Raw genomic sequence first — 112689 nt, 5'->3', positions numbered from 1 at the left:
GTCCTCGTCGCCGTCGACGACCGCGGCCTCCAGGGCGTACGCGTACGGGGCGAGCCGCTGTGGCGGTTTGGTCGGGTCGATCTCGATCTCCGGCCGCAGCCGGGTGGCCCTCAGCGCTTCCACGGCGGAGCGGAACGGCAACGGTGCCGTCTCCATCGCATCGCGCTCCCCCTCTTTCGCGTCGTCCATCCCGCCAGCGCCGTCCGACAGTCGTCCCTGAGCCGCAGCCATGCCGGAACATTAAGGGGAACGGGGCCTCGGCGCAGGGCAAGACACCCGTGCGCTGGGTCACTGTCGGATCGCGCTCAGCGAACGGAGGGCGCGCCGACGGCCGGAAGCGGTGGCCGGAAATATACGGGTCCCGGTTGTCCACAGCCCGGGCCGTCGCTGTCAAGCAGGCGTGCGAGACTTTGCTTCGTGAGTGCCAACGCCAGCCCCTCGGGCCACCAGCCGACCGCCACATACAACTCCGCCTTCCTGAAGGCGTGCAGGCGCGAGCCCGTGCCGCACACACCGGTGTGGTTCATGCGGCAGGCCGGGCGCTCACTGCCGGAGTACCTCAAGGTGCGCGAGGGCATCGGGATGCTGGAGTCGTGCATGCGGCCCGAACTGGTCACGGAGATCACTCTCCAGCCGGTCCGCCGGCACCACGTGGACGCGGCGATCTACTTCAGCGACATCGTCGTCCCCCTCAAGGCCATCGGCATCGACCTCGACATCAAGCCCGGCGTCGGCCCGGTCGTCGAGAAGCCGATCCGCAGCCGCGCCGACCTCGCCCAGCTGCGCGACCTGACCCCCGAGGACGTCTCCTACGTCACCGAGGCGATCGGACTGCTCACCGCCGAGCTCGGCGAGACCCCCCTCATCGGCTTCGCCGGCGCCCCCTTCACCCTCGCCAGTTATCTCGTCGAGGGCGGCCCGTCCCGCACCTACGAGAACGCCAAGGCGATGATGTACGGCGACCCCGAGCTGTGGGCCGACCTGCTCGACCGACTCGCCGGGATCACGGCCGCGTTCCTCAAGGTCCAGATCGAGGCGGGCGCCTCCGCCGTCCAGCTCTTCGACTCCTGGGCCGGCGCGCTGGCCCCGTCGGACTACCGCCGCTCGGTGCTGCCCGCCTCTACGAAGGTCTTCCGGGCCGTCGAGTCCTACGGCGTCCCGCGCATCCACTTCGGCGTCGGCACCGGTGAGCTGCTGGGCCTCATGGGCGAGGCCGGCGCGGACGTCGTCGGCGTCGACTGGCGCGTCCCGCTCGACGAGGCCGCCCGCCGCGTCGGCCCCGGCAAGGCGCTCCAGGGCAACCTCGACCCGACCGTCCTGTTCGCCGGCACGGAGGCCGTCGAGACCAAGACCCGCGAGGTCCTCGACACGGCCGCCGGCCTGGAGGGCCACGTCTTCAACCTCGGCCACGGCGTCATGCCCAGCACGGACCCGGACGCGCTGACCCGGCTCGTGGAGTACGTCCACGAGCGGACCACGCGCTAGACGTTCGAGAACGCCGGGTTCACCAGCCGGGCCGTGCACGCGTGCCGGATCAGTCGAGAACCGGCTTGGGTTCCGTTGCGCCGCCGTCGAGAGCGCTCACCTCTGCGACCACTTCGGCGGCACGGCCCTCGGAGATGATGAGGCAGGCCAGCGTGCCGGGAGTGGCGATGCTCGGCAGCAGGTGCTGATAGACGCCGGCCACGCGGTGCTCCAGGTCCTCGCGGTCGCTCAGGGTCTGGGACTGGAGCTGGGCGCCGGTCCAACAGGCCGAGATCACCCAGGCCGTCTCCTCCGGGTTCACATGGGGCAGCAGCTCACCCTGGGCCTTGGCCTCGGTGAGCAGCCGGGTGGAGAGCGCGATCCAGCCGGGTATGGAGCCACCGCCGAAAACCTTGCGCATCTCGGGGCCCAGGGAGAGCCGGGCGCCGGCGCTGAGCAGTGGTTCACGCTTCATCCGGTACGCCAGGACCAGACCTATGTCGATGAGCTCCTGCAGCTTGCTCGTGCGCGGTGGTACGCCGGCCTCCGCGTACTGTGCCCCCAGGACGCCTTCGGCCAGCGACCGTTTGGACGGGAAGTGGAAGTACAGGGCGCCCTTGGTGACTCCGGCCCGAGCGAGGATCTCGGTGATCGTCGCCGCCTCGTACCCGAATTCGTCGAAGACGGCCGCCGACGCTTCCAAGATCGCGCGACGGGTATGGAGTGCGCGCGCCTGTCGTGCCATTTCCAGCCTCTCGTTGAGGAACGCTGATGGAAACCCCCCACTATAATTATCAAACCGGCAAGTCTGTATTTTATGTGGCCTCTCCACTGTGATGGCTGCGGTACCAAGGGCTGTAGCGGACGAAGGCGTTCTCGAAGGAAGGACCCGGGTCCGTGGAGACCGCCTTCCAGAACCGGTCGCTGTTGTACCAACGGTCCGTGGTGAGCATGGCCAGTTGGCGCCGGATGAGCGGGTCGTCAGGCGCGCCGAGCCGCTCGGCGGCCTCGTCGGCGGCGAACTCGCCCTGGTGCTCGGGGATTTCGAGGTGACGCGCCACAGTCGTGATCAGATCACGTACGGTGACTGGTTCTGGGTGGCTCGCGTGCAGGACCTGACCGGTGGGGAGCCGGGGAAGGAGCGCGAGTTCCGCGATCGCTGCGGCGAGGCTGTCGACCGAGACGAGTGACAGTCTGGCCCGCCCGCCTGCGGGCCAACGGGGCACGCGCCGTATCAATCCGACGAGGGCGGGGATCAGCCAGGTGTCGCCGTCGCCGTAGATGAGGTAGGGGCGCAACACGGTTCCGCCCGCGGCCACGACCAGCCGCTCTCCCGCGAGGCGGGTGACGCTGGTGGGCGAGGTGGGGCTCTCGTCCAACATGCCTTCGGCCGCACCGCGGTGCGGGCCGTTCCCGTAGACCGCGGCCGTGCCGAGTTGGATGAAATTGCCGACCCCCGCGCGCTTCGCCTCGGCGAGGAGGGCGCGGGTGCCTTCCGTGTTGACCAGCCGGCACTCTTCCTCGGTACCCCCGATCCGGGCGGCGAGATGAAGGACGGTGGTCACGCCGTCGCAGATGCCGTGCAGGCCGGCCGGATCGGACAGGCTGCCCCGCACGATCTCCACGCCGCGGCCGGCCGGCGCACCCGCCAGATGCGCCGGGGCCCGGTGGTGGACGAGAACACGCAGGGCGGGGCAGTGCGGCGTTACGGCGAGGAGGTGCTCCACGACATGGGAACCGACGAAGCCGGCGCCCCCTGTCACGAGTATGCGCTGAGAGGTCAACGGACGTCCTTCACAGATGTGTTGGGGAGTGGATCACGATGTGTGAGGCGGTGCTACTGTCTTTCACCATGACCGTCGGTGGCAATCTGCTCGAAGGCAAGTCTGTTCTCATCACAGGTGCCAGCGGCGGGATCGGAGCTGCTGCGGCCCGCGTCTTCTGCGACGAGGGTGCCGCTGTGACGCTGGTCGCACGGCGGGAGCCGGAGCTGGCGAAGCTCACCGAGGGACTGGTGGCCGCGGGACACCGCGCCCGGTACGCGGTCGCCGACATCACGCGGCCGGCGGATGTGGAGCGGGCGATCGCCACCGCTGTCGAGGAGTTCGGGACTCTGGACGCCGCCTTCAACAACGCGGGGTTCGCCGGGCCGCCCGGTCCGCTGCACGAGCTGGACGACGAGACCTACGACGCGGTGATGGACGTGAACGTCCGCGGCCTGTGGAACTGCCTTCGAGGCGAGGTGGCGTCCATGCTCACGAGCGGCGGGGGATCCATCGTGAACAACAGCAGCACCGCCGGGTTGGTGGCGACCGTGGCGAACTCCGCGTACATCGCGTCGAAGCATGCCGTGATCGGGCTGACCAAGGCGGCCGCCAACGAGTACGCGCCGCAGGGCATCCGGGTCAACGCGCTGGCCACCGGCGCGACGCGCACCGACATGATCGCCGCATGGATGGCCGAGGACCCCGCGCGGGAGAACGCCATGGCGAGCAAGGCCATGCTCCGGCGGATCGCCGACCCGTACGAGATCGCGCACGCCGCGGCCTGGCTGTGCAGCGACCGGTCGTCGTACGTGGTGGGAGCCACCCTTCCCGTAGAGGGCGGTCGGCTCGCGCGCTGAGCGGGACGACACCGATCGTCGGCGCACCCTGCCAGGGCATGGTCGTGACCTGCCCTCTTCTCTCTTCCTCTCTCCGCTCTCCTTCCTCCCCGGTCGCGTCCCCGCGGTCGGTCCCGCCCGCGGTGGCGCTTCGAGTGTGCGTCCAGGCGTCTCCCGCAGGATCGACGACGCCATGTCAACGCGGAACGGGAGGCCATCGATGGCTGAGACACGGGTGCATGAGGTCAAGGTCGACGCGGCCGCCGATGACGTCTATCGGCTGCTCGTGGATCTCGGGAACTGGCCCTGGGTCTTCAAGTCGTTCGTCCACGCCGAAGTGATCGGTGTGCAAGGAGAGTTCGAACGCTGCGGAATGTGGACCACGTCCGGTGACCGCGTGGAACGGTGGGTCGCGCTGCGGCGAACGGACGCGAAAGCGCTGCGGATCGACTTCCGGCCCGAGGAGCCGGCGCCGCCCCTGACGTCCATGCAGCGCGCGTGGGTCGTGGAGCCCGTGTCCGACAAGGAGTGCCTCGTACGGCTCGAACACAGCTATCAGGTCGCTGGACACGACGCGGAGGCCCTGGCCGCGACCGGAGCCGTGATCGACACGATCGCCGGTGCCGAGACGGAAGCCGTGAAAGTGGCCGCCGAACTGGACGCGGACCTGCGGGTCGTCGTCGTGGACCGGGTCACCGTCGACGGCGGTCACGCGGCCGTCTACGGGGTGCTGCACGACATCACGGCCTGGCCGGAGCTGCTGCCCCATGTCGTCCGGGTCGATGCTCTGCAGGACGAGGACGGACTGCAGTTGGTGGAGGTCGACACGGTTGAGGCCGACGGTGGGCTGCTCGCCATGAGGACCGCGCGCGTCGGCCTGCCGGACCACCTCGTCGCGTACAAGCAACTGGTGCTGCCTCCTGTCGGGAGCAGCCACAGCGTGCGGTGGCGGATCGAGTCCACCGAGGACGCGGTCACGGTCACCTCCGAGCAGACGGTCGTGCTCACACCGGGCGGCAGGGACCTGACCGAGGTCACGGCCTTCGTCCGGCGGGAGTTGAGTGCCAAGGTGCGCCTGGTGCTGGACCGGGCGAAGGAGGTCGTGGAGGCGTCCTGACACGGTTCAAGGCGCGTGCGAGCGGAAGTTGAGCGGGAGCGCGGACCTTGGCCGCTAGGGCCCTTCTGATGGATCTCCGTGGCGTCGCGACGCCCGGCACGCACTCTCGCCGCACCGAACGCCGCTCCTTCCTCCACGGAGATCCATCAGAAGGGCCCTAGTCGAGGAGGCGCTGTGAGTGATGTGAGTGACATGCGGACGCTCCTGCGTGTCGAGCGCGGCCGGCCCGGCGAGGAGGATCTCGCCGCGGTCGCCGTGACCCTGCTCTCGCTGTACGCGGGGCGGAGGCAACAGCAGGCCGGGGCCGAGGCGCGTTCCGTCGCGCGGTGGCAGCGGCTGGACCGTACCCCGGCCTACCGTGCGCCGCACAGTTGGCAGTAGGGCCGTTCGCGTATGAAGGAGGGAACGTGGGACTGATGCCGGATCCGGATTCCAACGTCCGCGGGCGCGTGTCGGAGTTGTGGACCATTCGCGAGCAGGCCCTGCGCGGACCGAGCGAGGAGGCCACCGCGGCTCAGCACGCCAAGGGGAAGCTCACCGCCCGCGAGCGGATCGAGCTGTTGCTCGACGCGGGCTCTTTCCAGGAGGTCGAGCAGCTGCGCCGGCACCGGGCACGCGGCTTCGGCCTGGAGAAGAGGAGGCCCCACACGGACGGTGTGATCACCGGCTGGGGCACGGTGGAGGGGCGGACGGTCTTCGTCTACGCGCACGACTTCCGTATCTTCGGCGGCGCGTTGGGCGAGGCCCATGCCACCAAGATCCACAAGATCATGGACATGGCCCTCTCGGCCGGTGCGCCGCTGGTGTCCCTCAACGACGGTGCCGGTGCCCGCATCCAGGAGGGTGTCTCGGCGTTGGCCGGCTACGGCGGCATCTTCCGGCGCAACACCCGGGCGTCGGGGGTGATCCCACAGATATCCGTGATGCTGGGCCCGTGCGCGGGCGGCGCGGCCTACTCGCCGGCGCTGACGGACTTCGTGTTCATGGTCCGCGACACCTCGCAGATGTTCATCACCGGTCCGGACGTCGTCAAGGCGGTCACCGGCGAGGAGATCACCCAGAACGGACTCGGCGGCGCGGACGTGCACGCCGAGACGAGCGGCGTGGCCCATTTCGCGTACGACGACGAGGAGACCTGCCTCGCCGAGGTGCGCTACCTGCTCTCGCTGCTCCCGCAGAACAACCGCGAGAATCCGCCGGCGGCCGCTGCGCAGGACCCGGTCGGCCGCACTACGGAAGCCCTGCTGGACCTGGTCCCGGCCGATGGCAACCGCCCCTACGACATGGTCCGGGTCATCGAGGAAATCGTCGACGACGGCGAGTTCATGGAGGTCCACGAGCGCTGGGCGCGGAACATCGTGTGTGCTCTCGCCCGTCTCGAGGGGCAAGTGGTGGGCGTAGTGGCCAACCAGCCCCAGTACCTGGCAGGGGTGCTGGACATCGAGGCGTCCGAAAAGGCCGCGCGGTTCGTTCAGATGTGCGATGCCTTTAATATTCCGATCATCACGCTGCTCGATGTTCCTGGTTTCCTTCCCGGAGTGGGCCAGGAGCACGGGGGCATCATTCGCCACGGAGCCAAGTTGCTGTACGCGTACTGCAACGCCACGGTGCCGCGCGTCTCACTGGTGTTGCGCAAGGCGTACGGGGGCGCCTACATCGTCATGGACTCGCAGTCCATCGGCGCCGACGTGACCTACGCATGGCCCACCAACGAGATCGCCGTGATGGGAGCCGAGGGGGCCGCCAATGTCATCTTCCGGCGCCGAATCGCAGAGGCCGAGGATCCGGATGCCATGCGCGAGCGCATGGTGAAGGAGTACAAGGCGGAACTGATGCACCCGTACTACGCGGCGGAGCGCGGCCTCGTCGATGACGTCATCGACCCGGCCGAGACCCGATCGGCCCTCGGCGCGGCCCTCGCGATGCTCCGCACCAAACACGCGGACCTGCCCTCCCGCAAGCACGGCAATCCGCCGCAGTAGAGCGGGAACACGGGTGGGGCGCCGGCCACACCCGTGTGGAGCGGGCTCCGTCCACTGTCGGGACGAGCCATGAGGTCTTGTTCGTACAGCTCGGTCAGCTCCACGAGACGCTCGACGGACCGGCCGGGACTCAGCAGCGGCACGCCGAGCTCCTTCGCGACCTCGTCGGAGACCATGGTCCGGACGCGGTTCCTGTCGACGAGTCCCCCGCCGTACGTGACCGGGGTCGCGCCGACGGAACGCGAGTAGTCGTGGTTGGCCTCGCCGACCGTGCCGATGACGGACGTGACGCCCCACGCCGGAGCCGGCCGGCCTGGAGGCACTTGCGGCTGTCGAAGTGCCGTACTCCGGCGGCCCGTTCCCGGACCTGCCTGGGGTTCCGCGACGTCCGTCAGTTCCAGGACGTCCGGGCCGCCGAACGACGACAGGGCTGCCGGCGCGCACAGCGGCGACGGAGGTCAGGCACCGTTCGAGTCCGCGTCGAGCGGCACGGTGAAGGATCGTGACGGTTGTCGGTCGCCGTCGTGCACCGAGTGGATCTTGAGATTGGGGTCGTGCGATGCGTGTGCTGTTTGCCGTTTCTCCGGGGTTCGATCATCTGTATCCCTCGTCCGGGCTCGCCTGGGCGTTCCGTACGGCGGGCCACGACGTCGTGGTGGCGACCTCCGGCGTGTCGACCGATGCGGCGGCGCACGCGGGGTTCGCGGTCCGCGAGGTCTCGGCGGGGGCGGACTTCGCACAGTTCTTCCCCCGTACCGGGTCACCGCAGGAGCGCGCACGGGCGATGCGCGAGCGCGGGCTGGCGATCGCGCGGACCCTGCAGACCCCGGACATCATCCTGGAGAAGTTCGCCGGGGTCAGCGATCTGATGCTGGACGGGACCCTGTCCTTCGCCCGCGCCTGGGAGCCGGACCTGATCGTCTACTCCCGGCTCAACGGAGCGGCGCTCGTCACCGCCCGCGCACTCGGCGTTCCGGCCATCGAGCACGGCTTCAGCTTCCTGCGTGAGGGCACCATGCCTCAGCGGTTCCTGCCCCACCTGGAGCCCCTCTTCGCGCGCGTCGGCGTTGCCCACGAGTTGCCGGACGTGACGTCCCTGTACTTCGCGCCCGGGCACATGATGCACGGAGAGGGCGAGGGCTGGACCATGCGCTCGGTGCCCTTCCACGGAGGAGGGACTCTGCCCGACTGGATGGCCGAGCCCAAACAACGCCCACGGATCTGCGTCACGCTCGGGACCACCGTGCCCTACGTCGCCGGCGTCGGCAGCCTGGAGAGCGTCCTCGCGGCGGCCGGCGACGTGGATGCCGAGTTCGTCCTCGCCCTGGGCGACGACCCCGATCTGGACGCCCTCGGCACGCTGCCGGGCAATGTCCGTGTCGTGGGCTGGACCCCGCTCGCCACCTTGCTGACCACCTGTGACGCGATCATCCACCATGGCGGCGCGGGCACCACTCTGGCGTCCGCCCATGCCGGAGTCCCGCAGCTCGCCATCCCGCACGGTGCCGACAACTGGATCAACGCCGACATGATCGAGAGGAACGGGCTCGGACTGCGACGAGACGCCGAGCAGGTCGACGCGACACTGATCAACACCCTGCTGCACGATCGCGACCTGCGTACGCGCACTCATGAGGCCCGTGCCGCCCTCGCGGCCGAACCCGGACCGGACCGGATCGTCCTCCGACTCGAAGCCCTGGTCAAATGATCCACGTCACTTGCACTTGACCTCAATCGTGCTTGAGGTTCCAGACTCTCCAGTGGCGGAACCACCCGCACATGCCTGCGAACGACCCGATAAGGAGTACGCGTTGACCGACAACAGGATCGTCCTCGTCCTCGGTGGTACCGGTAACCAGGGCGGTGCCACCGCCCGTGAATTACTGTCTCGAGGCTGGACGGTGCACGCGCTCGTCCGGAACCCCGACAAGCCCGAGGCCCGGGAACTCAAGGAGCAGGGCGCGGTGCTCGTCAAGGGAGACCTTGAGGACGTCGGCTCCCTGCGCGAGGCCGTGGCCGGTGTGTACGGCGTCTTCAGTGTGCAGGCGTTGGCCTACGAGCCCGAGACGCTCGCCGCCGAGGTGCGCCACGGCAAGGCCGTCGCGGATGTCGCCAAGGAAGCCGGGGTCGCCCACTTCGTGTACAGCTCAGTGGGCGGAGCGGAGCGCGAGACGGGTATCGACCACTTCGAGAGCAAGGCCGAGATCGAGCGCCACATCCTGGAACTCGGGCTCCCCGCCACCATCCTGCGGCCCGTGTTCTTCATGAACAACCTGCTCCACTTCGCCGACGCCAAGGACGAGCGTCTGATGTCGCTGCCGGTGAAGCCGGACAAGCCGATGCAGTTCATCGCCTCCGACGACATCGGTGTCTTCGCGGCCAACGCCTTCGCCGATCCGGCCGAGTTCATCGGCAAGGCAATCGAGTTGGCGGGTGACGAGATCACCTTCCCGCAGGTCGCCGAGATCTACGAGCGCGTGACCGGTACCCCGACCCGCTTCGAGGCGACTCCCATCGAGGAGCGCATGTTCGAATGGTTCGCCGAGGAGGGGTACCAGGCGGACATCCCCGCTCTGCGCAAGCTCCACCCGGGCCTGCTGACGTTCGAGCAGTTCCTGTCCCAGCGCGTCGGCACGTCCTGATCCTGCGGAGCGGGCTTGCCCTGTGGGGTTCCAGCGGAAGCGCCGGAGCCCCACAGGGCGTGTGTGGGCTGGACGGCCTGGCCGGAATCCGGTCAGGCCGGGGTGGATACGAAGGCGGATTCGAAGACCGGGGACCCGTCCTGGAGGCCGACGACCCGAACCGCGCTCTCCGGCTGCGGTGTCACCTCGCCGTCGACCTTCAGCAGACAACGGCCGGCGAACTCGGCGTACCGGTGGAAGACGATGGATCCGCGGGTGGGAACGAAGGGGACGGGCGCAGTGGCCGCGGACGCGGCCTGACGGGCCGCTTCCAAGAGCAGCATCCCGGGTATGTGGTCGTTCGGACGCTGGAACAGGACAGGGTGCCTGGTGTCGGCCCGCAGCTCCCACGCGTCGGGGAGTGCGGTCGGGGCGATCAGGACGTCCTGGGCCCGCGAACGCCCCACCAGGTCGGGGTCGGCGTGGTCGGCCTCGGACCAGTGGTCGATCGGCCGGATCTGCTCCCCGCGCAGCCTCCGGTACACCTGAGGGCTGATGAGCCGAGCACGTCCCGTGCCGGTGGCGACGGTCAGCCCGTCCCGCTCGACCACCCAGTCCACCCGCAGACGGGCCAACTGGCCCCCGCCGCGTCTGAGTTCGGACATCGTCAGGAGAAGGTCCACCTCGTTGCCGGCCGCCCGCACCCCGTTTCTCCCAGGGACGCACGTATAGGCCAGGGTCGTCAGCAGGAAGCGATGATCCAGGGGCGCGCCGTAGGCCGCGTGCACGATCGCCATGGCCGACTGTCGCATGGTCTCGACGACGAGCAGAGGGTCGTGGCCGCCCTGGACGGGAGAGAAGAAGGGGTGGGTGGCCGGCCAGTGCGCCCGTACGAGAAACCGATCCTGCGCCAGCTCGGTCCAGCCGGTCGTGAAGGCGTCGTCGGCGCGGACTCGGTGGCACATCTCCAACGAAACTGGCTGTAATACCGTCTCGCTCGAATGTAAACCGTCTGTTTGGTCGAGATAGGTCGCTTTCTGCATTTCCCCCCCAAGGGCTGAGCACTCTCGTTCGATCGTGGTCGCCGGTAAATATACAGACTCACCGGTTTTTTACGAGGCGAATATTGCCCATGCTGGAGCAGATGCCGACCGAGCTAGGTCGGCGGCGATGGCGTTGCCGATATCGCCAAGAGAGCACCCCGCCCAGCCGGTTGGGCGTCGCATTCGCCCCTGGGGCGAAGCGTGCTCATTCGGCCAACCTGCGCGCAGGGGGAAGAGAAGCAAACCGATATGGCGGTTTAATAAGGCGGGATCATGACACCGGGAGCTCTCCATGGCCAAACAGGAACGTGCCATGCGTACACGTCACGCGCTGATCAGGTCCGCTGCCGCGGCCTTCGACAGCCGCGGGTACGCGGAGGCGACCCTGAGCCTGATCAGTTCCGGCGCCGGAGTCAGCCCGGGGGCGTTGCACTTCCACTTCGAGAACAAGGCGGCCGTGGGGGAAGCCGTCGAACTCGAGGCGGCCGACACACTGCGGGCCATCGCCCACCATGTGTCCGTCGGCCGCAGTTCGGCCCTGCAGGCGTTGATCGACGCGTCGCACATGCTCGCCCACACCCTGGTGTCCGACGTCGTCGTCCGGGCCGGGTTCCAGCTCTCCAGTGAGACCCGCTACGCCACCGTGTCCAGCGTACGAGAGGCCTGGCTGCACCACGTACGCCGCATGCTCGCCGAAGCCGTGGACGAGGGGAGTCTGCTGCCGGGGCTCGGTCTGCGCCGGGCCACCGCGCTGATCGTCGCCGCGACCACAGGCTTCGAGGTGCTCGGCAAGGGCGATCCGGAATGGATCTCGGGCCACGCCCTGACCGACTTCTGGGAGACGGCGCTGCCTTGCCTCGCCACTGCCGAGGCCCTGCGCCGACTGGACCCGGCGGGCTGCCCCCATATGTCGGACGAGGCCCTCGGATGCCTTCGGGGTACGAGGGGAAGCCCCGTCGTCTGTAGTGGATCCGGCCGCTGAGTTCGGCTCCTCCCGCCCGGTGTGGTCGGCGGGAGGAGCCGACGGCCGTCATTCGTCGCCACGAGTCCTTGCGCGGTCGGCTGCCCCGGTGCGGGCGGTGTCGGCACCGGTGGCACCACGGGTGCCGGCGCCACCCTCCCGGTGCTCGGGCTTGGGCAGCATGGCCGCCGGTACCAGCGCGACCAGGGTCAGGGCGACTGCCCACCAGAAGGTGTTGCCGTACGCGGCCGCGCCGGTCTCGTACGAGGCCCGCGGCAGGTGCACGGTGAGCAGCAGCGCCATCAATGCCGTGCCGAACGACGCTCCGACGCGCTGCACCACACTGATCGTGCTGGTCGCCCGGGAGATGCGGTCCGTGGGGACGTCGCGGTAGGCCGCGGTGGCGATGGCGACGCCGAGCAGACCGACGCCGAAGCCCCGCACCACGAGCGATCCGCTCAGCAGCCAGGTGTCGAGGCCGGAGGCGAGCTGGGTGAAGGGCAGCGTCCCGATCAGCGTCAGTACGGTGCTGGCGAACACCAGGGGCCGGGCTCCGTACTTGTCCGCGAGGGAACCGGCCACGGTGATGCCGATCAGGGAGCCGATGCCCTGCGGTGCGAGCAGCCATCCGATGGCGTCCGCGTCGCGGCCGAGCACACGGGCGAAGAACAGCGGGAGCAGCAACAGCGGACCGTACACGGCCACGCCGTGCAGGAAGGTCATCACCGCGGAGGCGCGGAACGTTGTGAGGGAGAACAACCGCAGGTCGATCAGAGCGGCCGGCGTGCGGCGCGCGTGGACGACGAAGGCGACCATGAGCGCGACTCCGGCGGTCAGACAGCCGGCGGCGATCGGAGCCGGGCCGCTGTCCCGCTCGGCGATGCGTGAGAAGCCGTAGACGACCAGCACGAGACCGGGAGGCAGCAGGAGCAGACCGCGCCGGTCCAGTGGTGCGTCGCCGCGGCTCTCCGACCGGGGCAGGGTGCGGGCGGAGAGGGACAGGGCCAGCAGGCACAGGGGGACGTTGACGAAGAAGATCCAGCGCCAGCCGAGTTGCTCGGCGATGAGGCCACCGGCCACCGGGCCGAGAATCGGGGCCAGTTGGCCCGGGATGCCCACGAGGCTCATGACCCGGCCGAAGCGTTCGGGCCCTGCCGCCCGGCCGAGGATGATCAGGTTCAGGGGCAGGACGAGACCGCCTCCGATGCCCTGCAGGATCCGGAAGGCGACCAGGCTCTCCGTCGACCAGGCCAGGCCGCACAGGACGGACCCGGACAGGAACGCGGCCAGTGCGAACAGCCACATGGTCTTGGCACCGAAACGGTCGACAGCCCATCCGACCAGCGGCGTGACCAGGGCCATGGTGAGGAGGTAGGAGGTGCTCACCCAGGTGATCGAGGATTCCGACGCGGCGAACTCGCGCGCGATGGTGTCCAGGGCGACGGTGACGATGGTGGCGTCCAGCAGCGCGGCGAACGAGCCGACCATCTGTACGGCGGCCAGGACGACCAGCTTGCGGTCCAACGGAGGTGCTTGCTTCGCAGACATGTCAATCCAATGGCTGGGTGGGGGAGGAAAAAGCGCCGCCGGCCCCGTACCAGGGGCCGGCGGCGCTGAGTGTGGGGGCCTGCCGGGCTGAGGGGGCGCCCCGTGCGAGGGGCGCCCGCTCGTGTCACGGCCTCCAGAAGGTGCCGCGTGACATGCCGTCGGCCGTCGTGTAGCCCGCCACGACGCCGTGGATGTTGATCTGGTAGCCCTCGCTGCCACCGGGCGTGAGGACACCGAGCCGGGTCACCGAACCGTCCGGGGCCCAGACGACGGCATGCGCCTCCCCTCCCGGTCTGTAGGTGTATCCCGTGCTGTAGCCCGCGTCGTTGATGCCCCATGACGAGCCGCCCGTGTCGCCCTCGATCAGTTCCAGGGCTCGGGGCGTGCCGTCGGCCTTCCAGCGCAGCGGCCGGATGAGTTCGCTTCCGGCCATGTAGGAGTGGCCGACACCGACACCCTCGTTGTTGATCCAACTCGCGTGGCTGGAGTCGTCCCCGGGCAGCGGCTGGAGCGTGGTGTAGGAGCCGTCGGCCGCCCACCGCATGGAGGTGAGGACTCCGCCGGGCGTTCCGGAGTAACCGACCGCCACGCCCGCGTCGTTGACGGCGCCGACTCCGCCGGCCGTGTCCCCGGGCAGGGTGGCGAATGCGGTGACCCTGCCCGCCGGGTCCCACTTGACCGGGCGGTGCACGCCGGCCGGCGTACTCGAGATGCCCACGACGACCCCACCGTCGTTGATCACGTAGCCGCGCGTCACGGTGGCACCCGGCAGGCCCGGCAACTCGGTGGCCTTGCCGAAGCGGTTCCACTTCACGGCCCGGTCGGGGCCACCGGGGCGGGAGGACATGCCGATGACCGTGCCGTCCTCACGGACGGTGTACGCCTCGCTCGTGGTGTCCCCGGGTAGCGTGCCGAGGTCGGTGACGCGCCCCGACGGGGCCCACCGGACCGCGTGCCGCTGACCGGCACCGTTCTCCGCGAAGCCCACGACGACGCCCCGGTCGTCCAGTCCGTAGGCCCCGCTGAGGGAGCCCCCGGGCAGCGGGGTGAGCGATACGGGCGCGGGTGCGCCGTGGGCGGGCAGCCCCGTGGTCATGACCAGGGCCGCCGCGGCCGCCACTACACCGACCAGGCGGCGGAGACGACCGGGTGCCCGCGGCTCGTCGGCCTGCTCGACGGACGCCCCTCGCACGATGATCGCCACGTCAGTCCTTCCACAGCGTCGAGCGGGACGTACCGGCGGCCCCCGTCGAGAAGCCCACCACCGCTCCTTGGTCGTTGACGCCGAAGGCCTCGGCAGCGCCCGCGGCGATGCCGGCCAGCGCGGTGGGCGTCCCGTTCGCGCTCCACTTCACGGCACGGTGCAGGCCCGCGGCATCGGTGGAGAAACCGATCACGACGCCGGAATCGTTCACCCCGTACGCCGCCGCTCCGGTGTCACCCGGCAGTGGGGAGAGTTCGCTGGGAGTGCCCTCGCGGCTCCACGACACGGCGTGGGAGGCGGTGCCCGTGTAGGAGTTGCCGACCGCGATACCGGTGTCGCTGATCGCGGTCGCCTGGTACGAGTCGTGGCCGGACAGCCCGCGGAGCCGGGTGACGGTACCGGTCGTACTCCAGGTGACCGCGGTCATCGCGCCGGCGGCGTTCCTCGAATAGCCGACGGCCGTCCCGGAGTTGTTGATCCAGCCGGCGCCGGCCGCCAGGTCACCGGGCAGGGCGGGCAGCTGGGTCAGAGTGCCGTTGGAGCTCCAGCGCAGGGCCTTGTACACCCCGTCGGTACCGGTGGAGAAACCGACTGCCGTTCCGCTGTTGTTCACCGCGTAGGCGCGGCTGATGGTCGTACCACCCGGAACGGGAAGCGCGGTGGCGGTTCCGGCAGCGCTCCACATGACCGGGCGCTGGGCTCCGCCGGGTATCAGCGACCGGCCGACTATCGCCGTGCCCTTGTCATTGACGGTGTAGGCCGTTGCCGAGGTGTCGCCGGGCAGCGTGCCCAGGTCGGTGGCCTTGCCGTACGCGTCCCACAGGACCGCACGGTTGACGCCGTCGGCGTTGTTCGAGTAGCCGACGACCTGGCCCTTGTTGTTGATGTCGAACGCGAAGCCGGTGTTTCCGCCCGGGAGTACGCCGAGGTCGACGGTGTGGGCTGCCGCGCCTGAGGCGGCGGCAGTGGTGCTGAGCGCCAGTACCGTGGCCACGGCCACGGTACCGACGCGCAAGCCGGATCGGGTTGTCACGTCGTTCCTTTCATGGATGTGTCTGGTGCTGTGCCGGCTCGGGGCGGGGTGCCAGGCCGAAGACCTCGGCGACCAGCTCGTAGCAGCGCAACCGCGCCTTGTGGTCGTGGATGGAGTTGATGAGGACCACCTCGTCGACCCCGGTGACTTCCGCCAGCGCCGTGAGGTGTGCGCGGACCTGCTCGGGGGTGCCCACCGCGTTGCGGACGTACGGGTCGTGTCCGGGGTGGCCGGGGCCCGGGTCACCGGCGAGCGCGACCTCGGCACCGAGTTCTTCGATCGCCTGCTGCGTGGAGGGGACCGGGCGCATGACGCCGCGGTCCATCCGGTGCCGGAACAGCCGATGGCCGGCGAGCAGGGCATGCGCCTCGTCCTCCGTCTCGGCACAGTAGACCCCGATGCCGAGTACGACCCGGGGTTCACCGAGCGGACGCCCGTGCACCACGTGCGGGACGAACTCCTCGCGGTACCTGCGGATGGCGTCCACGGTGTGGTCGGGGCCGAGGAAGTGCGCATAGGCGTACGACAGTCCGGCCCGCGCGGTCGCCTCGGCGCTGGACACGCTCGATCCCAGGACCCACAGCTCGGGGTGACCGGGCGCGGCGGGCGACGGTCGCAGATCCCCGTACGGGTGTCCCTCGGGGAAGCCGCCGCCGACGAGGAACGTACGCAGTTCCTCCACCTTGTCCCTGAAGTCGTCCCCGCCGGCGGGGTCCGCGGCGTCGCGCCGCAGCGCCCGTACGACGGGATCCTTCGACAGGTGGGCCTTGCCGACGCCCAGGTCCACCCGGCCCGGATGGAGGGCGTGCAGGACGCGGAAGACCTCGGCCACCTTGAAGGGGCTGTAGTACGGCAACAGGACACCGCCGGACCCCACGCGGATGCCGGAGGTGCGGGCCAGGATCTGTCCGATCAGGACTTCCGGTGCGGATCCGGCCTGGAAGGGCGAGGCATGGTGTTCGGCGACCCAGTAGCGGTGATAGCCAAGCCGGTCGGCGAGAGCGGCGAGTTCGAGGGTGTGCTGCAGCGCCGCAGCGGGGGCCGTCCCCTCGGGCACCGGTGATTGGTCGAGTACGGACAAGCGCATGGCGCGTTTCCTCCCTGTCCTGGCCCAGTGGCCGAAAGCGCTAGGCGCGGCCCTGCGACGGAAGGGGGATGTCCCGGGCCTGCGTGGTCGCGTGCCTCTTGTCGAGTCCCAGCGTCAGAATCCTGGTGGGACGGATACGGATGAGGTCGTTGCTGAATCCGGTCGTCGGAGCTCCCGTGATCGCCTCCGCGTGGCCGCGGATCTCGACGCAGCGCACCTGCCAGGGGTCCGTGGACGGCACGTCGTCGACGACCAGGCTGACCAGCGGCCTGGACCGGATGTTCCGGAACTTCCGGGTCTTCCCCATGCTGTAGCCACCGATGTCGATGGTTCCGAGCTCTTGGTTGACCTTGAAGGCGACCGGTCGGTTGTACGGCTGACCTGTGGGGCCGACGGTGGCGAGTCTGCCGAGGGGCTGCTCGTTCAGGTAGGCCAGTTCCAGATCGGTGAAAGGCACTGTTTTCCCCTCTCAGGCGGTGGCGACGAAATAGCCCGGACGTCCGGGCTCCGACGCGACGTACTCGGCCCGGAGGCCGGCTTGCTCGAAGGCGTCCTCGTACTCGACGCGGGTGAAGAGCGTCAGGTCGTCGATCTCGGAGCGGTGCCGCACTCCCTGGGAGTCCGCGGTGACGTAATGCAGCTCCATACGGGCGAGGTTGCCGACCCTGGTGGAGTGGGAGACACGCGTGATGGTGCGGTTGTCGTCGGTGGTCAGGGCGTGCCCGGAGACGTACCCCTCGATGAACGCCTCGGGGAACCACCAGGGCTCGATCACCACCACGCCGCCGGGCGTCAGGTGCTTGCTGAAGGCGGTGAGAGCCGCGCTCAGGTCCTCGGTGGTACGCAGGTAGGCGATGGAGCTGAACATGACGGTGATCGCGTCGAAGGTGCCGTCCAGTTGGAAGTTACGCATGTCGACGTGGTGCAGCCGGACACCGCCGTCCAAACGCTCGGCGGCCACCTTCAGCATGGGCTCCGACAGGTCCGCGCCCTCGACCCGGTCGAAGAGTTCGGCAAAGGCCGCCAGGTGGATTCCGGTGCCACAGGCGACGTCCAACAGGCTTGTGGCGTCCGGCTTGCGGCTGCGGACCAGGTCGGCTACCTGGCCGGCTTCGGCCCGGTAGTCCTTGCGGTCCTGGTACAGCCGGTCGTACATCTCGGCGGCACTGTTGTTCTCATACATGGAGGGCCCTCACATCGTCGCAGTCCGTTGCCGGGCGCGGCCGAGCGCCCTGGCGGTGATTCACCGGCGCGGACCATCTTGCGGAGGCGGGCTTGAACGTCGCTTGACGCCTGGTCGACCGACTGCCGGTCGGCCCGTCTCCGCAGCCCTCCTTGAGAGGGTCTCGACCGCAGCCTCCCAGCATCGAAGGGCGAGGAGAGGGCCATCTCGTTCTCCCCGCCCGCCCTGCCGTGACTCCCGGCCGGGTGGACCAGGTGACGAGTTCGTTAAAAAAATCCAACCGGTCTGTTTATTCGGGGTTTTATTGCTGCAATTGCCGGACGGAAGGGGGGAGTCGACTCGCCGGATGGGGTAATTTGGGATATTTAGCCATCAGTTAAGTGATCAAGGTGGTCGTTGACAAACCGGCAAGCCTGTTTGTATTTTCCCGTAGTTAGGTAGGGGAGACCAAGCTTGACGGGGGAAATAGGGTGAACCGTGCTGTAGCTGTGCTGGAGCCGTACACGTCCTTGGTTGCGGAACCGTTGAGATTCGAGGAAGCGGCGCGGCTCGGTGAACCGATGTCATCCGCTGCATGGCGCGTCCTGCTGGTGGAGAAGAACGCGGGCGAGGCGGAGGCCCTGGCGCAGGGGCTGCGTCGGCACGGGTATGAGGTGGACATCGTCTCCACGGGCGGGGACGCCCTCAGGATGTACGCCGAGGCAAGTCTGGTCCTGCTCGACCTGGACCTTCCCGACATCGACGGGCTGGAGGTCTGCCGCGGGATCCGTACCGCCAGTGAGATACCCGTGATCGCCGTCACCGCCAGGGGCTCGGAACTCGACCGCGTGCTCGGCCTGCAGGCCGGCGCGGACGACTACCTGGCCAAACCGTACGGATTCCGCGAACTGTTGGCCCGGATCGAAGCGGTCATGCGGCGGGCCCGGCCGATGCCGTCGATCACCGCCGGCACCATCACATGCGGGCCACTGCAGATCGACGGGAGGGCCCGGGAGGTCAGCCTCGACGGGGAGCTCGTCGAGACCACCCGCAAAGAGTTCGACGTGCTCTATCTGCTCGCTTCCCATCCCGACACCGTGGTCCCGCGGAAAGTGTTGATGCAGCGGGTCTGGGGTGATTCCTGGTCCCGCAGGACCGTCGACACACACATCAGTACGCTCCGCAACAAGATCGGCGCGAACTGGATCGTCACCATCAGGGGAGTTGGATTCCGCTTCGCCCAGGGGTGAGCCCGTTGCCTCTGGACCAAGTGAAGGAATAGATCGTGCCCCCGCACCAGGGCGAGCGCCGCAGCGAGGTGGAATTGACACTCGCGCGGCGCGGCCCTGTGTCATGCGCAACTCGAGACACGCTCAAGGCATGCATCCGACAGTCGGTCGGCGCGGCGTGACCGGTGTTGTGGTAACTGCCCCACCACCCTGAACGAGAGCTTCCGCCCTGCCCTGGGCCGAATCCCTCGGATCACGATCCGGTGCGGCGTCTCGAAATTCCTCCGCGAAGAGAAGGAAGGCTCGGTCGTGCGCAAGGTGTTGATCGCCAACCGAGGCGAAATCGCTGTCCGCGTCGCCCGGGCGTGCCGGGACGCCGGGATCGCGAGCGTGGCCGTGTACGCCGATCCGGACCGGGACGCGCTGCATGTGCGGGCCGCGGACGAGGCGTTCGCGCTGGGCGGTGACACGCCGGCGACCAGCTACCTGGACATCGCCAAGGTGTTGCAGGCCGCGAAGGACTCCGGTGCGGACGCGATCCACCCGGGTTACGGCTTCCTCTCGGAGAACGCGGAGTTCGCGCAGGCCGTCCTGGACGCGGATCTGATCTGGATCGGCCCGCCCCCGCAGGCGATCCGCGACCTGGGTGACAAGGTGGCGGCCCGTCATATCGCCCAGCGTGCGGGCGCCCCGCTCGTGGCGGGCACCCCGGACCCGGTCTCGGGCGCCGACGAGGTCGTCGCGTTCGCCGAGGAGCACGGTCTGCCGATCGCCATCAAGGCGGCCTTCGGCGGCGGCGGCCGCGGCCTGAAGGTCGCCCGCACCCTGGAGGAGGTCCCGGAGCTGTACGACTCCGCGGTCCGCGAGGCCGTGGCGGCCTTCGGCCGGGGCGAGTGCTTCGTGGAGCGCTACCTGGACAAGCCGCGTCACGTGGAGACCCAGTGCCTGGCCGACAGCCACGGCAACGTGGTCGTCGTCTCCACCCGTGACTGCTCCCTGCAGCGCCGCCACCAGAAGCTGGTGGAGGAGGCCCCGGCGCCGTTCCTCTCCACGGCGCAGAACGCCGAGCTGTACGCGGCGTCGAAGGCCATCCTCAAGGAGGCCGGCTACGTCGGCGCCGGCACGGTGGAGTTCCTGGTCGGCACCGACGGCACGATCTCCTTCCTGGAGGTCAACACCCGCCTCCAGGTGGAGCACCCGGTCACCGAGGAGGTCACCGGCATCGACCTGGTCCGCGAGATGTTCCGCATCGCCGACGGCGAGGAGCTGGGCTACGACGACCCGCCGCTGCGCGGCCACTCCCTGGAGTTCCGCATCAACGGCGAGGACCCGGGCCGGGGCTTCCTCCCTGCCCCCGGCACGGTCACCACGTTCACCCCGCCCGCCGGCCCCGGTGTCCGCCTGGACGCGGGCGTGGAGTCCGGCAGTGTGATCGGCCCGGCCTGGGACTCCCTCCTGGCCAAGCTGATCGTCACCGGCGCCACCCGGCAGCAGGCGCTGCAGCGCGCGGCCCGCGCCCTGGAGGAGTTCCAGGTCGGGGGCATGGCCACGGCGATCCCCTTCCACCGCGCGGTGGTCACCGACCCGGCGTTCGCCCCCGAACTCACCGGATCCACGGAGCCCTTCACGGTCCACACCCGCTGGATCGAGACGGAGTTCGTCAACGAGATCAAGCCCTTCGTGGCCCCCACGGACACCGCCGAGGCCGAGGACGAGTCGGACCGCGAGACGATCGTCGTCGAGGTCGGCGGCAAGCGCCTGGAGGTCTCCCTCCCCTCCGCCCTCGGCATGACCCTGGCCCGCACCGGCCTCGCGGCGGGCGCCAAGCCCAAGCGCCGCGCGGCCAAGAAGTCCGGCCCGGTCGCCTCCGGCGACACCCTCGCCTCCCCCATGCAGGGCACCATCGTCAAGGTCGCCGTCGAAGAGGGCCAGGAGGTCAACGAGGGCGACCTCGTCGTCGTCCTCGAAGCCATGAAGATGGAACAGCCCCTCAACGCCCACCGCTCCGGCACCATCAAGGGCCTCAGCGCGGAGGTCGGCGCCTCCATCACCTCCGGCGCGGCCATCTGCGAAATCAAGGACTGACCCACGCGCCGTACCGCGCACGCCGCGCCCTCGGTGGACAGCCGCATGGCCGGGTGCCATCAAGCAGCCGCCCACGGGCTGCTCAGGGAGAGAGGGAAGACATGCCGCATCCCGGAGGATGCCTGGCCGGACGACCGGCCGACAGTCCGGGCAGCCGACCTCGGCCAGGACACCGCTCCGATCGCCGCCGAACAGGACAAGCGCATCACAGACGTATGAAAGGAAGGCATCGCGCATGGCTCGCCGTGTGGTGATCACGGGTGTGGGGGTTGTGGCACCCGGTGGCAAGGACGTCGGGAGCTTCTGGGACCTCCTCAGCGAGGGTCGTACGGCCACGCGGAGGATCACACTGTTCGACCCTTCCCCCTTTCGCTCCAGAGTGGCGGCCGAGATCGACTTCGACCCGGAGACGCACGGGCTCACTCCGCGGGAGTGCCGTCGTCTGGGCCGCGCCGCGCAGTTCGGTGTGGTCGCGGCACGGCAGGCACTCGCGGACAGCGGGCTGGGACCGGCGGTTCCCGATCCGTATCGGACGGGTGTGGTCGTCGGTACCGCAGGTGGAGCCATTGCCGGGCTGGACGCCGCGTACCGCGCGATGAGCGATGACGGCCGGTTGGCGGACGTGGACCCCGCCTACGCGGTGCCCCACCTGTACGACCAGTTCGTGCCCAGTTCGTTCGCGGCCGAGGTGGCCTGGGCCGTCGGCGCCGAAGGTCCCGCGACCGTCGTCGCGAACGGCTGCACCGCCGGGATCGACGCGGTCGCCCACGCGGTCGAACTGATCCGCGAGAGCAGTGCGGACGTCATGGTCGCCGGAGCAACGGATGCCCCCATTTCGCCCATCGCCATGGCGGCTTTCGACGCGGTCCGGGCGACCACCCCGCACAACGAGGAACCGGAAACGGCGTCCCGCCCCTTCGACGTCTCCCGCAGCGGCTTCGTGCTGGGCGAGGGCGCGGCACTTTTCGTGCTGGAGGACCTCGGAGGTGCTCGTCGGCGTGGGGCGCGCGTCTACGCCGAGGTCGCCGGGTACGCCTCCCGCAGCAACGCCTTCCACATGACGGGCCTGCGCCCCGACGGTCGCGAGTTGGCCGAGGCCATCCGGGTGGCGCTGGTCGAGGCACGGCTGAACACCACGGACCTCGACTACATCAGCGCGCACGGCTCCGGCACGAAACTGAACGACCGTCACGAGACCGAGGCGTACAAAAGGGCTTTGGGTGAGCATGCCTACCGTGTCCCGGTCAGCTCCATCAAGTCGATGATCGGGCACTCGATGGGCTCGGCCGGTTCCCTGGAGATCGCCGCGTGCCTGCTGGCGATGAGGCACCACGTGGTGCCGCCGACCGCCAACTTGCACGCTCCCGACGAGCAGTGCGATCTCGACTACGTGCCGCGCGTGGCGCGCGAGCATCGCACGGACGCCGTCCTGACGGTCGCCAGCGGATTCGGCGGATTTCAGAGTGCCATGGCACTGGCGCGGCCCGAGAGGAGCGGGGCGTGAGTGCCGGCGCCGTCGTCACCGGGATCGGAGTCGTCGCACCGAACGGCGCCGGGGTGAAGGACTTCTGGGCCGCCATCCGAACCGGCAGGAATGCGATCGGCCCCGTCACGCGCTTCGACGCCTCGCTGCACCCGGCGCGGCTGGCGGGGGAGATCCAGGGCTTCGACCCGGCAGAGCATCTGCCCGGCAGGCTCATCCCTCAGACGGACCGTATGACGCAGATCGCGCTGGTCGCGGCGGATCAGGCCCTCACCGATGCCGGGGTGGAACTGGACGAGATCCCCCCGTACGACAGGGGTGTCGTCACGGCCGTCGCCTCGGGCGGCACCGAGTTCGGGCAGAACGAACTGCGCAAACTGTGGAGCGAGGGCGGCACCCACGTCAGCGCCTACCAGTCCTTCGCCTGGTTCTACGCCGTGAACAGCGGTCAGATCTCGGTGCGCCACGGTCTGCGAGGGCCCGCCGACGCGCTCATCGGTGACCAGGCCGGCGGTCTCGACGCGCTCGGCCATGCCCGGCGACAGATCCGTCGGGGCGGCAAGGTGGTCTTCACCGGTGGCGTGGAGGCGTCGGTGTGCTCCTGGGGGTGGGCGGCCCGGCTGTCCACCAGCCTGTTGTCCACCAGCGACGAACCCGGGCGGGCGTATCTGCCGTTCGACAGCGCGGCGCGCGGGTGCGTCCCCGGCGAAGGGGGCGCGCTGATGATCATCGAGGACGAGCGGGCGGCCCGCGCACGGGGAGCAAGAACTCTCTACGGCCGGATCGCCGGCCATGGCTCGACCTTGGACCCCCGTCCGGGCAGCGGTCGCGCACCTGGCCTGCGCAGGGCCGTCGAGATCGCTCTCGCGGATGCCGGTTCTCACCCGGGAGAGGTCGACGTGGTGTTCGCGGACGCCGCAGGGACCAAGCGGTCCGACCGCGAAGAGGCCGATGCGATCACGGCGGTGTTCGGTCCCCGCGGAGTGCCGGTCACCGCGCCCAAGACGATGATCGGCCGTCTCTCCGCGGGCGGCGCGCCGGTCGACGTCGTGGCCGCGCTGCTCGCCATGCGGGAGGGGCTGATCCCGCCCACCACGAATGTGGAGCTTTCGTCGGAGTACGCCCTCGATCTCGTGACCGGACGAGCGCGACCCCTGTCGGTGCGCACCGCTCTCGTACTGGCCCGTGGATACGGAGGGTTCAACTCCGCAGTCGTCCTCAAGGCCGTCGACTGACTGTCCCGGGATCCCGCCCGAGCGCTCGTCACATGCCTTCGGACGCATGGACCGAGGACCCAAGGCCCCGTGCCCCGGAACTCCCCGAGGTACGGAAGACCGAAGAAAGGATCCATCTTGTCCCAGAATGAGTTCACCATCGACGATCTCAAACGCATCCTCCTCGCCGGGGCGGGTGTCGATGAGAGCAGCGATCTCGGCGGCGAGATACTCGACACCGCATTCGACGATCTGGGGTACGACTCGCTGGCCCTGTTGGAGACGGGCGGGCGCATCGAGCGTGAGTACGGAATCGCGCTGGACGACGAGGTCTTCAGTGACAATCGCACCCCCCGTGCTCTTGTCTCCGCCGTGAACAGGAGTCTCAGGGCGGTCGCCGGCGCCTGAGCCCCGATGACGTGAGCGGCTCCGCGTCCCTGCCTGCGTCGCGGGGCCGCTCACGCGGGCGCGGCCCACCCGGCCCCGGCCCACGGTCGCTCGTTCGCGCCACGACCGGCTTGCGATCCGCCCGCGATTTCCTTGTCCCCGGGTCCGAGGCGACAGCCGTGCCGAGCGACATCACGAGGAGAAGACACCATGACGCAGTCCGTCGTCGACCACACGCGCGCCCAGGTGGTGGCATGAGGCTCCTGGTCACCGGAGGGGCCGGCTTCATCGGCTCGCATTTCGTCCGCACTGCGCTGGACGGCGGCTACGCGGGCCATGAGCACACCAGAGTGACCGTTCTCGACAAGCTCACCTATGCCGGGAACCGCGCCAACCTCCCCCGCTCCCATGCTCGTCTGGACTTCGTGCAGGGCGATGTGTGCGACCACCGGTTGCTGCACGAGCTGCTGCCCGGGCATGACGCGGTCGTCCATTTCGCCGCCGAATCGCACGTGGACCGATCCGTGCTCTCGGCGGCGGAGTTCGTCCGAACCAACGTGATGGGGACGCAGACCCTGCTGGACGCCTGTGCCGCCACGGGCATCCACCGTTTCGTCCATGTCTCGACGGACGAGGTGTACGGATCGATCACCGAGGGCTCGTGGACCGAGGAATGGCCCCTGCTGCCCAACTCGCCCTACGCCGCGTCCAAGGCCGCGTCCGACCTGATCGCCCGTGCGTACTGGCGAACCCACGGCCTCAGCGTGTCGATCACCCGATGCTCCAACAACTACGGGCCGTATCAGCACCCGGAGAAACTCATACCGCTCTTCGTCACCAACCTGCTGGAGGGCGAGCGGGTCCCGCTCTACGGCGACGGGCGCAACATCCGGGAGTGGCTGCACGTCGACGACCACTGCCGGGCCATCGCCCTGGTCCTGGACGGGGGACGGCCCGGCGAGGTCTACAACGTCGGCGGAGGCAACGAGCGGACGAACGTGGACATCACCCGACGACTGCTCGACCTGTGCGGCGCGGACGAGTCCATGATCCGCAGGGTCGCCGACCGCAAGGGGCACGACCTGCGCTACTCCCTGGACGAGACCAAGATCCGGGAGGAACTCGGCTACACCCCACGGGTCTCGTTCGAGCAGGGTTTGGCCGACACCGTCGCCTGGTACCGCGACAACCCCGACTGGTGGAAGCCCGTGAAGCACCGCAATGACCACGTCGGTCGACAGAGCCGGGAAGGAAGCACCCGATGAACGTGCACAAGGGACTCATCCTCGACGAGACCGTGAAGTTGCATCATGAACTTCAGGAGACAGGGCCCTTCGTCCCCGGAACCACCGAGATCTGGCCCGCCGGCGCGGTACTCGACGAGCGGGACCGCACGGCCCTGGTCGAGGCGGCGCTCGAGATGCGCATCGCGGCAGGTCCGAGCTCACGGAAGTTCGAGTCCCGGTTCGCCCGCACGCTCGGGCTGCGCAAGGCACATCTGGTCAACTCCGGTTCCTCGGCGAACCTCCTGGCACTGACGGCGTTCACCTCCCACCTGCTGGAGGACCGCAGGCTACGCCCGGGAGACGAGGTGATCACGGTGGCCGCGGGCTTTCCCACCACGGTCAACCCGATCATCCAGAACGGGCTCGTCCCGGTCTTCGTCGATGTGGACCTCGCCACCTACAACACCACGGCGGACCGGGTCGCACAGGCCATCGGACCGAGAACGCGGGCCATCATGATCGCCCACGCCCTCGGCAACCCCTTCGAGGCCACCGAGATCGCGCAGCTCGCCCAAGAACACGACCTGTTCCTGATCGAGGACAACTGTGACGCCGTCGGCTCCACCTACGACGGGCGGAACACCGGCACCTTCGGCGACATCACGACCGTGAGCTTCTACCCCGCCCATCATCTGACGATGGGGGAGGGCGGCTGCGTGCTGACCTCCAACCTGGCGCTCGCGCGCATCGTGGAGTCGCTGCGCGACTGGGGGCGTGACTGCTGGTGCGAGCCGGGCGAGACCAACAAGTGCCTCAAGCGCTTCCAGTACCAGATGGGCACCCTCCCCGAGGGCTACGACCACAAGTACATCTTCAGTCACGTCGGCTACAACATGAAGGCCACCGACATCCAGGCGGCGCTGGGCCTGACCCAGCTCGACAAGATCGACGAATTCTGCGCCGCCCGCCGTCGCAACTGGCGTCGGCTGCGGGACGGACTGGACGGCCTACCGCACCTGATCCTGCCCGAGGCCACCGAGCGCAGTGACCCGAGCTGGTTCGGATTCGCCCTGACGATCGCACCCGACGCGCCCTTCACCCGGGCCGCCCTGGTCGACTTCCTGGAGAACCGCAAGATCGGCACCCGCCGTCTGTTCGCCGGCAACCTCACCCGGCACCCGGCCTACATCGGTCAGCGGCACCGTGTCGTCGGCGAGCTCACCAACAGCGACATCATCACCGAGCAGACCTTCTGGATCGGCGTCTACCCGGCGCTGACCGACGAGATGCTCGACTACGTCATCGCCTCCGTGAAGGAGTTCGCAGGAGGACGGGCATGACGGTGCGAGCCGAGTCACCCGCACACACCGAGCCGCAGCTGCGCTCGCGTACCGACCCGGCGACCTCCCGACGCCTGGCCGATTCCGCGGCCGTCGGCGAGTCGTCGATGCCGCGCACCGACGACATCCTCTCCTGGCTGGACGAGCGCCGGCGCGCCCACCGGTTCGACGTGGAGAGAATTCCGTTCGCGGATCTCGACGGCTGGTCCTTCGACGAGGAGACGGGTGACCTCCGACACCACAGCGGACGGTTCTTCACCGTGCGGGGCCTGCACGTCACCACCGGACCCGATCCCCGGCAGGACTGGCACCAGCCGATCATCGTCCAGCCGGAAGTGGGCATACTCGGCATCCTGGTCAAGGAGTTCGACGGTGTGCCGCATTTCCTCATGCAGGCCAAGATGGAGCCGGGCAACTCGAATCTGCTGCAGATATCACCGACCGTGCAGGCCACCCGCAGCAACTACACCAAGGCCCACAACGGTGCGGACGTGAGGTACCTCGAGTACTTCAGGGGCGACGGACCCGGCCGGGTGCTCGCCGACGTCCTGCAGTCCGAACACGGCTCCTGGTTCTACCGCAAGAGCAACCGCAACATGCTGGTGGAGGCCGAGGGGGACGTACCCGAGCACCCGGACTTCCGCTGGCTGACGCTCGGCCAGATCGGCCTGCTCCTGGCACAGGACAATCTGATCAACATGGACGCGCGAACCGTGCTGTCCTGCATCCCCCTCCCGGATCCCGGGGGACTGGCTCTGCACTCGGACACCGACCTGCGGTCCTGGTTCACCGGGGAACGCTCGCGTCATGACGTCGAGGCCCGGACGACACCCCTGTCGGGCATCCCCGGCTGGAAGCGGGGCCCGTGGTCCATCGACCACGAGGAGGAGCGGTACTTCAGCGTCGTCGCCGTGTCCGTGCAGGCCGGCAGCCGAGAGGTCGCACGGTGGACACAGCCGCTGTTCGAGCCGAAGGGGCTGGGCGTGACGGCTTTCCTGCTCCGCAGGATCGGCGGAGTACCGCACGTCCTGGTGCACGCGCGCGTCGAGGCGGGTTTCGCCGAGACCGTCGAACTGGGACCCACCGTCCAGTACACACCGTCGAACTACGCGCACCTGCCGGGCCCCCGCCGGCCCCCCTTCCTGGACTTCGCGCTGTCCGCCACCGGGGACAGGATCCGTTACGAGGCCCGCCACTCGGAGGAGGGCGGACGCTTCCTGAACGCGGAGAGCCGCTACCTCTTCATCGACGCCGAAGGGGACGAAGCCGCGCTCGACCCGCCCCCGGGCTACCTCTGGGCCACGCCGTACCAGTTGACCGGCCTTCTGCGGCACAACCACTATCTGAACGTCCAGGCCCGGACTCTGCTGTCCTGCCTGACGGCGGGGGCGGTACGGCTCTGATGGAAACCCTGCGCATCGGTGTACTCGGCTGCGCCGACATCGCGCGCCGCCGTGTCCTGCCCGCGATACGGCGGTTCTCCGGTACCGACCTCGTCGCGGTGGCCAGCCGCGACCCGGACAAGGCGCGCAGCACTGCCGCCGAGTCCGGATGCGAGGCGGTACACGGCTACGACACCCTGCTCGCGCGCGCCGACATCGACGCCGTGTACGTGCCGTTGCCGGCGGCACTGCACGCGCGATGGGTGGAGGCGGCTCTCCGGGCGGGCAAGCACGTCCTCGCCGAGAAGCCGCTCACCACGGACCAGGACAGCACAGCGCGCCTGGTGACCCTCGCCGAGCGGCACGGTCTGGTGCTGAGGGAGAACGTCATGTTCGTCCACCACGGCCAGCACCGGGCGGTCCACCGGCTCGTCGCGGACGGCGCGATCGGCGAGGTGCGGGCCCTCCATGCGGCGTTCGCGATCCCACGGCTGCGGGACGACGACATCCGCTACGACCCGGAACTGGGCGGCGGAGCCCTCTGGGACACCGGGGTGTACCCGGTCCGCGCCGCCCTGTTCCTCCTCGGGGACGATCTGGAGGCGACCGGTGCCACGCTGGTGCGCGGCGGTCCCGGGCGCGGGGTCGACATCGCGGGCACCGCGCTGCTGCGCACGCCCGAAGGCGTGGGAGCGCACCTCGCGTTCGGCCTGGATCACCACTACCGCTCGCGGTACGAGATCTGGGGCAGTGAGGGAACCATCGTCCTGGACCGGGCTTTCACCCCGCCGGCCGACCACGTGCCGCGGATCAGGCTCGAACGCAAGGGCGGAGCCGAGGACATCACCCTCCCCGCACAGGACCAGGTGCTCCGCACGGTCGCCGCGTTCGCGGGAGCCGTGCGCACAGGTGCCGGACCCGACCCGGCCGTCCTGCGTCAAGCGGCCCTGCTCGACGAGATACGCCGCCGGATGCGGGCCGCCTAGCGACGAGGCGTGCCGGACGGCACGCGCCCATCGGCTCACCGTCACCGTTCACTCAGGAGTCGTCATGGCACGGTCGATCCCCGACCAGCCGGAAGTCAGGCCGGTCACGCTGGACGCCGACGGGACACCGTTGTCCGGCCTTCTCGCGGTCCCGGAGAGGTCCGTGCCGCGCGCCGTAGTGGTGGCCCTCCACGGTGGTGGGATGAGCGCGGGCTATTTCGACAGCCGGGCACGCCCCGGCCTGTCGCTGCTCAGGCTCGGCGCGGAACTGGGCTTCACCGTGCTCTCCCTCGACCGGCCCGGTTACGGAGCATCCGCCGACCGGCTGCCCGAGGGGCTCGACCTGGCCGGACAGACGCAGACGGTCCGCTCGGCCCTGGCGGGCTTCGCCCCCGGTGAGGCGAGGGGCGCCGGATTCTTCCTGGTGGCACACTCCAGCGGCGGTCGGCTCGCGCTGTCCGCGGCCGGTGAGGAGAGCGGGGACGTTCCCCTGATCGGCGTGGACATCTCCGGTCTGGGGAGCCGCTTCGCCGTGGAGCGCCGGGAACTGCCGAGCCGGGACGGGCGGGGCGCATGGCGCAAGCACTGGGGGGCACTGCGGTTCTACCCTCCGGACGCTCTGGTGACGAGCGGTGGACTCGTGCGCCCCGTGCCTTCGCGCGAGGCGGGCGAGGGCCTGCTCTGGCCGCGGATGTACCCGGCGATCGCCGCGCGGGTACGCGTGCCGGTTCGCTTCACGTTCGCCGAGCAGGAACAGTGGTGGCGTCACGACGAGGAGGCCGTGCGCGAGCTGCTCGCACCTCTCGCCGCGCCCCGCGCCGAAGTGGTGCGGCAGCTCGACGCCGGGCACAACATCTCTCTGGGCTGGGCGGCGCGCACCTACCACCTGCGGGCCCTGGCCTTCCTGGAGGAATGCCTCCTCGCACGCGACGCGGCGATTCCCGGGCCTCGCACGGCGTCGGCCGCGCAGGCGACGCCGGTGCGCTGACAGCGGCCCGCGGACGGCCGCGGAGGAGAAGCCCAGGACTGGCTCGTACGCTCGCTGCCGGGGCACTCCGGCACGGCACTGCGGCTGCTGATGGCCGCGCATCTCCTCTCCGGCGTGCTCGCGCTGATCCTCGCCCCCTGGTTCCGACGGGTGCCGTCCGGCTCTGGCACGTCTACGCGTTCGCCCTGGCGCTCGACACGGTCCACTGCGGCTGATCCGCCCGGGCGAACTGTGCCTGGGCGGGGAGTGCCCTGGACGGGTCCGCGTCCCGGACGGTGTTCGGTATCGTCCCCAGGAGTGGAATTCTGCATTCTGCGCGTGCTGTGACGCCCGAGGAAGAAACTTGTCAAAGGTCCACGAGTTCCTGACACAAGTTGACCTCGGCCTGAGCCAAAGCCGCTTGTGCGCCCCCATGGGGCCTTGGAGACTCGAGTTGATTCCGAGCGGCCCGCTGACCTCCTGCATCCGGCACCGGAATTGACCAGCCGCTGCCCCATGCTGACGAGGAGTTGAATTCGATGCGCTTCAATCTCATCGGCCCTTTCGAGATCGTCACCGACGACGGCAGGAGCTATCACCCGGGCACCCCGAAGGTCTGCCAGACCCTGGCGTTGTTGCTCACCCGGCCGAACGAGATCGTCACAGCCGAGTCGCTCATCAAGGAGCTCTGGGGGGAACGCCCGCCCCGCAGCGCGGTCACCACGCTTCAGACGTACGTGTACCACGCCCGCCGGATGTTCGTGAACGAAGGGCTCGTCCAGCCCGACCGCTCCCTGATCGTCACCAGCCCGCCCGGCTACGCCATCCAGGTCGACGACGCCGAGATCGACATCCGTATCTTCGAGCGCCTGGTGACCGAGGGCCGTGACCGGCTCATCGAGGGTGACCCGGTGGGGGCTCTCGACAGCATCCAGCAGGCCCTGGCCCTGTGGCGCGGCCCCGCCCTGTCCAACTTCCCCGCGGGTGACGTGCTCGCCGGCCACATCGTGCACCTGGAGGAATTGCGGATCCGGGCGTTCGAGATCCGTATCGAGGCCGAGGAACGACTGGGCCGGCACGGCGACTCCATCCCGGAACTGCGCCGGCTGATCAACGACTACCCGCTCAACGAGTGGTTCCACTGCCAGCTCATCGCGGCCCTCGGCGCGGCCGGCCGTCGCGCCGAGGCACTCCACGCCTATCAGCACGTGCGCAGGCTGCTGGCCGACGAACTCGGACTGGAGCCGTCGCTGCAGATGCAGCGGCTGCAGAACCGGCTGCTCAGCTCGGACACCATGGACCGAGCCCCGCTGTCGGCACGGCGCGTTCCCCGCCAGGAACTCGCCGTGCAGGAGGCAGGGGCCTGAACGCACCCTGACGGCGGCACCCACCGGATGTCGTCCCGGGTGCCACGCGACGCGCCGTCCCACAGGAGGAAACACCCGGGGACGGCGTGTGCCGGGCACCCATCGGTGCCCGGCACACGCCGTCCCCGGGGACATCAGTCCTTCGCCGAGACCTCGGCGAGCGTACGCAGGATCGCCGTCTGCTTGGCGTCCCGCTCGCGGACCAGTTCCTCGTACGACTTGTCGCCGTACGCTCGCTCCGCCTGTGCGATGAGGGACTGGATCGTCTCGTCGTCCATCGGGGGGCGGCCCAGCAGTTCCCAGCCGCGCTCCAGCCCGGCCCCGAGGGTCCCGAGCCACTTGCGCAGACCTCCTTGGCCGCCACCCAGGTGGAAGGCGAGGAAGGGCCCGACGGTGGCCCAGCGCAGCCCGATGGAGTGCGTCACCACCTGGTCCAGCTCTTCCAGCGTCACCACGCCCTCGCGCACCAGGTGCACCGACTCACGCAGCAGCGCGGACTGCAACCGGTTGGCGGCGAAGGCCATGATGGGCTTGCGCAGGACGATCGGCACCCGGCCGACGGAGGTGAAGAACTCCACGGCCTCGGCCACCGCGTCCGGTGAGGTCCGGTCACCCGCGACCACCTCGACCAGTGGCACCACGTGCGGCGGATTGAAGGGGTGGCCGACCACCAGGCGGCTGGAGTCCGCCATCCGCGCGCCCATGTCGTCCGGACCGAGTGTGGAGGTGGAGGACAGGATCAGCGCGTCCGCCCGTGCCGCCTTCCCGATCCGCTCGAAGAGCTCCTGCTTGAGCTCCAGGTTCTCGGGCGCGTTCTCCACGATGACGTCCGCGTCGGCGACGGCCCTGCCGAGGTCCGGCTCGAACTCGAGACGGTCGGAGAAGGTCACGGGGTCGGCCGTGCCCTCGGGCAGGAACGGCGCGAAGAGCCGCAATGCCTCGTCGACGACCCGAGGCGCGTCCGCGCGGCGGCTGTTGACCCGTACGCGCAGACCGTGGCCCAGGAAGAGAGCGACCCAGCCGAGGCCGATCGTGCCGGCACCGATGACCGTGACGGTGCGCTGCCGCTGCCCGTTCATGCGTGGCCTCCGTTCAGTTTGGGGAGGACCTGCTCGGCCATCAGCCGCATCGTGGTCGCAGCGTCCTCGAACGACAGATGGCCCGAGTGCACACCGAGACTGATCGTGATGTCGTCGCCGAACCAGTCGGCTATCTGCTCCAGTTGCGAGCGCACCTGGTCCGGGGAGCCGATGAGCAGCTTTCGCTGTTCCATCTTCGACTCGAAGTGCGAGTTCTTCGTCGCTTCGACGAGCTTCTCGTAGCCGGGGTAGGCCTCGGAGCGGGTGGTGCCCCAGGCGGCGACGGCGTCGCGGATGGCGGCCGAGTTGCGGTCGTCGTCCAGGCGCCCCTTGCGGCGGGCCTCGACACCGTTCTCCGCCACCACGCACGGGTAGCTGAAATGGATCTGCTCGGTTCCCGGGGTGTGCCCGGCGGCCGCCCACTCCGAGCGGTAGACCGCGAGGCGCTTCTGCAGCTCCTCGGTGGACATGACGTTCGGTACCGTCTGCAGGTTGTGACCGGCGCGGCCCGCCTCGGCGCACGACTCGGCACTGCGCGCGGTGGTGACGAACACCGGCGGATGCGGCTGCTGTACGGGCCGCGGCAACAGGGTGACCGGGCCGAACCGGTGGAAGGCGCCGTCGAACACGAGGTCCTCCTCGGTCCACAGCCGCTTGATGGCCTCGACGCCTTCGACGAACCGGTCCTTGGACTCGTCGATGGGTATGCCGAACGCCTTGAACTCGTCGGGCAGGAACGCCCGTCCGAAGGCGGCGTCGAGGCGGCCGCCGGAGATGTTGTCCAGCATGGCGAGCTTCCCCGCGAGCTTCACCGGGTGCTGGAAGGCGGGGATGGTGGCGCTCGTGCCCAGGCGGATCCGCCGGGTGCGCCCGGCGGCCGCGGCGAGGAAGGTCACCGGGTCCGGGCTGTAGCCGCCGTAGGAGAAGAAGTAGTGCTCGACCATCTTCACATGGTCGAAGCCGAGTTCCTCGGCGAGGTCGACGAGGCGCAGCGCCTCGTCGAAGTACTGCTGGGCGGGCTTGTCGGCCGGGCCCACGGTGGGGAAGAAGACGATCCCGAATTTCATGACGGCTCCTCGGCGTCGTCAGTCGCGGCCTGAGCCGTCGTGGTGGAGGTCGCGGTGGCGGACCTGCCAGGTGCCGTCGACGAGCACCAGATGGTCGTGACAGACCACGCTGGCGAAGATGTCGAGATCGCCACCGCGCGGTACGCGCATCGCCAGCGCGTAGGCGCGGGTCCGCAGCGAGCCGTCGTCCTGCGGGGTCACCGAAAGCATTCCCAGCCAGTGCCGGAAATCGATCTTGTCGGCGTCGAGGCGCTTCTTGCGGGCCCGCGAGGACTCCCTGATGGCCTCTCTGCCCCGCAGCGGTTCGTTCAGCCGGCTCGCCTCCTGGAAGACGGCGTCCTCGGCGAAGGTGTCGGCCCAGTCGTCGGGCCTGCCGTCGTCGAGAAGGCCCATCTGACGGGCGTAGAACTGCTGTACCTGGGCGTAGAGGTCCGCCGAGACATGGTCGGTCATACGAACTGCCTTTCTTCAGAGCGCCGGATGGCCGGCTGCGCTACGTGGTCTGAGGTCACTGGGCGCCGGATCCGCCGGTCTCCAGGAGCCGGGCTCCGTGGGCGATGCCCGTGGGGGCGAAGCGCAGCGCCACATGGCTGCCCAGGCTGTGGACATCGCGCCAGACACGCTCCAGCGGGTTCCCCTCCGACAGGGCCGAGCTGCCCGCCGCCCGCACCAGCCGCTCGACGAGGTCGACGACGCGCTCCACGGCGTACGCGCAGTACGCGGGGTTGCGGACGAGGTCGAGGGAATCGGCCCGTCCGGCGTCGACCACCTTCGCCGCACGCTCCATCAGCAGCCCCGCCCCGTCGGCATCGATCGCCGCCCGGGCGAGCGTGGTACGCACGGCGGGGTCGTCCCCCGCGGAGGGGGCCACGTGCTCCGCGTACCCGCGCAGTGCCGCCCGGGCCGCACCGAGCGCGGGAGCGCCGAAGAGCAGGCCGCTCACCAGACGCAGGGGAGTGGTGTGGCACGGAGCGTCCGAGCCCACCCCGCGACCCGTGATCATGTCCTGGCGGGCGAAACCGCGGTGTGCCGGTACGAAGACGTCATCGGCGACGAGGCTGTTGCTGCCGGTGCCCCGCATACCGGCCGACGCCCAGGTCCCGGCGACGTCGTAGTCCTCGCGGGGCAGGGCGAAGAACCACGGCACCTCACGCCCGTCAAGGGGCACCAGCGCGCACACGAGTGCCCAGTCGGAGAAGTCGACGGCGCTGGCGTAGTTCCACTCGCCGCTGATTCGCCAACCGCCGGAGACCACCGTGGCGCGGCCGCGGGGCATCAGGGCTCCCACGACCACCGTGTCCGCGCCCTTGGCCCACAGTTCCCGCTGTCCCTCGAGCGGCAGGAAGGCGCCCATACGGCCCGCACCCGCGATCACCGAGGCACACCAGCCCGCGGACGTGCAGCCCTCGGCGACAGCCGAGACGGCGTGCAGCAGATCGGTGACCGACCCCGCGGAACCGCCCCAGCGTGCGGGCACGAAGTGCCGGGCGAAGCCGGCCTCCACGATCTTCTCGACCACAGGGCGGGGCAACCGCCGGTCGGCGTCGGCCTGTTCGGCGTACCGGGCCGCGACGGGTGCGAACTCCAGCCCCCGGGAAGGAAGATCCATGCCGGACGTCGTCCAGTCGGGCATCAGCACCACTCTCCTCGTTCGCCGCGGCAGGGCAGCACTGCGGACGGGTAATGCGGCAACCCTGGACCCGGGCGATCCAGCACTACTGGAGGCCTGCTCAACGGCCCTGTCCCCGGGGCACCCGTCCCGGCGAGGAGGAAGGCGCGGACGGCCCGGCGCGGATCAGCGCAAGGGACGGCGGCGGGCCCCAGCCGTGCGTGGTCGACGCGCCGCTCCCGACGCACGGCGGGCATCCTGTGGCGCTTGAGATCGACCGCCGCCGACCGCTCGCACCCCCCACGCGCCCTGCCGGCAACGGATTTCGAGCGGATCTCCAGCGCCGTCGGGGACTGTCGGCGTCCGGCTGCACGACGGCGGGAGGAAGCGACTCGTGCCCCGCCGCCCTGCCCCGATGCCAAGGAGAAGCGTTGTGCGCATCGCCGTGTCCGGTTCCATCGCGACCGATCACCTCATGGTCTTCCCCGGCCGTTTCGCGGATCAGCTGATCGAAGGACAGCTGGAATCGGTCTCCCTGTCGTTCCTCGCCGACAGGCTGGAGATCCGCCGCGGCGGTGTCGGCGCCAACATCGCGTTCGGCCTGGGACAACTGGGCCTGCGACCCCTGCTCATCGGCGCGGCGGGGGTCGACTTCGCCGAGTACGAGCGGCTGCTCGACGAGGCCGGCGTGGACACGGCCTCCGTGCGGGTGAGCGAGAGCCTGCACACGGCCCGGTTCGTGTGCACCACGGACGACGACGAGAACCAGATCGCGACGTTCTACGCCGGAGCCATGGCCGAGGCCCGACACATCGACATCGCCGAGGTCCATGAGCGCGCGGGCGGTATCGACCTGCTCCTCGTCGGAGCCGACGATCCCGACGCCATGCTGCGCCACACCGCAACGGCCCACCGGCTGGCCATCCCGGTCGCCGCCGATCCCTCCCAGCAACTGGCCCGCCTGGACCGCGAACAGGTCCGCGCGCTGGTGGACGGGGCCCGTTACCTGTTCACCAACGCGTACGAGAGCGCCCTGCTCCAGGAGCGCACCGGCTGGAGCGAGCGGGAGGTGCGGGACCGGGTCGGAAACTGGATCATCACCCACGGAGCCGACGGGGTCTCTCTGCCGACCGCCGCCGGCGGTCGGCAGACCGTCCCCGCGGTCCCCACGCCGAACGTGGCGGACCCCACGGGCGTCGGCGACGCCCTCCGGGCCGGCTTCCTCGCGGGTCTCGCCCGGGGACTGGCCCCCGTGCGGGCCGCACAGCTCGGCTGCGCGCTGGCCGCGCTGGTCCTCACATCGGTCGGCACGCAGGAGTACAAGCTTCTCCCCGCCGAACTGTCCGCCACCATCGAGCGCGTGTACGGCCGCGCGGCGGCGCAGGACATCGAGCAGGCCCTGGAGGGTGTGTCGTGAACGTGGCGGACAACGGCTCCCCGACGCCGGTGAGGTGCCTGGCATGACGACACCGCGCTCCGTTCTCACGATCGGTGCCCCGTCCTTCTCCTTCGAGTTCTTCCCGCCGAAAACGGACGCCGGGGCCCGGGTCCTGTGGGACGCCATCCGCCGCGTCGAGAGGTTCGCCCCCAGCTTCGTGTCCGTCACGTACGGCGCCGGCGGGTCCGCCCGCGACCGCACCGTCGAGATGACCCGGCGTATCGCGGCGGAGACGACACTGCGTCCGGTCGCCCACCTCACGGCCGTCGGCCACTCCGTCGCCGAACTGCGCCACATCATCGGTCAGTACGCGGACGTCGGCGTACGCGACGTCCTCGCCCTGCGCGGTGACCCACCGGGAGATCCCAACGGGCCCTGGGTGCCCCACCCGGACGGTCTCAGGCACGCGCATGAGCTGGTCACCCTGGTCAAGGAGTCCGGGGACTTCACCGTGGGCGTCGCGGCCTTCCCGGAACGGCATCCGCGCTCCCCCGACTGGGAGAGCGACATCCGCCATTTCGTCGCGAAGTGCCGTGCCGGCGCCGACTACGCCATCACCCAGATGTTCTTCCATGTGGAGGACTACCTGCGGCTGCGCGACCGGCTGGCAGACGCTTCCTGTGAAACCCCCGTCATCCCGGAGATCATGCCCGCGACGGACGTCCGGCAGATCGCCCGCTTCGCCGAACTGAGCGGTGCCTCGTTCCCCGAGACCCTGGCCCAGCGCCTCGAAGCGGCCCGTGAGAGTCCGGCCGAGGGCCGTCGCATCGGCGTCGAGTACGCCACCGCCATGGCGGAGCGGCTGCTGGCCGAAGGAGCGCCCGGACTGCACTACATCACCCTGAACCGCTCGACGGCGACGCTTGAGGTCCATCGCAATCTCGGGCACTCACCCAGCACACGGAGTGCGCTCGCGGCACACTGACACCGCGTCGACCCTGACCATTGGAGAAACGGATGACCCTGTCGGACCAGGTGGCGCTCGTGACCGGTGCGGGCCGGGGGATCGGCCGCGCGATCGCGCTCGCCCTCGTCCAGGACGGAGCCCGCGTGGCGCTCCTCGCCCGCAGCCGCGAGGAGCTGGAGGAAACCGCCGCGCTCGCCGGCGACCGGTCCCGCGTCCTCGTGGCTCCGGCGGACATCACCGACGACAAGGCGGTCGGCCGCGTCGTGGAGCGGATCGCCGGCCACTTCGGACCGGTGAGCCTGCTCGTCAACAACGCGGCCACCTACGCCATCGGGGAACCTCCCCTGTGGGAGGCCGACCTCGATACCTGGTGGCACACGGTCGAGGTCAACGTCCGAGGTCCCCTCGTGTGCATGCGAGCCGTCCTCCCCACGATGCTCGCCGAACGGCGTGGCCGAGTGGTCACCGTCGCCAGCGACCTCGGCGCCCTGCCCTGTCCGCTCACCGCGTACCAGTTCAGCAAGGCGGCGCGGATCCGGCTCACCGAGGCCCTCGGCATCTCCCTGGACGAGGCCGACGCGACCGGGGTGCGCACCTTCGCGATCAACCCGGGCTCCGTACGGACTCGTATGACGGAGCCCTTCGCAGCCCGGTTCCCCGATCACGACTGGACGCCGGCCGAGGAGAGCGGCCGACTGGTGACCGCCCTCGCCTCCGGCACGTACGACGCGCTCCACGGCCGCTACCTGTCGGTCCACGAGGACCTCGACCGGCTCCTTGAGCGGCTGGACCAGGTGACGAGCGAGGAACTGTTCGTCGAGCGGATGCGGGTGTACGGACCCGACGGATCCATCACCACTCACTGGGACTGACGTCCACCTGAGCGGAACACCGCGCCGGGGCCCGCACAGGGCCCCGGCGCGTCCACGCGTACCTCCGTGCGGTCCCGCCGGGGACCGCACGGAGCGTCAGCCGACGATGTCGATACGTCCCATCTGGCCTCCGGACGAGTGCCCCAGCTGATGGCAGTGGTAGACGTACTGGCCTGTGTACGGCCCCCAGGTCATCGCTATCCTCACGGTCTCACCGGGGCCCAGCGTGACGGTGTCCTTGAGCCCCGCGTCCCGCGCCCCCGCGGGCCGCCCGTCGCGCTCCAGGACACGGAAGCTCGTCAGATGCGTGTGGAAGCTGTGCCACAGATGGAAGTCCGGCCTGCCGGGCTCGGCCGGCACGTCGACGTTGCGGATCGTCCACTCCTCGGTCGCGCCCAGCGCGGCCGTCACGTCGACCCGGCCGGGATCGTAGGACTGCCCGTTGATGGTCATGGCCGGGAACGTCCGGATCTCGAAGTCGCGCCGCACGGTGGGCGTGGGCAGAGCGGGCGGCGCCGGCGCCAGGCGGCCGGGGACGTAGCTGTTGTCCGCGGCCCGGCGGTCGATGTCGAACCGCATGACCTCGGGCCGTTCACCGGACTGCGCGCCGGTGTTCTCCAGAACCACCGAATCCCCCACCCGATAGCGGGAGAAGTCGACGACGATCTCGACCCGCTCACCGCCCAGCATCAGCAGCTCCGTCCGTGTGACGGGCTGCTCCAGGAGGCCGTTGTCCGTCGCGATCTGGGTGAACTCCGTACCGTCGGCGAACCGCAGCTTGACGTAGCGGTTGGCGCAGGCGTTGTAGACGCGCAGCCGGTACTTGCGTGCGGCGACGTTGAAGTAGGGGCGCTCCTTGCCGTTGACCAGCATGTGCGGGCAGTCGGACGGCCGGGTGTAGAGCAGGGTGCCGTCCGCCTCGATCCTGGCGTCACGGATGACGAGTGGGACGTCGAAACTCCCGGACGGCAGCGGCAGGCTCTTCTCGTCGCGGTCGCTGAGCAGATAGAGGCCGTGCAGCCCCAGGTAGACGTTCTCGGCCTCCAGGTGGTGCGCGTGGTCGTGGTACCAGAGGGAGGCAGCCCGCTGGGTGTTGGGATAGCGGTACACCCGCTCGGCGCCGGGCACGATCGTGTCCATCGGCAGCCCGTCGTGCTCGGACCGCACCTGCCCGCCGTGCAGGTGCACGGCCGTGTTCACGGGCAGACCGTTGATCTGCCGGATCACGGTCTCCCGTCCCTGGACGGCTTTGACGGTCGGTCCGGGGAACGTACCGCCGTAGGTGCGGACCCTGGAGGTGAGGCCCTTGACGATCTCGACCTGAGCCTCCTGCATCCGTATCTCGTAGAGCTCCGAGGAACTCGTGGACGAGACGGGGCGGAGGGTCTTCGGGACCGGCATGGCATGGGCGAACGGAGAGACGGGCGCCGGGTCAGCGGCGGCCCCCGCCGCGGCCGCTGACGGGGCGGAGGAACCGGTGAGCCGGTCCCACGGGAGCAAGGAGGCCGCGCCCGCAGCGGTCGCTGCCTTGAGCGCGTTACGACGGTTGAGCATGAGCAGCCTATCTTCGTAGGAAAGGTGTGTCGGGCCGTCCGACCGTCCACGGCACCCCGAGCGTGACGCCGAGGAGCAGGCCGACGGCGGCGCACAGGCGCAGAACGGTCAGGACATCTGCGGCCCCGGCGGACCACACGGACGGTCCGTCCACCGGGGAGAACGATGAGGCGAGCGCCGCGGCCGGCAGACAGACGGCCGCGGCGGCCGCCGCGGACACGGCGGCGAACGCCAGCGGGGCGGCCATGGTGCCGCCCCGCGGCAGGAGGCGGTCCGCCCGGCGCCGTATGATCTGCGCGGCCAGTGCCGACATCGGCAGCAGCAGATACAGCGCCGCCGTGGTCAGGGCCATGAACGGGCCCACGTGCAGGGCTTCCGGACGTGCGGGCCCGGAGCCGTGCCACCAGGTGTGGTCCCCTGGCTGTGGCAGCGGGGCCCTGGTGTGGTCGTACGTCACCCAGCCGACCGCGAGGGCGTGAGACAGGGCCGATACGCCGAGAACCACGGGGCGCAGACCCGAGAACAGCCACCGGACGCCCGGCCGGGACGGCTTCCGCGTCCGGCCGGCCGGCAGGCACGGTGACCCCGCGCTCACGGTGTCGCCCGGGGTGGGAAGTCGGTGGTCCGGGCCAGCGCGTCCCACTCCTCCCAGACCGCCAGGCGTTCCCTCAGCACGGTGGGCGCGAGGTCGGACGCGCCGTTGCCCAGCAGGATCCGCAGGGGCGGCTTCTCCGCGTCGAGCACCTCGAACAGTGCCGCGCCGACCTTCGCCGGGTCACCTGGCTGGAGGTGGGCGTAGGCGCCCGACAAGCCGTGCCGGCGCTTGGCGAGCACGGTGTCGTACACGGCCTTGGGTGTGGCACGGACCATGCTGTCCCCGGACCACTGGGTACGGAACTCGCCCGCCTCGACCAGGGTGACCTTGATGCCGAAGCCCGCCACCTCCTGCGCCAGGGCTTCGCTCGCCGCTTCCAGCGCCCACTTGCTCGCGCAGTACGCGCCGAGGTTCGGATAGGTGGTGACGCCGGCGATGCTGGACATCTGCAGGAGATGGCCCCCACCCTGACGCCGCATCACGGGCAGGACCGCCTGCGTGACCCACAGGGCGCCGAAGAAGTTCACGTCGAACTGATCGCGTATCTGCTGTTCGGAGACCTCCTCGACGGCGCCGGCCAGCCCATGACCGGCGTTGTTGAGGACGACGTCGATACGGCCCGCGCGCTCGGCGGCCTCGGCCACGACGGAGAACACCGCGGCACGGTCGGTGACATCCAGAGCCATGGGGACGACCCGCTCGCCGTGGCCGGTGACCAGAGCGTCGAGCGAGGCGACGGTGCGGGCCGTGGCCACGACCGTGTCACCGTGGGCGAGGGCCGTCTCGGCGACGGCCCGCCCGAGCCCCCGGGAGGCGCCGGTGACGAGCCAGACGCGGGGCATCCGCCCGCTCACCGGCCGGCCCGCCGCTCGGCGAAGTCCTTGGCGTGGTTCAGGGTGGCGGTGCTGTTGGTGCTGAGGGCGTTGTGGACGTACTGCTTGGCGTCCTCGACGGTCGCGTCCGGCCCGAGGATCCTCGCGATGTTCGCGGTGTTCACGGTCACCGTGTGCTGGGACGAGGCGGCGACGCCGTCGCCGTTCTCGACGAACGACCAGTAGCCCGTGTGCAGGGTCATCAGCGCGGGCAGCGTGGTCTGTTTGTAGGCGATCCGGTGGTGGGGAAAGGTGACCCGGTAGGACTTGGTGGTGTGTACCGAGCCGTCCTTCGCCCTGGTGTCCATCTCCAGTTCCTGCAGACCCGGCGTGTCCTCGGTCAGCCGGACGGTGGCCACGTGCGGCAGCCGCTCGTGCCATCTGTCGGCCTCGTTGACGAAGTCGAAGACGTCCTTCGCGGAGCCGTTGACCTGAACGGTGTCCTCGAAGGAGAACGTCAGGTCGGCGGTCGAGTGCGCGAGTTCGACGTTCGCCTTCAGCGCGGCGAGCTCGGAACGGGAGTTGCGGTCGACGGCCTCGTCGATCCAGTCGAGGCCGGCGGGGTCGTCGTCGACGGCACGGTAGTCGTGCAACAGCCGCACCCGGGACGCGTCCTCGGCGATCGGCTCGATGATCCAGGTGCCCCCCATCGCCGCCACGGGGGGAGCCGACACCTCCTGACGGAAGGTGATCGTCAGTTTCTCCGGGGACAGGGTGCGGCGCGAGGTCCAGGTCTTGGCCTCGCCGTTCGCCGTCGCCCAGATCCGGATGCGCTCCCCGTTCCCGCCCTCGGCGACCCTGTCGACGTAGATGGTGGGCGGGAAGATCCGCGGCCAGTTGGTCACATCGGCGATCAGCCGGTACACGTCGGCGGCCGGTGCCGCGATGGTGATCTCGTGCTCCACTTCGCGTGGTCCGGGCTGCGTCATGGCTGGCTCTCCTCGTTTCGGGATCGGTTCGTCGGCCGTGGGTGGCCCGGTCAGAAGTTGCCGAGGCCGCCGCACACGTTCAGGGCCTGGGACGTGATGGAGGCGGCCGTGTCGGAGGCCAGGTAGCCGACCAGTCCCGCGACCTCCTCGGGAGTGGAGTAGCGGCCCAGCGGGATCTTGGCCCGGAACTTGTCGAGGATCGCCTCCTCGCTGGTGTCGTACGCGGCCGCGTAGCCCTGACGTACGCGCTGGGCCATGGGCGTCTCGACGTACCCCGGGCACACGGCGTTGACGGTGATGCCGGTCGGCGCGAGTTCGTTGCCCAGCGCCTTGGTGAAGCCGACGACACCGTGCTTCGAGGCCGAGTAGGGGGCACCCAGCACCACGCCCTGCTTGCCCGCGGTCGAGGCGATGTTGATGATCCGGCCGCGCTTCTTGTCACGCATGCCGCCTGTGTTCAGCACCTCGCGGGTGACCCGGAAGACGCTGTTGAGATTGGTCTCGATGACGTCGTTCCACAGCTCGTCCGCGATGTCCGCGGTGACGCCGCCGCCCGACCGGCCGGCATTGTTGACCACCACGTCGACCGTGCCGAACCGGTCGACCGCTGACCTGACCCAGTGGTGCACGCTGCCGTTGTCCCGGACGTCGAGGACACCGCCGTCGACCTCCAGACCCTCGTCCTGGAGTCGCTTGACCGTCTCGGCCACGTGGTCGGCGTTCCGTGCGCCGATGAAGACCCGATGACCGGACGCCGCCAGAACCCGGGCCGACTCCAGCCCGATCCCACTGGTCGCGCCCGTGACCACGGCAACCCGCTTGTCCTGATCCGACATGAAAACTCCTCGGCTGTTCGACATGGCACGCAGGCGAAGAGTGTTTTCCGGCTCTGGAGCAGCGCTCGAAACGCGCTCGGGAGTCAGGGACCGGCACGGCGTGCCCCGCTGCGGGCCGTGCCGCGCACCACCGTGCCTCGATCCAGGGTCGAGCGGCCCTTCCCAAGCTCAACTGCGACTTCAGGACTGAGAGGCGGCTATGATCAATCTCTTTCAGCCCCAGGTGGGTGCTGAGGAACTCGACGCGGTTGCCCGGGTATTCGAGGACCACTGGCTCGGACACGGTCCGCGCACCAAAACGTTCGAGGCGGAGTTCGCGGAGCATCTGGGGGTCGCCGCGGACCACGTCGTGTTCATCAACTCCGGTACGGCCGGGCTGTTCCTCGCCGTGGAGTCGCTGAATCTCCAGCACGGCGACGAGGTCGTCCTGCCCTCGCTCAGTTTCCTCGCCGCCGCGAACGCGATCGTCACCAGCGGTGCGAGTCCCGTCTTCTGCGATGTGGACCCACGGACCCTCAACCCCACGCTCGAAGACGTCGAACGCGCCCTGACGGACCGGACCAGGGCAGTGATCGTCCTGCACTACGGCGGCTACCCGGGTGACATCGTGCGCATCGCGGACCTCTGCCGCGAACGCGGCGTCACCCTGATCGAGGACGCCGCCTGCTCGGTGGCCTCCCGGGTCGAGGGACGGGCCGTGGGCACCTTCGGAGACCTCACCATGTGGAGCTTCGACGCGATGAAGGTGCTGGTCACCGGCGACGGCGGGATGCTCTACGCCAAGGACGCCGTACAGGCCGCCCGCATTCGCCGGCTCGCCTACCATGGGCTGGCCCAGCCGAGCGGCTTCGGCCACGCCAAGGTGTCCGCCCGCTGGTGGGAGCTCGACGTCCCCGAACCGGGCCGCCGGGTCATCGGCAACGACCTGACCGCCGCCATCGGCTCCGTGCAGCTGCGCAGGCTGCCCGAGATGATCGCCCGGCGCCGGGAGATCGTCGCCCTGTACGACCGGGAACTCGCGGGGCTCGACGGGGTGTCGCTCCCGCCACCGCTCCCCGCGGGGCATGAGTCGACCCACTACTTCTACTGGGTGCAGATGGATCCCGGCATCCGCGACCAGGTGGCCGGCGACCTGCTCGCCGACGGCATCTACACCACGTTCCGCTACGCGCCACTGCACAAGGTTCCCGCGTACCGGCGGACCGCCGTGGACCTGCCCGCCTCCGACTGGGTCTCGGACCGCACCCTGTGCCTGCCGCTGCATCCCGGACTCACCGACGAGGACGTGCTCACCGTCGTCGCCTCGCTGCGCGGGGCCGTGACGTCTCGAGGCGCGGAACAGGCCGCGTGAGGCGGGGCCGACGCCCCTTCAGGACCGAACCGACCACACCGAGAAAGAGTCACCGTGAAGGACACTCCATGAGCCGACGCGTCGTCATCACCGGAATCGGCGTGGTCGCACCGGGCGGCGTGGGCACCAAGGAATTCTGGTCCCTGCTGACCGCGGGCAGGACCGCGACCCGGAACATCAGTCTCTTCGACGCCTCGCAGTTCCGCTCCCGCATCGCCGCCGAGGCGGACTTCGACCCGCTCGACCACGGCCTGTCGGCCGAACAGGCGGAACGTCTCGACCGGGCCGCCCAGTTCGCGCTCGTCAGCGCCGACGAGGCCCTGCGCGACAGCGGACTCGTCACCACGGAACTGGATCCGACACGCACCGGCGTCACCCTCGGCAGCGCCGTCGGCTGCACCATGGGCCTGGACACGGAGTACAACACGGTCAGTCGCGGCGGCAGCACCTGGCAGGTCGATCACACGCTCGCCGTGTCCCACCTGTTCGACTACTTCGTGCCGAGTTCGATGGCCGCCGAAGTCGCCTGGCGGGTGGGCGCCCAAGGGCCGGTCTCCCTGGTGTCGACGGGATGCACTTCCGGCCTGGACTCTGTCGGGCATGCCGTCGAGCTGATCCGCGAGGGCAGCGCCGACGTGATGATCACGGGTGCCACCGAGGCCCCGATCTCCCCGATCACCGTGGCCTGCTTCGACGCGATCAAGGCCACCTCGCCGCGCAACGACGAGGCTGAGACCGCGTCCCGGCCCTTCGACGCCACGCGCAACGGGTTCGTCCTCGGCGAGGGCTCGGCGGTCCTGGTCCTGGAGGAACTGCAGAGCGCGCGCCGTCGGGGCGCCCACGTCTACGCGGAGATCGCGGGCTTCGCCAGTCGCTGCAACGCGTACCACATGACCGGCCTGCGCCCCGACGGGGTCGAGATGGCCGAAGCCGTCACAGCGGCCTTGGACGAGGCCCGGCTCGACCCCACCGCGGTCGACTACATCAACGCCCACGGCTCGGGAACCAAACAGAACGACCGGCATGAGACCGCCGCCTTCAAGCGCAGCCTCGGATCGCACGCCTACGAGGTCCCGGTCAGCTCCATCAAGTCGATGATCGGGCACTCCCTGGGGGCGATCGGCTCCCTGGAGGTCGCGGCGAGCGCACTGGCCATCGAACGCAACACGGTGCCGCCCACCGCGAATCTGCACCACCCCGACCCCGCCTGCGATCTCGACTACACCCCGCTCAACGCCCGGGAACAGCGGACCGACACCGTGCTCAGCGTGGGAAGCGGCTTCGGCGGCTTCCAGAGCGCCATGGTCCTGACCCGCCCGAGCCTGGAAGGTGCTGCCTGATGCCGGTGCCGAGCGACGAGACGAGGACAAGGCAGGGACGCATGACCACCCGAACCCTCCGCCGTCCCGGTGGCGATGATTCCTCCCCGGCACCGGCCGCGCCGGTGGTCACGGGCATCGGCGTCGCGGCGCCGAACGGTCTGGGCACCGAGATGTGGTGGAACGCGGTGCTCAGCGGCACGAGCGGCATCCGCCCCCTCACCCGCTTCGACGCCGCCCAGTACCCGGCGAAGGTCGCCGGAGAGGTACGGGGATACGACCCGGCCGCGCACATACCCGGCCGGCTGCTCCCACAGACCGACCACATGACGCGCCTCTCGCTGACGGCGGCCGAAGAGGCCCTCGAAGACGCCGGTGTGGATCCGGCCGAGCTCCCCGACTACGGGGGTGGCGTCATCACGGCCGGCTCCGCAGGGGGCTTCGAGTTCGGCCAGCGGGAGCTGGAAGCCCTGTGGAGCAAGGGCGGCCAGTACGTCAGCGCCTACCAGTCCTTCGCGTGGTTCTACGCCGTCAACACCGGCCAGATATCCATCAGGCACGGACTGCGCGGCCCGAGCGGCGTACTCGTCACGGAACAGGCCGGCGGACTCGACGCCCTCGCCCAGGCCCGGCGCCAGATCCGCAGGGGCGTCCGCGTGGCGGTCACCGGCGGGGTGGACTCCTCGCTGTGCCCGTGGGGCTGGACGGCACATCTGGCGGGGGGCGAGCTGAGCACCCGTGAGGATCCCGCTCAGGCGTTCCTGCCCTTCTCCGCGGACGCGAACGGCCATGTCGTGGGAGAGGGCGGAGCCCTGCTCGTCCTGGAGGACGCGACCGCGGCACGCGACCGGGGTGCGGACGTGTACGGCGCACTCGCGGGATACGCGGCCACGTTCGATCCGCCACCGGGTTCTCCGGACGCCCCCCGGCTGCGGGCCGCCGTGGAACTGGCGCTCGACGACGCGGGAGTGGACGCCGCCGATGTCGATGTGGTGTTCGCCGATGCGGCGGGCCGTCGTACGGCCGACCGTGAGGAGAGCGCGGCTCTCGCGGAGGTCTTCGGGCCGTACGGCGTCCCGGTCACCGCGCCGAAGACCATGACGGGCCGGCTCGCCGCGGGCGGGTCCTCCCTCGACGTGGCCGCGGCCCTGCTGGCACTGCGTGACCAGGTGATCCCGCCGACCGTGAACGTCGGAGAGCCGGCCACGGACTGCCCGGTCGACCTGGTGACCGAGGTGCGCCGACCCGCCCGGCTGCGTACGGCGCTCGTCCTCGCACGCGGGCGGGGCGGCTTCAACTCGGCGATCGTGCTCCGCACCGCGGCATGAAACCGGGTCGGCCCCTATCGCACACCCGAGAGCCAGGAGGACCGTTGCCCACCGTCGACCAAGCCGAGTTCACCCGGACCATGGCACATGTGCCCACCCCCGTCACCGTCGTGACCACCGTAGACGCGGCCGGCCGACGTTGGGGTTTCACCGCGAGCTCGTTCAGCTCCCTCTCGCTCGACCCGCCTCTCGTCCTCGTCTGCCCCGCGAAGACGGCTTCCTGCCACGACGCGTTCGTCTCCGCCGGCCAGTTCCTGGTCAACGTACTGGCGGCCGGGCAGAAGGAGATCGCGGGCGCCTTCGCCCGGTCCGGCGCGGACAAGTTCGCCGGGACGCCGATGGAGCCCTGTGAGTTCGGGCTGCCCGGTCTGGCCGCTGCCACGGCGAGGATCGCCTGCACACTCCACGAGGTGCTGGACGGAGGTGACCACAGCATTCTGGTCGGCCGGGTCGAGTCCGTCTTCCTCGGTGGCGCGGAACCGCTCGTCTACCACAACCGGCGCTTCACCAAGCCCCGGACGAGCGTGACCCTCGCCGCCACGTCCTGAGGCCCGACAAGCCGACCGATCGCACGAACAAGGGATCGCAGTGAACGACCATTCCCCTTCCGCGGCGCGAATGCACGAGGTCGCGGAGCACGTCTACGCCTACATACAGCCGGACGGCGGCTGGTGCCTGAACAACGCCGGACTGATCACCGGCGGGGACCGGCCGGCACTGATCGACACGGCCGCGACCGAAGCACGTGCCATGGCGCTGCGGAACGCGATCGCCACCGTGGCCCCGAGGGCCCCGCGCTATGTCGTGAACACCCATCCCCACGGGGACCACACCTTCGGCAACCGCTTCTTCACGCAGGACGCGGTGGTGATCGCACACGAGGCGACGCGCGCCGAGATGGACCTGGCCGGCCTCCATCTGACCGGTCTGTGGCCCGACGTGCCGTGGGGCGACATCGGTGTGGAGCTTCCCAGCATCACCTTCCGCGAACCCCTCACACTGCACCTCGGAGACACTCGGGCGGAGCTGATGCACCTCGGTACCGCCCACACCAGGAACGACACGGTGGTGTGGCTGCCGCGACAGCGGGTGCTGTTCACCGGCGACGTGGTGATGTCGGGTGCCACGCCCTTCTGTCTCACCGGCTCCGTCGCCGGATCCCTCGACGTGATCGAGAAGCTGAGGGCCCTCGCTCCCGCGGTCGTCGTCGCCGGACATGGACCGGTCGGTGGCCCCGAACTCCTCGACGACACCGCCGACTACCTCCGCTTCGTCCAGCGGCTGGCCGCCGACGGGCTGGCCGCCGGACTCAGTCCGCTCCAGGCGGCGCGCGAGGCCGAACTCGGTCCGTACGCCGACCTCCTCGACAGCGAGCGCATCGTGCCGAACCTGCGCCGAGCCTATGCGGAGGCCGGCGGCGCGGAACCGGGCTTCGCGCTCGACGTCCAGGAACTGTTCGCGGAGATGATCGCCTTCCACGGCGGTCTCCCGGTCTGCTCGGCCTGAACCGGGCGCACGCGGCAGGCGGCCGAACGATCCGGAGCGCGTGCGGCCGGCCGCGGACCGGCCCTGCCGTGGTCACCAGCCGTGCCGCGCTGGCCACCGTCCCGATGTCGGAGACGCCCTCGCCGGACGAGTAGATCGCCTGGAGCACGAACCAGGAGGGCCGCACACCGCGTAGAACAGCCTGAACCGGACGTGCCCCAGCCGGTCCTCGACCCGCCGTTGCTGACGCCGGGCCCGTGACGGTAGGGGCCGTGGTGGGACGACATGACAAAGGCTGAAGATGCCCACTGCGGAGATCTACGGGGGCCGTTGTCGGGGGCCACACGGGCTGACACCTCATCCCGAGACCGGCTGGTCCCCGCGCTGAGCCGCTGGATCGGTTTCCTCTCGCTGATCATGCTGGTCATCGACCTGGTTCTCCTGATCCTTCAGCTCGCCGAACAGGTCACCCGGGCACCGGAGGGCGTCGCCCAGTACGTCGGGACCTTCACCTCGCCCATCGATCCACCGGCATGGGGCAACGCCGTGGTCGGGCGCTGCACTGTGGCGGCCAGTACCGATCGGGCGCTGCGGCTGCGCCACAACGGGCTGCTCGACGGCGGGGCGGGCTGGCCCCTCGGTGGCCTGGGCCGCTCGCGAGGCGGGCTCACCGGCAAGCTCCGCCTGAGCGCCGACGGCCGCTGCCGCCCGCCGTCCCTGACCGTCACCGGCGAACAGCGGGCGGACTGCACCCAGTCCGAGCCGGAGGCCGGCTTCGCCGTCTCACCAGCGCGGCCGTGCCCGCCTGCCGAACAGCAGACCCCGTGGCTTCGGTGGCGGCGGGGTGCCGGGCCGCAGGGGCCAGGCCAGGAGCATGCCTGCGACGAAGCCGACGACGTGGGCCATGTATGCCACGGTGCCGGTGTCGGCGACACCCTCGCCGGAGGAGTACACCGCCTGGAGCCCGAACCAGAAGCCCAGCACCAGCCACGCCGGCAGCCGCAGCGGCAGGAAGACCAGGAACGGGACCAGCACCCAGACCCTCGCCCTCGGATACAGGACGAGGTACGCGCCGAGCACCCCGGCGATCGCCCCGGACCCGCCGATCAGCGGGGCGGTGGAGTCGTCGTTGACGTACGCGTAGCCGTACGCGGCCGTGTACCCGCACACCACGTAGAACAACGCGAAGCGGATGTGGCCCAGCCGGTCCTCGATGTTGTTGCCGAAGATCAGCAGGAAGAGCATGTTGCCCAGCAGATGCAGCCAGCCGCCGTGCAGGAACAGCGCGGTGAGGACGGACAGCGCGGGCGACTTCTCGTAGCCCGGCGGGCCCAGCGCGCAGCCTCCCGACGGGGTGATCTCGCCGGTGGGCACCAGCTGCGGCAGCCGATGGTGGATCAGTTCCTGCGGCACCGCCGCGTACCGCTCCAGGAACGCCTGCGTATGGCAGAGCAGCGCCGACTCGCTGTCGCCCGGCACCGAGCCGGCGAGACCCGGCATGAAGACGAAGACGAAGACGTTCGCGGCGATCAGCGCGTAGGTCACGTAGGGCGTGCGGCCCACGGGGTTCACATCATGGACGGGGATGACCACACCGGACTTGTGCCCTGGATACGGGGCCGAAATCAGCGGTCCGGGCGTCGGTGTGGGCCTCGGCGCCGACGGCGGTGAACGTGAGCGGCGGGTGGTGCGTATGAGTTCTCAACCGCGGATCTACGTGAGGAACAGGCGATGAACGACCGAGTTACTCCTCCGATGCACGCCACCCCGGACGGTGAGGCCGAGATCTCGCTGGTGGTGCGGCTGCCTTGGGAAGACGTTGCCGCGCTCGGCCAGGAGGCCGGGCGGCTGGCGGCGCGGATGCAGCGGCCGGTGACCCTTGATGAGGCGGTCAGCCATCGGTTGCGGTCGGCTCGGCCGGCCGCGGCGCATGCGAAGCCGACGACGGCGCCTGCGGCGCCGGCTGCCGTGACGTCGTCCGCGTCGGTGTCCTCGTTGCCGGCTCGGCCGCCGGCGGAGCAGGCTCGGCAGGCGATCGATCGGATAAACGGTACTTCGGCTGTTTAGTGAGGGTTTAGCCGTAGGGGTGCTGTGCGTCGCCGGCCGCGGGTTCGGTGTGGCTGGTCGCGCAGTTCCCCGCGCCCCTTTTGTGGCGGGCCCTGGTTATGAGGCGCTCGACCTCACCGCCGCCACCGCCTTTCTCGCCGCCACCAGGATCGGGTCCCAGACCGGGGAGAAGGGCGGGGCGTAGCCGAGGTCCAGGGAGGTCATCTGGTCGACCGTCATGCCCGCTGTCAGGGCCACCGCGGCGATGTCGACCCGCTTGCCCGCGCCCTCCCGGCCGACGATCTGGACGCCGAGGAGGCGGCCGGTGCGGCGTTCGGCGAGCATCTTGACCGTCATGGGGGCGGCGCCGGGGTAGTAGCCGGCGCGGCTGGTCGACTCGATGGTGACCGTGACGTACTGGAGGCCGGCGCGGTCGGCGTCCTTCTCACGGAGGCCGGTGCGGGCGATCTCCAGGTCGCAGACCTTGCTGACGGCGGTGCCGACGACGCCGGGGAAGGTGGCGTAGCCGCCGCCGATGTTGGCGCCGATGATCTGGCCGTGCTTGTTGGCGTGGGTGCCGAGGGGGATGTGGCGCAGGCCGCCGGAGACCAGGTCGAGGACCTCGACGCAGTCGCCGCCGGCCCAGATGTTCTCGTGGCCCCGGACGCGCAGGGCGAGGTCGGTCAGAAGGCCGCCGTGGTCGCCCACGGGCAGCCCCGCCGCCTTCGCGAGCTCCGTCTCCGGGCGTACGCCGATGCCCAGGACCACCACGTCCGCCGGGTACTCGGCGTCCTCGGTGGTGACCGCGCGGACACGGCCGTCGTCGCCGGTGCGCACGGCGGTGACCTCGGCGTCGTCGACCATCGTGATGCCCAGGCCCTCCATGGCCTTGTGCACCAGACGGCCCATGTCCGGGTCGAGGGTGGACATGGGCTCCTCGCCACGGTTGACGACCGTGACCTCGTACCCCCGGTTGATGAGCGCCTCGGCCATCTCCACGCCGATGTAGCCCGCGCCGACGACCACCGCGCGACGGCCCTCGGTGGCGGTCAGGGTGTCGAGGAGGGCCTGGCCGTCGTCCAGGGTCTGCACGCCGTGCACTCCGGGGGCGTCGACACCGGGCAGGTCGGGACGGATCGGGCGGGCGCCGGTCGCGATGACGAGCTTGTCGTACGAGGTCCAGGACTCGGCGCCGGAATCGACGTCCCGCGCGCGCACGCGTGCGCCCTCGACATCGATCTCCACGACCTCCGTACGCATCCGCAGATCGATGTCGCGGGCCCGGTGCTCCTCGGGGGAACGGGCGATGAGCCGGTCGCGTTCGGGGACGTCGCCGCCCACCCAGTAGGGGATGCCGCACGCCGAGAAGGAGGTGAAGTGGCCCCGCTCGAACGCCACGATCTCCAGTTCGTCGGGCCCCCGCAGCCGACGCGCCTGCGACGCGGCGGACATGCCCGCCGCGTCGCCACCGATGACCACCAGGCGTTCCCTCGATCGTTCTTCAGCGCGGCTCATGTTCATGGGAACACGCTACGGGGGTCCCGCATTTCAGTCCGGTCCTCCTCGGTTCGATGGTCCTCGGTCCTGTCGCCCTCCGTCCGATCGGGCGTCAGCCGGATCGGACGTCAGTCCTGCTCGTCGTTGTCCGGTGTGGCGGACGGGAGCGAGCCCGCGGTGCCTGCCGTCGCCGTCGCCGTGGCCGGGCGGGGCCGGCGGGCACGGGCGAAGCGGAACCACACGAGCAGGACGAGGGCCGTGGCCACGGCGAAGGGGAGGACCGCTGCGAGTGCCATGCCCAGCCAGCGGAACAGGGCGACGAACGCGTTCCAGCCGCCCGCCAGCGCGTCCATGAAGCCGGGGTCGTCGTTCTTGTCGGCCTTCTTCACCGCGGTCTCGGACAGGGACAGCGTGATGGTGGCGAGGCTCGTGCGGTCCTTCAGGGACTCCCGCTGGGCGAGCAGCGCCTCCAGGTCGGCCTGACGGCTGCTCAACTCGCCCTCCAGGGTGACCACATCGCTGAGCTTGGTCGCCCGGTCCATCAGCTCGCGGATCCGGGCGACGCTGGCCTGCTGCGTCTTGATACGGCTCTCCACGTCGACGACCTGGTCGGTGACGTCCTCGGCCTTGGTCTTGCGCTCGATCAGCGTGCCGGTGCCCTCCAGTTCGCCGAGGACCTCCTCGTACTTCTCGGTGGGCACACGCAGGACGACCCGGGTGCGTTCGCGGTCCTCGCCGTCACGGGTCGTGGACTCGCTGCCGACGAACCCGCCCGCGTTCTCCACAGCGGTGCGGGCCTCGTCCAGGGCCTTCGGCACGTCCTTGACCCGCACGGTCAGGGAGGCGGTGCGGATGATGTGGCTCGGGGCGATCTTGATCGGCGCGTCGGCGGCCTTGCCGCCGCTCTGTTCGCTGCCGCTGTCGCCGTTCAGGGCGCCCTCCTGCCGGCCGGACATGTCCGCCTTGCTGTCGGAGGCCGCCTCGCCGCCCGAGCTGGTGTCGTCACTGGCGCCGCAGCCGGTGAGCGCCAGGGCGGCGGCGAGGAACAGGGCGGCGAGGCCTCCTGCGGGCCACCGGGAACGTCGTACGTGTGTTTCGGCCATTGCGGCGTACCCCCCGAGGGTCGTGACAGGCGTGCTTGCCCGCCTTGCTGACGCTCCTTCGACGGGGGAGGGGGCCCGAACGTTGGCGGGATCCGGTCCCGAAGCGGTCACGGTCGGGACTCGGCGAGGCCACAGGGGCGGACGTCACGGTGGAGGGACCGACGCCATGACTGTCAGTGACATCTGAGAGGGTGGAGCCATGAGCGGATCACGTACGGACGTCGGGCGCGACGCCGGGCATGTCGTCGTCATCGGGGCCGGGATCGCGGGGCTCGCCGCCGCGCACGGACTGCTGGACCGGGGTGCGAGAGTGACCGTCCTGGAGGCCTCGGACCGGGTCGGCGGCAAGCTGCTGCCCGGTGAGATCGCGGGCGCGCGGGTCGACTTCGGCGCCGAGTCGATGCTGGCACGCCGCCCGGAGGCGGTCGCCCTCGCCAGAGAGGTCGGCCTCGCCGACCGGCTCCAGCCGCCCGCCACCGCCACGGCCTCCCTCTGGACGCGAGGTGCCCTGCGGCCCATGCCCAAGGGGCACGTGATGGGCGTCCCCGGCACCGCGTCCGCCCTCTCCGGTGTCCTCTCCGACGAGGGCCTGGCCCGGATCGAGCGCGACGCCGACCTGCCGCGCACGGAGGTCGGCGACGACGTGGCGGTGGGGGAGTACGTGGCGGCCCGCCTCGGCCGCGAGGTCGTCGACCGCCTGGTGGAGCCCCTGCTCGGCGGTGTCTACGCGGGCGACGCGTACCGCATCTCGATGCGCTCGGCCGTCCCGCAGCTCTTCCAGGCCGCCCGGACGCACACCTCCCTCACCGAGGCCGTCCGGGAGATCCAGGAGCGCGCGGCCGCCGCCCAGCAGACCGGGCCGGTGTTCATGGGCATCGAGGGCGGGGTGGGCGGACTGCCGCTCGCGGTCGCCGCGTCGGTGCGGGCGCGCGGCGCCGAGATCCTGACCCGGGCCCCTGTCACGGAGCTGCGCCGGGAGGGCTCCGGTGGCTGGCGTGTCGTCACCGGGGGTACCCGGACGACAGGCAGTGGCGGGGGCACCGGGGCCGCTGACGCCCGTGTCCTGCACGCGGACGCCGTCGTCGTGGCCGTCCCCGCCCCCGTCGCCGCCGACCTGCTGCGCGCCGAGGCCCCCGCGGCCGCCACCGAACTGGCCGCCGTCGAGTACGCCTCCATGGCCCTGGTCACCCTCGCCTACCGCCGCGCCGACCTCACCCTCCCCGAGGGCAGCGGCTTCCTGGTGCCGCCGGTCGACGGGCGCACCATCAAGGCGTCCACCTTCGCCTCCCAGAAGTGGGGCTGGATCGCCGAGCAGAACCCCGCCCTGTTGATCCTGCGCACCTCCGTCGGCCGGTACGGCGAGACGGCGATCCTGGACCACGACGACGCCCACCTCGTGGACGTGTCGAGAAACGACCTGCGCGAGGCCACCGGCCTGTCCGCCACGCCCCTCGAAACCCGCGTCACCCGCTGGGACGACGGCCTGCCCCAGTACCCGGTCGGCCACCACGCGCGCGTGGCCCGTGTCCGCGAGCACATCGGCAAGCTGCCCGGCCTCGCGGTCTGCGGCGCGGCGTACGACGGCGTCGGCATCCCGGCCTGCATCGCGAGCGCGGCGGCCGCCGTCGACCGGATCCACGGTGACCTGCGCGCTGTGCAGGACCTCACGGCCAACCCGGTGCGGAGCCCGCACGGCGGAGCGGGAGAATAGGAACCATGAGCGACGACGCCCCCACCACCGAGTCCGGCCGCATCCCGAACAAGGGCAAGCTGGCCAAGGACCTCAACGAGGTCATCCGCTACACGCTGTGGTCCGTCTTCAAGCTGAAGGACGTCCTGCCGGAGGACCGCGCCGGTTACGCCGACGAGGTCCAGGAGCTGTTCGACCAGCTCGCCGCGAAGGACGTGACCATCCGCGGTACGTACGACGTGTCGGGCCTGCGCGCCGACGCCGACCTCATGATCTGGTGGCACGCCGAGACCAGTGACCAGCTTCAGGAGGCGTACAACCTCTTCCGCCGCACCAGGCTGGGCCGCGCGCTCACGCCGGTGTGGTCGAACATGGCGCTGCACCGCCCCGCCGAGTTCAACCGCTCGCACATCCCGGCGTTCCTCGCCGACGAGACGCCGCGCGACTACGTCAGCGTCTACCCCTTCGTGCGCTCCTACGACTGGTACCTGCTGCCCGACGAGGACCGCCGCCGCATGCTCGCCGACCACGGCAAGATGGCCCGCGGCTACCCGGACGTCCGCGCCAACACGGTCGCGTCCTTCTCCCTGGGCGACTACGAGTGGATCCTCGCTTTCGAGGCCGACGAGCTCTACCGCATCGTCGACCTCATGCGCCACCTCCGCGCCTCCGAGGCCCGCATGCACGTCCGCGAGGAGGTCCCGTTCTACACGGGCCGCAGGAAGTCGGTGGCCGAGCTGGTGGCGGGCCTGGCGTAGGTGGGATCACCCGCGCCCCGAAAGGGGCGCGGGGCAGTTACATTTTGCGGCTCTGCCGCGTGGGCGCGACCAGCCACGGACGGCCCGCAGCCGCCCCACTGCCTGACGGCGCAGCTCCTGACCGCGCAGAGCTTGGCCTCGGCTCAGGGTGCGCCGCACAAGCCGCCCTCCGCTCAGGCACCCGCCCCTCCAACAGGTATGCCTCCAGGTACCCGTTGACGCATGTGTTCGGCCCCCCACCGATCCCATGGCTCCCGGCATCCCGCTCAGTCACCAGCACCGCCCCCCAAAGCCGCCGATGCAGCTCGAGCGCCCCGTCATACGGCGCAGCCGCATCCCGCTCGGCCGCCAGAATCAGCGTCGGCGGTAGCTCGCCCGGCCCCGTGCGCACATCCAGCGGCCGCTGACGCGGCCCGCCCCAGTACGCGCACGGCAGGTTCGTCCAGACGTTGTCCCACGTCTCGAAGGGCGCGGTACGCGCGAGCCGCGTGTTGTCGCGGTCCCAGACCCGCCACTCCGTCGGCCAGGGCGCGTCGTTGCACTCGACGGCCGTGTAGACGGCGCCGGCGTTCTCCTGCTCGACGGCCGCCTCCGGGTACGGACCGGCGATCTCGACGAGTGGCTTCGGGTCGCCCTTCAGATACGCGGAGAGAGCCAGCGCACGTTGCGGCCAGTAGTCGTCGTAGTAGGCGGCCTGCAGGAACGCGCCCTGCAGCTGCCCCGGCCCCACCTTGCCCCCGGCGGGCCGGGAGGCCAGCCGCGCCGCCGCCCGCTCGTAGCTCCGCAGCACCCTCTCCGGGGTGTCACCCAGCCCGTACACCTTGTCGTGCTTGGCGACCCAGGTCCGGAAGTCCGCCCAGCGCCCTTCGAGTGCCGCCGACTGACCGAGATTGTTCTGGTACCAGATCTGATCGGGATCCGGGTTCACCGCCGAGTCGAAGACCATCCGGCGCACATGCGAGGGGAACAGCGTCGCGTACAGCGCCCCGAGGTACGTCCCGTACGACGCCCCCATGAACGTCAGCCGGTGCTCGCCGAGCGCGGCGCGCAGCACGTCCAGGTCGCGGGCGTTGTTGAGGGAGTGGTAGTGCCGCAGCGCGCTCCCGCCCCGCCGCGCACACTCCCGGGCGTAGGCCTTCGCCCGTGCGATCCGCTCCTTCTTGTACGACTCCGTCGGGTACGTCGGCGCCGGTGAGGGCCCCCGGTGCAGCCGCTTCGGATCCTGACACGACAGCGGCGCCGACCGCCCGACTCCGCGCGGGGCGTACCCCACGAGGTCGTACGCGGCCGCGATCCGCTTCCACTGCGGGACGTAGCCGATGAGCGGAAAGAACATCCCGGAGGCCCCGGGCCCGCCCGGGTTGAACACGAGCGCCCCTTGCCGCTCGACCTTCCTCCCTTTGGCGTCCTTCCCACCGGCCTCGACCCGGCTGACGGTCAGCGAGATCTGCCTGCCCTCGGGCTGCGCGTAGTCGAGCGGCACCTCGACCGTCCCGCACTGGATCCCGTCCGGCAGCCCCTCCACCACCGGACACTTCCCGAACCGAATCCCCTCCTCGGCGGCCCGCTGCGCCACGACAGCGACCTCCCCTGCCGCCCCGCTCATGTCCCCTGTGGCCGGCGCGGTGCCGAGGGCACTCAGCAACACCGCCCCGACGATCCCGCACAGAACGGCAGCACGCATCGAGAGTCCCTCCGAAGCACGACAGCGACAAAGGGATGTTTGGTGTGAAAGAGGGCGAATGTAAAGCACCCGTTCGAGAGTGTCGCCGTTGTTTTGAGGGGCGCGGGGCTGTGTCCATGTGCGGCTCCGCCGCGTGGGCGCGATCAGCCACGGACGACCCGCGGCGAACCAACGACAACAACCCCTGGGGCGCTCTCCCGTTTTCGGGCGTCGCGACGCCGCGGAGATCCATCAGAAGGGCCCTAGCCGTCCGCCGGCCCGTTGGCGGCCGGCGGCAGGGTGTAGCGCGGTGAGGACGTCGCCGGCGGCGGCGGGGTGGGCGACGGGGTCACCGGGATCGGGGAGCCGGGGTCGATCAAGGGGCCGGGCGGGGCGGGGGAGTTGGTGATGGGCGGGGCGCTGGCGGAGGCCGCGTCGCGGGCGATGGCGTCGTAGTCGACGAGGCCGGTGGCCTCCAGGACCTTGATGTGGTCGAGGACGGTGGTGTTGGCGTCGTCGGCGAGATCGCGGACCAGCGAGTTGCGGGTGGTGGCGCGGACCTGGGCGACGACGGAGAACACCTTGCCGTGCGCCAGGCGCAGGATGTTGGCGAACTCGCGGTCGTACTCCTCGCCCTGTGCCGCCGTCAGCCTGTCCAGCCAGGCCCGCTGCTGGTCGGTCGGCTGGTTGGGCAGAGGCAGGCTGAGGCGCGCGGCGACGTTGCGGACGCGGGCGTCGAGGAAGGTGTGCCCCTCGATGAGATGGTCCCCGGCGGTCCGTACGGCCTCGGTGGTGCCCTTCGTCTGGGCCTGCTGCCCGGCGGGCAGCTCCCACAGCCCCGCCAGCCTGACCTTGGTGATGAACTCCCGGTCCAGGCCGGACAGCGGACCGTACTGCGTCGTCACGGTGGACGCGTTGAGCACGCTGACGCCTGTCCCGGAGCGGTCCGCGTAGGACCAGATCGGGAAGATCAGCGCGATGAGTGTCGCCGTCAGTCCGGCGACGATGAGTCCTGTGCCACTGAACAGTCCTCCTCTGCCGTTGGTGGTTCGCATGGTGCCTCCTGCTCGCGGCACCGCACGCTAGTGCGCAACGGGTGCTGATGGGCCTTCGACTGGCATGTTACTGCCCGGTCTACGCCAAGTGCCGTACGAGAAGGAACGGTTGAGGAGGGGGCAAAACGCGCCGGATGGGGTACGCGGAGCCGTGGACATGATGGGGGGAACCGGGGCGAAAACGACGGCAAACCCGTGTGGGAGACACGGGTTTGTTAATCGGAGCACATCTCGGCGGGAACGCCCCGGCTCAACGACGTAGCAGCACCCTGCGGGTCGCGCGGGCCAGCCGGGCCGTCGGTCGCTGGGAGAGCGGGGCCGGGCCCGAGCGCTCCAGCCACCATCGGCGCACCTCGCGCAGGACGTCCGCGTCGTCGGGGCGGCCCGTCAGCAGCACATGCTCGGCGAAGGAGAGGGCGTCCCGCCGGTAGCCGTCGGTCATCGGGTGGCCCTGCGCGTACGCCACGAAGGCCGGCCGGTACGAGGTGCCGAGGATCTCCGGGAGTTCCGGCGCCACCTTCGCCACGACGTCCGCCCGCTTGGCGGCGAGGGCCCGCGCCTGGACCCCCAGCCGTACCCGGTCGAACCCCTCGGGCACCGGCGTCCCCGCGACCAGCGCGGACAGCAGCGCGGCCTGCGCGAGCCCGAGCCGCTGCCGGGCGGCGGACGCGGCCTCCGCGACGGGCGCCCGCTCCTCAGCGTTCCGCGCCTCGGCAGGGCTGCGCACCTCGGCCTTCTCCAGCACCCCCCGGATCGCCCCCAGCTCCCGCTCCAGCTCCGCCGGCTCGGGGAAGTTCTCGTCGCGTTCCAGGAGGACGCCCGGCGGGGTGACGCGGGAGGCGAGGTCGGCGAGGACGTCGAGGACCTGCCGGGGGACGGGGTGGGCGTGGCTGTCGTGCCAGACGCCGTCGCGCTCGAAGCCGCCCGCGACATGGACGTACGCGATGGCCTCGACCGGCAGCTCGTCGAGCGCCTTCGCGGGGTCCTCGCCCCGGTTGACGTGGTTGGTGTGGAGGTTCGCCACGTCGATGAGCAGCCGGACCCCGGTGCGGTCGACGAGGTCGTAGAGGAACTGCCCCTCCGTCATCTCCTCGCCCGGCCAGTTGATCAGGGCCGCGATGTTCTCCAGGGCGAGCGGCACGGGCAGCGCGTCCTGGGCGATGCGGACGTTCTCGCACAGCACGTCCAGGGCGTCCCGGGTCCGCGGCACCGGCAGCAGATGCCCGGCCTCCAGCCCCGGCGACGCGGTGAGGGCACCCCCCGCCCGTACGAAGGCGATGTGCTCCGTGACGAGGGGGGCGCTCAGTGCCTGAGCGCGCTCGGCGAGGGAGCGCAGGCGCTGCTCGTCGGGGCGGTCGGCGCCGCCGAGCCCCAGGGAGACGCCGTGCGGTACGACCGTGACGCCCCGCTCGCGCAGGCGCACCAGCGACTCGGGGATGTGGCCGGGACAGACGTTCTCGGCGACGACCTCGACCCAGTCGACACCGCCCGACGACCCGGCCATGCGCTCGACGGCGTCGGCGATCTCCGGCCGCCAGCCGATACCCGTCCCCAACTGTGCGATCTGCTCCATCGTCCCCTCCTCGGTCACGTCGGCCACGGCTTCACCAGGACCCTGCGCGTCTCCTTACGGCGGACCTGTGTTCCGGCGTGACGGAGTCATGGCCCCGTCAGCCGGGGCCGAACCCCGAGGAGGGGACCTTCAGAGCAACATTTGAGCTTTCTCCCCGGCTTCCTCCCCGGCTTCCTCCCGGGCTTCCGGCCGAGCCCGCGACGGTGGCTACTGCACCTGAGGTTCGCCCTGGTCCTCGTTGAGCTCCTCCGGATCCGGACGGCCGGTGGGGACCAGGCCGGGTGTGGTCGGAGACGGCACCGAGCTCACGCGGGGGTTGGTGGACGGCTCGGCGGCGGGCGCGGCCGGCGGCACCTGACCCGGGGTGGGCGGCGGCGGGCCGGTCGGGCTGGCGGTACCGCTGACCGAGTTGTTGGCGATGGTCGCGAAGTCGACCTCGCCGGTGCCCTCCAGGATCGTGATGTGGTCCAGCACGGTCTGGTTGGCGTCGGAGGCCAACTGGCGGATCAGCGTGTTGCGGGTGGAGTTCCGCACGGTGCCGATCACCGGGAAGATCTTGCCGTGGGCGGCCCGCAGCAGGTTCGCCCAGGTCTTGTTGTACTCCGCCTCGGTCTTGGAGGCGGTCATCTGGTCCAGCCAGCCCTGCTGCTCCGCCGTGGGCTGGTTCGGCAGCTCGACGCCCAGCTTCGCGGCGATGACCCGTGACCGCTTGTCGAGGTCGGTGTGGCCCACGATCAGGTGGTCGGCGGCCTCTCTGACGGACTTGCTGCCGCTGCGCTCCAGCGCCTGCTGCCCGGCCGGCAGCTCCCACAGACCTGCCAGCCGCACGCGGATGAGCAGGTCGCGGTCGAGGGGGGTGAGCGGCCCCCACTGCGTGGTCACCGTGTCACCGGTGAGCGCGGCCGCGGCCGTGGCGTTGCGGTTGGGGTACGAGTAGACGATGGGGTAGGCGACCGCGGTGAGCGTGCCGGCGATCGCCAGGGCGACGAGGACAGAGCCCTTGGAGCGTCGCAAATGAGCCTCCCGGAGGAAACCAACTGATCGTTGGGGACTGAACTTTGCCTGGGGTGTGCGGATGGTGACCGCTGTGTGGTGTCGGGGCCGGGCCGCCGCTCGGGGGTGGGAGCCGCGGCCGCGTCAGATCGTGCCGTTGGCGATCGCGTCGAAGTCGACCTCGCCGGTCTTCTCCAGCATCGTGATGTGGTCGAGCACGGTCTGGTTGGTGTCCGAGGCCAGCTGGCGCACCAGGGTGTTCTGGGTGCCGTTCCGGATCGCCCCGACGGTCGGGAAGATCTTGCCGTGCGCGGAGCGCAGCAGATTGGCCCACACCCGGTCGTACTGGTCGTCCGTGGCGTTGCTCATCTGCTGGAGCCAGCCCTGCTGCTGCGCGTTCGGCACGTTCGGCAGCTCGACGCCCAGCTGGGACGCCACGGTCCGCACCCGCTCGTCGAGGTCCTTGTGGCCCACGATCAGGTGGTCGGCCGCCTCCCTCACGGCCGGGCTGTCGGACCGCTGCATCGCCTGCTCGGCGGCCGGCAGCTCCCACAGTCCCGCGAGCCGCACGCGGACGATCAGGTCCCGGTCGGCGGCCGTCAGCGGTCCCCACTGGGTGTTCACCATGCTGGAGGCCATGTTGGCCTGAGCGGTGCCCGAGCGGTCGGCGTACGACCATACGGGGAACGCCACCGCGCCGACGGTGACGACGAGAGCAAGGCTGGCGATGAGCGAGCCGTTGAGACGCCGCAAAGTGATCCTCCCGGGTGATGCCAACTGGTCGTTGGGGCAGTTACTTGGCCAGTGCAGGAAGATACGTACGGGGCGACGGAGTTGTTCAACGAGCTTTGAACGGGCTGAGTACGTCCAGCTCGGGCGGACACGATTCAACGGGGCCCGGGGCGGCCCCGGTTGCCCCGGCGGTCTTCGCCCCGCCCGCCCGGGGAGCGGACGCCCTCAGCCGCGCAGGGCCTGGTGGTCCGCCACCACCGTGCAGGAGCCGGGGGCGACCTCCGTGAAGCCCGCGTCGCGGACGAGGGGGAGGCCTGCGGTGGTGAGGGCACCCCAGTGGGCGGGGGCGGCGGTGCGGACGGCGAGCGGGAAGCCCGCGTCGCGCCAGGCGGTACGGGCCGCGTCGGAGAGGTCCCACCAGGCGAGTTGGGCGCCGTGACCCGCCTGGGCCATGGCCTTGCCGGCCGACATGTCGATCTCGGGGTTCAGCCACAGGACCGGGGCGGCGGGATCGGGATCGGCCGGGGGCTCCGGGTCGTCGAGGTCCGTGCCGGAGACCTGGAGACGGGCCAGGTCCTTGGGCCAGCCGTCGAGCGGGACGGGCGGGAAGACACGCACCTCGGCCGACTTGCCCGTCACCGTGATCCCGGGCAGCGCTTCGGCCCGCCGCCACTCCGCGCCGCGCGCCCGCCGCACCACCTTGCGGATGCGGGCGTCCTGCCAGCTCCGCATCGCCTCGGCCCACTCGCCGTCTCCCACCGACCGCGCGTCGCTCAGCATCACCAGCACCGCCCGCGCCGCCGTCTCCAACGCGTCCGTACGCGCCGGGGGAGCCGCCCGCTCGATGCGTGCGACCAGGGGCAGCACGAACTGCGGCGCCTCGTCGCGCGAGGTCCGCTCGTCCCGGAAGGGGCTGTCCTGGGAGTTCGGGTCACCGGTGCTCACCCGCCCAGTCTGCCAGGCGGCAGATGCGTTCCCTCCCCACGTACTTGCTGGGTTGTACGAGGATGAGGGCATGGAACGTGAGTTACTGCTGAGCCTTGAGGGTGTCGGCCGCCGTTACGGCTTCCGCGGCCCCTGGGTGCTGCGTGACATCGGCCTGGAGCTCGCCCCCGGCGCGCTGATCCGGGTGGAGGGCGCGAACGGCACCGGCAAGTCGACGCTGCTCCGCGTCCTCGCCGGCATCGACGCGCCCACGGAGGGCCGGGTGACGGGGCGCCCGCGCACGGCGTACGTTCCCGAGCGCTTCCCCGCCGCGCTGCCGTTCACCGCGGTCGAGTACCTCACCCACCTCGGTGCCGTCCACGGCCTGGACCGTCCGGCCGCCGCCCGCGCCGCCGACGAGTGGCTGGAACGCTTCGGGGCCGCCGAGTACGCCCGTACGCCGATGGCGGAGCTCTCCAAGGGCAGCAGCCAGAAGGTCGCCGTGGCCCAGGCCCTGCTCGCCGAACCGGAGTTGCTCGTCCTCGACGAGGCGTGGACCGGCCTGGACACCGACGCCCGCGAGGAGTTGGAGCGCCTGGTCGTCGAGCGCACGACCGCCGGGGCCGCGGTTGTGTTCGTCGATCATGACCCGCGCCGACTGGCCGGGGTGCCGGACGCGACGTACGCGGTGGTCGGGGGTGGGCTCAACTTCCGTGCAGGCGAAGGGACTTCACGGGCGGAGGCGGGCGACTCCTCGGCAGCCGTCTCCGTCGTCGAGGCGAGAGGGCCGTCGGGCGCCCGAGTTCCGGACGTCATCGACAAGTTGACTACGGCAGTCGAGGAAACGGGCGCCGGTGCACATCGGTTCACCGTGCCGGAGGCCCGGTCGGACGCGCTGCTCCGGGCGTTGCTCGGCGCTCGTCCGCCCTGGCATGTGGTGAGCGTGGGGCCGGGGCCCGAACCGACCGACTCACCGGCGCCGGTGGAACCGGCAGAACTGGAAGTGGAAAGCTCCTGATGACCGCCCTCCTCCGTTACCAGGCCGCGCTGCTGCTGCGCTCCCAGCGCTGGCTGCCGCCCGTCATCCTGTACGCGGCGTTCCTCGGCATCGGTGTGCGGAACGGGCAGCCGGTGCTCGACTCGCTCGGCTACACGGCCGCCGCGCTGCTGCCGGTGGCCGCCTGGCTGATGCGGATCTGCGCCACCAACGAGCCACCGGCGGCCCGCAGTTGTACGGGGGCGGCGGCCGGACCCGTCCGGGCGCACCTGGCCTGCGTCCTGGTCGCGTTCGCGACGGCGGCGCTCCTCGGGACGGCGGCCACGGTCGTCGTCACGTTCATCAGCGCCCCCACGAGCACGGACCACCAGACGCGCGTCGAGGCGCTTCCGGCGGGCGGCGCCGGACTCCTCGCCGCCCTCACCTGCGCCCTCCTCGGCACGGCCGTCGGCGCCCTCACGAACTGGCCGCTGCTGCGCTCGCCGGGCCGGGCCGTCCCCGCCCTCCTTCTCGGCGTGCTGCTGACCCTGGTGATGGCCGGTTCCCCGGCCCGGGTGGCGATCACCGCCCTGGTCGACGGCTCGCGGCACGCGATCGTCCCGGCCCCCGTGCTGCCTCTGGCCGCAGCCGGACTCCTCACGGCGGCCGCCACCGCCGTGGCCTGCGCCCTGACGACCCGCCGCGCCGCCTGAGCGGCCCGCGCCTCAGCCCGAGCAGGCGATCCGCTCGGCCTCCCGCCACTCGCACACCGGGCACAGGGTGATGCCCTTGTACGACTCGGGATACTCGGTCGGCTTCTGGCACAGCACGCACTCGGCGAAGGGCGGACCGTCGGCCGTGGCCCGCGCTGCGGTCGGGGCCGGTTCCTGGTTCGGTTCGGTGCCGCAGTAGTCACTCATACATCCAGCGTAGAGCGGTCGTGCGGGGAGGGCTTCAGGGTGCCGTCGCCGCTGTCGCCCCGACCAGCTCCGACACCTTCACGAACCGGAAACCGCGCTTCCGCAGCTCCGGCACGATCTTCCGTACGGCCCTCTCCGTGACCGGCGCGGCACTCCGTGTGCAGTGCATGACCACCACGGACCCCGGCCGCACCCCGTCCAGCACCTCCCGCGCCACCTCGTCCGCGTCCGTCGCGAACGCGTCCCCGCTCACCACGTCCCACTGCACCGCCGTCACCCCGGACGCGCTCAGCCGCCGCAGCGCGCGCCCGTCGTAGCAGCCGCCGGGGAAGCGGAAGTAAGGCATCGGGTCCGTCACCCCCGCCTCACGGAACACCCGATAGGCCCGCTCCAGGTCCGCCCGCATGCGCTCGGGCGCCATCGTCGGCAGGCCGTAGCACTCCTCGGTGAAGGCGTGGTGGCTGTACGAGTGGTTCGCGACCTCGAACAGGGGGTCCCGCCCGATGGACCGTGCCTGGATCGGGTACTCCTCGACCCACCGCCCCGTCATGAACACCGTGGCCGGAACCTTCAGCTGCCGCAGCGCGGCGATCAGCTGCGGATTGTCGAACCGTTCGCCCGCGGCCGCCCTGTCCCCCTGATCCGCGGTCATGTCCGCGTCGAAGGTGAGCGCGACCGTCTTGTCGCCGCGCGTCCGGGGGCCGTGCTCGAACACGGGGGTCAGTCCCGCGGGGCCCGGCGCGAGCGTGGGCGGACGGGACGCGGACACCGCCGAGGGGCGGGCCGTCGCGGTGGCCGTGACGATGCGGGTCGAGGCGTGCGGTGTGGCGCAGGCGGCGAGGGCGGCGCCGAGTGCGCAGAGCGCGGACAGCGCGGCGACTCTTCGTGCGGGAATGGTCACCGCACGAACGTAAAGGGGTGAGGTCTAGCGATTGTCTGTTTAGCTGCGCATTTGCGGGGAGTTCGGCCCGAAGTCACCCGCCCGGGTGATGAAGGAGGCCCGGGCGGCGGGGGAGAGGGCCGGCTCGGGGCTCGCGGTGAGCTGGGAACACGCGTGTACGGCGCCGGGCCGTACACGCGTGGTCAGGCTGCCGAGGTCAGCACCAGTCGACGTACAGGCCGATGTGGGTGATCTTGTCGTTGTAGGCGTCACCCACGTGCGCGAAGTTGTACCCGGGCGGCAGGCAGCGGTGCTCGCCCCTGGCGTTCCAGATGTGGGCGTAGTACGGCGTTCTGTTGATCACGGACGAGGCCGTCCACGAGGGTTCGTGCGAGGTGATGCTGAGCTTCGTCGACAGCTTGAGCTGGTCGTCCCACCAGTACAGCCGCTTCCCCTCGAAGTTCGGGTCGGCGAAGAAGCAGAGCTGGGCCTCCTTGCAGTCCGAGGCCTTGGCTTCTGCGGCGGGGGCGCCGAAGCCTATTGTCATGAGCATGGCAAGAGGTGCGGTGAGGGCGTACGCGAGCTTTTTCTTCATGGGGATGGTTCTCCGTTGCGCGTGTTCGGTGGTCTCGTCCTGGGCGGGTGGGGTCACGCGGCGCCGGTGTCCCGGGCGTCCCAGACCATGGAGTCCGTGGTGGCCACGTCACCGGTGATGCGGCGGGTGCTGTAGTCGCAGTTGCTGTTGCGGCGGGTGACCTCGGTCTCGACGCGCCAGGTGCGGATGTGGCCCGTGACCGAGACCTTGCGCCAGGCGGCCACCTGGATACGGGCCTGCTGGAGACCGCTGGTGGTGTGCTCCTCGGTCACCGTCTTGGAGACGCCTGCTGTGAACACGGCCTTGAAGAGCTGCCAGTCGCCGCGGTACTCCTTGCTCGTGGTGCGGGTGTCGGTGATCGACCGTTCCAGGACCAGGGTCTGCACCTCCCCGGTACGGTTGCGCAGCTCGCCGTTGGTGACCGGGTTGAGGATCTCGCGCTTGCTGATCACCTTCGCGCGGGTGAAGCTGCTGCAGTCGGCCGCCGCGCTTTCGGCCGCCTGTGCGGGAACCGTGAGGCCGGTCAGCGCGACGCCGGTGAGGACGCCGCCGGCGAGGAGTGAGCGAAGGACGCGGGGGGTGGTGACCTTCATTTCCTGTCTCCTGAGATGTGTGGGAACCGGAGGAAAGGCTGAGATGTTTGCCGTCGTCAGCAGGCCGGAAGGCCGCCGTTCCAGTTGGTGATGACGATCTGGCCGATGTTGTCGTTGATCCCGCCGGGCAGGTTCGCCTCGCGGCCGGGATAGACGTGGCAGGACCGGCCGCCGCTGTACGCCTTGACGTGCACGAAGCTGCTGGACGCGTTGACGACGTTCGAGCCCGTCGTGCGGGTGCGGTAGTTGATCCGGTAGGTGCCGTCCTCGGCGCCGGTCCACACGGCCAGGCCGCCGTGGTTCGGGTGCTCGAAGACGCAGGCCAGCTGGAGGCCCCGGCAGTCGTCGTAGGGGGCGGCGGAGGCCGGTGCCGAGGCGAGGCCGACCAGTCCGGCCGCGGCGGTGAATCCGGCGAGTGCCGTGGTGACGCGCATGTTCATCAGCCTCAGTAGTTGTAGTCGCAGGTGGAGTCGGCGGGCGGGTTGATCTCGATGGCGCTGAGCTTGTCGTCGAAGCCGTCCGGCAGATCGCGGACGGCGTGACCGCGGGCGACGCACAGCCCCAGGAACTCGTTGTCGCCGACGATCCTGACCTTGTACGCGGTGCGGTTGACGACCGAGGTGGTGGCCCGCACGGTGCCCGTGAAGCTGTAGTAGCCGGGCCGGCTCTCGGTCCACACCGGGGTGCCGCCGTAGTTGACGTGCTTGAAGGCGCAGATGACACCGAAGTCCGGGCAGTCGCTCACCGCCGCCGCGGACGGCGTGGCCGTACCCGCGACCAGGGCGGCCGCGGCGACGGCGGTGCCGGTCAGAGCCGTCAGTGCTCGCATGGGCTTCACCTTGCTTGCTCCTTTGGTCAGGCCGTTGGGCTTGTGATGACCACTTCAGCAGCAGCGGGCACGGTGATCCTTAAAGACGGATTAAGGGATTCCGGAGCGGGTGCGGGTGCGGGTGCGGGTTCGGGAGCGGCCAGCAGATAGCCCACGCCGCGCACCGTGCTGATGAGCGACCGGTCGGAGTCGGCGAGCTTGCGGCGCAGCGTGCAGATGTAGGCCTCGACGATGTTGGACTCGCCGTTGAAATCGTGGTGCCAGACATGGTCGAGGATCTCCCCCTTCGGTACGACCTGCCCCGGGTGGGTCGCCAGGAGGCGCAGGATGTCGAACTCCGTTGCGGTGAGGGGGACTTCACGCCCGTGCCGCAGGACACGGCGGCTCTCCGGAAGTATCTGGAGTCCTGACGCGGGACCCGGGGGAGAGCCCGGCGCCGAGCGCCTGCTCAATAACACCTGGATCCGCAGCGCCAGTTCGTCGGGGAGGCAGTCCTCGTGCGCGTAGTCGTCGGCCAGGCTGAGCTCCTCCGCCCGGCACGGGCCGCTGGTGAGGAAGAGGATGCCGGGCCGTTCCGGCTGCTGTCGCAGTGCGCGTGCCAGGGCCATGGGGTTCCAGGAGGCCTCGGACGGAGCGACCGCCAACAGCACCACATCGGGCGGCTGTTCCTGTAGCTGTCCTAAGGCGCCGACGCCGCCCCGGGGCAGGGCGACGCTCATGCCCGCGGAGCGCAGATGCCGGTACAGCCGCAGCGCCTGCGAGAGCTTGCCATGGGCGACGAGGACCCGGGTGGTCCCGTCGCCGTCGGACACTGAAGTGGGGGGTGTGTCCATGTGGTTCACCGGTCCATGTCGAGCGGGCGCCGGTGAGACGCCCGCGTGACGAGCTGCCTGTCCGAGTGGATGCGCGCGGTCATGTCCGACGCCGCCGGTGGGCCGACGACGGAAACAACCGAACGGATCATGGACAGTGAAGCGGGGACCGATCAGAGGTGCGTGGGAGGCTTCTCAGGAAAGGAACAGAAAAATCTACGGGGGGAGCATGGCGACCTGGGAACGAGCGGATGAACGGCAATCGCCGCCCAGCCGCTCGCGGACCCACGGTCATTCGGTGGCGGCGAGCTGCTCCTGGCTGTCGGTGTTCGGTCCGTCCGACGGCTGGGACTTCGGCTTCTCCCTGATCGTCAGCGAGACGAGCACGGCGAGGAGGCCGAGGCCGCCCAGGATGAGGAAGACGGTGTCGATACCGCTGCCGATGCCCTCCAGGATCGGGCGGGCGATCCTGGGATCGAGGGTGCCGAGCACCGAGGTGTCGTCGAGGTCGATGCCCGAGGTGCCGTTCCCCAGTCCGGTCAGCACCTCCTGGTCCGCCGCGCTGGAGCGTGCCCATGGTGACGGCCAGCGCCGCCATGATCCAGACGGAGGTGTCCACGCCGATGGTGCTCAGCGCCAGGTAGGTCGCGCTGAGCGTGGCCAGACCGCCTGCCAGCATGAACTTGTATCGCTCGGTCCTGGCCACGATCGGGCCGGAGAACTTGGCGCCCAGGGTCGTCGCCAGCGACTGCGGGAGCAGCAGCAGCCCCGCCGTGGTCGGCGACATGCCCTGCACGATCTGGAGGAAGAGCGGCAGGAACGTCATCGAGGTGAAGGCGCCGACGCCGCCGATGAAGTTGACCACGTTGACCCGGGTGAACGCGCTGTTGGCGAAGAGCCGGGGCGGCATCAGCGCCTCGTCCCCCATGCGCCGCTCCACGAGCAGGAACCACACCAGGCCGGACCCACCGAGCGCGAACAGCCCCAGCGAGAGCGCGGACGTCCACCCCCACTCCTTGCCCTGCTCGGCGACCAGCAACAGCGGCACCAGGCCGACCACGAGGGCGGTGGCGCCCCAGTAGTCGACGCGCTGCTGGACGCGTGTGTGCTTGAGCGTGAACAGCTTGCCGACGACGACCAGGGTGATGAGGCCGATCGGCAGGTTGACCAGGAAGATCCAGCGCCAGCCCTCGATGCCCAGAAAGCTGTCCAGGCCCGCGAAGAGCCCGCCCACGGCAAGCGGTCGCGCGATCAGGCCTTGCGGCGGTCGGTCACGTCCAGATCATGTACGACGCCACGGCCCCGTCACCGCGAACGTCGTGCCCGGGGTGTAGCAGTTGACGTACATCGTGTCGCCGTCGGGAGAGAAGGTGACGCCCGCGAACTCGCCCCATTCGGGGGCGGTGGGCGTGCCACCCGCCGAGGTGGCGGCTGATGTGATCGCCTGGGCGTTGCGGGCCATGGCGTAGACGTGGCCCTGGCGGGTGACGCCGTAGATGTGCTGGGTGCCGTTGCCGTCCTCGCAGACCATGAGCCCGCCGGTGGGGGCGAGGCAGATGTTGTCGGGGGATTCGCCGGGGAGCTGGATGTCCGTGGCGGGGCCGAAGACGATGACGAGGGTGAGGGTGTGGTGGTCGGGGTCGTAGCGCCAGATCTGTCCGTAGTGGTCGGCGGCCGAGCCGTCCGCGCTGCGGGCGAAGGAGGAGACGAAGTAGACGCATCGGCCGCCCCAGTAGCAGCCCTCCAGTTTCTGGGCGTGGGTGATGCCGTGGGGGCCGAAGTCCTGGTGCCGGATGGGGGTTTGGGCGGCGAGGGGGTCGGGGACGTCGACCCATTCGATGCGCTCGAAGCAGGCTCCGGGGTCCTGGACCGAGGACAGATCCGGTACGCCCGGGACGCGCATCGCCTGGAGGTGTCCGCCCGCGCGGAGTGAACCCAGGCCGCCCTTCGGCTTGTCGGGGAGGAAGCGGTAGAAGAGGCCGAAGGGTTTCTCGAAGGCGTCCTCCGTCTCGTAGACGATGCCTCGGTGGGGGTCGACCGCGATCGCCTCGTGCTGGAAGCGGCCCATCGCGGTGAGGGGTACGGCTCCGGAGCGGTGCGGGTTCGTCGGGTCCACCTCGAAGACGAAACCGTGGTCCTTGGTGTAACCGTTGGTGCCGGCCTGGTCCTCGGTCTCCTCGCACGTCAGCCAGGTGCCCCAGGGTGTGGGGCCGCCCGCGCAGTTGACCGCGGTGCCGGCGAGGGCGACGCGCTCGGAGAGGACTTTGCCCCGGGCATCGAGCGTCAGGGCCGTACAACCGCCCTTGCCCATCGGGTCGTAGGTCAGGCCCTTGACCGTGGGGACCGGGATGCGGCCGTTGTGGCGGTTCTCGTGGTTGCGGACCAGGTGGACGAGGCGAGCACTGCCGTGTCTGCCGGGGAAGGCGGACATTCCGTCGTGGTTGCTGGGGACCTGGCCCTCGCCGGAGCGGAGGGGATCGCCCTCGCGGGACAGCACCTGGTAGCGGAAACCTTTCGGCAGGTCCAGCAGACCGTTCGGGTCGGGGATCAGCGGGCCGTAGCCGCCGGAGTGGCCGAGGCCGCTCTGCGCGGCCGCCGTGCCCGCGAAGAGTTCGGACAGGGCTCCGGTGAACGCGATGCCCGCTCCCAGGGCACCGGTGCGGGCGAGGGCCTGGCGTCGGGTCACTGACACGGGACGACCTTCCTGTTGGCGGACAGGATGTGACCCGCCTGTGTGTATCACGCGGTTACGGCCGCGTGAACCACGCGCGTAGAGGGAGGCGGCGGAGTCGTCCGGGTGTCACTCGGTCGGAGGGGGAGGGGAGGGGGGCGGCTGGGTAAGTGGGTGGGGCCGCGGAGGGGCGGTGTCCGGTGGGGGGCCTGCCTGCGCTCGTTCCAGGAAGCGGAGCAGTTCCACCGGGAAGGGGAGTACGAGGGTGGAGTTCTTCTCGGCGGCCACCGCCACCACCGTCTGCAGCAGGCGGAGTTGGAGCGCGGAGGGGGTGTCGGCCATCTGCTGCGCCGCCTCGGCCAGCTTCTTGGAGGCCTGCAGCTCGGCGTCCGCGTTGATGATGCGGGCGCGGCGTTCGCGGTCCGCCTCGGCCTGGCGGGCCATGGAGCGTTTCATGGTCTCCGGCAGGGACACGTCCTTGATCTCGACGCGGTCGACCTGGACGCCCCAGCCGACGGCGGGGCTGTCGATCATCAGCTCCAGGCCCTGGTTGAGCTTCTCGCGGTCGGAGAGGAGGTCGTCGAGGTCGCTCTTGCCGATGATCGAGCGGAGGGAGGTCTGGGCCATCTGGGAGACGGCGAACTTGTAGTCCTCGACCGTGATCAGGGCGCTCGCCGCGTCGACGACCTTGAAGTAGACGACCGCGTCGACGCGCACGGTGACGTTGTCGCGGGTGATGCCCTCCTGGGCCGGTACGGGCATCGTCACGATCTGCATGTTCACCTTGCGGATGTGGTCGATGCCGGGGACCACCATGGTGAAGCCAGGGGTTCTGGGCTGGCCCCGCAGACGGCCGAGGCGGAAGACCACGCCGCGTTCGTACTGCTTGACGATTCGGGCCGCGGCCGCGACGTACACGAGGGCGGCGGAGCCGACCGCTGTGGCGGCCACGAGTAGCTCTTGGACCATGACGACCCCCTTTGAGCCGTCCCGTATCGCTGGGAATACAACGATATGCCGGGGGTGGGGGGCTGGTCGACTGCCGTGGGGGAGGGGTGAGCGGGGGCGGGTGGGTCGAGTGGGTGCCCGGGGGTTGGGGCTGGACGGGGGTGGGAGGCGCTTGCCGGCGCTGACAGGGTGCCGCTGCGCCCACCCGTGCCGCCCCAGCGGCACGATTGCCCGCAGCTAGGGCAGCTAGGGCAGCTAGGGCAGCTAGGGCAGCTAGGGCAGCCGGGACAGCCGGGACGGTCTGGTGCCCCGGTCCGGAGACCGGGGCACCAGGCCCTGCATCAAGGTCAGGACGTTCCCGACGTCACCTTCTCCGGTTCCGGGACCGTCATTTTCACCGGTTCCGTGCCGGTCGCGCTGTGGCGGGCCGCCCAGTTCTCGAGGGCGGTGCGGCAGGCGTGGTCGAGGTGGTGGAGGCCGGTGAGGTGGAGTTCCACGGGGCGGTCCTGGGGGAGGGACTCCAGGTTGTCCAGGATCTTCGGCAGGCGGAGGAAGGTCGCGTTGCCGGAGAGGTAGGCCTGGACGGGGCCGGCGCCCTTGTCTATGACCTCCAGCTTGATGTGCGAGGCCTCCCAGGCGGTCTTGGCCACGGAGAGGGCCAGACCGATCAGTACGCCCTCGAACATGTTCACCACGACGATCGCCACGGCCGTGACCACCAGGATCAGCGCCTCACCCCGGTGCGCCCGCCACAGGGAGACGATCTCCCGGAACGGGATCAGCTTCCAGCCCGCGTGGACGAGGATGCCGGCCAGGGCGGGGAGCGGAATCAGGGCGAGGGCGCCCGGCAGCAGCGCCGCGAAGAGCAGCAGCCACACGCCGTGCAGCACCCGGGACGCCTTCGTCTTCGCGCCGGCCTGGAGGTTGGCGGAGCTGCGGACGATCACCGCGGTCATCGGCAGCGCGCCCAGCAGCCCGCACACCGTGTTGCCGGCGCCCTGGGCCATCAGCTCCTTGTCGTACTCGGTGCGCGGACCGTCGTGCATCCGGTCCACGGCCGCCGCGCTGAACAGACTCTCGGCGGAGGCGATGAGCGTGAAAGCGAGGATCGTGCCGAGGATCGCCACGTCCGCGAGCTGACCGAAGGCGTCGAGTCCGGGAGGCTGGACGGCGTCCAGCAGGCCCTTCACCTCGACGTTCGCCACCGGCAGGCTGAAGGCGACGGTGGCGAGGGTGGCCAGGACCACCGCGGCCAGCGCGCCGGGTACCACCTGGACCTTCTTCGGCAGCCGCTTCCACAGCACCATCACCGCGATCGTGCCCGCGCCGAGCGCGAGGGAAGCGAGGGCCGCTGTGCTGCCCATGGCGTCGACGAAGGCCCCGGGCAGGCCCGTGATCTTGCCGAGGCCGGAGGCGGGGGCCTTCAGGCCGGCCGCCGCGTAGAGCTGGCCCGCGATGATCACGAGGCCGATACCGGCGAGCATGCCCTCGACGACGGATACGGATATGGCGCGGAACCAACGGCCCAACTTCAGTGCGCCCATGGCGAGTTGAAGCAGACCGGCGGCGAGCACGATCACTCCGAGGGCGGGCAGCCCGAACTGGCGCACCGCCTCGAAGACCAGCACGGTCAGACCGGCCGCCGGGCCGGAGACCTGCAGGCTGCTGCCGGGCATCAGACCGGCGACGATGCCGCCCACGATGCCGGTGACCAGGCCGAGTTCGGCCGGCACCCCGGAGGCGACGGCCACGCCCACGCACAGCGGCAGCGCGACCAGGAACACGACGAGCGAGGCACCGAAGTCCTGTCGTAGGTAAGGGAACTTGGACATGGGAGAGGTCTTGGAAGTCATCGCAGACACCTGGCCGCCGCTCACAGGGTCTCGAACTTGTCGGTGTCCGCGCGGTGTTCGCGCACGGCACCGGTGTGGACCTCGTAGTACCAGCCGCGCAGCCGCAGCCGGCCGTCCGCGAGGCGCTTCTCCACACAGGGGTAGGAGCGCAGGCGCAGAAGCTGGCTGAGGACGTGGTTCTGGACTCCGTCCGCGACCGTGGGGTCCTCGACTGCCCCTTGGGGGCGCGGTGTTGCGTTGGTCAGCCAGTCGCGTACGGCGGGTACGGCGGTCAGGTCGTCGCCGCGCACCAGGGCACCGACGGCGCCGCAGTGCGAGTGTCCGCAGACCACGATGTCGGTGACGCCGAGGACCTCCACGGCGTACTCGATGGTGGCCGTCTCACCGGTGGGGCGGTCGGAGGTGTACGGGGGGACGATGTTGCCGGCGGTGCGCAGCTCGAAGAGCTCGCCGGGGCGGGCGCCCGTGATCAGGGCCGGGACGACCCGAGAGTCGGAGCAGGTGATGAACAGGACCTCGGGGGACTGGCCTTCGGCCAGCCTGGCGAACTCCTCAGGGCGCTGTCCGAACGTGCGGGCGTTGTCGATGAGGGGCTGCATGATGTGGTGACTCCTCCTGGCGCGCCTCGGCGGCGCGTCGGGCTTGCACGACAAGAGTGTGGGGGGGGGAACAGGCTCCGCGGCTCAGCAGCGGAAGACCTGAAGGGCGGCCGGGGTGTGGGCCGTGAGGGATCTCGACGCCCGGTGGTACCGGGTCGAGGGCCGTTCCGGTTCGCTCGCGGCCGCCGGGTTCTCCCCCAACGGCGAGCGCGCGGGCGCCCCGGGAACGGTCTGGCTGACTGTGCGGTGCCGGTCGCGTGTGCGGGCAGGACCGGTCGGGTCCTGTGAGGGTGCACACGTGCGGTAGGTGACGGCTTTGTCACGCACCGGCTTCGCTGTGAGGGTGTTTCCGGGCTCGGCTTTGGCCTTGACATGACCAAGCGTGTGCGCTGCTGCGAAGGATGCCGTGGGAGTGAAGAACGTGAGGCTGAGCAGGACGGCGGCTAGGGCCGAAAGGACGGTCCGGGTCGTCGTACCTCGCAATATGAGCCTCCCCACTGGCAGTTCTCGCTGTCTCCCGCACGTCGGCACTTGCTCGACTTGGTCAACCGATGGTCAACCGCTGGTCAAGAAACACGTTAGCCCTGCAAAGTTGTTTGCAGGGTTAACTTAACGTTGCAAGCTGAAGAGAGCCTGAAAAGCGAGGTCGGGTTGGCTGGAATCAGCCCTTGACCTGGGGGAGTTCGCCCGGGAGGAGTACGGCCGGTGCCGGTGGGCTCAGTGCTCCACGAGTCGCTTGGCGTCGCGTGCGAGGGCGGTGAGGCGGGAGATGGCGCGGAAGTACTTCTTGCGGTAGCCGCCGTTCAGCATCTCCTCGCTGAACAGTTGGTCGAAGGGCAGCCCCGAGGCGAGCACGGGCACCTCGCGGTCGTACAGCCGGTCGGCCAGGACCACGAGCCGGAGCGCGGTGGACTGGTCCGGGATCGGCTGGACATCCGTCAGGCAGACCGCCTTCAGGCCGTCCGTGAGGGCGCCGTACCGGCTGGGGTGGACCCGCGCCAGGTGGTCCAGCAGATGCGGGAAGTCGTCGAGCGAGGCGCCCCCGGTGGCGTACGCCGCCTTGGTGACCTCCTCGTCGGAGAACGGTGCCGGGGCCTCGGGCAGACCGCGGTGGCGGTAGTCCTCGCCGTCGATGCGCAGGGCGCGGAAGTGGGCGGACAGGCCCTGGATCTCGCGCAGGAAGTCGGCCGACGCGAACCGGCCCTCACCGAGCTTGCCCGGCAGCGTGTTCGAGGTGGCGGCCAGTGCCACGCCCGCGTCGACGAGCTTGCCGAGCAGGGTCGACACCAGGACGGTGTCGCCCGGGTCGTCCAGCTCGAACTCGTCGATGCACAGCAGGCGGTGCCCGGAGAGGGTCTGGATCGTCTTCTGGAAGCCGAGCGCGCCGACCAGGTTCGTCAGCTCCACGAAGGTGCCGAAGGCCTTGAGGGACGGTTCGGCCGGGGTGGCGTGCCAGAGGGAGGCGAGGAGGTGGGTCTTGCCGACGCCGTAGCCGCCGTCGAGGTAGACGCCGCGGGGGCCGGCGGGGACCTTGGGGGCCTTCGCCCTTCCGAAGCCGAGGAAGCCGCGCTTGCCGGTGCCGGTGGCGTGCGCCCCGCCGAGACCCGCCGCGAAGCCGCTCAGGACGCGGACGGCCTCGGTCTGGCTCGGCTGGTTCGGGTCCGGGATGTACGTGGCGAAGCGGACCGAGTCGAAACGCGGCGGCGGCACCATCTCGGCGACGAGCCGGTCCGCGGGGACATGCGGCTCGCGGGTGCACAGGGACAGGGGAGCCGCTTCGGGTATCGGACCGAGTCCGGACACGGTGGCTGAGGACGACGACACGGTTACCGAGTCTAAGGGTCGTGCCACACTGCACGACATGCGACGCCTGTTCCCTGTGACCGAAGAGACAGCGGCCCGGACACCGGAAGTGACCGGTGGTGCGCATGCGGCTGAGGTGCGCATGTCGGGTGAGGGTGGGGGCCCGGTCGGTGCTCCGACGCCAGGTGGGCGTGAGCGGCCGGGTGCGGCCGGGGGAGCGGATCTCGTCGACCGGGAGTGGAGTCTCGACGAGCTGGCGGTGGCGTACGCCTATCCCGAACCCGCGCCGGGCGGTCGGGAGCCGTGGCTGCGGGCCAACATGGTCTCCACGCTCGACGGCGCGGCCCAGCACGGCGGGCGTTCGCAGCCGATCTCCAGCGACGCCGACATGCGGATCTTCGGCACGCTGCGGGGGCTCGCGGACGTGGTGATCGTCGGTGCGGAAACGGTACGCCAGGAGGGCTACCGTCCGGCACGCGCGCGTGAGGCGTTCGCGGAGGCCCGCCGGGCGGCCGGACAGACGCCCGCCCCGGCCGTCGCGGTGGTGAGCGCCAGCCTGGATCTGGACTTCTCGCTGCCGCTGTTCGCCTCGCCGTCCGTCCCCACCATCCTGCTGACCGGCGCCGCCGCGGCCCCCGACCGGGTCGCCGCCGCCGAGAAGGCCGGCGTCCGGGTGGTGGTCGCCGGTGACGGCATGGGCGTCGAGCCGGCCCGTGCCGTACGCGCCCTCGCCGACCTGGGGCTGACCCGGCTGCTCAGCGAGGGCGGCCCCCGGCTGCTCGGCCAGCTGATCGCCGCCGATGTCCTCGACGAGCTGTGTCTGACCGTGTCGCCGATGCTCACGGCGGGGGACGCGCAGCGGATCGCCGGGGGCCCCTCGGTGCCCGTGCCCAAGCGCTTCGCGCTGGCGTCGCTGCTGGAGGAGGCCGGGTTCCTGTTCGGTCGTTACCGTCGTACGTGAATGCGGGCGGAATCGGCCGTTCCGTTTAGCTTTCGCCGGGCACACTAGAACCCTGAGGAGTGAGGGCCCGCGGGGCCCTCCGAGGAGAAGGGCGCCTGTGGTGTCGTTCACGAGCGTATTGATGATCGAGAAGGCCCTGACGTCCGCGGACGTGGAGTTCGTCACGACCCTGCACGGCGACGAGCCGGCCTCCTTCCACGTGCTGCTCCAGCCGCGGGGCAATCAGGCCGACCGGTTGCTGCGGGCCATCGACGACCTCGCCCTCGGTGAGCTGGACGAGGCGGCGCGGGAGGGGGAGACGCCGGAGGGGGAGCAGGCGCTGGACGAGGGGGAACGGGCGCTCGAGGTGTCGCTGCAGGCGTTGCGGGCGAGCGGGAGTGCGGCGGAGGGGCGGTTGATCGCGGATCATCCGCTGGATGTGCTGAAGTCCGTGGTGGAAGAGGTCGAGGCCGATGAGGTTCTGGTGCTGACCGATCCCCACTACGTGGAGGAGTTCTTCCATCGGGACTGGGCGTCGCGGGCTCGGCACAAGGTGGGGGTGCCGGTGTTGAAGCTGTTCTCGCACAGTCGGGTGTAGGTCGGTTCGAGCGCCGTAGGGGCTTGGGGTGGTGGCGATCTGCGGGTCGTTCGTGGCCGGTCGCGCAGTTCCCCGCGCCCCTTGAGGGCGCGGCCCTGGGCCAGCGGCTTTTAGGCGACCTATTGCGTAGGCAATAGGCTGGGGGCGCTCTGTCCCGCGGAGCGTGAAACGTCCTCGAACCGTCACTTGGGAGAACACGCATGGCACCCGGCCTTCCCAGCGCCATGGAACGACCGCACTTCATCGGGATCGGTGGGGCCGGGATGTCGGGGATCGCGAAGATTCTCGCTCAGCGTGGGGCCAAGGTGGCCGGGAGTGATGCCAGGGAGTCGGAGACGGCCGAGGCGTTGCGGGCGCTCGGGGCGACCGTGCACATCGGGCACGCGGCCGAGCATCTCGCGGACGACGCGACGTGTGTGGTCGTGTCGTCGGCCATTCGGGCCGACAACCCCGAGTTGGCGCGCGCCGCCGAGCTGGGGATTCCCGCGGTGCACCGGTCGGACGCGCTCGCTTCGCTGATGGACGGGCTGCGGCCGATCGCGGTGGCCGGGACGCACGGGAAGACGACGACCACGTCCATGCTGGCGGTGTCGTTGGGTGAGCTGGGGCTGAAGCCGTCGTACGCGATCGGTGGGGACCTCGACGTGCCCGGGTCGAACGCGCTGCACGGGGACGGGGAGATCTTCGTCGCCGAGGCGGACGAGAGCGACCGGAGCTTCCACACGTACGCGCCCGAGGTGGCGATCGTCCTCAACGTGGAGCTGGACCACCACGCCAACTACGCGTCCATGGACGAGATCTACGAGTCCTTCGAGACGTTCGCGGGGAAGATCGTGCCCGGTGGCACGCTGGTGATCTCGGCGGATCAGCAGGGCGCGCGGGAGCTGACCTCCCGGCTGTCGGGGGTGCGCGTGGTGACGTACGGCGAGCGTGAGGACGCCGACGTACGGGTGCTGTCGGTGGTGGCGCAGGGGCTGAAGAGCGAGGTCACGGTGGTGCTGGACGGGCAGGAGCTCGTCTTCACGGTGTCCGTGCCCGGACGGCACTACGCGCACAACGCGGTGGCCGCGCTGGCTGCGGGCGTCGCGCTCGGAGTGCCGGCGGCGGAGCTGGCGCCGGCGCTGGCGGCGTACACCGGGGTGAAGCGGCGGCTGCAGCTGAAGGGTGAGGCGGGGGGCGTCCAGGTGATCGACTCCTACGCGCACCACCCGACCGAGATGACCGCCGACCTGGAGGCCATGCGGGCCGCGGCCGGGGACGCGCGGATCCTGGTGGTCTTCCAGCCGCACCTGTTCTCCCGCACCCAGGAGCTGGGCACCGAGATGGGACAGTCCCTGGCGCTGGCGGACGCGTCCGTCGTCCTCGACATCTACCCGGCCCGTGAGGACCCGATCCCCGGTGTGACGAGTGAGCTGATCATCGATGCGGCGCGGAGCGCGGGCGCGGACGTCACGGCCCTCCACGACAAGGCGGAGGTGCCCGCCGTGATCGCGGGAATGGCGAAGCCGGGCGATCTCGTTCTCACCATGGGCGCGGGTGACGTGACGGACCTGGGCCCGAAGATCCTGGACCGTCTTTCGAGCTGAGGGGCTGACGCTCATGTCGTACGACGTCGAGAAGCCGGACGAGCAGTGGCGCGCGGAGCTGACGCCGGCCGAGTACGCCGTGCTGCGGCAGGCCGGCACAGAGCCCGCGTTCGTCGGTGAGTACACCGACACCAAGACCAAGGGCGTCTACTCCTGTCGCGCCTGCGGTGCCGAACTCTTCACCTCCGACACGAAGTTCGAGTCGCACTGCGGCTGGCCGTCCTTCTACGACCCGAAGGACAGCGACGCGGTGGAGCTGCTCTCCGACCGGTCGCACGGCATGGTGCGCACCGAGGTGCGGTGCGCCCGGTGCGGCTCGCACCTCGGGCACGTCTTCGAGGGCGAGGGGTACGCGACCCCCACCGACCAGCGGTACTGCATCAACAGCATCTCGCTGACGCTGACCACCGACGAGGGCTGAGACCCGGCCGGTCCCTGAGGGCTGACTCCCGGCCGGTCCCTGAGAGCTGTCACCGGCCGGCCCTCCCTGAGGGCCGGCGCCGGGGACCGGCAGGCCGTTGACAACCTCTCACCTGCCGTCGCCGCCACACCCGTTGCCGGGGTTGACTGCCTGACTACTGTGTGGAGGGTGTTGACGGGGCAGACCGAGTGGCAGATGACGAGGCCGAGTGCCCAACTGGTCACCGGTCTCGCCCGGACGGCACCCTGCGACGGCGGCGCCTGACGTGAACGGACTGATCTACTTCGCGGCCGCCGCGATCCTGTGGACCGCGTTCGCGGCCCAAGTACCCAGCCTGTGGCACAACTGGCGTGATCCGCTCAAAAGAGCCCTCTGCGCCGTGATCTTCCTCGCCGGCTTCTGCTTCGCCCTCGGCGCCCCGCCCACCGTCGGCTTCGTCAACCGCACCCTCGGTGTGCCCAACGCCGCCGCGTGTGTCACCTACGGGGCTGTGAACGCCTTCTCCGCCGCGTCCCTCGTCCTGATCATCCTCTGGCGCGGCGCCGACAGTCCCGCCCAGCTGCGGCGGACCTCCCGCAGTTGGCTGATCGCCTATGCCGTGATCATCGTGGCGCAGAGCGCGCTCTTCGCCGCCGGGGACGCGCCTGTCGAGCGACGCACGGACTTCGACACCTACTACGCCGGCACACCGTTCATCCGCGAGATGATCGTCCTCTATCTCGTGGCCCACATGGCGGCGGCCGTCACCACCACGGCCCTCTGCTGGCGCTGGACCCGCCGGATCAGCGGGTGGACCCGGCGGGCCCTCGCCGTGCTCGCCGTCGGATGGCTGTGCACCAGCGCGTACGGCGTCGTCAAGATGGTCGCCGTCGCCGGCCACTGGAGCGGGCACCACTGGGATCCGCTGAGCACCCGACTGGCCCCCATGCTCGTCACCGTCGGCGCCGCCCTCACCTCGGCAGGCTATGTCCTGCCGCTGCTCGGGCCGCGCATCGACAGCCTCGTCGCGTTCCTCCGGCTCGGCCCGCTCTTCCGGCTCGTCGGCTCCGGGAACAGCCGCAACAGCCGCAACGCCCTGCTGTCCTGGCGCTCCCTCGGCGACGTCGAACTCCGCCTGACCCACCGCACGACGGCCATCCGGGACGGCATCCGGGACGTGTCCGTCCACTTCGACGAGGCGGTCCGTGAGCGTGCCTACCGCCAGGCGCTCTCCCTCGGCTCCAGCGCCGGCGAGGCCGAGGCCATCGGGGACGCGGCCATGGTGGCCGTCGCCGCGCTGACCGGCACCCACGACCGCGCCGGGGGACTGGATCCGGCCGTCCTGGACGGTGTCGCCCTCGACGCGATCGCCGGATTCACCGGCGGGTACACGGGCCCCGAGGCCGGCGGGCAGACCCTCGACACCGGCCAGCCCTCCCTGATCCGGATGTCCCGGGCCGTACGGGCCGGTGTCGTCGAGAGCGCGGTGCGCGCCGAACGCGCCAAGAGCCGACAGATGTGGTGATCGATCGGATGACGCGGCGCGCCGGCCGCCGTACGTCAGCTCGTTGCCCGTACCGCCTCTCGGACGGTCGCCGCCACCTCCTTGGGACGGGAGACCGCCACGGCGTGGGAGGCACCCTCGATCTCGGTGAGGGTGGCGCCGGCGCGCTTGGCGCCGAAGCGTTGGACGTCGGGGTTGATGGCCTGGTCGGCGTCGGCGATCACGGCCCAGGAGGGCTTGGTGTGCCAGGCGGCGGTGGCGGCCTTCTCCGTGAACACGGAGGCTGCCAGAGGGCGTTGGGAGACGGCGAGAATGCTGGTGACCTCGGCCGGGACGTCGGCGGCGAAGATGCCGGGGAAGGCGTCCGGCTTGATGGTGACCTCCACGGCGGCGTCGGCGCCCTCGACGGGGTACGTCCACTCGTCGAGGTTGGCGACGAGCGGGGACAGGGGGAAGCGGCCCTGCAACTCGCCCAGGCTCTCGCCCTCTTCGGGGACGTACGCGGCCACGTAGACCAGGCCGACGACGTTCTCGGCGGCGCCGGCCACCGTGATGAGCGCGCCGCCGTAGGAGTGGCCGACGAGGACGACCGGGCCGTCGATCTGGGCCGCCGCGGAGGCGACGTACGCGGCGTCGGAGGCGAGGCCGCGCAGGGGGTTCGGGAGCGCGCGGACGGCGATGTCCTGGCTCCGCAGTTCCTCGATGACGCCGGACCAGCTGGACGCGTCGGCGAAGGCGCCGTGCACGAGGAGGACGGTGGGGGCGGGGGACATGGTCGGGTTCTCCTTCTCGGTGCCGGGGCGCACCCGGCGACCGTACGGTCAATGGGGCAGTGAAGGGGGTCAGTGGGTCAGCGGCCGTGGAGCGCGGTGCGCAGCGTGCCCGTGGCCAGCGTGATCGCGGCCTCGGCGGCATGCGTCCCGCGCAGGGCGTTGAGCATGACGAAGTCGTGGATGATGCCCTGGAAGCGCACGGCGGTGACCGGTACCCCGGCCTCGCGCAGCTTGTTGGCGTACGCCTCGCCCTCGTCGCGCAGGACGTCGGCCTCACCGGTGATGACGAGAGCCGGCGGCAGGTCCTTGAGCTGTTCGACGCTCGCCCGCAGCGGCGAGGCGGTGATCTGGGCGCGCTCGGCCTCGTCGGTCGTGTACTGGTCCCAGAACCACTGCATGCCGTCGCGGCGCAGGAAGTAGCCGGTGGCGAACTGGTGGTACGAGCCGGTGTCGAAGCTGGCGTCCGTCACCGGGTAGAACAGCACCTGCTGGACCAGCGGGACGTCACCGCGCTGCTTGGCCATCAGGGTCAGCGCGGCGGTCATGTTGCCGCCGACCGAGTCACCGGCCACCGCCAGGCGCGTGGCGTCCAGGTCCTTGGACGCGCCCTGCTCGACGATCCACTTCGCGACCGCGTAGTTCTGCTCGATGGCGACCGGGTAGCGGGCCTCGGGGGAGAGGTCGTACTCGGGGAAGACCACGGCGGCGTTCGCGCCGACGGCCAGCTCGCGCACGAGTCGGTCGTGCGTGTGGGCGTTGCCGAACACCCAGCCCGCGCCGTGGATGTAGAGGATCACCGGCAGAGTGCCCTCGGCGCCGGCCGGCTTCACGATCCGTGCCCGGACACTGCCCGTCGGACCGCCCGAGACGGTGATCCACTCCTCGTCGATCTCCGGCTTCTCGATCTCACCGGACTGCACCTCGTCGACCGCCTTACGGCCCTCGGCGGGCGGCAGTTCGAAGAGGAAGGGCGGGTTGGCGGTGGCTTCCGCGAATGCGGCGGCGGCCGTTTCGAGGACCGGCTGAACCGGCTCGGCGTGGTCGGACATGGTTCTCTCCCGAGGTGTGGTGCGTCATGTGCTGGTTCTTTTTCCGTCAGCACGTCAGCACGCTAGAACCGGAAAGACGCGGGGAATTGCCCATCCGCGCACCGGACTTGATCCAAGAGCGCACTGATATACGGAACCGCAGGTCACAGTGCGCTGTGAGGACGAATTCGGTGCACTACCGGGACATGGGGACGGAAAGGTGCCGCATAGCGTGGAAACCCGGTGCGGACCGCGAGGCCGAATGCGAGAAACCCGCCGACCGATCGCGGCTCTCCACCGAAGATACCCCCCTCAGGAAAGGCACGCACATGGTCGACATCAACGAGGTCACCGCCGTCCCCAGCCCCGATCTCCTCACCCCGGACAACTGCGCGGTGCTGTTCGTGGACCACCAGCCGCAGATGTTCTTCGGCACCGGCAGCGGCGACCGCACCGCGATCATCAACTCGGTCGTGGGCCTGGCCAAGGCCGCCGAGGTCTTCGAGGTGCCGGTGGTGCTGAGCACGGTGGCCGCCGAGTCCTTCTCCGGCCCGCTGCTGCCGCAGCTCGCGGACGTCTTCCCCGACCACAAGATCGTCGACCGTACGACGATGAACGCCTGGGAGGACGTCGCCTTCGTCGAGGCGGTGAAGGCCACCGGCCGCAAGAAGCTCGTCATCGCCGGCCTGTGGACCGAGGTCTGCGTCGTCCTGCCCGCCCTGTCCGCGCTCTCCCAGGGCTACGAGGTGTACGTCGTCACCGACGCGTCCGGCGGCGTCACCCCGCAGGCCCACGAGCACGCCGTGCAGCGCATGATCCAGGCCGGTGCCGTACCGGTCACCTGGGTGCAGGTGCTCCTGGAGCTCCAGCGCGACTGGGCGCGCACGGAGACGTACGGTCCCACCACCGAGGTGGTCAAGGAACACGCCGGCGCCTACGGCCTCGGGGTCGTCTACGCGCAGGCCGTCATCGGCGACCACGCGGCCGGCTGACAGCGGGCCGGCGGGGCGGGCAGGACGGGCAGGACGGGCAGGACGGGCGCTACCGGCCGTGAGGCCGGGCACCCGGTCCGTTGCGCCCGTCCGTCGTACGCCGTCCCGCCGTGTCCCGCCACTCGCTCGGGGACATGCCGTACGCCGCCCGGAACACCCGGCTGAAGTGGGTCGCGCTCAGGAAGCCCCAGCGGCCGGCGACCGAGGCGATGGTGCGGCGGTTGCGGACGCCGAGCACGAGGTCGCGGCGGCATTCCTCCAGCCGGCGGCGCTGGATCCAGCGGCCGACGGTCGTGCCCTCGTCCTGGAAGAGCCGGTGCAGATAGCGCACCGAGATGTGGTGGGCCCCCGCGATCGTCTCGGGGGACAGGTCCGCGTCGGCCAGATGCTCGTCGATGAACCGCAGAATGCGCGCGACCAGGGGCGACCGGCCGCCCGGTGTGCCCGTCGCCGTCCGGCCCAGCTGCTCCGCGACGAGGGTGGCCAGCAGGTTCACCGCGTTCCGGGCGAGCAGCTCGCCGACCAGGGGCTCGGCGGAGACGGCCGTGTCGGCCAGCTCGGACAGGAACGGCGACAGCAGCGTCCCCAGCCGGGAGGTACGGGCGACCGGGGCCGCCGCGACCCGCCGTATGTCGCCGTCCTCCAGCCCCAGTTCCTCGCGCGTGACGAGGAAGACCTTCAGCCGGCAGCGCTCGGGGAGGTCCAGTAAAGGTGGGTGGTTCGCGTCGTAGAAGCAGATGGCCCCCGGATCCAGGGAGACGTCCGGGACCCGTCCGGCAGGCGGAACGCCGGTCCCGCGTACCCCCACGAACAGATACACGCCACCGGCCCGCGCGGTCAGCCGGTACGCCTCCGCGCCCGGTCTCCCCTCCGCGGGCAGCTCGGCGGTCGTCGTCCCGTCGAGGTCGAGGACGGCGATGTGGAGGCCCTCGGTCCCGAGGGTGTTGGCGTCGGACCTGGTCATCTGTCGCTTCCTCCACGGCTGTTCGAACACACCGGCGATCACTGCATGCGGAGCGTAGGAAGGAAGTTGTGAAAAAAGAGTGACAGTGAAGTGACGGCGGTGGCCGGGGCTTCGCGGCCGGCGGCTCCGGCCGCCGGCGGGGGTGTCTACGGGCGGGTGGTGCGTGAGACGTGGTCGAGCAGGCGCCGGCGGGCGGCGCGGCGGTCCTCGGGGGAGTCGTACGTCTCGGTCAGCTCGGCGGCGAAGACGCGCAGCAGGGCGTGCGGGGCGTAGCGGCCAGGCTCGTGTTCGGTGACGAGGTGGGCGTCGGCGAGCTCGTCGAGCAGCAGCCGGGCCCGGCGGACCGGGAGGTCGGCAAGGGCGGCGGCCGTGTCCCGGGTGAGGTCCGGGCCGGCGTGCAGGGACAGCAGACGAAACAGCCGGGCGTTCTCCGGCGACAGACGACGGTAGGAGCGGGCGAAGGCTGCGCGGAGGTCGGCGGTCCCTTCGCTGCCGGAGAGGGCGTCATCGGCCCCTCCGGTGCCGGAGAGGGCTTCGTCGGTCCCTCCGGTGCCGGAGAAGGAGTCATCGGCCTCTCCGGAGCCGGCAAGGGTGTCGTTGGCCTCACCGGCGATGGCAAAGCCGTCGTTGCTCTCTCTGGCGATGGCAAAGCCGTCGTTGGTCTCTCTGGCGATGGCAAAGCTGCCGTTGGCCTCTCTGACGCCGGCGAAGGCGTCATCAGCCCTTCTGGTGCCGGCGAAGGCCGTACGGGCGTCGGCGGCACGTCCGGTGCCGGCGAAGGCGGCGAGCGTGCTCCGGGAGTGTCGTAGCTCGGTGGCGATGGCCGAGAGTGGGGCGTCCGGGCGGCCGGTGGCGCGGGCGGCCACGATCGTCAGGGCCAGCGGCAGTCGGCCGCACAGGGAGATGATCTCGTCGGCGGCCTCGGGCTCGGCGGCCATCCGGTCGTGACCGGTGCGCGACGCCAGGGCCGCCCGTGCGTCCGCCGCCGACGGCAGGTCCAGGGGCAGGGGGTGGGCGCCGGAGGCGGTCAGGCCGGAGAGCCCGTTGCGGCTGGTGACCAGGGTCAGACAGCCGGGCGACGCGGGCAGCAGCGGCCGTACCTGCTCGGTGTCGGCCGCGTCGTCCAGCACCACCAGCAGCCGCCGGCCGGCCAGCAGACTCCGGTACAGCCCGGCGAGGGCGTCCGTGCCGTCCGGCATGCGCGAGGGCGGTACGCCGAGCGCGGCGAGCAGGTCGCGCAGCCCCGCCGCCGGGTCCAGGGGTGCCGCAGTCGGGTCGAACCCCCTGAGCCGGACGTGGAGTTGACCGTCGGGGAACCGTTCGGCGGTCCGGTGCGCCCAGTGCACCGCGAGAGTCGTCTTGCCGATCCCGGGCATGCCGGTGATCAACACGGTCGCGGGCGCACCGGTGGAGGCGGCGGCCCTGTCCGTGATCTTCAGCAGGCGGTCGAGTTCGGCCTGTCTGCCGACGAAGACGGGAGGGTCCGGCGGCAGTTGGGCGAGGCAGGGGACGCGGACAGGGACGGGTTCCGGAGCCGGTGCCGTGCGCGGACCCGCCGGCCGCCACTCCTGTCGGAGCACCCGGGTGTGGGCCGCGGTCAGTTCCGTGCCGGGTGCCACCCCCAACTCCTCGGCCAGCAGCCGCCGTACGCGCTCGTACGCGGCCAGCGCCTCCGCCTGGAGGCCGGACGCGGCCAGGGCCATGACGAGCCCGGCGTGCGACGCCTCGTCGAGGGGGTCGAGTGCGACGGCCTGCCGGAGGCGGGGCAGCACCAGTTCGGCTTTTCCGCAGAGCAGGGCCGCGTCGGTGGCCATGCGGGTCGTGCGCACCAACTCGCGTTCCACCTCGGCGAATACGGTGTGCCGTCGTACGGCGGTGGGGATGCCCATCGCCACCGGTCCGCGCCATCCGCTCAGCGCGTCCACGAAGTGCCGTAACGCCGCCTCGGACCGCCCGGTGGCCGCGGCCCGCTTGCCGCGCTTGGTGAGCGCGCGGAACCGCAGCAGGTCGACCTCGTCCTCGTCCGCCTCCAGCAGATAGCCGCCGGCACGGCGCAGCAGCCGGCGGCCGGGCGTCCGGGGCGGCAGCCCGGGTTCGAGCAGCCGTCGCAGCGAACCGGCGTAACGGCGCACCACGTTCATCGCGCTGGCCGGCGGCCGCTCGGGCCACAGCACCTCGACGATCTCGCCCACGGGCACCGGCCGACCGGCCCGCACCGCCAACAACCCCAGCAGGGCGCGCTGTTGGGGGAACCCGAGGTCGAGTTCCACCTCCCCCCGGCACACCCGAAGGGGCCCCAGCACTTCGAACCGCAGCACCCGCCTCACACCCTTCCTGGTCGGTGAAGGGGTCGGTGGAGTGGACGGGGCCGGTGCAGCGGAAGGGGCCGGTGGAGTGGAAGGAGCCGGTCACCCATGTCGGTCGCCTGCCGTGAGCAGGGACCGGACCTGGTCGGCGTCGGGGTGGCCGAGGGTGATGAGGAGGGTGAGGGCCTGCTGCCGGACCTCCTCGGCCGCCTCGTGGTCGCCCGTCGCGGCATGGGTGTCACCGATGTGGACGAGGGTGCAGGCCTCCAGATACGGGACGCCCAACTCCCGGTAGAGGGTGAGGGAACGGCCGTAACCGAGGAGGGCGTTGGGGTGGCGGCCGAGGTGGTGGTGGGCGTAGGCGATGGTGTGCCAGGTGGCCGCCTCGCCGTAGCGGTCGCCGAGTTCCTGGAGCAGGGTCAGGGCCTGGTGGCAGTGGTTCAGTGCCTCCCGGTACTCGCCGAGCAGCGCGTGGTACCAGCCGACGGAGTTGAGGACACTGGCGTACGCGGCCCGGCGGCCGCTGGTCCGGAACAGTTGCATGGCCAGCCGGTTGTGGTGGAGGGCGCCGGGCAGATCGCGCTCCTGTTCATGGGTCCAGCCGAGGCTACGGTGGGTGTCGGCCCGCCCGATGTCGTCCCCGAGCGTGGCGAAGAGTTCCAGCGCTCGGTCCAGGCGGGGGTGGGCCACGTCGTGCAGACCCAGTCGGCTCTCGGCCCGGGCCAGCGCGCGCAGGCCTCTGGCCTCCCACGCGGGATCGGCGAGCCGGAGGGCCGCGTCGAGCGCGGTCCGCTGGGTGGCCGCCCAGTCGTGCCAGTGCCCCCGCCGGTCGAAGAACGGCTCCAGCGACCAGGCGAGCAGACATACGACCCGGTCACGGCCGGACCGGGCGGCGGCCCGGACGACGGCGAGGAGCACCGGGTACTCGGCGGTCAGCCAGGCCAGCGCCTGCTCGTGATCGGCGAGCGGTTCGGCGTGGACGCCGGCCGGGGGCGGTCCCGGCGTCATCGGGTCCGCGTGCGGGGCGAGCAGCGGCTCGGTGGCGTGCGCGGTGTGCAGGTAGTACGCGTACAGCCGCTCGGTGGCCGTCTCGCGCTCGGCCTCAGGATGCCTCTCGTGCAGGAGTTCGGCCGCGTGGGCGCGTAGCAGGTCGTGCAGGGCGTACCGGCCGGGGGTGGGCTCACCCACGAGGTGGACGTCGGCGAGCTCGTTCAGGAGCAACCGGGCGCGGCGTGGCGGGAGTTCGGCCAGCGCGGCCGTCGCGGCCACCGAGAAGTCCGGGCCGGGGTGCAGCGCGAGCAACGGGAAGAGGCGGGCCGCCTCGGCCGACACGGCCCCCAGCGACCACGAGAACACCGCCCCGACGTTCGCGGACGTGTCCGCCCGGCTGAACGCGTCCAGACTCCCGTGCGCCGCACGCAGCTCCGCCGCGATCGCCGACAACGGGAAGCCCGGGTGCGCGGCGGCCCGCGCCGCGACACAGGCCAGCGCCAGCGGAAGCCCGCCGCACAGCGCCGCTATCTCCGCCACGGCCCCGGCCTCGCCCGCGAGCCGCCCGGCCCCCAGCCGGCGTTCGAGGAACACCCGCGCCTGCTCCGCGTCCAGCGGACGCAACGCCAGCGTGTGCGCGCCGTGCGCGGAGACCAGGCCCGACAACTGGTTGCGGCTCGTGACGATGGTCAGACAGCCGGGCGTGCCCGGCAGCAGCGGCCGTATCTGCTCGGTGTCCCGCGCGTTGTCCAGCAGCACGAGGAACCGCCCTCCCGCCAACAGGCTGCGATACAGCGCCGCTTGGGCGTCCACTCCGTGCGGGACCCGCTCGGGCGGTACGCCCAGGGCGTCGAGGAAGACGCGTACCGCCTCACCTGGACTCATCACCGCGCCCGATGGGGCGAACCCCCGGAGGTTGACGTAGAGCTGCCCGTCGGGGAACCGGTCCGCGACCCGATGGGCCCAGTGCACGGCGAGCGTGGTCTTGCCGATGCCGGCCATACCGCCGATGGCGCTGATCACCACGGTGTCGGCGGGGCGTACGTCGTCGCTGTCGCTGTCGCTGTCGCTGTCGCTGTCGCTGTCGCTGTCGCTGTCGCTGTGGTTGGGGCTGGGGCTGGGGCTGGGGCCCGTGAGGAGTGCCAGGACTTGGTCCAGTTCGGCGCGGCGGCCCGTGAACATGGCGAGGTCGTGGGGGAGTTGGGCGGGCACGGCGGGAGCGTGCGGCGCCGGTGTGGTGGGCGCGGCCTCGGTGGCCGGAGGAGCGGGCGTCGGCGAACTCGCGCCGTGGGGCCCTGCGCCGCGCAGCACGGACCGGTGGGCGTCGCGGAGTTCCGGCCCCGGGTCGATGCCCAGCTCGTCGGCGAGCCGCGCGCAGGCGGCCCGGTAGGTGCTCAGCGCCTCGGTCCCGCGTCCGGTGGCGGCCAGCGTGAGGAGGAGCCGGGCCAGCAGGGGCTCGTCCAGCGGGTCGCCGAGCGCGGCCTCCTGGAGCGCGGGCAGGACCGTACCGGGGGTGCCCGCGCGCAGCGCCGCGTCGGCCGCCTCCCGTAGGGCCGCAGAACGTTCCCGGTCGACCGTGCCGAAGCCGGCGCGCTCCCGCACCTCGGCGGAGATCCCGGCCCCGACCGGCCCCCGCCACAGGGCCAGCGCCTCGGTGAGGAGTTCCACCACCCGCGCGGGCGACGCGTCGGCGTCGGCCCGACGCGCCTCGTCCCGCAGCCGACGGAATCGCAAGAGGTCCAGCGAGTCGGCGTCGGCCAGAAGCCGGTATCCGCCCGCACCTCGTACCAGCCAGCGGCCGGCGGCGCGATGGGGCAGGCTGGGCTCCAACAGGCGTCGCAGCGACCCCACATGACGTCGGATCACATTCACCGCGCTGTCCGGCGGCAGCGGCCCCCACAGCACATCGACGATGTCACTCACCGCCACCGGCTGCCCGGCCCGTACCAGCAACAGCCCCAGCAGCGCCCTCTCCTGCGGACGTCCCAGCGTGAGTTCCGCCCCCGCCCGCTCCACCCTGACCGACCCCAGAACCGCGAAACGCACCGGCTCCAGCGCCAATGGGGCCTCCTGGTATCTCGTATCTCGTATCTTCCCCGCGCCTCACGACCATACGTGACGTGATGGGTTACCCAGAGTTACGTCCGCTCCGGCGGTGACGGTGATAAAGCTGTTCATCAAATGAGTCTGCGAAAACGAGGAGTGCAGTCGGTGAACTCGGTACGCACGAACGGCCGTTGGGTCCCCGCAGAGGTGGCAGGCCCGGCCGGGCGGCACGCGGTGGTCGTCGGAGGCAGTCTCGCGGGACTGCTCGCGGCGCAGGTCCTCACCGGCCATGCCGAGCGGGTGACGATCGTGGAACGCGACCGCTTTCCCGAGGAGGACGAGGAGGGCGGGGAGGCCGGGGCGGTCGGGGAGGGGACGGCGTCGGCGTCCCGGCCGGGCGTGCCGCAGAGCCGGCACCCGCACGTCCTGCTGGAGGGCGGACAACTCGCCCTGGACGCCCTGCTGCCCGGCTTCATGGCGGAGCTGAGGGCCGCGGGCGCCCCGCGGGTCGGAATGCCGGCGGACATGGTGCAGTGGCAGAACGGCCGCTGGTTCCGGCGCGTGCCCGCCTCGACCCACATCCACACCGGATCGCGGGCGCAGATAGAGCGGCTGATACGGCGTCGTGTCCTCGCCCACCCCTCGGTCGCCCTGGTCGAGGGGACCGACACCGTCGGCCTGCTCGGTGACGCCGCGCGTGTGCGGGGCGTACTGCTGCGTAAGCGCGGCGACGGGGCCCGGGACGAACAGCGGGAACTGGCGGCCGACTTGGTCGTCGACGCCTCCGGCCGCAGCACGAAGGCGCCGCGCTGGCTGGCGGCCATCGGGGCCGACGCCCCGTACGAGGAGATCATCGACACGGGGCTCGCGTACGCCTCCCGCGTCTACCGCGACACGACCGGAACCCTCGGCGGCGAACCGTCCGCCGGCGCGCTCGGCCTCCACGTCGTCCCCAACCCCACGCAGCCGTACGGTTTCGTCGTCCTGCCGCTGGAGGACGGCACCCATCTGGCCACCTTCTCCGGACTGCGCGGCGACGAACCCTCCACGGACGACAGCGAGTTCGAGTCCTACGCCAAGCGGCTGCCCCACCCGGTCGTGCACCGCTGGTTGCGCGAGGCCGAACCGCTGTCGCCGGTCTCCGGCTTCCGCCGGACCGCGAACGTACGACGCCGCTACGACCTGCCCGGCCGCCGACCCGCCGGGTTCCTGGCGACCGGCGACGCCCTGTGCACGTTCAACCCGATCTACGGGCAGGGCATGGCCGTCGCCGCGATGAGCGCCGTGGCCCTGCGCGACGCGCTGGCCGATCCGCGCCGGACGCCCACCACCCGCCGGGTGCAGAAGGCGGTGCTCGCCGCGTCGCGGCAGGCGTGGGACATCTCGGCCGGGTCGGACAAGAAGATGCCGGGGGCGACCGGCAACGCGGTCGCCGTCCGGCTCGCGGACCGCGTGGCCGGCTGGTATCTGCACCGGGTCCAGGAGCGCACCCCGGGCGACCCCGTCGTGGGCCGCGCCTTCCGCTCCGTCGTCTCCCTCAACGAGCCCCTCGGCGCCCTGTTCGCCCCCGCCGTGGCCCGGGCCGTGCTCTTCGGGCCGGCTCGGGAGACGCCCGCCGAGCCGCCGATGACGCGTGAGGGACGTGAGGGAACGGAGTACGGCGCCTCCTGACCCTTGACGCCCGTGGAAAGCGCTTGCCACACTCGCGGCCCGCCACAACAAGCGCCTGCCGCATCACCGGCGCACGCCCCGGTGACGTACGGGGCCACGCCGTTCCAGGTCATGTGTTCTTCGACCGGGACCCGATTCGGTCGAAACGGGTTCGACGAGGAGCGTGCGGTGTACGGCGGACGAACGGCAGGCGCGCAATCCCCCACAGGAGAAGCCGAGATGGGACGCAGAGCCGCAGCCCACCCCACCGACCCCATGAGTCATGCAACTGACGTAACGTCAATACCTTTGGCAACGACCGAAGTTGTGCCCACCGTCCGCCGTACGCGGGCCCTCGTCACCGCAGCCTGTACCACCGCCCTGCTCACCGGTGCCGCCGCGCTGACCGCCCCCGCCGAAACGGCCCCGGAACTCGCCGCCGTCTCGGTCGCGGCCCCGGCGCGGGTCGCGGCGGCGTGCGGTGAGGGCTCGTATCAGGCGGAGGCCGTCCTCAGTGGCAGTACGTGGACCGCCCGACGCGGCGGCAGCGTCACCTACACCGGTACCGACATGCGCGCGGCGATCCAGGCCGCCGTCAACAGCCTCACCTCCGGCCGGACCGCCAAGGAGCGGGTCGTCGTACGCGGCTCGGGGTCCATCAGCGCGGGCTCCCGGGTCTCGCTGCCCAGCTACACCGTGCTCGACGTGTGCGGCACGATCAATGTCACCGGCACGGGCTCCGGCGACCAGGCGCCGGTCTACTCGCGCGGCACCCGGGACATCGAGGTCCAGCACCTCAATCTCACCGGCACCCCGCTGTACGGGATCTTCCTGCGCAACGTCCAGAACGTCGTCCTCGGCCAGCTCGACATGCGCCTCTCGCGCGGCCTCGGCGTCCGGATCGACAACCGGGGCGACACCAGCCAGTGGACGCGGAACGTCAGGATCGACAACGTGTACGTGTCGGGCGCGAGCAGCCACGCGGTCGAGACGTACGGCGTCGACGGCCTCACCGTCGGAACGGTGACGGCCCGCAACGTGGGCGAGTCCGGGCTGCTCCTCAACCAGACGATCAACGCCACGGTCACCAAGGTCGACGCGGACGGCGCGGGCGCCGGCACCGGTTACGCGGCCTTCCGCATGGCCAACCGCAACGGCCGGGTGGGCAGTTCGTACCCGACCAACATCCGGGTCGGCGAGGTGATCGCGCGCGGCGGCGGACGCGGCGTCTTCTGTGTCTCCGAGAGCGGTGGCGCGGTGATCGACCGCGTCAACCTCACCAACACCGGAAACAACGCGATCCTGATCGAGAACTGCTACAACGTGAACCTCGCCGCCCAGAGCGGCACGGTTTCCGGCGGCGGCGAGATCCGCCTCGCGGCGCGGTCGGAGTTCGCCAACAACCGTGACATCACGGTCCAGAACCTGACGGTCACCAACTCGTCCATCCGCGAAAGCCCTTGTGGCGAGAACACCACCTTCCGCAACAACCGCCTGGTCAACAGCACCGAGACCATCTGCTGACCTCCCTCTCGTGGGCGCGCCCGGCACCCGCTCCCGGGCGCGCCCATGCCGCCGGTCACATCGAGGAGCCGGTCGCCGCCGCGTAGCACCGGACGGCCACCGTCCGGTCCGGGCCCCACCGCTGTTCGACGGTGGCCAGGAACTGCCATCCGAGCCGCTCGTACAGTGCCGCGGCCGCCGTGTCGGACGCCACCACGTCCAGCACCGGGTGCAGGCCGCGCTCCCGCGCCTCGGTGACAGCCCGCGCCATGAGCAACGCGCCGATCCCCCGGCCACGGGCCGACGGAGCGACGAACAGGCGGCTGATCACGGCGGTCTCGTCGACGCCGACCCCCGCGCGGGCGCTCCACAGCCCGGGTGCCGCGTCTCCCGTGTCGCTCCGGGACAGGCCGATGTGGCCGGCGATCCGGCCGTCGAGTTCCACGACCCAGGCGGCCACGAGCGAGGGCGGTGTCAGCCAATCGCCGGGCCGGTCGGGCCAGTTGACGGGGTAGCCGTCGCGTTCATGGACCTCCGCGAGCACCCGGACACAGTCCCCGAGATCACGATCGGTCCGATGCCGGACATCCTGGGCCACATTTCCACCGGACACGCTCTCCCTCTTCACGGCAGCATGGAAACACAGTCCGAGGAGCGTTGGTCTGTCCGGCTGACCGACTCCCTCGCCCCACCGGTCACTCCCGTACGCCGCCCCGTCCCCCAGGCTTGCGGGGGATCTTGACGACAGTCATGTTACCGGTAACACTGCGAGGGTCACCCAGCCACGGAGAGGCGGAGTCCCGCGTGCCCGACCTACCGACCGCGCAAGAGGTGAAGCATCGCCAACCGGCCTCGGAGACACGGGTGTTCAGTACTCCCGCCGTGGTCGCGTCCTGTGTCGGCTTCGTACTCATCGGCGTTCTCCAGGCGCTCTACGGCCCGGCGATCCCGGCCCTCCGCGACGCGTTCGGACTGTCGCCGTCGGCCGCCGGACTCGGGCTGAGCGCGCACTTCATCGGCGGGGTCGCCGGCGTACTGCTCTTCGACCGGCTCCACGAGCGATTGGGCAACCGGCGGATCCTCGGCACCTCGTACCTGCTGATGGCCCTCGGCGCGGCCGGCTTCGCACTCGCGCCGAACTGGCCCGCCGGTATCGCCGCAGCCCTGCTCGCGGGCCTCGGCTTCGGCGGCATCGACTACGGCCTCAACCAGCTCTTCGCCGTCGGCTTCGGCCATCGCTCGGCCGCGATGCTGAACATCCTCAACGCCCACTTCGGCATCGGCGCGATCCTCGGCCCCGCCCTGATCGCCGCCGTGGGCGCCGAGCACTACCCGGCGGTCTTCCTCGCCTTCGCCGCCGCCAACCTGCCGCTGGTGCTCTGCCTACGGGGCGTACGCGACCGGGCACCCCAGCCCGCGTCCGGCGCGACGGGCACGGCCAGTACGGCCGGCACGACCGACCCTTCCGGCACGACCGGTGCTGAGGCCGGCGGGTCCGCCCTCAGCCGCAGCCTGGCCTCGGTGCTCGCCGTGTTCGTCACCCTCTACGTCCTGCACGTCGGCATCGAGGCCGGGGTCGGCGGCTGGGAGCCCACCCACCTGGAGACGGTCGGATACGGCGCCGGGGCCGCCGCGACGGCCACCTCCGTGTACTGGCTGATGATGACGGTCGGCCGCTTCCTGGTCGCCCCGATCGCCCTGCGCCACTCCGCCCAGACGATCATCACCGTGTCCTGCGCGGGCATGACGGTCTGCCTGCTGCTGGCGTCGGTGCCCTGGCTCGCCCCGTACGCCTACGCCGGAGTCGGCCTGTTCATCGCGCCGATCTTCCCCACCGGCCTGCTCTGGCTGAACGTGGCCGCACCCCGGGCCCGCCGGGCGGGAGCGCTCGTCATCGCCGCCTCCATGGCCGGGGGAGTGGCGGCCGGCCCGGCGCTCGGCAAGGCCATCGAGTGGTCCGGGGTCCGCGCGGTGCCGCTGCTGCTCTGCGCGGTCTCGGCGCTGTGCCTGCTGGCCACCCTGTGGCTGATCCGCGCCACCCGCTCCCACTCTCCCTCTCCGTAAGCCTGCTGCGTCGGCTTCCGCCTGTGATCCGTACGCCTGAGACCTCCACCACCCGTACGACGGGAAGGTCCCCTGCCTCCTTCCCCGTACGCCCCAGCCGAAGGGAAACAGCCTTGCGCACGCCCGCTCTCACCACGTCGTCCGACGGGTTCCTCCTCCACGGAGAGCCGTTCCGGATCATCTCCGGCGCGATGCACTACTTCCGCATCCACCCCGACCTGTGGGCCGACCGGCTGCGCAAGGCCCGGCTGATGGGCCTGAACACCGTGGAGACGTACGTCCCCTGGAACCTCCACCAGCCCGACCCGGACAGCCCGCTCGTTCTCGACGGCCTGCTCGACCTGCCCCGCTATCTGCGCCTCGCCCGCGCCGAGGGCCTGCACGTGCTGCTGCGCCCCGGCCCGTACATCTGCGCCGAGTGGGACGGCGGCGGCCTGCCCTCCTGGCTCACCTCGGACCCCGACATCCGGCTGCGCTCCAGCGACCCCCGCTTCACGGACTCCCTCGACCGCTACCTCGACATCCTGCTGCCCCCGCTGCTGCCGTACATGGCCGCGAACGACGGCCCGGTCATCGCCGTCCAGGTCGAGAACGAGTACGGGGCGTACGGCGACGACACCGTGTACCTCAAGCATGTGCACCAGGCGCTGCGTTCACGGGGCATCGAGGAGCTGCTCTTCACCTGCGACCAGGCGGGCTCCGGCCACCACCTGGCCGCCGGCAGCCTGCCCGGCGTGCTGTCCACCGCCACCTTCGGCGGCAGGATCGAGGAGTCACTGAAGGCGCTGCGGGCCCACATGCCCGAAGGGCCCCTGATGTGCTCGGAGTTCTGGATCGGCTGGTTCGACCACTGGGGCGAGGAGCACCACGTCCGGGACGCGGAGAGCGCCGCCGCCGACCTCGACAAGCTGCTCGCCGCCGGCGCCTCCGTCAACATCTACATGTTCCACGGCGGCACCAACTTCGGCTTCACCAACGGCGCCAACCACGACCAGTGCTACGCCCCGATCGTCACCTCCTACGACTACGACGCCGCCCTCACCGAGTCCGGCGACCCCGGCCCCAAGTACCACGCCTTCCGCGAGGTGATCGCCCGCCACGCCCCGGTCCCGGACGAACCGGCCCCGGCACCCGCGCCCAAACTCTCCGGCATCACCGTGGAGTTGGACCGCCGGGCACCCCTGCTGACGTACGCGACCGCCCTCGAAGCCCCGGCGGAGCGCACCGGACACCCGGTCACCATGGAGGAGTTGGGGCAGCGCTCCGGCTACGTCCTCTACCGCACCACCCTCCCCGAAGCGGGGGACGGTCTCCTCCACTTCACCGGCGGGGTCGGCGACCGCGCCCAGGTCTTCGTGGACGGAGCCCCCGTCGGCGTACTGGAACGCGAGCGCCACGACGAGACCCTGCCCCTGCGCGTCCCGCACCCCGGCGCCACGCTCGACGTCCTCGTCGAGAACATGGGCGGCGTCAACTACGGCCCGCGCATCGGCGCCGCGAAGGGCCTGCTCGGCCCGGTCACCTTCAACGGCACCGCCCTGCTCGGCTGGCACACCCACCGACTGCCGCTGGCCGACGTGTCCACGGTCCCCTTCGCCCCGGCCGAGGCGACCCCGGTCACCGTCCCCGCCTTCCACCACGGCACCTTCGAGGTCGACACCCCCGCCGACACCTTCCTCGCCCTCCCCGGCTGGACCAAGGGCCAGGCCTGGATCAACGGCTTCCACCTCGGCCGCTACTGGAACCGGGGCCCGCAGCGCACCCTGTACGTCCCGGCCCCCGTCCTGCGCCCGGGCGCCAACGACCTGGTCCTGCTGGAGCTCAACGCCACGACCAGCGCCCGCGCGGAGTTCACCGACACGCCCGACCTGGGGCCGGTGAAGCCCTGATGACGCCGGCGCACCACCTCCGCCTCCCGGCGCCCGCCGGACCCCCGCAGCGCGGTCACCTTCCCTTCGCCGACGCGCCCGGAGTCGCCGACCCCATCGAGGTCACCAGCCGTTGGCTCACGCGGGGCGGCCGCCCGTGGTTCCCCGTCTCCGGCGAGTTCCACTACACCCGCTACCCCGCCCGGGAGTGGGAGGAGGAACTGCTGAAGATGAAGGCGGGCGGGGTGACGGTCGTCGCCGCGTACGTCATCTGGATCCACCACGAGGAGACCGAGGGCCGCATCCGCTTCGACGGCGACCGCGACCTGCGCCGCTTCGCCGAACTCTGCGCCCGCCACGGCCTGGACTTCGTCCCCCGCATCGGCCCCTGGGTGCACGCCGAGGTCCGCAACGGCGGCCTGCCGGACTGGGTCCTGGACCGCACCGACGCGCCCCGCACCGACGACCCGGCCTACCTGGCTCCCGTACGCACCTGGTACACGGCGATCGCCGATCGACTCCACGGCCTGGACCGGTCCAACGGCGGTCCGATCGTCGCGATCCAGATCGAGAACGAGCTGTACGACCAGCCGGGACACCTGTTGTCGTTGAAGCGGATGGCCCAGGAGGTGGGCCTGTCCGCCCCGCTGTGGACATCGACGGCCTGGGGTGGCGTCCAGTTGCCACCGGACGAACTGCTGCCCCTGTACGGCGGCTACACCGAGACCTTCTGGACCGAGGCGGACGGCGGCTGGCCCGACACCTGCCGCAAGCACTTCTTCTTCACCCACCAGCGCGACGACGAGGGCATCGGCGCGGACCTCCGCCCGACCACCGTGCGCGGCGGCGACCCGTCGGCGTTGGAGGCCCGATTCCCCTGGGCCACCTGCGAGTTGGGCGGCGGTATGGCGGTCGCCTATCACCGCCGCCCGCGCGTCGACCCCGCCGACATCGGAGCCCTCGGCCTCACCAAGATCGGCTGCGGCTCGGTCTGGCAGGGCTACTACATGTTCCACGGCGGCACGAACCCGAGGGGCGACCTGACCTCCCTCCAGGAGTCCCACGCCACCGGCTACCCCAACGACCTCCCGCTCCTCACCTACGACTTCCAGGCCCCCCTCGGCGAATACGGCCAGTACCGCCCCTCGTACGACGAACTCCGCCTCCAACACCTCCTGCTGTCCGACTTCGGCCACCTGATCGCCCCGATGGACTCGGCCCTCCCCGAGCGGCAGCCGACGGGCCAGGACGATCGGGAGACGCTGCGGTGGGCGGTGCGGGGCGACGGGCGGTCGGGCTTCCTGTTCGTCAACAACCACCAGCCGCATGAGCCGTTGCCGGATCATCCGGGGACGTCGTTCAGGGTGGAGTTCCCGGGAACCGAGGGTGCGGCCGGCTCCGCTGGTCAGGTTCTTTCGATGCCGAGCTCGCCCGTCACGATTCCCCAAGGTGCCTATTTCTGCTGGCCGTTGAGGCTGGACATCGCCGGGCTGCGGCTCGACTGGGCCACCGCGCAGCCCGTCTGCATGGTCGACGACGGCAGCGGCCGTACGATCCTGGTCCTGGCCGCGACGGACGGCATCACTCCCGAACTCGCCCTGGACGCCCGCACGGTGACAACCGTCGCCGTGCCTTCGGGCGAGGTCACGACCGCCGGCGACCGCATCCTGGTGACCGGGTTGCGCCCCGGCACGGGCGCCCTGGTCGAGGTCGACACCACCGACGGCGGCCGGGTCGGCCTCCTGGTCCTCGATGCGGCGACGGCCCGTACCGCCTACCGGGGTCATGCGTGGGGCGCCGAGCGGCTGCTCCTCTCCGAGGGCGGGGTCGTCTTCGACGCCCACGCGGACGAAGTACGTGTCCACAGCCCGGCCCCGGAACCGTCGTTCGCCGTGCTGCCCGCCCCGGAGCGGGCTCCGGTGGTGGCCGGGGCCACGGTGAAGGAGGGGGCGGACGGGGTGTTCGTCCGCTACACGGTGGTGGCGGACGAGGACGGGCCCGGCGGATGCGTCGGCGCGGACGGCACGCTGCCGGTCGTCCTGGTCCGGCCTCCCGGCGAGGCCCCGCCGGTCACGACGGGCGTACTGGGGCGGGCGAGCGTGCCTGCCGACGAGTACTTCGACGCGGTGGCCGCCGAGTACGACGTGGAGGTGGCCATCCCGGACGGCCTTCCGCCCGGCACCCTCCTCCGCGTCCACTGGACCGGCGACGTGGCCCGCGCCTACGTGGGGGACCGCCTCGTCGCCGACCAGTTCTACTCCGGCCGCGTCTGGGAGATCGGCCTCGGCCGGCTGCCGGCGGGGGCGGAGCGTGTACGGCTGAGGGTGCTGCCGCTGTCCGCGGGGGCGGCGGTGTACGTGCCGGGGTGGACGGGCGAGTCGGAGATACCCGCGGAGGTCTTCCGAGCGGAGTGGATCACCATCCGCGCCTGGGACCTGCGGCCTGGCTGACGACCTACGATTCCTCGTCCCCGCCGCCCCTACCCGTCCCATCCCCCAGGGGCGCTGCCCCTTCGACCCCGAGGGGTTCGTTGTCGGGTGCGGGTGGGTGGGGGCTGGTCGCGCAGTTCCCCGCGCCCCTTGAAAGACACCGCCCCTGCTTTTCAGGGGCGCGGGGAACTGCGCGAGCAACCACAACGCACCCGCACCCGAAGAACCCACCCTCGGGGTCGAAGGGGCGGAGCCCCTGGGGGATGGGACGGGTAGGGGCGGTGGGGGCGAAACCACCAGACCTATCCTGTGGCTCCAGGCAGAACAAGCCCGTCCGGACCCCGTCGCAAAGGAATCAGCCGCATGCCCCGAAGTATCACGGACGGCAGCGCGGCCGGCGGCGACACCGCCGGAGCCGGCCGTGGTCGCAGTCGTCGGAACTTCGCCGGCTCCCGCCCGGTGATGGACGACGTCGCCCGCCTGGCCGGTGTCTCCAAGCAGACCGTCTCCCGGGTGCTCAACGACAACCCGGCGGTCCGGCCGGAGACCCGGGAAGCCGTGCTGGAGGCGATGCGGACACTCGGGTACCGGCCGAGCCGGAGCGCGCGTTCGCTGGCCAGCGGCCGGACGCGGATGCTCGGGGTGATCTCGTTCGACGCGGCGCGCTACGGCCCCGCCGCCACCCTGACCGCGATCAACACGGCGGCGCAGGCGGCGGGCTACCTGGTCAGTTCCATCGCGCTCGACACGGCCGACCGGGACACGGTCGTCCAGGCGGTGGACCGGCTGTCGGCCGAGGGCGCGGACGGGATCATCGCGATCGCCCCCCAGCGCCCGGTGGCCACCGCGCTCGCGCAGGCCCGCCCGGACACCCCGCTGGTGATGCTGGACAACGGTCTCGGCGACGGCACCCCCGTCGTCTCCTCGGACTTCACGGCGGGCGCACGCCTGGCGACCGAGCATCTGCTGAGCCTCGGCCACCCCACCGTCTGGCACATCGCGGGACCGACCGGCTGGACATCCGCCGACCGGCGCGCCGGGAGCTGGCGGGAGACCCTGACGACGGCCGGCGCGCCGATCCACGAGCCCCTCGTGGGGGACTGGAGCGCCGACTCCGGGTACGAGCTGGGCCGACGGCTGGCGGGCGCCCCGGACGTCACCGCCGTCTTCGCCTCCAACGACCAGATGGCGCTCGGTCTGCTGCGCGCCCTGCACGAGGCCGGCCGTCGGGTTCCGGACGACGTGAGCGTGGTCGGCTACGACGACATCCCGGAGGCGGCGCATCTGCTGCCGCCGCTGACGACGGTCCGTACGGACTTCTCGGCGATCGGCACGACGGCGCTGCGCTTGCTGTTGAGGCAGTTGGACGACCCGGAGTCGACGGGTGACTCGGCGGAGCAGGACCCGGTCATCCCTGTTGAGCTCATCGTTCGTGACAGTACGGGGGCGGCGGGGTAGCGCGCCTATGGGGGTGCCGCGATGGGGTGTCGGCGTCTGCGGGTTCGTTGTGGCTGTTCGCGCAGTTCCCCGCGCCCCTGAAGACCAAGACCGCTGGCCCGGCACCGAGAAGCTGAGCGGTGCCGGGCCAGGGGGCTCCTAGATCACGGCTTTCTCGCGATCGCGCCGTACATCGCGATGTCCTCGTCGCGGATGTTCTGCTCGCCCGTGCCGTCCGGGTGCCACTTGTGGACCTGGACGATGCCGGGCTCGACGAGTTCGAGGCCGTCGAAGAACTCGTGGGCCTCGTCGATGGTGCGCAGCCGCATCGGCATGTCGCGGGCCGCGTACTCGCGGGCGACGCGGCCCACCTCCTCGGGGGCGAACTCGGCGGTGCCGATGGTCATCGCCAGGTAGCTGCCCGAGGGGAGGGGTTCGAGGAGACGGCGGACGATGCCGACCGCGTCGTCCTCGTCGAGGACGAAGTGGACGATCGCGATCACGGTGAGCGCGACCGGCTTGGTCAGGTCGAGGGTCTCCAGGAACTCGGGGGAGCCGAGGACGGTCTCCGGGTCCTGGAAGTCGGCCTCGATGTAGGCGGTCTTGCCCTCGGGGCTGCTGGCCAGCAGCCCCTGGGACAGGGTGAGGACGATCGGGTCGTTGTCCACGTAGACGACCCGGGACTCGGGGGCCACCGACTGGGCTATCTCGTGGAGGTTGGGGGAGGTGGGGATGCCGGTTCCGATGTCGAGGAACTGGCGCATGCCCGCCTTCTCGGCGAGCCAGCGCACCGCGCGGTTCATCCAGTCGCGGTTGGCGCGCATATGGACCGGCAGGGCCGGCCACTCGTGCGCCATCGCGTCACCGGCCTCCTTGTCGGCCGGGTAGTAGTCCTTGCCGCCGAGGATGTAGTCGTAGATCCGCGCGGAATGCGCGTGTTCGGTGTCGATCCGGTCGGCCGGCCATCCGTTGTCGGGCAAAGCCGCCCCTCCCATCAAGTGGTGTCGTCCAGGTGCACGGTCGGGCAAAGCCAGGGGTTCGGCAAGCGGAGAACCCCGGATTCAAAACAGGTGGTGCGTCAACGAGGCGTGGCAGCAAGGGAGTCAGAGCAGGAAGTCGGCCACGCCCGCCTTCACGCCGGCCAGGAAACTGGTCATCTCACGGGGGGTGAAGAGCAGCGCCGGGCCGTCCGGGTCGGTCGACTGGCGTACGGCGACGCGGCCGTCGTCGAGCTTCTTCACCTCGACGCAGGCACCGCCCGCGTCGTCGCTCCACGGCCGGTGCCAGTCCTGGGTGCCGAGGTCACGGGCCGGCATGCCGTTGCGGACGCCGTTGTGTACTCCAGTGGGTATGCGGTGGTGCACGTCAGAGCTCCTTGCGTATCGCACCGAGGAGGGCCTCGGTCTTGCGGGCGGGCGCCGACTGCGCGCCCAGCCGGTCCAGAGCCTCGCGGTAGACGACGACGTCGTCGCCCTTGTCGAGATACACGGCGCCCACCAGACCGTTGAGGTAGACGATGTCCGGCAACTCGCGTGCCCTGAACCGGAAGAGGTGGAACGCACCGGCCCGCATGGCCGGATGCGGGCCGTGGTGGAACGGCATGAGCTGGACCGTCACATGCGGCAGGCGGTTGAGTTCGATCAGATGGTCGATCTGGGCGCGCATCACGTCCGGCCCGCCGACCGGCCAGCGGAGCACCGTCTCGTCCATCACCACCCACAGCCGCGGCGGTTGCTCACGGGTGAGGAGTTCCTGGCGTCGCATCCGCAGCGCCACCCGCCGCTCGGTGTCCTCGGTCGCCGCGTGCGGGTTCCCGGCGCCGAGCAGGGCGCGCGCGTACTCCTCGGTCTGGAGCAGGCCGTGCACGAACTGCGCCTCGTACGCGCGGATCTGGAGCGCCGCCTGCTCCAGGCTGAGATAGGCGGCGAACCAGTCGGGCAGTACGTCGCGGTAGGTGTGCCACCAGCCGCGCTTGTTGGCCTCGCGGACGGACTTCAGGAAGGTCTCGATCTCCTGCGGGTCCCGTACGCCGTAGACCTGGAGCAGTTTTTCGACATCCGGGAGGCGGAGCCGGGCGACCTTGGCGGCCTCCAGACGGCGGATCGTGGAGTGGCTCACCCCGATCGCCTCGCCCGCCTGCTCGTACGTCAGCCCGGCACGGGTACGGAGCTCCTCCAGCTGTCTGCCGAGGATCATGCGCAGCACGGAGGGGGCACCGCCCCAGTCCGTTTCCGCGGTCACGCCCACCCCCTCCCCTCACACCGAGCACAGAGGCCGTACAGAGGTCGTGCGAAGTCATGTCGAACTGTCGTGCGATCCTTGCGCACTTTCCTTCAAGGGTTGCGCATTGTTGCGCGAGTCGCTTCGAGATCGCAGTCTGACACGATCTTGGCTCGAACGGGGGTGGCATGCGACCCACAAATTGCAAATTTCAACTTGCTGGTTGCGAGGTGTTGTTCACGGATGCCACAGTGGACGTACCGTCACGGCTTCGGTGAACGCTGAGGCTGCGCGGCCAGGTTGGGGGAGATGTGGCCGCAACTCAGCGCTGTTCGCCGCGAGTTGCACGAAACTCGCGGCGAATGGCGAGGCGGCCGTGGTACCGGCACCCTCCGGTGCGAAGAGCCCACGAAAGGCATACGGCGATGGCTCCGCCCACCCTCCCCCAGTCCACGGACCGGTTGGCCCCGGCCATGTACCCACCCCTTGGAGCAGAGGCGTACGAACCCCACTGGGCCGGCGTGCGCGGACTGCCCGCGGTGCCCGCCTCGGCGGGCGAGGCGCGCAGAACCGTGCGCGAGTTGCTCGGTGAGTGGGGGGTGCGTCCGGAGACCTGTGAGGACGCGCTCCTGATCACGTCCGAGCTGGTCACCAACGCGCTCACACACACGGACAGCGAGTGGATCGTGTGTCGGTTGCACCTCACCGGCCGTCGGCTCCGGATCGAGGTCGAGGACCAGAACAGCGGCCACGCACAGCCTGCCCGGCGTCGTCCGGGCCCCGACGACCAGAATGGGCGAGGGCTCATGCTGGTCGGCATGCTCAGCAGCGACTGGGGGGTGCGCGACACCCCACAACGGTCCGGTCGTGTCGTCTGGGCAGAACTGCCGTCGGAGGGCCGGGAAACCGCCGAGCCCGCCCCTCCGACGGCCCCGTACGACAGCGAAGGCATCCCTTTGACCGACCCGTCCTGGACCTGAGCGCTCCGCTGGGAACAGCCGGGATCACGCCGTCTGGAACGGCCGGGATCACGCCGTCTGGAACGGTCGGGATCACGCCGTCCGGAACGGTCGGGATCACGCCGTCCGGAACGGCCGCGCCCTGCCGTCGGGCGGCTGCGGCTCCGTCGTGGTCGGCCGCGCAGTTCCCCGCGCCCCTTCGGGGCGCGGGGGAGTCGCAGGCAGGGCTGCGGAGTCGGCCGCGCCTCGAGTCTCGGCCAGGGCAGCCCGGGACCGCGTCCCGGGCCTCAGCCCGGGCGGAGTCCCGCCGCCACCAGCCGGGCCTCCATCTTCCGGCGGGCCGCGCCGAGCACCGCCAGCAACAGCTCCTTGCTGGACTGGCGTTGACGTACGTCGCAGAGGAGGACCGGGACGGTCGGCGCCAGGTCGAGCGCCTGGCGGACCTGCTCGGCGTCGACCTCACGGCGGCCGTCGAAGCAGTTGACGCCGACCGCGAACGGAATGCCGCGGGACTCGAAGAAGTCGACCGCGGCGAAGGAGGTGTCGAGCCGCCGGGTGTCGGCGAGGACCACCGCCCCGAGGGCACCCGAGGACAGGTCGTCCCACATGAACCAGAATCGGTCCTGGCCCGGTGTACCGAAGAGGTAGAGCACCAGCTCGGGCGAGATGGTGATCCGGCCGAAGTCCAGGGCGACGGTGGTCGAGACCTTCTTCTCGACCCCCCTCAGATCGTCCACGCGCCGGCCGGCCGCGGTGATGTGCTCCTCGGTCGCCAGCGGGGTCACCTCGCTCACCGAGCCGACCATGGTGGTCTTGCCGACGCCGAAGCCACCCGCGATGAGGATCTTCAGGGCGGTGGGTACGACCGGCTGGGAGCTGACGGACACCATCCATCACCCTTTCGACGAGTTCCGGGCCCGGCCGCCGTCGCGGTTCACGCGTCCTGCACGTAACCGGACGGGGTTTCCGAACGGGGCGCCGCGCTCAGGTACTTGCCGACCTGTTTGACCAGCGTGCCCATCTCGAACGCCATCATGCCGACGTCCACCTCCTCCGAGGCGATGGCGGCGAGCCGCGCGCCCCGGCCGGCGGAGGTGACGAAGAGGAACGCCCGCTCCATCTGGATGACCGTCTGCTGGACCTCGCCGCCGTGGAAGTGACGGGCCACGCCCCGGGCGAGGCTGTGCATGCCCGAGCCGACCGCGGACAGGTGTTCCGCGTCGTCGAACCGGATGTCCTTCGACTTGCCGATGAGGAGGCCGTCGCCGGACAGCACGATGGCGCAGCGGATCTCGGGTATCCGTTCCACGAGCCCGTCCAGCAGCCAGTCCAGTTGGGGACCGGGTCGTACCTGCTCTGTCATGTCCTGCGTGTTCCTCACGGTCGGTCGGCGCCGGAGCGGCACCGGGTCGTCGGGCGCCGGGGGGAGCGCCCGTCAGTCGGCACCTGGGCCGGGGCGTGGTGTCCGCCGGTCGTCGGTGTCGTCCGGTCCGGCGAGCCGGGCCCGCAGCGAGCCCCGTTGGATCGCCACCATGGCACGGGCCAGGGTGTCCGGGCGGAGTGTGTCCTCGGCGTCGTCGTTCTCCCCGGCCGCTTCGGCCGCTTCGGCCGTTTCCGCACGGAGCCGTGGCGCGGGCGACGCGCTCCGGGGCCGCCGGGGCAGACTCTGGGGGAGAGGCTGGGCGTCGGTCTCGGTGCGGGGTGTCTCACCGCTCATCCGGGCCACCGTGTCGTGCTGCGTGTGCGGCCGTTGGGGGTCCCTCCGCGCGAGTCCGTTCGAGCGCGGGGGAGGGTGCCTGGCATCTGATTCCTCGTACGACAGCGAACATCCGATGGCGATAAGGGTGCTGCGAGGTGCCCGGCATCCCCGGTGCTCCGGCTTGACGCGCCGTCGGCGGATGTCAGCGGGCGGACGGAACGGTATCAGGACCCGAGCCCCGTCGTCAGCACCCCTCCGACCGCAACCTGCCGCAGGGCGGCAGCAATTGACGAGGTCTCCGGAGGCCGACGCGGCGGGCTCGGGACGGCTCGGCGGAGCGAGTGCTTCCGGCGGGCCAAGCGGAAGCAGACTTGTCGACACAGCAAGCCCTCAGGATCGGCACTACCCGGCCACATCGGGCGCGTGAAGGCGTGGCCTAAAATCTGTGTCGACCTGCTCAAACCTGCGCAGACGGCCCGGCAGTTTGGTATTTGGCGGTGCACAGTGCCGAGGGGACGCGCCCCGAACCGGGTGTGCCTGGTGGTGCAGGTCGGCGGTTGCCCGATTCCGGGCCGGGGGAACCGGACAAGTTCGACTCGGAAAGTATCAAAATGCGGACATCGCCATCCTCGTCTCCCACATTGGAGCTCAGATTTCAACAGCCCATGTTTCGGCCAAACCCACTAGATGATCTTGGCGTGAGAGGTTGATTTGTAGACCATGTTGCACGTCGGCCAGGTCCCCCCTTGGAACCACAGCCTGACGTACAGCCTCCGCGCCTCCCCGGGCGCGGGGAAACGCGAGAAGGGCTTGGCGTGGAACACGTCTTCACAACACAGGACCACGAGGATCTACGGCAGCGTGTACGCGAGTTCGCCGAGCGTGTGGTACGACCGCTGATACCCGAGATGGAGGCCTCCCGTACCGCTCTGGTGGGGCTCTCCAGGCTCATTGCCCAGCAGGGGTGGATCGGCGCCACGATCGACCCGGTCTACGGCGGCATGGGCGCGGGTCATCTCGCCAAAACCATCATCATCGAGGAACTGTCCCGGGTCAGCGGCGCGATGGGGGCGATGGTCCAGGCCTCCCAGCTCGGTGTCGCCAAGATCATCCACTTCGGGGACGAGAGCCAGAAGCGGAGCTGGCTGCCGAGGATCGCCGCGGGAGAGGTGCTGCCGACCATCGCGGTCACCGAGCCGGGGTCGGGGGGCCATGTAGCCGGCATGGAGAGCAGCGCCGTACGGGACGGCGACGACTACCTGCTCAACGGCCGCAAGGTCTTCGTCGGCAACAGTCACGTGGGGGACGTGCACGGTGTCGTCGTCCGCACCGGCCCGGGCTCCAAGGGCATGACGGCGTTTCTCGTCGAGTCCGACCGGCCCGGCTTCTCCCTCGCCGAGCAGGTGCCCGCCATGGGCCTGCACGGCTTCAGCTTCGGGGAGCTGATCTTCGACAACTGCCGGGTGCCGGCCGCCAACCGGCTCGGCGAGGAGGGCGACGGACTGGCCGTCGCCTACTCGTCGTCGGTGCTCTACGGCCGCCTCAACCTGACGGCGGTGTCCCTGGGCATCCACCAGGCGGTGTTCGAGGAGACCGCCCGGTACTGCGGTGAAGTGAACCGCTACGGAAAGCCGTTGGGGCACCTCCCCAACATCAAGATCGAGCTGGGGCGGATGCTGCAACGCCTCACCCTCGCGCGGCAGAGCGCCTATCTCGCCGCGCATCTGCTGGACCACGGGCGGCCCTGCGACGTCGAGCTGATGTCCGCCAAACTCTTCAACGTCGAGTCGTCCATCGAGTCCGCCCAGGCGTCCGTGAAGATGCACGCGGCCTGCGGCCTGTTCACCGACCGCCCGGTGGAGCGCTATCTGCGCGACGCCTTCCACATCTACGCCCCCGCCGGCACCTCCGAGATCCAGGGCCTCAGGCTCGGCGAGTTCGCGCTCGGCGAGAACAAGGGCCAGTGGTCCGAGCGGCTCGCCGATCTGGTCCGTACCCCGCAGGTCGAGCCGCGGGAGGCGGAGTTGAGTCCGGTGGGCTAGGCAGCAGAGAAACCGCGGACACAACGTCGTGTCCGCGGCTTTCGTGAGCCGGATGCCCGGCGGCCCGCTCCCCCTCGACCCACGGCCCGGCGGTGCCCCGGCGGGGCTCAGTTGCCGCCGGCGATGACCTGGATCTGGTCGGACATCTCCTGGGCCATGCGCTTGATGATTTCCAGCCGTTGCCGCCCCCACGTCCGGGAGTCGGTGTCGACGACACAGATCGTGCCGAGGTTGATCCCCGCCAGCGTGTCGACCAGCGGCGCGCCCATGTAGGAGCGGATGCCGATCTCGTCGACGACCGGGTTGCCCGCGAACCGCGGGTAGTCGCAGACGTCGTCGAGCACCAGCGCCGCGGTCCGCTTGACGGTGTGCGGGCAGAACCCGTGATCCAGGCGCATCTCCCGGCTCATCGAGGTCTCGGCCGCCTGCCCCTGCGCGATGTTCACGGGCCCGGCGTCGGGCGTGTAGAGCCCGGCGAAGAACTGGCGCCTGTCGTCGACGAAGTTGACCATCGCGTACGGCGCGTCCAGCTCCAGGGCCAGCCGGCGCGCGAACTCGTCGAACTCGGCCCGGGGGGTGTTCAGCCCCAGCTGGGTGAGCCTGGCAGCGCGTTGCGGGGCGGCCGGATCCTCCGGGGTCAGGAGCAGACGGTCGAGCGGCGGCTCATAGGAGGTGTAGGGGCTGTTCATGAGAACTCCGTTCGGGGTCGGCTGGGTTGAGCAAGAATCAACGGAGCACGGGTGGCTGGTGCGTCGCCACGCCGGGGGTCATGCCGAGCAGATGCTGCACGAGTTCGACGAGCACACCCGTACCGGAGCTGCAGTGCCGGGCGTCGCAGAACACGATCGGGGCGTTGGACTTCAGGCCGATGGCGTCGCGGACCTCTTCGGTGGAGTACTCGTACGCACCGTCGAACTCGTTGACCCCCACGACGAACGGGATGCCGCGCACCTCGAAGAAGTCCACCGCGGGGAAGCACGCGTCGAGCCGGCGGGTGTCGGCGAGCACCACCGCGCCCAGCGCCCCGTCGGACAGTTCGTCCCACATGAACCAGAATCGTTCCTGCCCGGGCGTACCGAACAGATACAGGACATGGTTCGAGTCGAGGGTGATCCGGCCGAAGTCCATGGCCACCGTGGTGGTGAACTTGTCCTCCACCCCGTCGAGGCTGTCCGTGCGGACACTGGCCGTGGTGATGACCTCCTCGGTGCTCAGCGGCGCGATCTCGCTGACCGCGCCCACGAAGGTCGTCTTGCCCACCCCGAATCCTCCCGCTACAAGGATCTTGAGGGCGGTCGGGAAAGGGTCAGAGTCGTGCGCGTAGGCCATCAAGCACCGCCTCCAGAACTTCTCGGTTGGCGGCGGAGGCCGCCTCGACGGCACGGGGCGCCCGTGCGGTGAGCGCCTCGTGCTGCACTAGGTCGGACAGTAGGACTTTGGTGACGGCGACCGGCAGGTTCATCCGCGCGGACACCTCGACCACCGGCACCGGCCTGACGCACAGGCCGAGCACCATGTCGTGGTCGGGGCCGAGGTCGATGCTCGGCTGGATGCCGGTGGCCATCACCAGGGTGAGCAGGTCGAACGGTGTCGAGGGCCGAGTGCGCCCGTTGCTGACGGTGAACGGCCGGACTAAGCGTCCGGCCTCCTCGTCCAGGAACATCTCGTCCGTCACCGCGTCACATCCCCGCGCGGGACGGTGCGGTGGTGGAGCGGCGGGCCGGCGTGGCGAGGAACGGCTGCACGGCCCGGATCAGCATGCCCATCTCGTAGCCGAGCGTCTCGGTGTGCGTCGACGAGTCCGCGGTGACCGCCAGCACGGCGCCGTGGCCCGCCGAGGCCACGATGAGGATGCCGTTGTGCAGTTCCACGATGACCTGGCGGACGGTGCCGCCGTTGCCCAGCACCCTGTCGTGGCCGAAGGAACGGCCCAGGGAGTTGAGCCCGGAGGCTATCGCGGCCAGCCGGTCGGCGTCGTCGGCGCCCAGATCCACATGTGCCTTGCTCAAGCCGTCGGACGAGAGCAACAGCACCTGGCGGGTACCGGGGACGGTCTTCTTGAGGTTCTCCAGCAGCCAGTCGATGTTCTGTCCGGTGGGATGGCTATCGCTCACCATGGTGGGGTTCTTCTCCTTGCGGTTGGGGCGAGGCCCAGCGCGTGTCGTCGACGGGGATCGCGTCGGAGGTCGCGCCGGCGAGACCGAAGCCTCGATTGATTCCGGCCAGGAGGCCGGGGCTGAAGTTCAGGTCCTGTTCGTTGGTCTCGGGACGCGCGGGACCGTGGCGGAGCTCGGGGGCCAGATGCTCCATCGCACGGCGCTTCGGCAGGATCGGCCTGCCGGACGGACGGGACCCGTGCGGTGCGGCCGACGGGCGGTCGTAGCCCGTGGGGCGGTACTCGGGCCGTACGTCGGAGACCGGCTGTGCCCGCTCGTGCCGGGCGGCCGGCGGGGGCGGCGCGGGGGCGGCCGACCGCTGCGGCACGCCGGCCGGGGGGCCGGCCTGGGCGGGCACGGCGACCGGGGGACCGGCGTGGTGCGCGTGGGCCGGTACGGCGACCGGCGGAGCCGAGTGGGACGGGGTCTCCCAAGCGGGCGCGGGCGGCGCCTGCGCCGGCTGGGGGGCGGCAGGCCGTATCTGGACCGGCGCCTGGACGGGCGCCTGCCCCTCCTCCTGACCCAGCAGCCCCTGCGGAAGCACCAGGATCGCCTGGACGCCGCCGTAGATGTTGCCCTGCAGTTGGACCGCGATGCCGTGCCGGCGGGCCAGGGACGAGACCACGAACAGACCGATCCGGCCGTCGGCGAGCAGTTTGGCGACGTCGATGCGGGCCGGGTCGGAGAGCAGCGTGTTGATCCGGTCCTGGTCCTCCTGGGGTATGCCCAGGCCGCGGTCCTCCACCTCGATGGCGATGCCGGCGGTCACCCGGCGGGAGCGCAGGAGGATCTGGGTGTCCGGGTGGGAGAACATGGTGGCGTTCTCGACCAGTTCGGCCAGCAGGTGGATGACGTCGGCGACCGCGTGGCCCCGCAGGGTGCCCTCGATGGGCGGCACCAGCTTGACGCGGGAGTACTGCTCGACCTCGGCGATGGAGGACCGCAGCACCTCGGTCAGCGTCACTGGATTGGTCCACTGGCGACGGGAGACCGCGCCACCGAGCACCGCGAGGTTCTCCGCGTGCCGGCGTATTCGGGTGGCCAGGTGGTCGATGCCGAAGATGCGCCGGAGCAGGTCCGGGTCCTCGACCTGGTTCTCCAGATCGTCCAGCTCACGGATGGTGCGGTGGACGAGCGACTGCAGCCGGCGGGCGAGGTTGACGAAGACCTCGACCTTGTCGCTGTTGTCGTCGGAGGCGGCCTGGAAGTAGTTCGCCGCCCAGATCAGCGCTTCCCTGGCCCGGTGCTGCGCCGCCGTGACGTCGTACTCCAGCTGCTGGTACGGGTCTTCGGCGCGTGGCGCCTGGTAGGCGAAGCCGCGGGACGCCAACTGTTCGCCCCGCTTGAGGCGGGTCAGGTCCTCGTCGAGCGCCCAGTTGCCGGTGGTGACGGCCTGCCGCAGCGACTCGACGCGCCGTGAATCGGTCCTGGCCCGGGACTTCGCCGCCATCACGGCACCGGCCAGGCAGCCGCAGCCGAGGACCGCGCCGCCCGCCAGCACACCCCAGGTGGCTGCGTCGGCCGTGCCCTCCTGCAGCCGCAGGACCGTGCCCGTGACGGCGGTGGATATTCCGGCCATGAACGCGGCGGGGAGTACGGCGAGCCGCGTCAGCCGGGGCTGCGGCGCAGAGGAATCCGCGGAATCCGACGCCCCGGTCTTTCCGTGCCGGTGGCGACGCGGGGGCGTCGTCGTGTCCGGCCGACCATGATCCGGGGTCGTTGCGAAGGGTGGGGGTTCAGGCATCGGAGTCCTCTCGATCAGCCAGTACGCGACAGAGTAGCGAAGAACGTCAACTATCTGACCAGCGGTCCTAGACGCTCAGGGGAGGTCTGTCACCTGAGGTGCCGTCAGCGGCGGCAAGGGTCTGCGACGCCTTTTTACCGTCTCTTCACGGGGTGGCGCCGCAACAGTTCTTCACACCTCGGCGAGGGCGCCGCACCATCTGTGAAAGAGGGGCTGTCGGGCGGCTGACCACCTGCGGGTTCCGTCCCGACGGAACGCGATCCGGGCCGTTCCGGCCGGCGCGGTACGCCGGGTTCACACCGCTTGGCCGCTGTGCAATCGTCCCTCAACTGGGCTTATGGCATGCCCGGGTGGCCGCGCGGGACCTCCGGTCGCACACGGTGCGCACGCCGAATCCCGGCAACATTCACACCAACAAGGCGGAAAACATACGGTGCGCCCGCTTGCGAAGGGGTGCTCGGATCGACGAGGTGGCGCTCGGCTCGACGAGGGCGAGCAAGATCGACATGACTGGCTATGCTTTGACTAAGCTTTAGACTTCAACGGA

At 70.6% G+C, this 112689-nt stretch carries 105 protein-coding genes (1 of these 105 only partly in view); 47 read left to right on the top strand and 58 right to left on the bottom strand.

All coding sequences use genetic code 11. The features are described from left to right. Positions 1-231 carry the beginning of a DUF3000 domain-containing protein gene (locus tag JIX56_RS10200; RefSeq protein WP_257539142.1) on the bottom strand. Its footprint begins 441 nt before the window's first position, so 231 of the gene's 672 nt are visible here — the first part of the coding sequence; it begins with the start codon at positions 229-231; the stop codon falls past the left edge of the window. A 186-nt stretch (positions 232-417) separates the two neighbouring features. On the opposite strand from JIX56_RS10200, the gene hemE reads away from it, so the two are divergent. Continuing rightward, entirely contained in the window at positions 418-1485 is a 1068-nt protein-coding gene (gene hemE, locus JIX56_RS10195) for a uroporphyrinogen decarboxylase (RefSeq protein ID WP_257539140.1), read from the top strand. Between the two features lie 49 nt (positions 1486-1534). Here hemE and JIX56_RS10190 read toward each other — a convergent pair whose 3' ends face one another. Both JIX56_RS10190 and JIX56_RS10185 read right to left on the bottom strand, forming a co-directional pair. Continuing rightward, a complete protein-coding gene (locus JIX56_RS10190) occupies positions 1535-2209 on the bottom strand; it encodes a ScbR family autoregulator-binding transcription factor (RefSeq protein WP_257539128.1) in 675 nt (224 codons plus the stop codon). A 70-nt stretch (positions 2210-2279) separates the two neighbouring features. Next, a complete protein-coding gene (locus JIX56_RS10185) occupies positions 2280-3248 on the bottom strand; it encodes an NAD-dependent epimerase/dehydratase family protein (RefSeq protein ID WP_257539126.1) in 969 nt (322 codons plus the stop codon). A gap of 68 nt (positions 3249-3316) precedes the next feature. Between JIX56_RS10185 and JIX56_RS10180 the strand changes: the two genes are divergently transcribed. The 6 genes from JIX56_RS10180 to JIX56_RS10155 all read left to right on the top strand — a co-directional run bounded on the left by JIX56_RS10180 (position 3317) and on the right by JIX56_RS10155 (position 9807). Further along, on the top strand, positions 3317-4087 hold the full coding sequence (locus tag JIX56_RS10180) for an SDR family NAD(P)-dependent oxidoreductase (protein WP_257539124.1): 771 nt from the start codon (positions 3317-3319) through the stop codon (positions 4085-4087). 199 nt (positions 4088-4286) lie between these two features. Further along, a complete protein-coding gene (locus JIX56_RS10175) occupies positions 4287-5183 on the top strand; it encodes an aromatase/cyclase (RefSeq protein WP_257539122.1) in 897 nt (298 codons plus the stop codon). Between the two features lie 174 nt (positions 5184-5357). Continuing rightward, positions 5358-5564, top strand: coding sequence for an acyl-CoA carboxylase subunit epsilon (locus tag JIX56_RS10170; RefSeq protein WP_257539120.1), 207 nt, complete (start codon positions 5358-5360; stop codon positions 5562-5564). Between the two features lie 35 nt (positions 5565-5599). Continuing rightward, a complete protein-coding gene (locus JIX56_RS10165) occupies positions 5600-7165 on the top strand; it encodes an acyl-CoA carboxylase subunit beta (protein ID WP_257550807.1) in 1566 nt (521 codons plus the stop codon). Positions 7166-7724: 559 nt separating this feature from the next. After that, positions 7725-8873 carry a nucleotide disphospho-sugar-binding domain-containing protein gene (locus JIX56_RS10160; protein ID WP_257539118.1) on the top strand — a complete coding sequence of 383 codons (1149 nt, stop codon included), beginning with the start codon at positions 7725-7727 and terminating at the stop codon, positions 8871-8873. 103 nt (positions 8874-8976) lie between these two features. Beyond that, the gene (locus JIX56_RS10155; RefSeq protein ID WP_257539106.1) at positions 8977-9807 is read left to right on the top strand and encodes an NmrA/HSCARG family protein; all 831 of its coding nucleotides are present in this window, start codon (positions 8977-8979) and stop codon (positions 9805-9807) included. Between the two features lie 92 nt (positions 9808-9899). On the opposite strand, the gene JIX56_RS10150 is transcribed toward JIX56_RS10155, so the two are convergent. Then, positions 9900-10751 carry a ScbA/BarX family gamma-butyrolactone biosynthesis protein gene (locus JIX56_RS10150; protein ID WP_257539104.1) on the bottom strand — a complete coding sequence of 284 codons (852 nt, stop codon included), beginning with the start codon at positions 10749-10751 and terminating at the stop codon, positions 9900-9902. A gap of 391 nt (positions 10752-11142) precedes the next feature. Between JIX56_RS10150 and JIX56_RS10145 the strand changes: the two genes are divergently transcribed. After that, positions 11143-11811, top strand: a complete 669-nt coding sequence (locus tag JIX56_RS10145) for a ScbR family autoregulator-binding transcription factor (RefSeq protein ID WP_257539094.1) — start codon at positions 11143-11145, stop codon at positions 11809-11811. 48 nt (positions 11812-11859) lie between these two features. Here JIX56_RS10145 and JIX56_RS10140 read toward each other — a convergent pair whose 3' ends face one another. The 6 genes from JIX56_RS10140 to JIX56_RS10115 form a co-directional block, all read right to left on the bottom strand. Then, the gene (locus JIX56_RS10140) at positions 11860-13338 is read right to left on the bottom strand and encodes an MDR family MFS transporter (RefSeq protein WP_257539092.1); all 1479 of its coding nucleotides are present in this window, start codon (positions 13336-13338) and stop codon (positions 11860-11862) included. A gap of 124 nt (positions 13339-13462) precedes the next feature. Beyond that, on the bottom strand, positions 13463-14542 hold the full coding sequence (locus tag JIX56_RS10135; protein WP_257539090.1) for a hypothetical protein: 1080 nt from the start codon (positions 14540-14542) through the stop codon (positions 13463-13465). Position 14543: 1 nt separating this feature from the next. Continuing rightward, positions 14544-15575 carry a hypothetical protein gene (locus JIX56_RS10130; RefSeq protein WP_257539088.1) on the bottom strand — a complete coding sequence of 344 codons (1032 nt, stop codon included), beginning with the start codon at positions 15573-15575 and terminating at the stop codon, positions 14544-14546. Positions 15576-15585: 10 nt separating this feature from the next. Beyond that, positions 15586-16662: an LLM class flavin-dependent oxidoreductase gene (locus JIX56_RS10125; RefSeq protein WP_257539086.1), complete on the bottom strand. Its 1077-nt coding sequence runs from the start codon at positions 16660-16662 to the stop codon at positions 15586-15588. A 40-nt stretch (positions 16663-16702) separates the two neighbouring features. Continuing rightward, positions 16703-17119: a PPOX class F420-dependent oxidoreductase gene (locus tag JIX56_RS10120; RefSeq protein ID WP_257539084.1), complete on the bottom strand. Its 417-nt coding sequence runs from the start codon at positions 17117-17119 to the stop codon at positions 16703-16705. 12 nt (positions 17120-17131) lie between these two features. Continuing rightward, positions 17132-17845: a class I SAM-dependent DNA methyltransferase gene (locus JIX56_RS10115; RefSeq protein WP_257539073.1), complete on the bottom strand. Its 714-nt coding sequence runs from the start codon at positions 17843-17845 to the stop codon at positions 17132-17134. A 560-nt stretch (positions 17846-18405) separates the two neighbouring features. On the opposite strand from JIX56_RS10115, the gene JIX56_RS10110 reads away from it, so the two are divergent. The 11 genes from JIX56_RS10110 to JIX56_RS10060 all read left to right on the top strand — a co-directional run bounded on the left by JIX56_RS10110 (position 18406) and on the right by JIX56_RS10060 (position 31490). Further along, positions 18406-19074 carry a response regulator transcription factor gene (locus tag JIX56_RS10110; RefSeq protein WP_257539071.1) on the top strand — a complete coding sequence of 223 codons (669 nt, stop codon included), beginning with the start codon at positions 18406-18408 and terminating at the stop codon, positions 19072-19074. Positions 19075-19362: 288 nt separating this feature from the next. Further along, complete coding sequence (locus JIX56_RS10105) at positions 19363-21138, top strand: acetyl/propionyl/methylcrotonyl-CoA carboxylase subunit alpha (RefSeq protein WP_257539069.1); 1776 nt, start codon at positions 19363-19365, stop codon at positions 21136-21138. A 118-nt stretch (positions 21139-21256) separates the two neighbouring features. Continuing rightward, a complete protein-coding gene (locus tag JIX56_RS10100) occupies positions 21257-22642 on the top strand; it encodes a beta-ketoacyl-[acyl-carrier-protein] synthase family protein (RefSeq protein ID WP_443031799.1) in 1386 nt (461 codons plus the stop codon). Further along, on the top strand, positions 22639-23856 hold the full coding sequence (locus tag JIX56_RS10095) for a ketosynthase chain-length factor (RefSeq protein WP_257539058.1): 1218 nt from the start codon (positions 22639-22641) through the stop codon (positions 23854-23856). Before JIX56_RS10100 ends, JIX56_RS10095 begins: the two co-directional genes overlap by 4 nt. Positions 23857-23973: 117 nt before the next feature. Beyond that, positions 23974-24243, top strand: a complete 270-nt coding sequence (locus JIX56_RS10090; RefSeq protein WP_257539056.1) for an acyl carrier protein — start codon at positions 23974-23976, stop codon at positions 24241-24243. A 233-nt stretch (positions 24244-24476) separates the two neighbouring features. After that, positions 24477-25487, top strand: a complete 1011-nt coding sequence (rfbB, locus tag JIX56_RS10085; protein ID WP_257539054.1) for a dTDP-glucose 4,6-dehydratase — start codon at positions 24477-24479, stop codon at positions 25485-25487. After that, complete coding sequence (gene rfbH, locus JIX56_RS10080; RefSeq protein WP_257539033.1) at positions 25484-26788, top strand: lipopolysaccharide biosynthesis protein RfbH; 1305 nt, start codon at positions 25484-25486, stop codon at positions 26786-26788. The genes rfbB and rfbH overlap by 4 nt, the downstream gene beginning before the upstream one ends. Further along, positions 26785-28191, top strand: a complete 1407-nt coding sequence (locus JIX56_RS10075; RefSeq protein WP_257539031.1) for an NDP-hexose 2,3-dehydratase family protein — start codon at positions 26785-26787, stop codon at positions 28189-28191. Before rfbH ends, JIX56_RS10075 begins: the two co-directional genes overlap by 4 nt. Continuing rightward, positions 28191-29156, top strand: a complete 966-nt coding sequence (locus JIX56_RS10070) for a Gfo/Idh/MocA family protein (RefSeq protein ID WP_257539029.1) — start codon at positions 28191-28193, stop codon at positions 29154-29156. The genes JIX56_RS10075 and JIX56_RS10070 overlap by 1 nt, the downstream gene beginning before the upstream one ends. A gap of 64 nt (positions 29157-29220) precedes the next feature. Further along, positions 29221-30144 carry an alpha/beta hydrolase gene (locus tag JIX56_RS10065; RefSeq protein ID WP_257539027.1) on the top strand — a complete coding sequence of 308 codons (924 nt, stop codon included), beginning with the start codon at positions 29221-29223 and terminating at the stop codon, positions 30142-30144. A 518-nt stretch (positions 30145-30662) separates the two neighbouring features. After that, positions 30663-31490, top strand: a complete 828-nt coding sequence (locus JIX56_RS10060; RefSeq protein WP_257539025.1) for an AfsR/SARP family transcriptional regulator — start codon at positions 30663-30665, stop codon at positions 31488-31490. Between the two features lie 134 nt (positions 31491-31624). On the opposite strand, the gene JIX56_RS10055 is transcribed toward JIX56_RS10060, so the two are convergent. From JIX56_RS10055 to JIX56_RS10040, 4 genes are read right to left on the bottom strand one after another with little or no spacing between them, the layout of a single operon-like run. After that, a complete protein-coding gene (locus tag JIX56_RS10055; protein WP_257539023.1) occupies positions 31625-32569 on the bottom strand; it encodes a 3-hydroxyacyl-CoA dehydrogenase NAD-binding domain-containing protein in 945 nt (314 codons plus the stop codon). Continuing rightward, complete coding sequence (locus JIX56_RS10050; protein ID WP_257539011.1) at positions 32566-33636, bottom strand: LLM class flavin-dependent oxidoreductase; 1071 nt, start codon at positions 33634-33636, stop codon at positions 32566-32568. The genes JIX56_RS10055 and JIX56_RS10050 overlap by 4 nt, the downstream gene beginning before the upstream one ends. An 18-nt stretch (positions 33637-33654) precedes the next feature. Then, entirely contained in the window at positions 33655-34089 is a 435-nt protein-coding gene (locus tag JIX56_RS10045) for a nuclear transport factor 2 family protein (RefSeq protein WP_257539009.1), read from the bottom strand. Between the two features lie 55 nt (positions 34090-34144). Further along, positions 34145-35269, bottom strand: a complete 1125-nt coding sequence (locus JIX56_RS10040; RefSeq protein WP_257539008.1) for an acyl-CoA dehydrogenase family protein — start codon at positions 35267-35269, stop codon at positions 34145-34147. A gap of 409 nt (positions 35270-35678) precedes the next feature. Between JIX56_RS10040 and JIX56_RS10035 the strand changes: the two genes are divergently transcribed. From JIX56_RS10035 to JIX56_RS10025, 3 genes are read left to right on the top strand one after another with little or no spacing between them, the layout of a single operon-like run. Beyond that, complete coding sequence (locus tag JIX56_RS10035) at positions 35679-36662, top strand: carbohydrate kinase family protein (RefSeq protein ID WP_257538978.1); 984 nt, start codon at positions 35679-35681, stop codon at positions 36660-36662. Positions 36663-36705: 43 nt separating this feature from the next. Beyond that, on the top strand, positions 36706-37608 hold the full coding sequence (gene metF / locus JIX56_RS10030) for a methylenetetrahydrofolate reductase [NAD(P)H] (RefSeq protein WP_257538976.1): 903 nt from the start codon (positions 36706-36708) through the stop codon (positions 37606-37608). A 32-nt stretch (positions 37609-37640) separates the two neighbouring features. Further along, positions 37641-38462, top strand: a complete 822-nt coding sequence (locus JIX56_RS10025; RefSeq protein WP_257538964.1) for an SDR family NAD(P)-dependent oxidoreductase — start codon at positions 37641-37643, stop codon at positions 38460-38462. 96 nt (positions 38463-38558) lie between these two features. On the opposite strand, the gene JIX56_RS10020 is transcribed toward JIX56_RS10025, so the two are convergent. The 5 genes from JIX56_RS10020 to fabG all read right to left on the bottom strand — a co-directional run bounded on the left by JIX56_RS10020 (position 38559) and on the right by fabG (position 43248). Further along, positions 38559-40016: a multicopper oxidase family protein gene (locus tag JIX56_RS10020; protein WP_257538962.1), complete on the bottom strand. Its 1458-nt coding sequence runs from the start codon at positions 40014-40016 to the stop codon at positions 38559-38561. Between the two features lie 7 nt (positions 40017-40023). Continuing rightward, positions 40024-40521 carry a hypothetical protein gene (locus JIX56_RS10015; protein ID WP_257538958.1) on the bottom strand — a complete coding sequence of 166 codons (498 nt, stop codon included), beginning with the start codon at positions 40519-40521 and terminating at the stop codon, positions 40024-40026. An 86-nt stretch (positions 40522-40607) separates the two neighbouring features. Next, entirely contained in the window at positions 40608-41453 is an 846-nt protein-coding gene (locus JIX56_RS10010) for an oxidoreductase (RefSeq protein ID WP_257538957.1), read from the bottom strand. A gap of 8 nt (positions 41454-41461) precedes the next feature. Then, positions 41462-42412 (bottom strand): aromatase/cyclase, encoded by a 951-nt coding sequence (locus tag JIX56_RS10005; RefSeq protein WP_257538956.1) that lies wholly within the window; start codon positions 42410-42412, stop codon positions 41462-41464. A 50-nt stretch (positions 42413-42462) separates the two neighbouring features. Next, entirely contained in the window at positions 42463-43248 is a 786-nt protein-coding gene (gene fabG, locus JIX56_RS10000; protein WP_257538955.1) for a 3-oxoacyl-ACP reductase FabG, read from the bottom strand. Between the two features lie 199 nt (positions 43249-43447). Here fabG and JIX56_RS09995 point away from each other — a divergent pair, with 199 nt between their 5' ends. From JIX56_RS09995 to JIX56_RS09975, 5 genes are all read left to right on the top strand, one after another. After that, on the top strand, positions 43448-44599 hold the full coding sequence (locus JIX56_RS09995) for a DegT/DnrJ/EryC1/StrS family aminotransferase (RefSeq protein WP_257538954.1): 1152 nt from the start codon (positions 43448-43450) through the stop codon (positions 44597-44599). A gap of 68 nt (positions 44600-44667) precedes the next feature. After that, positions 44668-45939 carry a beta-ketoacyl-[acyl-carrier-protein] synthase family protein gene (locus tag JIX56_RS09990; protein WP_257538953.1) on the top strand — a complete coding sequence of 424 codons (1272 nt, stop codon included), beginning with the start codon at positions 44668-44670 and terminating at the stop codon, positions 45937-45939. 41 nt (positions 45940-45980) lie between these two features. After that, positions 45981-47246, top strand: coding sequence for a ketosynthase chain-length factor (locus tag JIX56_RS09985; RefSeq protein WP_257538952.1), 1266 nt, complete (start codon positions 45981-45983; stop codon positions 47244-47246). A gap of 44 nt (positions 47247-47290) precedes the next feature. After that, the gene (locus JIX56_RS09980; protein ID WP_257538951.1) at positions 47291-47794 is read left to right on the top strand and encodes a flavin reductase family protein; all 504 of its coding nucleotides are present in this window, start codon (positions 47291-47293) and stop codon (positions 47792-47794) included. Positions 47795-47834: 40 nt separating this feature from the next. After that, a complete protein-coding gene (locus JIX56_RS09975; RefSeq protein WP_306819838.1) occupies positions 47835-48752 on the top strand; it encodes an MBL fold metallo-hydrolase in 918 nt (305 codons plus the stop codon). A 762-nt stretch (positions 48753-49514) separates the two neighbouring features. On the opposite strand, the gene JIX56_RS09970 is transcribed toward JIX56_RS09975, so the two are convergent. Further along, positions 49515-50324 (bottom strand): rhomboid family intramembrane serine protease, encoded by an 810-nt coding sequence (locus JIX56_RS09970; protein ID WP_257538950.1) that lies wholly within the window; start codon positions 50322-50324, stop codon positions 49515-49517. A gap of 138 nt (positions 50325-50462) precedes the next feature. Between JIX56_RS09970 and JIX56_RS09965 the strand changes: the two genes are divergently transcribed. Then, positions 50463-50798: a hypothetical protein gene (locus JIX56_RS09965; RefSeq protein ID WP_257538949.1), complete on the top strand. Its 336-nt coding sequence runs from the start codon at positions 50463-50465 to the stop codon at positions 50796-50798. A gap of 96 nt (positions 50799-50894) precedes the next feature. Here the strand turns inward: JIX56_RS09965 and JIX56_RS09960 are convergent, their stop codons facing one another. Together JIX56_RS09960 and JIX56_RS09955 are read right to left on the bottom strand one after the other, a co-directional pair. Then, positions 50895-52298, bottom strand: coding sequence for an FAD-dependent oxidoreductase (locus JIX56_RS09960; protein ID WP_257538948.1), 1404 nt, complete (start codon positions 52296-52298; stop codon positions 50895-50897). 104 nt (positions 52299-52402) lie between these two features. Beyond that, a complete protein-coding gene (locus JIX56_RS09955; protein ID WP_257538947.1) occupies positions 52403-53377 on the bottom strand; it encodes a DUF4349 domain-containing protein in 975 nt (324 codons plus the stop codon). Positions 53378-53576: 199 nt separating this feature from the next. Here JIX56_RS09955 and hemG point away from each other — a divergent pair, with 199 nt between their 5' ends. Together hemG and hemQ are read left to right on the top strand one after the other, a co-directional pair. Continuing rightward, positions 53577-55088, top strand: a complete 1512-nt coding sequence (gene hemG / locus JIX56_RS09950) for a protoporphyrinogen oxidase (protein ID WP_257538946.1) — start codon at positions 53577-53579, stop codon at positions 55086-55088. A 5-nt stretch (positions 55089-55093) separates the two neighbouring features. Continuing rightward, positions 55094-55825: a hydrogen peroxide-dependent heme synthase gene (gene hemQ, locus JIX56_RS09945; protein WP_257538944.1), complete on the top strand. Its 732-nt coding sequence runs from the start codon at positions 55094-55096 to the stop codon at positions 55823-55825. Between the two features lie 37 nt (positions 55826-55862). Here hemQ and JIX56_RS09940 read toward each other — a convergent pair whose 3' ends face one another. The 6 genes from JIX56_RS09940 to JIX56_RS09915 form a co-directional block, all read right to left on the bottom strand. Then, positions 55863-57509 carry an alpha/beta hydrolase gene (locus JIX56_RS09940; RefSeq protein ID WP_257538942.1) on the bottom strand — a complete coding sequence of 549 codons (1647 nt, stop codon included), beginning with the start codon at positions 57507-57509 and terminating at the stop codon, positions 55863-55865. Between the two features lie 242 nt (positions 57510-57751). Beyond that, positions 57752-58543 (bottom strand): DUF4142 domain-containing protein, encoded by a 792-nt coding sequence (locus JIX56_RS09935; RefSeq protein WP_257538940.1) that lies wholly within the window; start codon positions 58541-58543, stop codon positions 57752-57754. 250 nt (positions 58544-58793) lie between these two features. After that, a complete protein-coding gene (locus tag JIX56_RS09930) occupies positions 58794-60116 on the bottom strand; it encodes a DUF692 domain-containing protein (RefSeq protein ID WP_257538938.1) in 1323 nt (440 codons plus the stop codon). Between the two features lie 207 nt (positions 60117-60323). Continuing rightward, entirely contained in the window at positions 60324-61130 is an 807-nt protein-coding gene (locus JIX56_RS09925; protein ID WP_257538936.1) for a DUF4142 domain-containing protein, read from the bottom strand. A gap of 123 nt (positions 61131-61253) precedes the next feature. After that, positions 61254-61862: a DUF4142 domain-containing protein gene (locus tag JIX56_RS09920; protein ID WP_257538934.1), complete on the bottom strand. Its 609-nt coding sequence runs from the start codon at positions 61860-61862 to the stop codon at positions 61254-61256. A 204-nt stretch (positions 61863-62066) separates the two neighbouring features. Continuing rightward, positions 62067-62786: a peptidyl-tRNA hydrolase gene (locus JIX56_RS09915; protein ID WP_257538922.1), complete on the bottom strand. Its 720-nt coding sequence runs from the start codon at positions 62784-62786 to the stop codon at positions 62067-62069. A 70-nt stretch (positions 62787-62856) separates the two neighbouring features. Between JIX56_RS09915 and JIX56_RS09910 the strand changes: the two genes are divergently transcribed. Both JIX56_RS09910 and JIX56_RS09905 read left to right on the top strand, forming a co-directional pair. Continuing rightward, the gene (locus JIX56_RS09910; protein WP_257538920.1) at positions 62857-63783 is read left to right on the top strand and encodes an ABC transporter ATP-binding protein; all 927 of its coding nucleotides are present in this window, start codon (positions 62857-62859) and stop codon (positions 63781-63783) included. Further along, on the top strand, positions 63783-64454 hold the full coding sequence (locus tag JIX56_RS09905) for an ABC transporter (protein ID WP_257538919.1): 672 nt from the start codon (positions 63783-63785) through the stop codon (positions 64452-64454). The genes JIX56_RS09910 and JIX56_RS09905 overlap by 1 nt, the downstream gene beginning before the upstream one ends. Positions 64455-64466: 12 nt before the next feature. Here JIX56_RS09905 and JIX56_RS09900 read toward each other — a convergent pair whose 3' ends face one another. The 8 genes from JIX56_RS09900 to JIX56_RS09865 form a co-directional block, all read right to left on the bottom strand. After that, on the bottom strand, positions 64467-64661 hold the full coding sequence (locus JIX56_RS09900) for a hypothetical protein (RefSeq protein WP_257538917.1): 195 nt from the start codon (positions 64659-64661) through the stop codon (positions 64467-64469). A 34-nt stretch (positions 64662-64695) separates the two neighbouring features. Continuing rightward, positions 64696-65562 (bottom strand): polysaccharide deacetylase family protein, encoded by an 867-nt coding sequence (locus JIX56_RS09895; RefSeq protein WP_257538915.1) that lies wholly within the window; start codon positions 65560-65562, stop codon positions 64696-64698. A gap of 196 nt (positions 65563-65758) precedes the next feature. Then, on the bottom strand, positions 65759-66136 hold the full coding sequence (locus JIX56_RS09890; protein ID WP_257538913.1) for a peptidase inhibitor family I36 protein: 378 nt from the start codon (positions 66134-66136) through the stop codon (positions 65759-65761). Between the two features lie 53 nt (positions 66137-66189). Continuing rightward, positions 66190-66729 (bottom strand): hypothetical protein, encoded by a 540-nt coding sequence (locus JIX56_RS09885; RefSeq protein WP_257538911.1) that lies wholly within the window; start codon positions 66727-66729, stop codon positions 66190-66192. Between the two features lie 56 nt (positions 66730-66785). Then, positions 66786-67163 (bottom strand): hypothetical protein, encoded by a 378-nt coding sequence (locus JIX56_RS09880; protein ID WP_257538909.1) that lies wholly within the window; start codon positions 67161-67163, stop codon positions 66786-66788. An 11-nt stretch (positions 67164-67174) separates the two neighbouring features. Continuing rightward, the gene (locus tag JIX56_RS09875; RefSeq protein ID WP_257538907.1) at positions 67175-67558 is read right to left on the bottom strand and encodes a peptidase inhibitor family I36 protein; all 384 of its coding nucleotides are present in this window, start codon (positions 67556-67558) and stop codon (positions 67175-67177) included. Positions 67559-67584: 26 nt separating this feature from the next. Further along, the gene (locus JIX56_RS09870; protein WP_257538905.1) at positions 67585-68391 is read right to left on the bottom strand and encodes a winged helix-turn-helix transcriptional regulator; all 807 of its coding nucleotides are present in this window, start codon (positions 68389-68391) and stop codon (positions 67585-67587) included. Between the two features lie 270 nt (positions 68392-68661). Next, positions 68662-68916, bottom strand: coding sequence for a hypothetical protein (locus JIX56_RS09865; RefSeq protein ID WP_257538903.1), 255 nt, complete (start codon positions 68914-68916; stop codon positions 68662-68664). Between the two features lie 131 nt (positions 68917-69047). On the opposite strand from JIX56_RS09865, the gene JIX56_RS09860 reads away from it, so the two are divergent. Beyond that, positions 69048-69452 (top strand): hypothetical protein, encoded by a 405-nt coding sequence (locus JIX56_RS09860; RefSeq protein ID WP_257538893.1) that lies wholly within the window; start codon positions 69048-69050, stop codon positions 69450-69452. 200 nt (positions 69453-69652) lie between these two features. Here the strand turns inward: JIX56_RS09860 and JIX56_RS09855 are convergent, their stop codons facing one another. The 5 genes from JIX56_RS09855 to zapE form a co-directional block, all read right to left on the bottom strand. Next, entirely contained in the window at positions 69653-71056 is a 1404-nt protein-coding gene (locus tag JIX56_RS09855) for a PhoX family protein (RefSeq protein WP_257550805.1), read from the bottom strand. Between the two features lie 114 nt (positions 71057-71170). After that, complete coding sequence (locus tag JIX56_RS09850) at positions 71171-72010, bottom strand: slipin family protein (protein WP_257538883.1); 840 nt, start codon at positions 72008-72010, stop codon at positions 71171-71173. Between the two features lie 326 nt (positions 72011-72336). Then, complete coding sequence (locus tag JIX56_RS09845; protein WP_257538881.1) at positions 72337-73821, bottom strand: SulP family inorganic anion transporter; 1485 nt, start codon at positions 73819-73821, stop codon at positions 72337-72339. A gap of 41 nt (positions 73822-73862) precedes the next feature. Then, the gene (locus JIX56_RS09840) at positions 73863-74441 is read right to left on the bottom strand and encodes a carbonic anhydrase (protein WP_257538879.1); all 579 of its coding nucleotides are present in this window, start codon (positions 74439-74441) and stop codon (positions 73863-73865) included. A 717-nt stretch (positions 74442-75158) separates the two neighbouring features. Then, positions 75159-76304, bottom strand: coding sequence for a cell division protein ZapE (gene zapE / locus JIX56_RS09830; RefSeq protein WP_443031798.1), 1146 nt, complete (start codon positions 76302-76304; stop codon positions 75159-75161). Between zapE and JIX56_RS09825 the strand changes: the two genes are divergently transcribed. From JIX56_RS09825 to JIX56_RS09805, 5 genes are all read left to right on the top strand, one after another. Next, a complete protein-coding gene (locus JIX56_RS09825; protein WP_257538863.1) occupies positions 76303-77205 on the top strand; it encodes a pyrimidine reductase family protein in 903 nt (300 codons plus the stop codon). The genes zapE and JIX56_RS09825 overlap by 2 nt on opposite strands. A gap of 121 nt (positions 77206-77326) precedes the next feature. Beyond that, entirely contained in the window at positions 77327-77782 is a 456-nt protein-coding gene (locus JIX56_RS09820; RefSeq protein ID WP_257550804.1) for an indole-3-glycerol phosphate synthase, read from the top strand. 200 nt (positions 77783-77982) lie between these two features. Beyond that, entirely contained in the window at positions 77983-79368 is a 1386-nt protein-coding gene (gene murC / locus JIX56_RS09815) for a UDP-N-acetylmuramate--L-alanine ligase (protein WP_257538861.1), read from the top strand. A 13-nt stretch (positions 79369-79381) separates the two neighbouring features. Further along, complete coding sequence (gene msrB / locus JIX56_RS09810) at positions 79382-79789, top strand: peptide-methionine (R)-S-oxide reductase MsrB (RefSeq protein WP_257538859.1); 408 nt, start codon at positions 79382-79384, stop codon at positions 79787-79789. A gap of 265 nt (positions 79790-80054) precedes the next feature. After that, positions 80055-81293 (top strand): MAB_1171c family putative transporter, encoded by a 1239-nt coding sequence (locus JIX56_RS09805; protein WP_257538857.1) that lies wholly within the window; start codon positions 80055-80057, stop codon positions 81291-81293. Positions 81294-81328: 35 nt separating this feature from the next. Here the strand turns inward: JIX56_RS09805 and JIX56_RS09800 are convergent, their stop codons facing one another. Both JIX56_RS09800 and JIX56_RS09795 read right to left on the bottom strand, forming a co-directional pair. Beyond that, positions 81329-82045, bottom strand: a complete 717-nt coding sequence (locus JIX56_RS09800) for an alpha/beta fold hydrolase (protein WP_257550802.1) — start codon at positions 82043-82045, stop codon at positions 81329-81331. Between the two features lie 77 nt (positions 82046-82122). Then, complete coding sequence (locus JIX56_RS09795) at positions 82123-83094, bottom strand: alpha/beta hydrolase (protein ID WP_257538846.1); 972 nt, start codon at positions 83092-83094, stop codon at positions 82123-82125. A 308-nt stretch (positions 83095-83402) separates the two neighbouring features. Between JIX56_RS09795 and JIX56_RS09790 the strand changes: the two genes are divergently transcribed. Further along, positions 83403-84065: a hydrolase gene (locus tag JIX56_RS09790; protein WP_257538845.1), complete on the top strand. Its 663-nt coding sequence runs from the start codon at positions 83403-83405 to the stop codon at positions 84063-84065. 49 nt (positions 84066-84114) lie between these two features. On the opposite strand, the gene JIX56_RS09785 is transcribed toward JIX56_RS09790, so the two are convergent. The 3 genes from JIX56_RS09785 to JIX56_RS09775 all read right to left on the bottom strand — a co-directional run bounded on the left by JIX56_RS09785 (position 84115) and on the right by JIX56_RS09775 (position 90386). After that, the gene (locus tag JIX56_RS09785) at positions 84115-85029 is read right to left on the bottom strand and encodes a helix-turn-helix domain-containing protein (RefSeq protein ID WP_257538843.1); all 915 of its coding nucleotides are present in this window, start codon (positions 85027-85029) and stop codon (positions 84115-84117) included. A gap of 146 nt (positions 85030-85175) precedes the next feature. After that, the gene (locus tag JIX56_RS09780) at positions 85176-87356 is read right to left on the bottom strand and encodes an AfsR/SARP family transcriptional regulator (RefSeq protein WP_257538841.1); all 2181 of its coding nucleotides are present in this window, start codon (positions 87354-87356) and stop codon (positions 85176-85178) included. Positions 87357-87437: 81 nt separating this feature from the next. Beyond that, a complete protein-coding gene (locus tag JIX56_RS09775; RefSeq protein ID WP_257538839.1) occupies positions 87438-90386 on the bottom strand; it encodes an AfsR/SARP family transcriptional regulator in 2949 nt (982 codons plus the stop codon). A gap of 141 nt (positions 90387-90527) precedes the next feature. On the opposite strand from JIX56_RS09775, the gene JIX56_RS09770 reads away from it, so the two are divergent. Next, on the top strand, positions 90528-92042 hold the full coding sequence (locus JIX56_RS09770; RefSeq protein WP_257550801.1) for an FAD-dependent oxidoreductase: 1515 nt from the start codon (positions 90528-90530) through the stop codon (positions 92040-92042). 255 nt (positions 92043-92297) lie between these two features. Beyond that, positions 92298-93545: a hypothetical protein gene (locus tag JIX56_RS09765; RefSeq protein ID WP_443032030.1), complete on the top strand. Its 1248-nt coding sequence runs from the start codon at positions 92298-92300 to the stop codon at positions 93543-93545. A gap of 55 nt (positions 93546-93600) precedes the next feature. On the opposite strand, the gene JIX56_RS09760 is transcribed toward JIX56_RS09765, so the two are convergent. Next, positions 93601-94068, bottom strand: a complete 468-nt coding sequence (locus tag JIX56_RS09760; protein ID WP_257538835.1) for a GNAT family N-acetyltransferase — start codon at positions 94066-94068, stop codon at positions 93601-93603. 320 nt (positions 94069-94388) lie between these two features. Here JIX56_RS09760 and JIX56_RS09755 point away from each other — a divergent pair, with 320 nt between their 5' ends. From JIX56_RS09755 to JIX56_RS09740, 4 genes are all read left to right on the top strand, one after another. Next, positions 94389-95588, top strand: a complete 1200-nt coding sequence (locus tag JIX56_RS09755) for an MFS transporter (protein ID WP_257538834.1) — start codon at positions 94389-94391, stop codon at positions 95586-95588. Between the two features lie 113 nt (positions 95589-95701). Next, positions 95702-97477, top strand: a complete 1776-nt coding sequence (locus JIX56_RS09750) for a glycoside hydrolase family 35 protein (protein WP_257538832.1) — start codon at positions 95702-95704, stop codon at positions 97475-97477. Beyond that, positions 97477-99906, top strand: a complete 2430-nt coding sequence (locus tag JIX56_RS09745) for a beta-galactosidase (protein WP_257538830.1) — start codon at positions 97477-97479, stop codon at positions 99904-99906. Before JIX56_RS09750 ends, JIX56_RS09745 begins: the two co-directional genes overlap by 1 nt. Positions 99907-100248: 342 nt before the next feature. Further along, positions 100249-101343, top strand: a complete 1095-nt coding sequence (locus tag JIX56_RS09740; RefSeq protein WP_257538828.1) for a LacI family DNA-binding transcriptional regulator — start codon at positions 100249-100251, stop codon at positions 101341-101343. Positions 101344-101486: 143 nt separating this feature from the next. Here the strand turns inward: JIX56_RS09740 and JIX56_RS09735 are convergent, their stop codons facing one another. From JIX56_RS09735 to JIX56_RS09725, 3 genes are all read right to left on the bottom strand, one after another. Further along, positions 101487-102302 carry an SAM-dependent methyltransferase gene (locus tag JIX56_RS09735; protein ID WP_257538826.1) on the bottom strand — a complete coding sequence of 272 codons (816 nt, stop codon included), beginning with the start codon at positions 102300-102302 and terminating at the stop codon, positions 101487-101489. Between the two features lie 123 nt (positions 102303-102425). After that, a complete protein-coding gene (locus JIX56_RS09730; RefSeq protein WP_257538824.1) occupies positions 102426-102686 on the bottom strand; it encodes a DUF397 domain-containing protein in 261 nt (86 codons plus the stop codon). Position 102687: 1 nt separating this feature from the next. Next, complete coding sequence (locus JIX56_RS09725) at positions 102688-103563, bottom strand: helix-turn-helix domain-containing protein (protein ID WP_257538822.1); 876 nt, start codon at positions 103561-103563, stop codon at positions 102688-102690. Between the two features lie 404 nt (positions 103564-103967). Between JIX56_RS09725 and JIX56_RS09720 the strand changes: the two genes are divergently transcribed. Further along, positions 103968-104522 (top strand): ATP-binding protein, encoded by a 555-nt coding sequence (locus JIX56_RS09720; RefSeq protein ID WP_257538821.1) that lies wholly within the window; start codon positions 103968-103970, stop codon positions 104520-104522. A 266-nt stretch (positions 104523-104788) separates the two neighbouring features. Here the strand turns inward: JIX56_RS09720 and JIX56_RS09715 are convergent, their stop codons facing one another. The 3 genes from JIX56_RS09715 to JIX56_RS09705 all read right to left on the bottom strand — a co-directional run bounded on the left by JIX56_RS09715 (position 104789) and on the right by JIX56_RS09705 (position 106218). Continuing rightward, a complete protein-coding gene (locus JIX56_RS09715) occupies positions 104789-105391 on the bottom strand; it encodes a GTP-binding protein (protein ID WP_257538818.1) in 603 nt (200 codons plus the stop codon). Positions 105392-105435: 44 nt separating this feature from the next. Next, complete coding sequence (locus JIX56_RS09710; RefSeq protein WP_257538807.1) at positions 105436-105864, bottom strand: roadblock/LC7 domain-containing protein; 429 nt, start codon at positions 105862-105864, stop codon at positions 105436-105438. 72 nt (positions 105865-105936) lie between these two features. Then, positions 105937-106218: a hypothetical protein gene (locus JIX56_RS09705; protein WP_257538805.1), complete on the bottom strand. Its 282-nt coding sequence runs from the start codon at positions 106216-106218 to the stop codon at positions 105937-105939. Positions 106219-107015: 797 nt separating this feature from the next. On the opposite strand from JIX56_RS09705, the gene JIX56_RS09700 reads away from it, so the two are divergent. After that, on the top strand, positions 107016-108242 hold the full coding sequence (locus JIX56_RS09700; RefSeq protein WP_257538803.1) for an acyl-CoA dehydrogenase family protein: 1227 nt from the start codon (positions 107016-107018) through the stop codon (positions 108240-108242). A 107-nt stretch (positions 108243-108349) separates the two neighbouring features. Here JIX56_RS09700 and JIX56_RS09695 read toward each other — a convergent pair whose 3' ends face one another. From JIX56_RS09695 to JIX56_RS09675, 5 genes are read right to left on the bottom strand one after another with little or no spacing between them, the layout of a single operon-like run. Then, the gene (locus JIX56_RS09695; RefSeq protein ID WP_257538801.1) at positions 108350-108931 is read right to left on the bottom strand and encodes a GAF domain-containing protein; all 582 of its coding nucleotides are present in this window, start codon (positions 108929-108931) and stop codon (positions 108350-108352) included. A gap of 37 nt (positions 108932-108968) precedes the next feature. Beyond that, on the bottom strand, positions 108969-109571 hold the full coding sequence (locus JIX56_RS09690; protein ID WP_257538799.1) for a GTP-binding protein: 603 nt from the start codon (positions 109569-109571) through the stop codon (positions 108969-108971). Next, positions 109549-109917, bottom strand: coding sequence for a DUF742 domain-containing protein (locus JIX56_RS09685; RefSeq protein WP_257538789.1), 369 nt, complete (start codon positions 109915-109917; stop codon positions 109549-109551). Before JIX56_RS09685 ends, JIX56_RS09690 begins: the two co-directional genes overlap by 23 nt. 4 nt (positions 109918-109921) lie before the next feature. Further along, positions 109922-110359 carry a roadblock/LC7 domain-containing protein gene (locus tag JIX56_RS09680; RefSeq protein WP_257538787.1) on the bottom strand — a complete coding sequence of 146 codons (438 nt, stop codon included), beginning with the start codon at positions 110357-110359 and terminating at the stop codon, positions 109922-109924. Then, a complete protein-coding gene (locus JIX56_RS09675) occupies positions 110346-112142 on the bottom strand; it encodes a sensor histidine kinase (protein ID WP_257538785.1) in 1797 nt (598 codons plus the stop codon). The genes JIX56_RS09680 and JIX56_RS09675 overlap by 14 nt, the downstream gene beginning before the upstream one ends. Between the last annotated feature and the right edge of the window lie 547 nt (positions 112143-112689).

Source organism: Streptomyces sp. CA-210063 (genome assembly GCF_024612015.1).
Taxonomy (GTDB): Bacteria; Actinomycetota; Actinomycetes; order Streptomycetales; family Streptomycetaceae; genus Streptomyces.
Note: the sequence above shows the minus strand (reverse complement) of the source record. Positions and strands in the feature narration are given on the sequence as shown.

What these genes read in the sequence shown, in the direction of transcription:
- JIX56_RS10190 (WP_257539128.1), bottom strand. Translation starts at nt 2,209, where the DNA reads ATGGCACGACAGGCGCGCGCACTCCATACCCGTCGCGCGATCTTGGAA.
- JIX56_RS10180 (WP_257539124.1), top strand. Translation starts at nt 3,317, where the DNA reads ATGACCGTCGGTGGCAATCTGCTCGAAGGCAAGTCTGTTCTCATCACA.
- JIX56_RS10175 (WP_257539122.1), top strand. Translation starts at nt 4,287, where the DNA reads ATGGCTGAGACACGGGTGCATGAGGTCAAGGTCGACGCGGCCGCCGAT.
- JIX56_RS10165 (WP_257550807.1), top strand. Translation starts at nt 5,600, where the DNA reads ATGCCGGATCCGGATTCCAACGTCCGCGGGCGCGTGTCGGAGTTGTGG.
- JIX56_RS10160 (WP_257539118.1), top strand. Translation starts at nt 7,725, where the DNA reads ATGCGTGTGCTGTTTGCCGTTTCTCCGGGGTTCGATCATCTGTATCCC.
- JIX56_RS10150 (WP_257539104.1), bottom strand. Translation starts at nt 10,751, where the DNA reads ATGTGCCACCGAGTCCGCGCCGACGACGCCTTCACGACCGGCTGGACC.
- JIX56_RS10145 (WP_257539094.1), top strand. Translation starts at nt 11,143, where the DNA reads ATGCGTACACGTCACGCGCTGATCAGGTCCGCTGCCGCGGCCTTCGAC.
- JIX56_RS10140 (WP_257539092.1), bottom strand. Translation starts at nt 13,338, where the DNA reads ATGTCTGCGAAGCAAGCACCTCCGTTGGACCGCAAGCTGGTCGTCCTG.
- JIX56_RS10125 (WP_257539086.1), bottom strand. Translation starts at nt 16,662, where the DNA reads ATGCGCTTGTCCGTACTCGACCAATCACCGGTGCCCGAGGGGACGGCC.
- JIX56_RS10115 (WP_257539073.1), bottom strand. Translation starts at nt 17,845, where the DNA reads ATGTATGAGAACAACAGTGCCGCCGAGATGTACGACCGGCTGTACCAG.
- JIX56_RS10110 (WP_257539071.1), top strand. Translation starts at nt 18,406, where the DNA reads ATGTCATCCGCTGCATGGCGCGTCCTGCTGGTGGAGAAGAACGCGGGC.
- JIX56_RS10100 (WP_443031799.1), top strand. Translation starts at nt 21,257, where the DNA reads ATGCCTGGCCGGACGACCGGCCGACAGTCCGGGCAGCCGACCTCGGCC.
- rfbB (WP_257539054.1), top strand. Translation starts at nt 24,477, where the DNA reads ATGAGGCTCCTGGTCACCGGAGGGGCCGGCTTCATCGGCTCGCATTTC.
- rfbH (WP_257539033.1), top strand. Translation starts at nt 25,484, where the DNA reads ATGAACGTGCACAAGGGACTCATCCTCGACGAGACCGTGAAGTTGCAT.
- JIX56_RS10075 (WP_257539031.1), top strand. Translation starts at nt 26,785, where the DNA reads ATGACGGTGCGAGCCGAGTCACCCGCACACACCGAGCCGCAGCTGCGC.
- JIX56_RS10070 (WP_257539029.1), top strand. Translation starts at nt 28,191, where the DNA reads ATGGAAACCCTGCGCATCGGTGTACTCGGCTGCGCCGACATCGCGCGC.
- JIX56_RS10065 (WP_257539027.1), top strand. Translation starts at nt 29,221, where the DNA reads ATGGCACGGTCGATCCCCGACCAGCCGGAAGTCAGGCCGGTCACGCTG.
- JIX56_RS10060 (WP_257539025.1), top strand. Translation starts at nt 30,663, where the DNA reads ATGCGCTTCAATCTCATCGGCCCTTTCGAGATCGTCACCGACGACGGC.
- JIX56_RS10055 (WP_257539023.1), bottom strand. Translation starts at nt 32,569, where the DNA reads ATGAACGGGCAGCGGCAGCGCACCGTCACGGTCATCGGTGCCGGCACG.
- JIX56_RS10050 (WP_257539011.1), bottom strand. Translation starts at nt 33,636, where the DNA reads ATGAAATTCGGGATCGTCTTCTTCCCCACCGTGGGCCCGGCCGACAAG.
- JIX56_RS10045 (WP_257539009.1), bottom strand. Translation starts at nt 34,089, where the DNA reads ATGACCGACCATGTCTCGGCGGACCTCTACGCCCAGGTACAGCAGTTC.
- JIX56_RS10040 (WP_257539008.1), bottom strand. Translation starts at nt 35,269, where the DNA reads ATGCCCGACTGGACGACGTCCGGCATGGATCTTCCTTCCCGGGGGCTG.
- metF (WP_257538976.1), top strand. Translation starts at nt 36,706, where the DNA reads ATGACGACACCGCGCTCCGTTCTCACGATCGGTGCCCCGTCCTTCTCC.
- JIX56_RS10025 (WP_257538964.1), top strand. Translation starts at nt 37,641, where the DNA reads ATGACCCTGTCGGACCAGGTGGCGCTCGTGACCGGTGCGGGCCGGGGG.
- JIX56_RS10020 (WP_257538962.1), bottom strand. Translation starts at nt 40,016, where the DNA reads ATGCTCAACCGTCGTAACGCGCTCAAGGCAGCGACCGCTGCGGGCGCG.
- JIX56_RS10010 (WP_257538957.1), bottom strand. Translation starts at nt 41,453, where the DNA reads ATGCCCCGCGTCTGGCTCGTCACCGGCGCCTCCCGGGGGCTCGGGCGG.
- JIX56_RS10005 (WP_257538956.1), bottom strand. Translation starts at nt 42,412, where the DNA reads ATGACGCAGCCCGGACCACGCGAAGTGGAGCACGAGATCACCATCGCG.
- fabG (WP_257538955.1), bottom strand. Translation starts at nt 43,248, where the DNA reads ATGTCGGATCAGGACAAGCGGGTTGCCGTGGTCACGGGCGCGACCAGT.
- JIX56_RS09995 (WP_257538954.1), top strand. Translation starts at nt 43,448, where the DNA reads ATGATCAATCTCTTTCAGCCCCAGGTGGGTGCTGAGGAACTCGACGCG.
- JIX56_RS09990 (WP_257538953.1), top strand. Translation starts at nt 44,668, where the DNA reads ATGAGCCGACGCGTCGTCATCACCGGAATCGGCGTGGTCGCACCGGGC.
- JIX56_RS09985 (WP_257538952.1), top strand. Translation starts at nt 45,981, where the DNA reads ATGACCACCCGAACCCTCCGCCGTCCCGGTGGCGATGATTCCTCCCCG.
- JIX56_RS09965 (WP_257538949.1), top strand. Translation starts at nt 50,463, where the DNA reads ATGAACGACCGAGTTACTCCTCCGATGCACGCCACCCCGGACGGTGAG.
- JIX56_RS09960 (WP_257538948.1), bottom strand. Translation starts at nt 52,298, where the DNA reads ATGAACATGAGCCGCGCTGAAGAACGATCGAGGGAACGCCTGGTGGTC.
- JIX56_RS09955 (WP_257538947.1), bottom strand. Translation starts at nt 53,377, where the DNA reads ATGGCCGAAACACACGTACGACGTTCCCGGTGGCCCGCAGGAGGCCTC.
- hemG (WP_257538946.1), top strand. Translation starts at nt 53,577, where the DNA reads ATGAGCGGATCACGTACGGACGTCGGGCGCGACGCCGGGCATGTCGTC.
- hemQ (WP_257538944.1), top strand. Translation starts at nt 55,094, where the DNA reads ATGAGCGACGACGCCCCCACCACCGAGTCCGGCCGCATCCCGAACAAG.
- JIX56_RS09940 (WP_257538942.1), bottom strand. Translation starts at nt 57,509, where the DNA reads ATGCGTGCTGCCGTTCTGTGCGGGATCGTCGGGGCGGTGTTGCTGAGT.
- JIX56_RS09935 (WP_257538940.1), bottom strand. Translation starts at nt 58,543, where the DNA reads ATGCGAACCACCAACGGCAGAGGAGGACTGTTCAGTGGCACAGGACTC.
- JIX56_RS09930 (WP_257538938.1), bottom strand. Translation starts at nt 60,116, where the DNA reads ATGGAGCAGATCGCACAGTTGGGGACGGGTATCGGCTGGCGGCCGGAG.
- JIX56_RS09910 (WP_257538920.1), top strand. Translation starts at nt 62,857, where the DNA reads ATGGAACGTGAGTTACTGCTGAGCCTTGAGGGTGTCGGCCGCCGTTAC.
- JIX56_RS09905 (WP_257538919.1), top strand. Translation starts at nt 63,783, where the DNA reads ATGACCGCCCTCCTCCGTTACCAGGCCGCGCTGCTGCTGCGCTCCCAG.
- JIX56_RS09900 (WP_257538917.1), bottom strand. Translation starts at nt 64,661, where the DNA reads ATGAGTGACTACTGCGGCACCGAACCGAACCAGGAACCGGCCCCGACC.
- JIX56_RS09890 (WP_257538913.1), bottom strand. Translation starts at nt 66,136, where the DNA reads ATGAAGAAAAAGCTCGCGTACGCCCTCACCGCACCTCTTGCCATGCTC.
- JIX56_RS09885 (WP_257538911.1), bottom strand. Translation starts at nt 66,729, where the DNA reads ATGAAGGTCACCACCCCCCGCGTCCTTCGCTCACTCCTCGCCGGCGGC.
- JIX56_RS09880 (WP_257538909.1), bottom strand. Translation starts at nt 67,163, where the DNA reads ATGCGCGTCACCACGGCACTCGCCGGATTCACCGCCGCGGCCGGACTG.
- JIX56_RS09875 (WP_257538907.1), bottom strand. Translation starts at nt 67,558, where the DNA reads ATGCGAGCACTGACGGCTCTGACCGGCACCGCCGTCGCCGCGGCCGCC.
- JIX56_RS09870 (WP_257538905.1), bottom strand. Translation starts at nt 68,391, where the DNA reads ATGGACACACCCCCCACTTCAGTGTCCGACGGCGACGGGACCACCCGG.
- JIX56_RS09860 (WP_257538893.1), top strand. Translation starts at nt 69,048, where the DNA reads ATGAACTTGTATCGCTCGGTCCTGGCCACGATCGGGCCGGAGAACTTG.
- JIX56_RS09850 (WP_257538883.1), bottom strand. Translation starts at nt 72,010, where the DNA reads ATGGTCCAAGAGCTACTCGTGGCCGCCACAGCGGTCGGCTCCGCCGCC.
- JIX56_RS09845 (WP_257538881.1), bottom strand. Translation starts at nt 73,821, where the DNA reads ATGTCCAAGTTCCCTTACCTACGACAGGACTTCGGTGCCTCGCTCGTC.
- JIX56_RS09840 (WP_257538879.1), bottom strand. Translation starts at nt 74,441, where the DNA reads ATGCAGCCCCTCATCGACAACGCCCGCACGTTCGGACAGCGCCCTGAG.
- JIX56_RS09825 (WP_257538863.1), top strand. Translation starts at nt 76,303, where the DNA reads ATGCGACGCCTGTTCCCTGTGACCGAAGAGACAGCGGCCCGGACACCG.
- zapE (WP_443031798.1), bottom strand. Translation starts at nt 76,304, where the DNA reads ATGTCGTGCAGTGTGGCACGACCCTTAGACTCGGTAACCGTGTCGTCG.
- JIX56_RS09820 (WP_257550804.1), top strand. Translation starts at nt 77,327, where the DNA reads ATGATCGAGAAGGCCCTGACGTCCGCGGACGTGGAGTTCGTCACGACC.
- murC (WP_257538861.1), top strand. Translation starts at nt 77,983, where the DNA reads ATGGCACCCGGCCTTCCCAGCGCCATGGAACGACCGCACTTCATCGGG.
- msrB (WP_257538859.1), top strand. Translation starts at nt 79,382, where the DNA reads ATGTCGTACGACGTCGAGAAGCCGGACGAGCAGTGGCGCGCGGAGCTG.
- JIX56_RS09800 (WP_257550802.1), bottom strand. Translation starts at nt 82,045, where the DNA reads ATGTCCCCCGCCCCCACCGTCCTCCTCGTGCACGGCGCCTTCGCCGAC.
- JIX56_RS09795 (WP_257538846.1), bottom strand. Translation starts at nt 83,094, where the DNA reads ATGTCCGACCACGCCGAGCCGGTTCAGCCGGTCCTCGAAACGGCCGCC.
- JIX56_RS09790 (WP_257538845.1), top strand. Translation starts at nt 83,403, where the DNA reads ATGGTCGACATCAACGAGGTCACCGCCGTCCCCAGCCCCGATCTCCTC.
- JIX56_RS09785 (WP_257538843.1), bottom strand. Translation starts at nt 85,029, where the DNA reads ATGACCAGGTCCGACGCCAACACCCTCGGGACCGAGGGCCTCCACATC.
- JIX56_RS09765 (WP_443032030.1), top strand. Translation starts at nt 92,298, where the DNA reads ATGAGTCATGCAACTGACGTAACGTCAATACCTTTGGCAACGACCGAA.
- JIX56_RS09745 (WP_257538830.1), top strand. Translation starts at nt 97,477, where the DNA reads ATGACGCCGGCGCACCACCTCCGCCTCCCGGCGCCCGCCGGACCCCCG.
- JIX56_RS09740 (WP_257538828.1), top strand. Translation starts at nt 100,249, where the DNA reads ATGCCCCGAAGTATCACGGACGGCAGCGCGGCCGGCGGCGACACCGCC.
- JIX56_RS09720 (WP_257538821.1), top strand. Translation starts at nt 103,968, where the DNA reads ATGGCTCCGCCCACCCTCCCCCAGTCCACGGACCGGTTGGCCCCGGCC.
- JIX56_RS09715 (WP_257538818.1), bottom strand. Translation starts at nt 105,391, where the DNA reads ATGGTGTCCGTCAGCTCCCAGCCGGTCGTACCCACCGCCCTGAAGATC.
- JIX56_RS09710 (WP_257538807.1), bottom strand. Translation starts at nt 105,864, where the DNA reads ATGACAGAGCAGGTACGACCCGGTCCCCAACTGGACTGGCTGCTGGAC.
- JIX56_RS09705 (WP_257538805.1), bottom strand. Translation starts at nt 106,218, where the DNA reads ATGAGCGGTGAGACACCCCGCACCGAGACCGACGCCCAGCCTCTCCCC.
- JIX56_RS09695 (WP_257538801.1), bottom strand. Translation starts at nt 108,931, where the DNA reads ATGAACAGCCCCTACACCTCCTATGAGCCGCCGCTCGACCGTCTGCTC.
- JIX56_RS09690 (WP_257538799.1), bottom strand. Translation starts at nt 109,571, where the DNA reads ATGGCCTACGCGCACGACTCTGACCCTTTCCCGACCGCCCTCAAGATC.
- JIX56_RS09680 (WP_257538787.1), bottom strand. Translation starts at nt 110,359, where the DNA reads ATGGTGAGCGATAGCCATCCCACCGGACAGAACATCGACTGGCTGCTG.
- JIX56_RS09675 (WP_257538785.1), bottom strand. Translation starts at nt 112,142, where the DNA reads ATGCCTGAACCCCCACCCTTCGCAACGACCCCGGATCATGGTCGGCCG.